This is a genomic window from Marinomonas sp. 63XJN7_9_ISO-PGPR-S23-217 (assembly GCF_056173515.1).
In genome coordinates this window covers 3,100,816-3,216,158 of record NZ_CM149678.1, presented here as the reverse complement: position 1 = coordinate 3,216,158, position 115,343 = coordinate 3,100,816, and the positions used below count along the sequence as shown (strand labels likewise).

Sequence of the window (115,343 nt, the reverse complement as noted above, 5' to 3'; positions counted from 1 at the left end):
CGCTTGCTGTATTTCACGACAGGCTAGTAGGCTTGTTTCTATATCGCCCGTTTCAATACGGAAACCGCGTATTTTTACCTGATTGTCTTCACGGCCTAAGTATTCAAGTACACCATCTTGACGCCATCTGGCTTTGTCGCCTGTTGCATATAGGCGTGTGCCGCTCTCAAATGGGTTGGGCGTAAAGCGTTCTTGCGTTAAATCGGGACGTTTGTAATACCCTAATGCCAAGCCTTCTCCTGCAATATATAGATCGCCAGTGACATCTACAGGAACCGGTTCCATTGCTTTATCCAGCACGTAGACTTGGGTGTTGAAGATAGGGCGACCTATTGGTGGGTGGTTAAGATCAGTAGGGTTGTCCAGAAACATGATGGTAGACCAGATAGTGGTTTCTGTTGGTCCAAACAGGTTAAGGACAGGATGCCCAAGCTTTGCCATATGATTCGCCAATTGGCCTTGCAGGGCTTCACCGCCAACCAAAGGTCTGATGCCGTACCATTGTTCTGAGTAGGTGGGTAAAATGGCTTGCCACAAGGAGGGTGTTGCCTGCATTAGGGTAGCATTGTGATCAACGGCAAAACGAGTGAGTAATTCTGGGTCACGCACGATGCTTCGTTCTGCTATCAAGACGGACGCCCCCACGGTAATAGGCAAAAATAATTCTAGTATGGAAATGTCAAATGAAATGGTGGTAACAGCGAGAAATCGGTCTTTTGGTGTCAGTGCTAAGGCATTTTGCATAGCATATAGAAAGTTGATAAGTGCTTTATGAGGGATTTCAACACCTTTCGGTCGTCCAGTGGACCCGGATGTATAAATCACGTAAGCAGACGTGTCTCCAGTGATAGCGATATTGTCTAAATGCTGATGAGCCTCGGCTTGCTTAGTATTAAAATCGGGCTTATCAATAAACAGAGTCTGAGTATTTGTGTTTGGGAGTTTATTGACGGCCGCTTGGCAGCTTAGGACTATTTTGGGTTGGGCATCTTCTAAGATTTGTAGAAGACGCTCTTCAGGAAAGTCTGGGTCCAATGGTAAATAGGCAGCCCCTGTTTTTAGTGTGGCTAACAAAGCCACCAACATATCGGTATTTCGGGTAAGTGCGATAGCGACGAGGTCGTGTGCGCCCACTGTTTCCTGTTGTAGTCTGCGGGCCCAAGCATTGGCTCGGCAATTTAGTTCAAAGTAGGTGAGAGACTGTTGCTCATCGGTGACGGCAATGGCCGAAGGCGTTCGCATTACTTGGGCATCGAAGAGATCGACCACAGAAAGCTTAGGAATGGGCCTAGAAGTATCATTCCAGTGTTTTACTATTTTATTTCGTTCACTATCGCTCAACAAACGAGCTTTGCTGATTGGCTGGCTAGGATCCATGACCAAATTATTTACCATGCGCTCAAACTGCTCTGAATGGTTCATTAGGTCTTGTTCGGTGTAACGGTTTGGGTTTGCATCAAACTCTATTGTTAATCCATTGTTGTCGTTTCTGTCGAAAATAAACACTGTTAAGTCATCAATGACAGCATTGGATAGGTTGTGAAGGGATGTGGTGCAATTACCAAAAGTAAGGTTGTAATCAAAGGGTTCAACATTGACGCCTAACGAGGCGATTTGCTGTCCGTTTGACATCAGTCCTAGGTCACGCTTTAAATCTTCGTATCGGTATTGTTGGTGTCTAAGGGCTTTAAGAACCATCTTTGATACCTGTTTGATTAGGCTTTCAAAATTCGTATTGGTATCGACCTTAAGTCGAATCGGAACCGCGTTTGCCATCATACCTGGAGTGCTGCGGTGTAAACGACTTGTTCTTGCAGTGACAGGCATGGCAAATACCAAATCTTCTGCCCCCGTCATACGATAAAAATAGGCTGCAACTAGGGTAATTAGTGCTTGCGGAAGGCTGGCCTGGATATGTTTGCTCATTGCAGACAATTCGTCTTTTAACACTTGAGGGAGTTGAATGGCTTTGCGCAGTAAGCTTTTATTCGAAGGGTCGATTCGCTTGGATAAAGAGACGGCATCTGGAATGTGGGCAAGGTTTTCCAGCCAGTATTTACGGTCTTTTTTAAAACGACTGGAGTGTTTGTATTCCACTTCACTATTGATTAAATCAACCAGGGAGCCAAATGGGTTGGGTCCCGTATCTTGGTTCGTTTCTAGGGCGTTATAGATTTCTGAGAGTCGTTGGGTAAGCAGGTTTCCAGCAAAGCCGTCTAGTGCAACATGGTGGCAACGGTGATACCAATAGTAGTGTTGTTCTCCAATTTTGATCAGAGCACTGCACCATAGGGCGTCATGACGCTGGTTAAGAGGTTGCAGCATGTCTTTATGCATCCAGCTTGTTGCGGCAGCATGAGGGTTTGCTGAAGTGCTAAAATCCAGCATGGAATGATAGCCCCGATCATCATCAAGAATGATCTGTAAGGTTTGATCATCTTCTTCAATAATGCGGCTGCGTATGCAGTCCGCTTCTCGGATCAGCTGTTTGATTGCTAATGAGAATAAGTCGGGATTGAGATTGCCAATGATGTCCAGATATTCCGCAATGTTAAACGCTGCATTTTCTTCATTGAGCTTCTGGGCGATCCATTGACCTCTTTGTGCTGTTGATAACGGTAGTTTGTGCTCTGAGCAAGGCGTTGCTTTTTTCAATTCAGCCTGATGCTGGGTTAGCTCAATCATTTTTTTGCTCCTGCAAAAAGTTATTATCCATAAAATGTCAATGATTATTTTTATAAGCTGACTATTAATTTAACATTCACTTACAATATAGGAAATAATTAATTTGTAAGTTAATTAAGTGATTTGTATCAAGTTTGTATTAGTTATTTTAGTAAGATAGCTCATTATTCGAATGTATCTGCAATAAATTATTCTTATATCAATGTCTTGGCGTTGACCTTTCTGTATAGAGAACGTGTGACTAAAAAGGGCGATGTCTGTGGGTTGTAGATTTGACTGCTCAAGAAAAAGTCATTAGAAGTATTGTTTATTCCTTATAGGAATCCAATAGATGACTTTTATTCCTTTTACAAATAAATGCTTAGACTTCATGCTTGCGATCTTCGTTTTGCTTCTAAGGAAAGGGTTCCTGTATGTGGGTCTTTATCACACTTTTTGCAGCGGCTTGCCAATCTGTTCGTACCGCTTATCAAAACACCTTAGCCCGTGAGTCGGGTTTTTTGCATGCCACTATGTCTCGTTCGCTTTACGGTCTGCCGTTGGTGTCGGTTTATGTGTTGGTCTGTGGTTTATGGCTTGGCTGGGTGTCTCTGCCGGTGGGGTCGATTTTTTGGGTTGCCGCAACGGTGTGTGCGCTGGCACAAATTATGGCGACTTATCTTATGTTGCGGGTGTTTCAGTCCGGTAGTTTTGCTCTGGGAACCTTGCTGGCGAAAACAGAGGCTGTACTAGCGGCGCTGATTGGTATACCAATACTGCATAATTCGTTGAGTATATTGGCTTGGGCTGGTGTTGTAATTGGAGTGCTAGGAGCGCTGGTGATGAGCGTAAAATGGAAGAATATTAAATTAATTCATAAAGACACTTCGCTGGTATTTGGTTTGGGAAGTGGTCTTTGCTTTGCGATTACTTCTGTGTCAGCCTCGATGGCAAGCCATGCATTGAGCGGCTCCATTATTACTTGTGCAGGGGTGACCTTATGGTATGTTTTGTTGCTGCAATCGATTATTTTGTGTGGTATCCAAATAACCAAGAGACGGGACATATTTGCGCCTTTTCGTCCTAATTTTGCATTAAGTCTAAAGGTTGGGGCGTTGAGTTCTCTAGGGTCAATTGGCTGGTTTACAGGGTTTGCGCTGGTTAATCCAGCGTTGGTGAAAACGTTAGGCCAGTTAGAAGTTATTGGAACCTTGTATTACTCTAAGCGGCGTTTTGCGGAGAAAATTAGCAAGCAGCAATGGGTAGGAGGTGCCATGATTATGATCAGTGTGATATTGGTTGTGACCGCTAAATAGGTTAAAGGTGCCACTTTATTGGGTGTGTAGGAGCGTTTATGCAAACAAACAAAATTAATTATGTTGAATTGCCTGCTCGTGATTTGGCATTGAATAAAACTTTTTTTCGTCAAGTATTTGGTTGGACATTTAAGGACTACGGCCCTGACTATACGGCTTTTGAGAACGCAGGGCTGGATGGTGGGTTCTTTCAGGCTGATTTTTGCTCGCGTCCCCAAAATGGGGCAGCGTTAGTTATACTCTTTAGTGATGATTTAGAAGCAACGCGAGATAAGGTTGCTTTTGCGGGTGGTGCTATAGAACAGGAGATTTTTGAGTTTCCCGGTGGTCGACGTTTTCACTTTTTAGATCCTTGTGGAAATGAATGGGCTGTGTGGGGAAGTTAAATGGTAAAAATGACACAAGAAAAATAGACTGAAGGCCACTATTTTTTCGTGGCCTAGTTTTGTTTATGCGTCTCTGGGTTATGCTTCGCTGAACTCTCCGCAAAGATTGTTGTGCCATTTTTCGATGATGGAGTAGTAACTCTCTCCTTTTGAAAGTAAAAAATGGAGTTTGCAAAAGGCGGCTTCCAAGGTCATATCATAACCACTTAAAACCTTCATGGAAGACAGCATCGAGCCTGCAGCATAGGTGCCTTGTGATACGCCACCGTGAAGACATTGAGTCAAATTAACAATATTTTTCTTGCGCAGCATAGCCTCAGTTAAGAAATTCATAAAATGCTCGTTTTTATCGGGCACATTACCGGATCCGTAAGTCATCAGTACGATGGCCTGGCAGTTTTCATCATCTAATAAGCTTTGGTACATCGAAATAGGTTGGCTTGGGTGCAGGGTTAATACGGCGACTGCACCCTCTCGAAAGCGGATGATGGCGTTTTCTATTGGTTCAATCGTATTCTGTTTAACTGGCTTTATCATGCGGTCTGCATAAACTTGCATCTCAATGGCCAGTTCACCCAGTAAATCATCGTTTGGTGTTTGAAAAGCTTCAAAGCGTCCACTGCTAACTTTTTTCACCCGATTACCGCGCATTAATTTTCCGTCGAAGACTAAGCTAACATCGGGGATCCTGTGGTTAGCAGCTAACGAGAGCGCTGCTTGAAGATTGGCTGTGGCGTCACTTCGATTCATGCCAATGGGAATTTGCGAGCCGGTCAATAGAACGTTTTTTGTGCAAGCACCTAACATGAAAGATAACGCGGATGCCGTATAGGCCATGGTGTCTGTGCCGTGCAAAATAACAAAGCCTTGATAATCTTGCCAATGGGTTGCCAGTACGCGAACCAATTTGGTCCAGTTGGTTGGGTCAATGTTCGCGCTGTCTATTAATGGGTTGAGTTCCAGAACTTCAAAGCTTGGCAGAGATTCAAGGCTGGCTCCCATCGCTAACTCAATGCGCTCTTGCAAGCCAGAGGCAGGGGCTAAGCCCTGCTCTGAGTGAACCATGCCAATGGTACCGCCAGTATAAAGGATGAGAATATCTGAACTCATAATTTGTCCTTTTTAGAAGGCGATTTCTTCTTTGATGATGCTTTCTTTTTAGCCGTTACTTTTTTATCAGAAGCTGCTTTCTTTTTTGCAGGGGTTTGAGTATCTGAAGAGGGTTTTTCTGCTGAAGATAGTTGTATTTTGCTGGGAGAAAGCATGGATTCTGGGCTGAGTAGCAAGTTAACTTGTTCTTCTGTAAGTAAGTTTTCTTCAATGACCAATGCTTTAACGGTGTTGCCAGTATGTAGGGCAGTATTGGCAATGCGTGAGGCGTTAGTATAACCAATGTGAGGAACAAGCGCGGTGATGATGCCGATACTGTTTTCAACATGATCAGCACATTTCGCTTCATTGGCCGTAATGCCGCTAATGCAGCGCTTTTCAAGCATTTGGCAGGCTTCTTTAAGCATTTTTAGCGAGTTCAGTAGGTTGTAAATGATCATGGGTTCCATGGCATTAAGCTGTAACTGACCCGCTTCGGCAGCCAAAGTAACGGCTAGATCCGATGCAATCACCTGATAGGCGGTTTGGTTCATGGCTTCTGGTATAACTGGGTTGACTTTGCCTGGCATGATGGAAGAACCTGGCTGCATCGGTGGTAGATTAATTTCACCAAGACCTGTGCGAGGACCACTAGAAAGTAGGCGCAAATCGTTGCTCATTTTACTGAGTTTGATGGCAAGGCGCTTTAGGATGCCTGAGAAAAAGACAAATGCCCCCATATCGGAAGTGGCTTCTACTAGATTAGAGGCGGGTACTAAGGGTTTAGTCGAAATGGTCGCTAATTTTTCTACGACTAATTTGGCATAGCCTTCTGACGTGTTGATGCCTGTACCGATGGCGGTGCCCCCTAGGTTGACTTCACACAATAAGGCGCAGGCTTCGCTAATGCGGTCGATATCCTCTCCTAAAGTGACGGCAAACGCCTCGAATTCTTGACCCAGTGTCATGGGAACTGCATCTTGTAATTGAGTGCGGCCCATTTTGACAATGTGCGCAAATTCTTTGCCTTTTATTTCCAGTGCTTCTTTTAACGAGGCGAGGCTTGGTACGAAATTGTCTGCAGCGAATTGAATGCCAAGGCAGGCCGCTGTTGGATAGGCATCGTTAGTTGATTGTGATCGGTTTACATCATCGTTTGGATGCAAATATTTGTATTCACCTTTCGCATGTCCGAGTTTTTCCAGTGCGATGTTGGCAATGACTTCATTCGCGTTCATATTCGTAGAGGTGCCTGCCCCCCCTTGAATGACGTCGACAATGAATTGATCGTGATACTTGCCAAGGATCAAATCCTGACAAGCCAGAACGATGGCGTCTGCTTTCTCTTTACTTAGTAGATTCATGTCCTGATTCGTGCGGGCTGCTGCCGCTTTCACCATGGCTAAGGCCTTGATGAGCTCAGGAAAATGAGAAATAGGGACGCCAGTGATGGAAAAGTTTTGCGCTGCGCGAAGGGTTTGAATGCCATAAAAAGCTTCAGAAGGAACGTCCATATTACCAAGTAAATCGTATTCAGAACGCGTATTCATGATTGTTTATCCTGTCAATTAAAGAGAGCACGTTTTACCGTTTGGCTTCCCAATTTGAAGCGTTAAGAGAGTAAAACGTGCTTGGGGTTACTGGTTAATGATTCCTGCTTTTAAGCCAGCGGTGTTTAGCTGCTGATCTTGGTTTGTTGGAATTGGCCATGCTGCTTTATCTAAATCCAGATCGGAGAATTGGCTGGCATCAAAAATAGGCTGTGTTATACCTGCTTGTATTTGATCGTCATAATCTTTGACCACCCGTCGGCTGATTTTGAATAACAGCGCTAAAGCAAACAGGTTTACCAGAGCCAATAAGCCCATGGTCAAATCTGCAAAAGCAAATACAGTGCCTAAATCCAACACGGCACCTAAGCAACAAAGACACACAATGGCGACACGAAAGCCATTCATTAAAAATTCATTGTTACGACTTTTCGTTAGGTAGCTTAGGCTGTTTTCACCTAAATAATAGTTATACAAAATGGTACTAAAGCCGAACAATAGTAAAGCGATGCTGACAAATATGCGGCCTGATTCACCGATATGGGTTGCCAGAGAGGCTTGTGTTAGTGCGACTCCATCGGCCACACTGGCGCTACTTGGGTCGTAAGCTGTACCCAATAGAATGATTAAGGCAGTACAAGTGCAGAGCACTATCGTATCGATAAACACTGAAAAAGCCTGTACCACACCTTGGTTTGCTGGATGAGGGACGAATGCTACGGCGGCAACGTTGGGGGCGCTGCCTAAGCCTGCTTCGTTCGAGAATAGGCCGCGTTTTACGCCCATTAAAATAGCAGCACCGACACCACCTGCAACAGCAGGTCCGAGGCCAAAGGCACTTTTAATAATCAACATCAAGGTATCTGGAATTGCGCTAATGTGCAGGGCTAATACGACGATAGCAATGAGTAGGTACCCACCTGCCATAATAGGAACCAATACCTCTGCGACTTTGGCGATGCGTCGAACGCCGCCAAATATGATTAAACCAACGATTAAGGCGAGAGCAATGCCACTATAAGACAATGGAATACCAAACGCGTCTTGTAGAGAGTTGGCAACGGCATAGGATTGTAATGCCGTAAAGGCAATGCCAAAGGTCGCTAATAATAACAGGGAGTAGAGTACGGAAAGCCACTTCCATTTGGCACCAAGGCCTTTAGCGATGTAATAGGCCGGACCACCACGGTAAGTGCCATCTGGCTCTGCGGTTTTATATACTTGTGCAAGTGTGCATTCAATGAAACTGGTTGCCATACCCATCAAGCCAACCACCCACATCCAAAAAATCGCACCCGGTCCACCCAGTGCAATGGCGACGGCGACCCCGGCAATGTTGCCCCCACCGACCCGTCCGGCCACGGATAGGATTAGTGCTTGGAATGAGCTTAAATGGCCATCACCTTCGTGATGCCGAGCGGTCAGAATGCCAAACATTTTGCCAAAATAGCGAAATTGCACAAATCGAGATGACACTGTAAACCAAACGCCAAGCCCGATTAGGACGGCAATTAGGACTTTGCTCCAGAGTAGGTCGCTAAGCATAGATAACATTTAACAGAACTCCTTTTCGGTATGAACCGATTTTATATTTTTTGTAGGAAGAGAGAGGTGTTATTGAACAAGAGGTGGGCGATTGTTAGAAGTTTGTAACTTTGTCTTTTTTGATGCGAATTGATGCTCTAATAGCGTCAATTAGCATCAGTTTTAGTTGTGGTTTTATGTTTGGGTGATTTACTATAAGCCGAATAATAATACATGAGTGAGTGGTGTATTGTTTTGCAATGGTTTCACTCAAGCCTTGAGAGTAATGTCACTGTGCCAGATAATTTTAAAGAAAATTTGCGTTTACTTTGTAGTTATTACAAATCCACTTCCGAGGTGTGTCGTCGTCTTGGTATCAACCGACCTCAGTTTAATCGCTATTTAAACGGCACTAATCGACCATCTGCTAACACGATGAGGCGTTTTTGTGAGTTTTTTGGGGTTGAGGAAAGTGAAATAACGTTACCTCACACTCAATTTCAACGGCTAGTGCAAGTTCGCCCCATTCATAAAGCCAATGCATCATCGATTTCTTTAGAGCAGCAGCACTGTGATAATCTGCAGCGCATCAGTTTGGCGGGTCAGGATAAATATCTTGGTTATTATTTTGAATACTACCTGTCCATGGCCTGTCCTGGGAAAATTCTTAGGACTTTGGTGTGTATTGAGTTGCGCAATGGAAAAATGTACTTCCAGCGAACGGAGCGTTTGCGAGAAGAGGGGCGAGCCAAACCTTTTCACGGTATTTATAAAGGGGTAGCGTACTTTTTAGCGGATCGAATTTTTTTGACGGACTACGAAACCCTAACGGGTCATGAAGTGACACAAACAATTTTGTTTCCTTCCTTTAAGAATCGTGTTGACCGATTGACCGGATTGAAACTAGGTGTGTCGGGCAGTGGTGAGCGGATGCCCTGTTGTGCAAGAGTGGTTTACGAGCATTTGGGTAAGCAAGTTAACAAACGTGAGGCTCTGGTTTTGTGTGGTTTGTATGATGCGGATAGTGAGCAGATTGATGCCAGTATTCGTCAAGCGATTGCTAATACTATTGCGCCAGGTGAGTGGCACTTTAGAGCGCGCTTTTAAGTGCTAATTTTGTTGTCGGTCTATTTTTTGAGTGTCAATTGTTTCAATGGAAGATGTTTGATTTTCGGTCGCTTCCGTTTCGAGTCTTGCTCGTTCTGCCTTAGATAGATATTTGGGTTTCGCTTTTGGGGGATTGGCTTTGCGATTTGCCTGTTTGCTGCGCTTGGTTAGTATGGCTTTTATTTTTTTACGGCGATTCATTATGCGTCCCTAGATGAGGCTGTGAGCACACTTTTTGGTTGTCTGACGTATTTATATACAAGGCTAGATATTTCTGTTACTGGGATGGTTTTCTAACGGCAAAAAAAAGCCCTAATCAACGATTAGGGCTTTCTTACGTTGGTACCAGTAGGCGGACTCGAACCGCCACACCCGAAGGCAACGGATTTTGAATCCGTCGTGTCTACCAATTCCACCACACTGGCCTTGAAAAAGGTGTTGCGTATTCTATTGGTTTTAAATGCGTTGTCAATGCTATTGCTAAATTTTTTGGCTTTTCTTTTCTTCTAGGTGGCTTTTCTCGCTTCTGATGCACATGGAACGTACCTTTTTGGCGAAAAATTCGCTAAAATACCGGGTCATTTTTCTAGGTCGTTTTCTTCGTATGCGTGTTTCTGATTATCACTTTGATTTGCCTGACTCTCTTATTGCCACTTACCCAACTCCAGATCGAACCTCAAGCCGGTTGTTAAAGCTTGATGGACCTACTGGCGAGCTGGCGCATTTGCAGTTTTCTAATGTGTTGGACTTAGTTCAGCCTGGTGATCTGATGGTGTTTAACAACACTCGAGTTATTCCTGCTCGTGTGTTTGGAGAGAAAGAGTCGGGTGGTAAAATCGAAATTTTAATTGAACGTATCATCAATGAGACCGAAGCGTTGGCTCATATTCGTGCGAGCAAATCTCCCAAGTCTGGTAGCAAGCTTTTTCTAGGTCAAGATAAGAACGAGTCGATTGAAGTGACGATGGTGGAGCGCTCAGGCGCCTTGTTTTACCTGGCTTTTAATGAGCCCGTTTTGCAAGTGCTTTCAAGAGTGGGCCATATGCCATTGCCTCCGTACATTGAGCGCCCTGATGAAGACAGCGACCAAGAACGTTATCAAACGGTTTATAATCAAAAGCCTGGGGCGGTAGCGGCACCGACTGCTGGTTTGCATTTTGATGAAACCTTGCTTGATAAGATTCACGCGAAAGGGGTGGATATTGCGTTTGTTACCCTCCATGTGGGAGCGGGAACGTTTCAACCCGTTAAGGTAGATCATGTTAAAGACCACATCATGCATGCGGAGTATGTGGAAGTCGAAGAAGCGGTGGTCGAGCAAGTAAAAGCCACAAAGGCTCGGGGGGGGCGAGTCATTGCGGTGGGCACTACCAGTGTGCGCAGTCTGGAGTCGGCCAGCCAAAGCGGTGAAATTAAGCCGATGAAAGACGATACCAGTATTTTTATTTATCCCGGTTATGAGTTTAAAACCGTTGATTGTTTGATAACGAATTTTCATTTGCCAGAATCGACACTGATTATGTTGATCAGTGCGTTTGCGGGTTATGAGCAGGTCATGTCGGCTTATAAAATGGCGGTGGAAAAGGAATATCGATTTTTTAGTTATGGCGATGCCATGTTTATAACACGTAATGCGCAGGCTAAAGGCCCGCAGAGTAAGGAATAAGACGTATGTCAGATAAACGTCCAGAATGTTTTATGGACTTCGAACTACACAAGACGTCCGGTAAGGCGCGTAGAGCCACATTAACGTTTCCTCGAGGTAAGGTTGAGACACCTGCTTTTATGCCTGTGGGCACTTATGGTTCAGTTAAAGGCATGTTAACCAAAGATATCGAAGAAATCGGTGCGGATATCATTCTTGGTAATACCTTCCATCTTTGGCTGCGCCCCGGTACGGAAGTCATTAAAGCCCATGGTGATTTGCATGATTTTACTCAGTGGAAAAAGCCCATTTTGACAGATTCTGGTGGTTTTCAAGTGTTTTCACTAGGGGAAATGCGCAAAATCACAGAAGAGGGTGTGAGCTTTCGTTCGCCTATCAATGGTTCTAAAGTGTTTTTGAGTCCTGAAATCTCTATGCAAGTGCAAAAAGATTTGGGTTCGGATATCGTAATGATTTTTGATGAATGTACGCCATACCCAGCAACACCAGAGAGTGCAGCAGCTTCCATGCGTATGAGTTTGCGCTGGGCGAAACGCTCAAAAGATGAGCATGGCGATAGCCCGTCGGCGCTATTTGGTATTATCCAAGGTAGCATGTATGAGCACCTTCGAGATGAGTCCCTTGAGGGATTAACGGAGATTGGTTTTGATGGCTATGCCATTGGCGGTTTGTCTGTTGGTGAGCCAAAAGAAGAAATGATGAAGGTGTTGGATTACGTGACGCCGAAAATGCCTGATAACAAGCCTCGTTATCTAATGGGAGTGGGTAAGCCAGAAGACTTGGTGGAAGGTGTGCGTCGTGGTGTGGATATGTTCGATTGCGTGATGCCTACGCGTAATGCCCGTAATGGACATTTATTTACTTCTGATGGTGTGGTGCGTATTCGTAATGCGACGAATCGCCACGATACGTCCCCATTGGACAAAGAATGTGATTGCTACACTTGTAAAAACTTTTCTCGGTCTTATTTACATCACTTGGATAAGTGTCAAGAAATGGTGGGAGCGCAATTAAACACCATTCATAACTTAAGATACTATCAAACCTTGATGGCGGGATTGCGTCTCGCGCTCGATGAAGGTAGATTTGACGCCTTTGTTGATGAGTTTTACGCGAAACGTGGGTTAGAAACGCCACCTTTGAGCGATTAGTAATCAATTAGCAAGATTTATGTCAATTTTTATCAAATTGATAACAGTTTTTTAAACCATTGGAGAGTTAATAACATGATCTCATTGATCTCATCCGCATACGCAGCCGATGCTGCACCAGCCAGTGCAGGTATTTTTAACCTAGTACTGCTTGCTGGTTTTGTCGTTATCTTTTACTTCCTTATGTGGCGTCCACAGGCGAAGCGTACTAAAGAGCATAAAAATTTGCTTGCTTCTCTGGCAAAAGGCACTGAAGTTGTAACAGGTGGTGGCTTGTTGGGGAAAGTGACAAAAGTTGAAGACAATTACGTAACGCTTGAAGTTTCTGAAAACATTGAGATGAAATTCCAAAAGTCTTCTGTAGCGGCTGTGCTACCTAAAGGAACACTGAAATCCATCTAACCTTTTTAGAAAAGCGCCTTGTTTAGGCGCTTTTCTTCTTTCATTCGTATTATTATTTTAGGTGTAAAGGATTCTTCATGCTCAACAAGTATCCCTTGTGGAAGTATCTCGCAATACTTTTCGTTTTGGCGGTGGGGATAGTCTATGCCTTGCCGAACTTGTATCCAGATGATCCTGCTTTGCAAATTTCTACTCAAAAAGCAACGACCGTCGTAAACGAACAGACATTGAAAAAAGTAGAGGCCGCTTTAGCTCAGGCTCATATTAAGTTGAAAAAAGCAGAATTGGAGTCTACTGGTGCTACCTTGCGTTTTTATAATGGTCAGGATCAATTAGCTGCCAAGCCTGTTGTGGCTGAAACTTTAGGGGACGGCTATGTTACGGCGTTAAACCTTGTGCCGACAACACCTACTTGGTTGAGGGATATTGGTGCGGGTCCAGCAAAACTAGGATTGGATTTGCGTGGTGGTGTGCATTTCTTATTGCAGGTGGATATGCCTGCTGCGTTGAAGCAAAAAATGGAAGTGGCTTCGAGCGAAATGAAAACAGATATGCGTCAAGAGCGCATTCGTTACCGTAGTGTGTCCATCAATAATGGTGTCTTGTCTATTCGATTCCTTAAGCAAGAAGACCGCACACTAGCTGAATCATTGTTGAAAGATAAGTTTAACCAATATGACTATACTGAACGCGACAGCGGTAAGGATTTTTACCTGGACGCGAAGTATACAGATGCAGCGCGTAAAGAAATTGAGTCTTATGCGATTCAGCAAAACTTAACCACTTTGCGTAATCGTGTAAATGAATTAGGTGTGGCTGAGCCATTGGTTCAGCGTCAAGGCAGTGATCGTATCGTAGTTGAATTGCCTGGTGTGCAAGACACAGCGGCAGCCAAACGTATTATCGGTGCTACGGCTAACCTTGAGTTTCATTTAGAGGCTGGCTTAGACCAAGATGGCTCTGATGTGGAAACTTTGCCATTTAGAAACAACAGTAACCGAACCGCTCGGTTAGACCGTGATATTATTGTCACCGGAGACAATGTCTCTGATGCGTCTTCGTCTTTTGATCAGAATGGGCGTCCACAGGTTAATATTAGTTTGGATTCCATCGGTGGTAAGAAAATGGCGCGTGTGACGCGTTCAGCCATCGGTCGCAATATGGCGGTGGTCTTCATTGAGCATAAAACGCGTAATATATATGTGAATAAAGATGGTAAGCTGACTCCTGTCCGTAAGTCATACGAACAAAAAAGTATTATTTCTCTTGCTACGATTCAGACGACGTTGGGGAACTCTTTCCGTATTACGGGATTGGATAGTCCGCGTGAGGCGTCTGAGTTGGCGCTATTGCTTCGTGCGGGTGCGTTAGCGGCTCCTATTTATTTTGTGGGTGAGCGTACTATTGGGCCAAGCTTAGGGGCGCAGAATATCCACTTGGGTATGCAGTCAGCGAAAATTGCTCTGTTGGTTGTTATGCTATTTATGTTGGCTTATTACCGATTGTTTGGTCTGTTCGCTAACATCTCGTTGGTTTTGAACGTGATATTGCTATTAGCTTGTATGTCTGTGCTGGGAGCAACGTTAACCTTGCCAGGCATTGCGGGTATTGTACTGACAATGGGGATGGCGGTGGATGCCAACGTGCTTATTTTCTCGAGGATAAGGGAGGAGTTGGGGAATGGTATGCCAAGCCATCAAGCAATTTATTCTGGCTTTAATCGCGCATTTGCCACCATTCTTGACTCGAACATAACGACTTTGCTGGTGGCGGTTATCCTGTTTGCCGTCGGAACGGGTTCTGTAAAAGGTTTCGCGGTCACATTATCTCTCGGTATTCTTACGTCTATGTTTACAGCGATTGTTGTAACGCGTGCCCAGATTAATCTGGTGTACGGTGGTACTAAGAATAAGAAATTGTATCTTTAGGGGAACGCCATGAAAGTGACAAAAATTCCATTTATGGAGATGCGCAAGATCGTGGCTTGTTTTTCGCTTGCGTTGATTTTGATCTCTATTGTTTCTCTTGCGACAAAGGGAATTAGGTTTGGCTTGGACTTCACAGGGGGAACTCTGATAGAGGTGACTTATAAAGAGGCGCCTGATCTAGTCCAGGTTCGTAAAATGTTAGATGCTGGAGGTTATAAGGATGTTGTTGTGCAGAACTTTGGTTCGCCAACGGATATCGTTGTTCGTATGGCGAACAAATATACTCCTGAATTAGGTGGACAGGTATTGTCAGCACTTCAAGATAACGGCAAAGTCTCAGTGTCTCTGGTTCGTTCTGAATTTGTTGGGGCTCAAGTCGGTAAACAACTGCGTGAGCAGGGCGGCTTAGGGATGTTGCTGGCTTTATTGGTTGTGATGGTCTATGTCGCTATTCGCTTCCAGTTTAAGTTCTCTGTGGCGTCTGTTGTGGCTTTGGTTCACGACGTTATTATCACTTTAGGCTTTTTCTCATTTTTCGGTTACGAGTTTGATTTAACGGTATTGGCGGCTGTGCTTGCACTGATTGGTTATTCCTTGAATGATACGATCGTAGTCTGTGACCGGATTCGTGAGAACTTTCGTATCATGCGGGATACGACCCCTCACGATTTGATTAACGTATCCATTAACCAGACATTGAGTCGTACTATCGTGACGTCTTTGACGACATTATTCACGGTTGTTGTATTGTTTTTCTGGGGAGGGGAGTCAATTCATAACTTCTCTTTAGCTATGATCGTTGGCATTACCATTGGTACGTATTCTTCTATTTTTGTGGCGGCAAATTTATTGTTGACCATGAAGGTCTCTCGTGAGGATTTGGTGCCAGCACCAAAACCTGAGTTTGAAGATGAACTGCCATAAGTTTTGCTAGATAAGTAGTTAGCATCTTTGCAAATTGATGAGTCAGCCTTTAGCGGACTTGTTAACTGAAAGGCCTGTAACGATTGTTATAGGCCTTTTTTTGATCTATGGTCGAGGGGTATAGATGAAGGGGAGTGGGAGGGGGTTACTTGATAACGGTGCCGAACTTCATGCCCATTTTGGTTTTGCTGTCAGCCTGAAGGTTTTCCTCCCATTTCACGGCGTCTTTGCCGAATAGCACAATGGCTGTTGAGCCTAGTTTAAAACGCCCCATTTCCTCTCCTTTTTGGATTTCAATGTTGCTTAGGTCTTGATAGTCCCAAGTGACCACGTTTTTGTTAAATGGTGTGACTTGGCCTGCCCAGGTGGTTTCAATGCTTGCCACAATCATTGCGCCAACTAATATTACCGCCATTGGGCCAGCTTCTGTGTCAAATAGGCACACGGTGCGCTCGTTGCGTGCGAATACACTTGGAATTTGCTCGGCTGTTACCTTATTGACCGAGAAGAGTTTGCCTGGAATGTGGATCATCTTAGTCAGTTTGCCTGTTAGAGGTATATGCACTCTGTGGTAATCTCGAGGAGATAGGTAGACGGTAGCAAAAGAGCCGCCTAGAAACTGGTCTGATAGTGCTGCATCCCCACCAAGAAGGGAGGTGAGGCTATAAGTGTGACCTTTTGCCTGATAAAGTGTGCCATATTCGATTTTGCCAATTTGGCTGATGGCGCCGTCTGCAGGGCAAACGATGCTGTTATCTTCATCGCAAATTGGGCGTAATTCTGGACGAATAGCGCGAGTGAAAAAGTCGTTGAAGTTGCGATAAGATAACGCGTTGCTATTGACGGCCTCTGACATGTCGACTTGATATTTTTTGACGAACTGGCTAATGAAAGTATTTTTTACCCAGCTTGTTTCGCATTCAGCGATTTTGCCGATCAATCTGGATAGGGTTTTTTGAGGGGTGATATGTTGTGCAAAGGCAAATATTTGATCTTTTGTCACGGTGTATATGTCCTAGTTTTTGTGTTTATTTTGCGAGATAGCTGATTAATTGCACTACCTGCTTTAAATAGTTGTAGTCGCTTTCTGTGAATGGGGAGCGGGACGCTAACCATAGAATATGAATTTCGTCTTCTGCGACAGTGGTAGAGGCAAGCATTAGATGGTCACTCCTGCTTAAGAGTTTGCTTGCATTGATGGGAAATTCGCTAGCAAGACGTGTCAATTTGTCGCCGCTCAGTTGAACGGCGGACCTTTTTTGCGATAATTTGCTAAATATGCTGGAAGGGCTGTTCCAAGTCACGGCTTTTATTTTATCTGTCTCATAGCCTTGTTGAAAGAGTGGGCTTATTTTTCCTTTGCTGTACTTTAATATGATGGTGCGTTGATCGCGTTTAATTACTTCGTTTAATGCTTTTAGAGTGGCTATGGCCTTGTGCTTGGGCTGTACATCATTGCTCTTACAAAGAGCCTTAAGTGAGCTTAACGCAGATGGTTTCTTTTGAACTGCTTTTAGCTTGACACCGAATGTTTCATCTTTAGTGTACAGGGTAGGTGACAATAATTGGCATGCTAAGGGAATTTTACCTCTGTTGGGATAAAGAGTAGCGGCCTCTACACTGGCACTATGAGTGAGTTGAATGGTGCGTCCTAGGTGGCAGTGAATAACGGTCGAGATCACTCGATAGTAAAAGGGCAATGTTTTTGCCTGCCAGCCATAAGTAGCAGCCTCATGGGCAACCTTGCTTGCGCAATAGGAAAAAATAAGTGGACTGTTGGCTAGTAGTGTTAAGCGTTTGTCTTCCGTATACTTGGGTAGCTCCTCTGGGTTATGAGTATGCTGAGCAAGCTCTTGAAGTTCTTTGGTTGAGGGGATAAATTTGGTGATAAACGAGTGGATGATGTTGATTGGGGTTCCCCAATACTTGCTTATGTGTACTGTAATTTCATCCATTCGACATCCTAGGATATCGCTTTCGGCTTGGTTGGCTTTTTCACCTTCAAGAATTTTTTTCTGTAGCATACGCATGGTTGGGTGGCAGTAAAACCACATTAGCCAGCGTGGAGTATCACGAAAAAAAGTGGTCCAAAAAATGTCTTCTTCGTGGCTCGCACGTTTTTCAATTGCCCAGCGTTTTGCTATGGTTGCAGCCTCGTAGCTAGATTGAATTTCTCTTACCATAGCAGCATGAGCTGGGTCTTTTGCTAAATGTTCATAAGGCACCAAATTTTTCAGCACAGCAGTGATGCCATTCATGCCAATCATCGCGGCGGCATGATGGGGGGTTTTTATGTCACTTCGTTTGTTCGGTACCGATTTGTTGGCTTCATTTAAAAGAGCAAAAGCAATAAATGGTTCAGATGCTATATTTGTTTGTAGGCGGTCAAGAGCCTCATCCGGTGTCTTGGTTTGGTTTTTTAGGCGCGCTAAATTACCTTTCTTGACAGGGAATTTTTGTTTCTTGAGAAAATCTAGCCACTCGTTGAGGCCAAAAGGGGGCTTTTTATCCATAGCTGTTTATTTTAAAGACTCTTAAATGCTTTATATTATTAATCATACTGTATATTTAGAAATGAGCATACTTTGACTGTACTAAGGAAAAAAATATGTTTGCGCTAGCGGGCATTCTAATTGTCATTATTAGTGTTGTGACAGGTTACCTAGCTTCCCATGGTAATCTTTTAGTGTTATGGCAGCCGTATGAGCTGCTTATTATTTGTGGTGCTGCGCTAGGGTCTTTTATGATGGCGAATCCGTTTTCGCTGCAAAAGAAAGTGCTCTTTATGTTGCCCCAAGTGATAAAAGGCAGTCGCCATAATAAAGTTTTTTATTTGCAGCTACTAGGTTTGGTCTATTCACTGTTACAAAAAAGTCGTCAGAATGGCTTTTTGTCCATTGAGGAGGATATTGAATCTCCCTTTACGAGTGAGCTGTTTAATCGTTTTCCTGATGTAATGCAGGATCATGAAGTGGTGAACTTTTTAACCGATAATTATCGGGTGTATACGCTAACCGGTTTGCCCGCTTATGAGCTTGAAGCCATTATGGATTCAGAAATTGAGCAGATAGCGGAAGAGTTGTTAGCGCCAAGTCATGCACTAAATCGTGTGGCAGAAGCTTTGCCTGGGTTTGGTATTGTGGCGGCGGTATTGGGTATTGTGATTACGATGGGGGCCATCGGTGGGCCAATGGAAACCATCGGTAATCATGTGGCGGCAGCACTGGTTGGGACCTTCTTAGGGATTTTCTGTGCTTATGGTTTTATTGGGCCTGCGTCTGCACATCTGGAGAGCTTGGGGACTCATGAACTCAAAGCTTACTTGTGTATTAAATCGTGTTTGATCTCCGTTGTGTCGGGATATGCGCCTCCTGTTGCTGCGGAAACGGGGCGTAAGTTATTGCCGCCTGATATGCGTCCCAGCTTCATCGAGCTTTCTGACGAGCTGAAGCAGTATAGATGATGAGTCCTGTTAATAGGCTGATGAGGTGCGTATATGGATCGTGATGGTCTTGTCATTCGTCGTGTCAAAAAAGTAAATAAAGGGGGGCGCCACGGTGGGGCTTGGAAGATTGCCTTAGCCGATTTTGCTTTGGCAATGATGGCGTTTTTCTTGGTGCTTTGGGTTATTAACGTGTCTTCTCCACAGCAATTAGCGGCTATTCAGGGTTATTTTAATGATCCAATGGGTCCCTCAACAGCAGGGTACAGTGCAAGCCCTATTGACCTTGGTGGGAGTCCAGCTAAGAGTAATCAGAAAAAGCTTGATCTTCAGTTACCACAACCTGGAAGTACTGCCAAACCCACTAAAGAACTAAAGCGTGATGTTGGTGGTGGTGTGAAGAGTGAGGATCAAAGTGAGCAACAGAAAGAGGAGCTTGCTAAGAAACTACAAAGCATGGATATTATCCAAGCGAATAAGGACAATATTAAGATTGATATTACCCCAATGGGGGTGCGTATAACCTTATTAGATGACCCTAGAGACCCCATGTTTGAACGGGGTAGCGCTCGCATGATGCCGGATATGGTAAATACATTGCTGTCTATGTCGCGTTTTTTTAATACGGTGAGTAATCCTATTTCGATTACGGGGCATACAGATGCAACGCGTTATAACGATAAGAGTAGGCTGGATAATTGGGATCTATCCTCCATGCGAGCCAATGCGGCGCGCAGGATATTGGAAGAAGGTGGTGTGAAAGACAGTCGCATTGCTCAGGTGATTGGTCTATCGGATACGGTTCCTTATAATCGTTTTAATCCGGACAGCCCGCAAAATCGACGTATTAGTATTACCTTGTTAACAGACAAGGCTTATAAGGCTCTATTAGAACGTAATCGTTTGAATTATGGTCCTTCTGTTAAGCAATCGGATTACGATTTGACTCCTCAAAATGTTTTTTAGGCAACTGCGCTAGATTTGTAGGTAGTACGAAAAACCATTAAGGGGTAAACGCTTAATGGTTTTGTGCTTTTAAGGTGAGGGATTTCTAAAAAGTGGCGTTGTTATCTCGGATGGATTGTTTGATGCGCAAATAGCTTTCAAAGCGTTGTGTAGATATTTTACCTGCTTCTAGAGCCTTTAAAATTGCGCAGCCTGGTTCTTTTTCATGGGCGCAGTCGCGAAAGCGGCAATAGCCAATGTGCGGTCGAAACTCGATAAAACCATTTAATAACTCTTCTTCTGAGATATGCCAAAGCCCAAACTCTCGAATGCCTGGAGAGTCAATCAAATCTCCACCTTTGGGCATATGAAATAAACGAGCGGTTGTGGTGGTATGTGTGCCTTTTTTGCGCTTCTGAGACAGTTCTCCCACGCTGATATCGATACCAGGTAGTAAAGTGCCAATGAGGGAGGATTTACCTACCCCAGATTGACCGACAAAGACGCTGGTCTTATTACTTAAAAAATCGTAGAGGGATTCCATGCCTGCTTGATGGGCAATAGATGTGCGAATGATGGGGTAGCCAAGTGATTCGTAAGTGCTCATCAATGTATCTAATTGAGTTTTGTTAGACTCATTAATCAGGTCACTTTTATTGAGTAAAATGACCGGAGGAATACCGACTGTTTCTGCTGCTACCAAATAGCGATCAATCAAGTTGGCATGTGCGACGGGCTCAACAGCAATAACAATAACAATATGATCAATGTTAGCGGCAACGGGTTTGAGTCGCCCATGCATATCCGGGCGAGATAGGGATGTTGTGCGTGGGGTAGTAGCGACCACAACACCGCCTTCATTTTGTTTTGGTCGCCATACGACTCTATCACCTGTAACCAGTTGTCCTAGATTTGCACGCATATTGCAGCGTGTTGCTATGCCTAGAAAAGGTGCTTGAGTACCTTCGACTTCGACTTGAGTGCCAAAGTGAGACAAGATAACCCCTTCTGTCTCCGGGCCAAGGTCAGAAGACTGTAGTGTTTCTTGGGCTCGTTCATCGCGTTTTTTTGTACGTTCAACGCGTTCTTTTTGTATGCGCTCGATGCGCCAAGTTTGCTGTTTTGTAAGTTTTCTCTTCGACATTCTATTCAGCTGGTCATAAAGTAAGGCGCATAGAGTATAATGCTTGGCATTGATAATAAAGGATTTGGCAGCAGATGAGCTTTAGTAATGAAAATTTAGTGTGGATTGATCTGGAAATGACCGGATTGGATCCTGAAAAAGAGACAATTATAGAGATTGCTACCGTCGTAACCGATAAGCATTTAAATATCTTGGCAAAGGGGCCTAACTTGGCCATTCATCAAGAAAAAGCGGTGATGGATGCGATGGATGAGTGGTGTACCAAACATCATGGTGACTCGGGATTAACGGCGCGAGTCTTATCATCCAACATTAGCATGCAACAAGCCGAAGCCGAAACGATTGCGTTTTTAGAGCAGTACTTGCCATCTGGAGCATCGCCAATTTGCGGTAACAGTGTGGGGCAAGATCGTCGCTTTTTGTATCGTTATATGCCTAAGTTAGAAGCCTTTTTTCATTATCGGTATATTGATGTCAGCACTATTAAAGAATTGGCGAAGCGCTGGAAGCCTGAGGCATTAGAAGGCTTTAGCAAGCAGGGCTCTCATTTAGCGCTAGATGATATTCTAGAGTCGATTGGTGAGTTGGCTCATTATCGAAAAACAGTATTTGGTTTGGAGGAATAGGCGCCAGAGTCACCTTGTTAGTCATTTTGGGTGGGGTTTTACGTAATGGTTTTCCGTCGAATGCTAAAAGGAGAATGGTATGAGTGAGAGTATTGGAGGTTATCCTGTTCGTGCTTTATTCGATGTGAAAACCATACGAATGATAGAACAACAGCTTTTTGGGGTATTTGATAGCTTTGAAGTAATGGCGCAGGCTGCTAATGCTTTGTATAAGCGAGTCTTTCAGCGTTGGCCGCAAGTACAGCGTTTTATTATTGTGGCGGGTAGTGGCAATAATGGTGGTGATGGTTTGTTGTTTGCTGGCCTGCTGCAAGAAGCCGGGTATAGTGTTTGTGTATTAGATTGTGCTTTAAGAACTCGACAGGGCGATGCACTTAAAGCGTATGAGTTGGCTTTAAGGAAAGGTGTTGTGTGTCAAGGTTTTGCTGATGGCGTGGTGCAGTTTGATGAGAGTGAACTTGAAAATGTCGTTGTTGTCGACGCGTTATTAGGGATCGGGGCACGATTGCCACTGAGTGAAGAGGTAATTAAAGCGGTTCAATGGATGAACAGTGCGCATGTACAGGGTGCCCATTTGGTGGCGGTTGACATGGCAACAGGTGTTGACTCCGATACAGGGTATGCTGGAGAGCATGCCGTAATAGCGGATCTTACTGTCTCTATGCTTCAGCTTAAGTTGGGAAATGTGCTAGGTAAAGGGGGCGTTGCCTCTGGAGAATTAGTGCTTGAATCCCTTGGCTCATCGTCTATGCTTCCTGAGCCAACAGCATACTGGCTTGAGGTCGAGCGTTTAGATCATCGATCGCCTTGCTCTCGACCAAAAGACTGTCATAAAGGTATGTTTGGCCATGTGGCGGTGGTTGGTGGAGATTATGGTTTTGGTGGTGCAGCCATTATGGCCAGTGAAGCCGCTGCTAAGGTGGGCGCAGGGACCGTTGGGCTGTTAACGCGAGATGAACATATAGCGGCTTCGCTTTCAAGAAACCCGAATGTAATGGCGTTGTCGTCAGAGGTGGAATCCGCTGCACAGCGTCTATTGCGTCATCATTCTATTTTGGTAATAGGGCCTGGTTTAGGGCGAGAGCAATGGGGCAAGATATTATTTAAAGACTGGTTGGCCCTCGCGTATACAAAGGGGTGTCCTGTTGTGCTTGATGCCGATGGTTTGTTTTGGCTGGCTCAAGCAGGGGAGGTTGTGTTGCCGAATGGTTCTGTCCTGACGCCGCATCTTGGTGAGGCTAGTCGTTTATTGGGTTGCTCCGTTGATGATATTCTGAAAGACCCCATTGATGCTTGTTTGGCGCTAGCGAAACGATACAGTTGCTCGGTGGTGTTGAAGGGAACGACAACCATTGTGTCAGATGATTCTGGTGCTGTCTATGTGACGGGTAGATCTGAGCCTATGTTGGCAAAAGGCGGCTCCGGAGATGTGTTGAGTGGTATGTTGGGGGCTTGTTTGGCTTACTATTCTAGCGCGCTAACGGCATCTGTTGTTGCAGTTGCTTGGCATAACCATGCGGCAGGATTGTCAGCAAGGGCGTTGGGTGAGCATAGAGCACAACCTTGTGATTTATTGGATTATGTTGACAGATAAGTCTTTGTGTCTATTTGGTTGGCGTGTCTTAGGTTTCTGATGTAATTAAGATGCTGGAGAGGATGGCTGTATAATGCTGGTTGAGCGAGAGGTATTTGGTGAAGAGGCTATGCTGGCATTTGGTCAGAGCTTGGCTGAACATCTCAAAACAGGTGCTGTTGTTTATTTAGACGGGGATCTAGGGATGGGCAAAACCACTTTGGTTAGAGGTTTGTTGCAAGGGCTTGGCTATGTTGGGCCAGTGAAAAGTCCTACTTATACCCTTGTCGAGCCCTATGAAGTGGCAGGATTAGAGATCTATCATTTTGATTTATATCGATTAGGTGATCCTGAAGAGTTAGAGTATATGGGGATTCGCGACTATTTTGGTGGCAATAGCTTGAGTTTGATCGAATGGGCTGAATTGGGTGCCGGTGTGCTGCCAGCAGCTGACATAATTGTGCGTTTAAGTTTGATAAGGCAAGGTCGCTATGTGGAAATTAAAGCCAATTCTCCTCATGGGGAAGCTTTGCTAGTAGGAATGTAGGATGTGTCGTTTGATCGGAGTGGGAAACTGTTGCCTGCTCTCGGTCAAGTATTTTGGGAAGGAGTAGGGAGAGTAAGTTATTTATACATTATCTGGCGAAGTCTTTGTTCTTGCTAAGATTGAGATCCCGCTGATCACCAGTTATAGTGTAACAATATACTGGCTAGCTGTCTGATATGCATAATAAATTTCGTAATCTTCTGTTTGTTGTTAGTTGCCTTGTTCTGTTGTTTGTTTCAATGCGGGCTTCGGCCGGTGAAATACGAGATATTCGTGTTGCACAACAAGAAGGCGTCACTCGTATTGTGTTTGAATTATCCAAACCAGCTGAACACCGTTTGTTTCCTCTCTCTAACCCAGATCGTGTTGTGCTCGATATAAGCAACATAGCTCTGAGTCAGGATGTGGTGAACAGTTTGTCAGCGTTGTCTTCTGATGTTCTTATGCGTGTCCGCTATGCTCATCGGCATGATGGTGTGCGCTTTGTGCTTGATCTTTCTAAAAAAGTGAGAGCAAAGAGTTCTGTGCTTGCGGCTTCTGGGCAGTATGGTCCGAGAATTTTGGTGGAGCTGGAATCTGGCCCGAGTAAAACCATTTCTTCAGTAAAAAATTTAGCAAAGCTGTCTGATGGTAAGCGCGATATTGTGATTGCTATCGATCCAGGTCATGGTGGCAAAGATCCTGGAGCATTGGGTAAATACCGTGTCAGAGAAAAAGATGTGGTGTTGTCGATTGGTAAGGAGTTGGCAAGGCAAATTAATCGAGTAGAGGGATATAAGGCGGTATTAACGCGTTCTACCGATGAGTTTATTAAATTGCGGGATCGTTCGCGCATTGCTCGTGAGGCTAATGCCGATTTATTGATTTCTATTCATGCGGACTCCTTTACTAACGCCAGTGCCCGAGGAGCATCTGTTTGGGCGTTGTCATTAAGCGGGAAGAGTTCCGAAATGGGGCGTTGGTTGGCTCAGCAGGAAAATGCAGCGGACTTAGTCGGCGGTATTTCTTTGGATGATAAAGACCAAGTCTTGGCAGAGGTGTTGTTAGATATGTCCATGAATTCGACGATTCAGATGAGCTTGAATGTCGGAGAGAGTGTGTTGAATGATTTGGATAGTGTGGCCAAATTACATAAAAGCTCGGTTCAGCAGGCGGGTTTTGTTGTGTTAAAATCGCCGGATATTCCATCTATTTTGGTGGAAACAGGGTTTGTGTCCAATAGTACTGAAGCTAAAAATCTTGCTAGCAAAACCTATCGTTACCAATTGGCAAGCGCTATCGCCTCCGGTGTTATTTCCTATTTTACGCAGAATGCGCCTAAAGGGACGTTAGTTGCATGGCAGCAAACCCATCGCAGTGGTGAGACCTATACGGTCACCAAGGGGGATACGTTGTCGGATATTGCGCGTCGCAACCGAATATCTGTAAAGTCTCTTCGAGAGGCAAATACCTTGAAAAATGATGTGATTTGGGTTGGGCAAAAGCTGCTTATTCCCGCAAGTTGATTTCTAAAAAGTGCCCCTGTTTAAAGGGGCTTCTTTCTGACTAAAGGCAATTCATGCAAAGAATTAATCTTTTATCTCCTCGTTTGGCAAACCAGATCGCTGCGGGTGAAGTGGTTGAGCGTCCTGCTTCTGTTGTTAAAGAGTTGCTTGAGAACAGTTTGGATGCAGGGGCAACCCAGCTGGATATAGAGGTTGAGCAAGGTGGTGTTCGCCGTATTAAAATTCGTGACAATGGAACTGGGATTGTAAAAGAGGATTTATCCTTAGCGTTAAGCCGACATGCAACCAGTAAAATTGTTACATTAGACGACCTTGAGGCGGTTCGAACCTTAGGGTTTCGAGGTGAAGCTTTGGCCAGTATTAGCTCAGTTTCGCGGATGCATTTAACGTCTTTAGCGCAAGGTGAAGCAGAGGCTTGGCGAGTGGAAGCGGAAGGGAAGGAAATGAATACGGCAATTCGTCCTGCTTCTCATCCACAAGGAACCACTATAGATGTGCGAGATTTGTTTTTTAATACACCAGCTCGTCGTAAATTCTTGCGCACAGAAAAAACGGAGTTTAGCCATCTTGAAGAAGTGGTTAAACGTCTGGCGTTGAGTCGTTATGATGTGGGATTCCGTTTAAGTCACAATAGTAAACAAGTCTATGATTTACGTCCGGTGACAGATCAGCTCCATGCGGAGCATCGGCTAGCAAACCTTTTGGGTAAAAAGTTCATTGAAAATGCCTTGACCATCGATGTTGAGGCGGCAGGGCTCCGTTTATGGGGTTGGATTGGTTTGCCAACGTTTTCCCGTTCTCAGGCAGATTTGCAGTATTTTTTTGTTAATGGGCGAGTAGTAAAAGATAAGCTGGTTGGTCATGCTGTACGGCAAGCCTATCGTGATGTCTTGTATAATGGACGTCATCCTACTTTCGTGTTGTACCTTGAGCTTGATCCTGCCACGGTGGATGTTAACGTGCATCCTACCAAGCATGAAGTACGTTTTCGAGATGGGCGTTTGGTCCATGACTTCCTGTTTAGTCGTATTCATAAAGCCATTGCCGATGTACGGCCTGAAGCAGAGGGTGAGCGCTCTAATGCAAGTGCGTGGCTGCCTTCAGACTCTGTGCCTCAAGAGCCTGTTATGGTTGAACAAGGGGCATTGCCTTTGGTGAGTCAGCGCTCTTCTGGTGCGGATTTGATGAAACAGCCGTCGAAGGCGATTGATTCCGGACAAATTACCAGTCAACTTAACGGCATGCGTCAACTATCGGATTACGCGCAAAATTATACTGAGAATCAGTATGAGGAAGTCGATCCAGAAACGGGTGAAGTACGTATAATAAAAAGCAGTTCTCCGGTTGAGAATGATGGGGCTTTTGGCGCGGATACTTACTCGAATCCGTCATTTGAGGTGAAAGAAGGAGGTTATCAGGCGATTCCTCCGTTAGGTTTTGCTATTGCTCAGCTACACGGTGTTTATATTTTATCAGAAAGTGAAAGTGGCATGATATTGGTGGATATGCATGCTGCCCATGAGCGCATAGTCTACGAGCGTATGAAACAATCTTTCTACGATAAGACGATAGCCTCTCAACCTTTGTTGGTGCCGATTAATGTGTCTGTGTCCCAGAGTGAGGCCGATCTTGTTGAAGAGAATGGAGATGTGTTTTTGGCGTTTGGCTTTAAAGTGGAGCGTACAGGGTTAGAAAGTGTGATGGTGCGAGAGGTGCCGATTATTTTGATTAAAGCTGATGTAGAAAACCTTGTGCGAGACGTGGTGAGCGATCTTGCGACCAATGGCGTGTCGGATTTGATTGAGGCGCGGGCCAATGAATTAATGGCGACCATGTCGTGTCATGGTGCTGTTCGTGCAAACCGAAGGTTAACCATTGCAGAAATGAACAGTCTTTTAAGGGATATGGAGATTACCGAGAGAAGCGGACAATGTAATCATGGACGTCCAACTTGGACACAGATGACAATGTCGGACTTGGATAAGCTCTTTTTGAGGGGGCGTTAATATGCTCAAACCTAGCGTGGTGTGTTTAATGGGGCCAACTGCTTCTGGTAAAACGGGGTTAGCTGTTGAATTGGCTCAGAATCATGGTTACGAGATTATTAGTGTGGATTCTGCGCTTGTCTACAAGGGCATGGATATCGGCACAGCGAAACCGGATGCAGCGACACTAAAGAAAGCGCCACACCGATTGATAGACATTATTGATCCCTTGGAGTCTTACTCGGCAGCAGACTTTGTTGAAGATGCGGTTGAGCATGCTAAAGACATTATTGCCAAAGGGAAAATTCCTCTTATGGTAGGAGGGACGATGATGTATTTTAATGCATTGCAAAAAGGCTTGGCTCCTTTGCCGCAAGCAAATGAGGTCGTACGTAAAGAAATTGAGCAAGAAGCCAGTGTGAAAGGGTGGGCGGCATTGCATGAAGAATTGTCCCGTGTTGACCCTGAGTCCGCCCAACGTATTCATCCAAATGATCCTCAGCGCTTGCAGCGGGCCTTGGAGGTGTTTCGGGTGTCAGGTGTCTCCATGACTCAGTGGTGGTCGGAGCAAGAGCCTGTATCCTTGCCATTTGAAATGGTCAATTTGGCTGTGATGCCTAAAGAGCGCAGTGTCTTGCATCAACGTATTGAGCAGCGGTTTTATGAAATGATGGATCAAGGGTTCTTGTCCGAGGTGGAAGAGTTGTACCAGCGTGGTGACTTATCCATTGAGCTGCCATCTATCCGTTGTGTAGGGTATCGTCAGCTATGGAACTATTTAAATGGTGACGATTTGCTCGAAGATGCTATCTTTAAAGGGGTTGTTGCTACTCGTCAGCTTGCAAAGCGTCAGCTGACTTGGCTTCGAGGTTGGGAGGATTTGATGATTTTTGATAGTTTGTCAAAAGAACTTGTGCCAGAGGCCTTGAAATACTTAGAAAGCAGGATTATATAGGGGAAATACAAAAAGATTTGGTGTATTATCTAGCGTATTGTTTTAACAAGATTAATTTTTATTTTTACCCTGATTAAGGAGATTCCAATGTCAAAAGGGCAATCGTTACAAGACCCTTACTTAAACGTCCTTCGCAAAGAACGGATTCCTGTTTCTATCTTTCTTGTGAATGGCATCAAGCTACAAGGCCAAATCGAGTCATTTGATCAGTTTGTGATTCTTTTGAAAAATACAGTTAGTCAAATGGTGTACAAACATGCCATTTCAACTGTTGTACCTTCTCGAACCATACGCATCCCGACGACTGATCAGTCGGAAGATGCCGTTGAATAGTTTGCCGTTATAGGGCAAACTGAGGAATATTAATTTGTTTTTTGAACGCCCCGATAGTGGTGAAATTGCGGTATTGGTTCATATTGATTTTCATGATCAAAGTGAGTCTTATGGGCCTGAAGAGTTTGTTGAACTGGCGATTTCTGCTGGTGCGGATCCTGTTGCTGTAGTAACAGGGTCACGTCAGCGACCAGATTCGAAATATTTTGTTGGTTCCGGCAAACTGGACGAAATAAAAAATATTGTTGATCAAGAAGGCGCTCAAGTCGTTCTTTTTGATCATGCTTTATCTCCCTCCCAAGAACGTAACCTTGAAGCGATTCTAATGTGTCGTGTGCTTGATCGTACAGGACTCATTTTGGATATCTTTGCCCAGCGGGCACGTACCCATGAAGGTAAGTTGCAAGTTGAATTAGCTCAGCTTCAGCATATGTCAACCCGTTTGATTCGTGGCTGGACCCACCTAGAGCGCCAAAAAGGGGGCATTGGTATGCGTGGGCCAGGTGAAACCCAGCTGGAAACTGACCGACGCTTGCTTCGTGAGCGTATTAAGTCAATTCAGAAACGATTGGGTAAAGTGGATTCCCAGCGCGACCAAAGCCGCCGTTCAAGAGCGCGATCATCGGTGCCGACTGTCTCCTTGGTGGGGTATACAAACGCGGGTAAGTCGACTTTGTTTAATCGTGCAACGGGGGCTGATGTTTATGCTGCTGACCAGTTGTTTGCTACTTTGGATCCAACCCTAAGGCGGTTGGACTTAGAGCAGATTGGTACAATTGTTCTTGCGGATACGGTAGGGTTTATTCGTCAGCTTCCTCACCGATTGGTAAAAGCGTTTCAAGCAACGCTAAAAGAATCTTCTGAGGCTGATTTGCTTCTCCATGTGGTGGACGCTGCTGATCATTCTCGAGAAGAGAATATGGCAGAGGTTGATAATGTGTTGGAAGAAATTGGCGCTAATGAAGTTCCTACGTTAAAAGTATTTAATAAGATAGATGCTTTGCCAATGACCGAGCCTCGCATTGATCGCGATGAGAATGGCACACCAGTTAGGGTGTGGCTTTCTGCGCGTGATGGTGTTGGGGTTGATTTGTTGCAACAGGCGATTGCAGAGATCTTGGCGGTAGATGTCTTGGATGAGACGCTTATTTTGCCAGGTGAATTAGGTCGATTAAGGGCTATGCTATTTGAGCAGGGGGCGGTTCGTTCCGAGCACTATGATGATTTTGGGCGATCGGTGTTGGAAGTACGATTGCCTAGAAAGGATTATTTGCAGATTTTATCGCGCGCAGGTATGTCTGAAGATCAGATTGAAGTTGAAGCGGCATAAGACACGACAGAATTATCATTAGAAAAGTGGAGATGTAGTATGGCCTGGAATGAACCGGGTAATAACGACAAGGACCCGTGGAATCCTGATAAGAGCCGTAACAGTGGTGATCGCCCTGACGGTAAAGATAAGGAGACTGGAAACGGTGACCCATGGGGTCGTCCGACGGGTGGTAAAGATCAGGGGCCTCCAGATTTGGATGAAGCGTTCCGCAAACTGATGGACATGCTTGGCGTGAAAAAATCGCGCAAGGGTGGATCTGGTGGTGGTAACGGATCGGGGTTTTCTGGCAAATTCAATCGCAACTTGATTGCTATCTTGGTGGTTGGTCTGTTCGTGCTTTGGGCGGCGACAGGTGTTTACCAGATTGACCAGCAAGAGCGTGGTGTTGTCCTTCGTTTGGGCAAATACTATGAGACGGTTAAGCCTGGTTTGCATTGGAATCCACCACTGATCGACGATGTTACCAAAGTGAACGTGACAAAAGTACGTTCCCTTGACCATAAAGCGTTAATGCTTACGGTAGATGATAACATTGTTGAGGTAAGTGTATCTGTGCAATATTCGATACAAAACCCTAAAGATTTCCTATTAAATGTGAAAAATCCAGAAGAGTCGCTTGCTCAGGCAACTGAGAGCGCCTTACGACATGTGGTTGGTAGTTCTGAGATGGATCAGATTTTGACAGAAGGTCGTGAGTTGCTGGCAACTGAGGTGAAAACGCGTTTGCAGGATTACATGAATGCTTACGGAACGGGCTTGTTAATTTCTAAAGTTAACGTTGAAAATACGCAAGCGCCAACTCAGGTGCAGGCTGCGTTTGATGACGTTATCAAGGCGAAAGAAGATGAGTTGCGTGTACGTAATGAAGCAGAGTCTTATGCTAACGGTATTATTCCGCAAGCTCGAGGTAATGCGCAGCGTATTCGTGAAGAAGCAGAGGCTTATCGCTCTGAGATTGTTGCTCGTGCTAGTGGTCAAGCGGATCGGTTTGAGCGATTGTATCGTGAGTACGTGAAAGCGCCAGAAGTAACACGTCGCCGTCTCTATCTTGAAACAATGGAAAATCTGTATAAAAACACTAATAAGGTGGTTATTGATACGGAAGGTGGTAATAACATGATGTATTTGCCGCTTGATCAGTTGATGAAAAATCAATCGTCATCGAAAAAGCTTGATGTGGATAAGCTTGATCCTGATGGCGTGAGTGCACTAACAGATCAGGTGATTAATGAAATCCGTAAGCGTCAGGGAGCATCGGTAACTAGGCAGGGGAGAAACTAATGAAAGGAACTTCTTTTGCAATTTTATTTGCTGCTTTGGTTGCGATTCTAATTGCGTCTCAGTCGATGTATGTGGTCAACGCAACTCAGCGAGCTGTTGTTTTACGGTTCGGTGAGATTGTTGATCCTGATGTTAAACCGGGTCTTCACTTTAAAATTCCGATTGTGAATGAGGTGAAGAAGTTTGATGCGCGTATTCAGACTATGGATTCTCGACCTCAGCGTTACTTAACATTAGAGAAAAAAGCAGTTATCGTGGACTCTTATGTTAAATGGCGAATTGAGTCAGTTTCTAAGTTTTATCAAGCAACGTCTGGTGATGTGTTTGTAGCGAACCGAGTGTTGTCTTCTCGTGTTGATACAGGGCTTCGTAACCAGTTCGGCGAGCGTACCATGCATGAGGTTGTTTCTGGTCAGCGTGATCAATTGATGACAGAGCTTCGTGATAAGCTGGATAAAGTGGCGCAATCTGAGTTAGGTATCAAAATTATTGATATCCGTGTGAAGCGTATTGATCTTCCGCCAGATGTGAGTGAGTCTGTTTATCAACGTATGCGGACAGAGCGTGAACGTGAAGCTCGTGAGCATAGATCGAAAGGTTTAGAGCTTGCGGAAGGTATCCGAGCGGATGCAGATCGTCAACGTGTTGTTATTGAAGCGGATGCGCAGCGTGATGCTGAAATGATTCGTGGTGATGGTGATGCTAAGGCGGCAGCGATATACTCTAAAGTGTATAAGCAGGATCCTGAGTTCTATGACTTTTACCGGAGTCTTCAGGCTTATCGTGATAGCTTCGAAGGTAATAAAGACCTGTTTGTAATTCAGCCTGATGGTGAGTTCTTCAGATACTTGAATAACTCTAATGGCAAGGAAAAAACAGCGAAATAGAATAGCAATATTCAAAAATATTGGGCTATGAGACCTATTTGTTAAAATAGGAAACATGGTATTATTCTACAAACCGGGTTATGCCCGGTTTTTTAATGGTCAAAATAAAGAGAGTCTATGCAGGAATTGTTGCAGTCGCTACTTATTGGCGTCAGCCTGTTATTGATCGCCGAGGGGATTTTGCCTTTTTTAGCGCCTAACTTGTGGCGAGAGATCATGGTGAGAGCGCTCGCAGGTTCGGATCTGAATTTGCGCATTCTGGGCGCGGTTAGTATGTTTCTTGGATTAACGCTCCTTTTACTGACCCGAAGCTAAGAGGAAATAGATTAATGACATTAGCAGATCGTTGGTTGCTTCCTGAAGGTGTTGATGAGGCGTTGCCTAAAAAAGCCGCGCAAATTGAACATCTTCGAAGAGCCCTGCTGAATCTCCATGAAAGTTGGGGATATCGCTTAGTAATTCCGCCTCTTTTAGAGTATTTAGACTCCCTTCTTACTGGGGCGGGTTCTGATCTAGAAATCGAAACCTTTAAAGTTATTGATCAATTATCCGGTCGTTTGCTGGGTATTCGTGCGGATTTTACGTCTCAAGTGTCCCGTATAGATGCGCATTGTCTAAAAGGTGAAGGGGTTCAGCGTCTCAGTTATTGCGGTAGCGTGTTGCGAACCATGCCAGCGGGGTTGGATGGAACGCGAAGCCCAATCCAGCTCGGGGCCGAGCTTTATGGTCATGGTGGGATAGAAAGTGACATCGAAGTCTTGTCTTTGATGTTGGAAACCCTCAATGTGGCAGGCTTAAACAATCTGGTCTTGGACTTAGGACATGTAGATGTCGTTCGAGGCGTGCTCGATGCTTGTAACTTATCTAAAGATCAAGAAGCGAGATTGACAGAATTCTATAAGTCTAAAGACTTGCCCGAACTGGATGCGTATGTTGCCGAACTTGACGTCACCAAAGAGCAGGCTGGCTGGCTTGTTTTGTTACCTCGATTGTGTGGCGGTGTTGATGTTCTGGATCGTGCTACAGCAGGTTTGTCTGGTGTTGGTGCGTCTGTTTTGGATGCGATTGCCTTGCTTGGTGAAGTAAGTGCGCTTATCTCTCGTCGTTATCCTGCTGTTGGGTTGCATTTTGATTTAAGTGATTTGGTGTCGTACAGCTATCACACTGGTCTGCTTTTTGCCGCTTATGTTCCTGGTCATGGTAATGCTATTGCTCGGGGTGGGCGTTATAACAATATTGGCGAAGTGTTTGGTCGCTCACGACCTGCAACAGGTTTTAGTACCGATGTTAAGGCGTTGGTTGCTTTAGTAGATTTTGAAGTAGCGACACCGAAAACAGTGCTGGCACCTATTTGTGCGAGTGATGCCATGTGGCAAGCAGTAAAAGCTCTGCGATCAGAGGGTTACCGTGTTATTGAAGCGCTGGACGATGCTTGGGCAGGTCGTGTTGATTTTGTGTTGAAATTTGCTGGTGATGCTTGGCAATTAGTGCCTGCAGAGAAATAGATCATCCTAAGAATTATTTTGAATGAGACCTGATATTATGGGTAAAAATGTCGTTATTTTGGGCACCCAATGGGGTGACGAAGGTAAAGGTAAAGTCGTTGATTTGCTTACAGAAGATGTGGCAGCGGTTGTTCGGTTTCAAGGTGGCCATAACGCAGGTCATACGTTGGTGATCGACGGTAAGAAAACGGTTTTGCATTTGATTCCTTCTGGCATCCTGCGTGAGGGTGTGCAATGTGTTATTGGTAATGGTGTGGTTTTATCACCTGCTGCGCTTAAGCACGAAGTGCTTGAGCTTCAAGAGCAAGGTGTCCCTGCTATTGACCGTTTGAAGATCAGTGCTGCGTGCCCTTTGATTCTTCCTTATCACATTGCAATGGATCAAGCTCGAGAGCTTGCTAAAGGCGAAAAGAAAATTGGTACAACTGGTCGAGGTATTGGGCCGGCTTACGAAGATAAAGTGGCGCGTCGTGCTATCCGTGTGGGGGATTTGTTGGATCCTGAGCGCTTTGCTAGCAAGTTAAAAGAGGTGCTTGAGTATTACAACTTTATTTTGACTCAGTACCACAAGGTTGAGCCGATCTCATACTCTGATGTGTATGCTGAAGGGTTGGAGATGGCTGAGTTCCTGCGTCCAATGGTAACCGATACGATTTCTCTGCTTCATAACTTGAGAAAGTCTGGCGCCAATATTATGTTTGAAGGAGCGCAAGGGTCTCTATTGGATGTAGATCACGGTACATACCCTTATGTTACCTCGTCTAATACCACGGCTGGTGGTGCGCCAGCGGGCACGGGGTTTGGGCCTTTGTACCTAGATTACGTACTAGGTATTACAAAAGCCTATACTACCCGTGTAGGGTCAGGGCCTTTTCCTACCGAGTTGTTTGATGAAGATGGTGAGCGCTTGGGGGCTCGTGGTCATGAATTTGGTGCAACAACGGGACGCTCACGTCGCTGCGGTTGGTTTGATGCAGTAGCGTTGCGTCATGCTGTACAGATTAACTCGGTTTCGGGTATGTGTCTGACTAAATTGGATGTTCTTGATGGCTCTTCTGTCATTAAAGTGTGTGTCTCCTATACTGATGATAAGGGTAATCCTGTTGCTGGTTGTTTGGTTGACAGTGAAGGCTATGAGCAAGCTTGTCCTGTTTATGTCGAGCTGCCTGGCTGGGAAGAATCTACGGTCGGTGCGGAAAGTTTTGAGGCGCTACCTAAAAATGCACAGGACTATATTCGCTTTTTGGAAGAGCACGTGGGGGTGCCTGTTGATATTATTTCCACAGGTCCTGATCGCTTAGAAACCATTGTTTTGCGCGACCCTTTTAAACAATAGTTTGAATATACTTTTGTTACAAAAAAGCCGCAATTGCGGCTTTTTTGTTCTGTTTTGACCGTAAGGTTCATTTTATTAGCATTAATTGTAAATAGAGTGAAAAAGGGGGGCGGTCTTTTTTGAACTCTAGGGTAGTATTTACAATTGACATTACGGCGCAAGAATAAAGCTGTAAAATAATAAACTTACTGGAAGAGAGATCCTGAATATGATGAAGATATTGCTTGCAGATGATGATGCGCGTTTATCGGACTTGATCAAAGAGTATTTTGATGGAGAAGGTTATGACGTTGCGCATGCTTGGAACGGTCGTGAGGCTCTTGAATTAATGGCAGAGGAAATGCCTGATATCGTTATTCTTGATGTCATGATGCCAGAGTTGGACGGTTTCGAAACACTCAAACAAATTCGAAACAAAAGCTCTGTACCTGTCATTATGTTGACAGCAAAAGGCGATGATATTGACCGTATTCTTGGTTTGGAAATGGGGGCGGATGACTATTTGTCTAAGCCGTTTAATCCTCGTGAGTTATTGGCTCGTATCAAAGCGATTTTGCGTCGTGCTAGTCAAGAGAAGGAAGACGATCCTACCGCAGACATTGAATTGTCTGGTGTTTTGTTGCGTCGTAAAGATCGTAGTGTGTTTTTGGAGGGAGAGTTAGTTGAGTTGACGACCTCTGAATATACCTTGTTAGAGTGTATGTTGATGGCGCCAGGTCAGGTGTTGACCAAGCAAGAGCTTTCGGAAAAAGCCCTTGGGCGTAAGTTGACTATGTATGATCGCAGTTTGGATATGCATATTAGTAATCTTCGTAAAAAGATTGGTAATTTAGAAACGGGTGATCCTCGTATTAAAACTGTTCGTGGTGTGGGTTATATTTTTGTTGCCAATGAGCAGGGTGCTTAATACGTTATGAAAAATACCTTTTTGCGAGTGTTTCTGGTGGTTTTGTTGTCCAATACGGTTGTGGTGAGTATTGGTCTAACAATCGTTCAGTTTGTCCAGAAACATAACCAAGTATCAGCTGATTTATTGGGTGATATTGGTGTGCAATTGGTTGCAGGGTATGAAAAATTTGGACTTGAGTCTCTCAAGGAAGAGGCTAGAAAGGCTGAAAAACGTCTTTCAGGTAGTATTTATTTATACCAAGAAAATGGGCGTCCTTTACTAAAGCCCTTGCCTAAAAACTTCCGTGATAGTAATAACTCGACAACGGATTCCCCCTCGGATTCCAGTGGGGATTTGGCAAGAGTTGATGGGCGCCCATCCGCCGATTTTTTACATAGTCAATTTATTCAAGTTATTGGGGCGAATAATGTCCAATACTTGTTGATATTTAAACCTAACCCTGAAATTAATTCGTTAGCGCCAGAACTTGTTATCGGTTTTTCTTTATTAGGGTTGCTTGTTTCAAGTGGTGTGTTGGCTTATTGGTTATTAGGTCCATTGTTAAAACTTCAGCGTGTTGCTCGTTTGTTTGGCCAGGGTGACATGACGGCACGAGTTGAGGATAAGCTGGTAAGACGAAGTGATGCAATTGGTAAGCTGTCTCGAGAATTTAACCAAATGGCTGTGCGCATCGATACTTTACTGTCATCTAAGGAGCGTCTAATGCGAGATGTTTCTCATGAATTGCGTACGCCGCTTGCTAGAATTGAGGTGGCTTTAACTATTGCCGAAGACAAATATGGCATGGAGCTGCAAAAAAGTTATTTGGCACGGATTCGGACTGAATTGCATGAACTTGATGAGCTAATAGGTCAAGTATTGACCTTGAGTCGTCTAGAAGCGGCAGCATTGAGTAAGCAGACGATGGATTTTCAGCGCTGGCTTGAAGAAATTGTTGAAGATGTCAGCTTTGAGAGTCAATTAAAAGGAATTTCAGTGGTTAAAACGGGGGTAAATCCCAAAACCTTGTTGGGTGATCCGCTCCAGTTGCGTCATGCGATAGAAAACGTACTGCGTAATGCTTGTTTTTATGCTGGCAAAGGAGGGGTGATTGAGGTTTCCACGGAAGAGAAGGAAGATCATGCATTTATTTATATTCGTGATAACGGGCCAGGCGTTCCTGAGGAAAAGTTAGAAAAGATATTTCATGCTTTTTATCGCTCTTCGGAAGCTCGCGAAGCAAACAGTGGTGGGTTTGGCGTAGGTTTGACCATTTCTAAGCGTATTATTCGTGCTCATAAGGGACAGATAGAAGCTAAAAACAGACCAGAAGGCGGTCTGGAAGTGTGCTTTAAGATTCCGTTGGTATGATGTTTTGTTTTTCTTGGTGTCGAGTATTTTGCTCGGCGTCGAGAAAGTCCTTGTCATTTTTCTCTTTGGTAAGTAACATGCGCGTCGCAAGTTGGCTAGGCAGTCGCCGCTCAATTTATTGGGGGGAGGAAAGTCCGGGCTTCGCAGGGTAAAGTGCCAGGTAATGCCTGGGGGGCGTGAGCCTACGGAAAGTGCAGCAGAAAATATACCGCCTAAGCAGTTTACTGCCGGTAAGGTTGAAATGGTGCGGTAAGAGCGCACCGCGCGACTGGCAACAGTTCGTGGCAAGGTAAACCCCACTTGAAGCAAGACCAAATAGGAACTCTTTGGCGTGACCCGCGCTGAGTTCGGGTAGGTTGCTAAAGACGTGCAGTGATGTACGTATTAGATGAATGACTGTCCACGACAGAACCCGGCTTATCGGCCAACTTGTGTTTTTTCTCCTCGTTTATTCTATTTGATGAGTGCCGTTTTAGGTTGCTTGTTCGATTTCTTGGCTCTTCTTTTTCATTTTTTGTTTCTCTAATTATCTTGTTCCCACTTTTTACCGTGGGCAGGCTTCTTTTTGCCCATAAAGTGTCGTTTTGTGGTTTTTTTCCTGTTTTGCTTCTGCTGTTTTCCACTAATTAAACGCCTTTACAAAATCATTTCATCTATTTTTGCCTATTTGGTTGGTTTTTTTTTACTCTTTTAAAGAAATAGTGTTAAATTGTGGGATAAAGTGTCGATAAGTGGGATATGACAATGTTTCGTGGGATTCATCATGTGAGTGTTGATGCAAAAGGGCGTATGTCCTTGCCTACACGTTTGCGTGATGAGCTCGCCCAATACGAAGACGAAGGCGTTGTTGTCACGATCGATCCAGCTTCTAAGTGTTTGCTGCTTTACCCTCTGATTGAGTGGGAGCAGATTCAGGAGAAGTTAGACAAATTGCCCAGCTTTCAGCCGCAAGCACGGCGCTTACAGCGTTTGCTTGTGGGTCATGCAACGGATTTAGAAGTAGATAAAGCAGGTCGTATTTTGTTGCCTGCACCGTTGCGAGACTTCGCTAACCTTGACCGAAAAGTGACTCTCTTAGGTCAGGGGAAAAAAATTGAAATATGGAGTCAGGAAGAGTGGGATACGCAACGAGACGACTACTTGTCTCAGGATTCTATAGATAACTTACAACTTGAAACCATGATGGATATCTCTTTATGACAGACGCCGTGCCAGAACATATCAGTGTCATGCTGAACGAATCCGTTGATATGTTGGTCACCAATGTAGATGGCCTTTATGTTGACGGCACTTTTGGTCGTGGAGGTCACACGCGTTTGGTATTGAATCGTTTACAGCAAGGTCGTTTATTAGGATTTGATAAAGATCCAGTGGCGATTGATTTTGGTAAAGCTTTGCAACAGGAGGATGAGCGCTTTTCCATCGTTCAAGATAGCTTCGCTAATATGACAGACCATATTGTGACGGTTTTTGGCTGCCACAAGGTGGATGGCATTATGATGGATTTGGGCGTTTCCTCACCGCAGTTAGATGATGCAGAGCGTGGCTTTAGCTTTATGAATGACGGCCCTTTGGATATGCGTATGAACCCTAATCAAGGAGAAAGCGCAGCACAATGGATCGCTCATGCTCAAGAAAAAGACATTGCAGATGTGATGTATCAGTTTGGTGAGGAACGTTTTTCGCGACGTATTGCAAAAGCCATTTGCGAGTACCGCGCTCATACGCCAATTGTGAGCACATTGCAGTTAGCCAAAATAGTGGCAGAGGCAAATCCTGCTTGGGAAAAGGGCAAAAATCCTGCTACGCGTGCTTTTCAAGGTATTCGAATCTTTATCAATAATGAATTAGGTGATTTGGAAGTCGGGCTAGAGGCAGCAGCTGAGGCGTTGAAAGTAGGAGGGCGTTTGGTCGTCATCAGCTTTCACTCTTTAGAAGATAGAATTGTCAAACGTTTTATGAAGCTGAAGTCTAAAGGGCCTGAGTTGCCACGACATTTACCCATTCAGAATGCTCACCTAGACATTAAATTTAAAACCATTGGTAAAGCAATTAAGCCATCTAAAACGGAAGTTAGCGATAATGTCCGCTCTAGAAGTGCTGTATTGCGTGTTTTGGAGCGAGTCAGTGACTAGATTGCGATTTTCCCCATGGTCTTATTCAGTTGGCGTTGTGCTGTTGTCCATTGTTTCGATTCTGGTCGTAGAGCAGGTTTACAGTTTCCGAATGGATTACTCACATCTGCAAGCGCTGAAACAAGACGAAGCCAACTATGAAGTGACATGGGGGCAGTTGCTACTAGAGCAAAGCGCATTGACTCAACCAAGTCGTTTAGAGCAGGCGGCGGTAAACCGCTTGCATATGCATGCACCTACTAAAGATGAAATAGTAATCGTCAAACCATGAGTATTGAAAACGGTCATCACCGTCCCGACAAATGGCGTTTTAGGTTTGTATACGGCATCGCGTTTATTTTGTTTGCTGTTGTTGCTGGACGCCTATTTTATTTAACTGTTATTGATAAGGATTTTTTACAAAATCAGGGAGAGATGCGTGCCGTTAGGACGGAAACGATTCCCGCTACACGGGGGATGATTTTAGATCGCCGTGGTGAGCCGTTGGCTGTCAGTGCGCCAACGTGGACCTTGGTTGCTAACCCCAAGAAACTCTGGGATATGGATCAAAACCCCGAAAAAGGAGAGACGCCTGAGCAGGAGATTAATCGTCTAGCGGATGCGATGGGGGTCGGTCATTCTTGGTTAACAAACAGATTTGAAGCCAATAAAACACGTTCTTTCATGTATTTGAAACGTCAGGTATTTCCCCATGAGGCGGATCAAATTATGGCGGCTCATGTTATTGGGGTGACAAAGCGTAAAGAATATAAACGCTTTTATCCTGCGGGTGAAATGACGGCACAAGTGGTTGGTTTCACCAGCATTGATGATAAAGGTCAAGAAGGATTGGAGCTGGAATATAACTCTGAATTGCAAGGTTCCCCTGGAAAACGTAGCTATATTAAGGACCTTTCAGGTAATGCTATTCGTCCGATTGGTCAAGAAATTCCGGCGCGTCCTGGGGAAAATATTCAGCTTAGCATTGATATGCGCTTGCAGTATTTGGCTTATCGAGAGCTTAAAGCAGCGGTGACCGAAAACCGTGCTACGTCTGCTTCGGCGGTTATTTTAGACGTCAAAACAGGCGAAATTTTGGCTATGGTGAATCAGCCATCTTACAATCCTAATGACCGTTCAACATTGGATTATGATGAATTACGTAATCGTGCGGTAATTGATTTATTTGAGCCTGGTTCCACCATGAAGCCTTTTACTGTGTCAGCGGCCTTAATGTCCGGCCAGTACAATACAGAGTCTATTATTAATACGTCGCCAGGTTATTTGCGCGTTGGGCGCTTCACCATTCGTGACGATGGTAACTATGGTAAAATTAACTTAGAAAAACTATTGGAAAAGTCTAGTAACGTCGGGGCTTCCAAGATCGCTTTTTCTTTGCCTCCGGATAGTATTTGGAATGTGGATCATTCACTTGGGTTCGGTTCTTCCGTTGGGATTGGTTTCCCTGGTGAGGTGTCTGGGGTCCTACCAACGCATTCTAGATGGCGTCCTGCAGAGCTTGCTACCTTGTCTTATGGTTATGGGCTCTCTGTTTCGACATTACAGCTTGCTCAGGCCTATATGACGCTTGCTAATGGTGGGTATCGTGTTCCAGTGACTATTTTTAAGCAAGATGCTCCACCAAAAGGGAAGCAAGTTATCCCACGAGCGGTCGCGAAAAGTGTTGTTAAAATGCTGGAAGGCGTGGTTTTGCATGGCTCGGGTAAGCTGGCGCAGGTACCTGGTTATCAAATCGCCGGTAAGACAGGTACAGTGCACGTCGTCGGTAACGATGGTTATCAGTATGATGAATACAATGCCATTTTTGCTGGTATTGCCCCTGCTTCGGATCCTCGTTTGGTAATGGTGGTGATGATTCATAATCCGAAAGGGCGTAACTATTATGGTGGGGAAGTTGCCGCACCAGTGTTTTCTCGGGTCATGCGTGGGGCGTTGCGGACATTGAATATTCCACCCGATATGCCTGATGGATTACGAGAAGTGAAACTTGATAGTAAAAAAGTTCCCTTTAGAGTGGCACAGGGTAATTAAATGGAAAATTTAACACATGCCCAATTGCTCAGTTTTTCTGCTGTTAAGCAAACAGGCAATAGGGCTGGTTGCTTCTATACTCATATAGAAACAGACAGTCGCAAAATAGACGCTTCGGGCGTCTTTTTTGCCCTTCCGGGGGTGGCAAGTCATGGTTGGGATTACTTGGATAAGGTGGCGTCATTAGGTGGACGTGTGGCGGTTGTGCCTCGTCATCTTAAGCTTTCTCATCCTATTATCGAGCTAATTCATGTTGATGAGCCGGCTACTGTTTTAATCAAGTGTTTGCACCATATGGTCGGTCTACCTCCTAAACGCCTAGTGGCTGTGACTGGGACAAATGGTAAGTCATCAATCTGTTTTTATCTTACGCAAATGGCGCAAGCTGCGGGCTTTTCGAGTGGTCTGATTGGCACGTTTGGCGTGGGGCCGCTGGACCAACTTCAAGAAGCTCGACAAACCACACCTGATTTATTGGCGATGCATCAATTATTAAGTCAAATGGCTGAGCAAGGGGTTGATTTTGTCGCCTTTGAAGCCTCTTCGCATGCCCTTGATCAGGGGCGTTTATATGGTGTTCCTTTCCAAACGGCAGTGTTTTCGAATTTATCCCGAGATCATTTAGATTATCACGGTACGATGGAGGCGTATGCAAAGGCTAAGCGCCGCCTTTTTTCTTTTCCATCCGTCGAGCAAGCAGTTTTGTGTCTAGATGATCCACAAGCGGCTTTTATGGCGGAAGTGGTATCGGATCAGGTGAATACGTTTTATTACAGTGAGTCCAATGAAAAAGCGGATTTCTATGTGAGAGATTTGCAATTTCATCCCGCAGGATGCGAGTTCATCTTATGTCATCCTGAGGGGCAAGAGTCGGTATTTTTACCTTTATTAGGGCGTTTTAATATTCAAAATGCACTTGCTGCTTTGGCGAGTTTATGGCCCTTTTTTGAGGATAAATCATTGCTTATTGCGGCATTGCAGGGGTTAAAAGGCGCCCCGGGCCGAATGGAAAAGGTTTTGACAGAGGCTCTTTTGGATGCCACTAATAGACCAACGGTTGTGGTGGATTATGCGCATACTCCTGATGCGTTAAAAGTGGCCCTTACGGCGCTGAAAGAACATTCTTCAGGTCGTGTGGTTTGCGTGTTTGGGTGTGGCGGTGATCGGGATCGAGGTAAACGCCCCATTATGCTCAGTACGGCATTACAATATGCTGATGATGTTTGGCTAACCTCAGATAACCCAAGAACAGAATCCCCAGAGCAGATTCTTCGTGATGCTGCTGAGGGTGTATCAGAACAGGCAGTCTATCAAGTTGAAGTGGATCGCCGAGTGGCAATTACAAAGGCGATAGCCAGTGCCAATAGCAAAGACATTGTTTTGATTGCTGGTAAGGGACATGAAACCTACCAAGATATTCAAGGGGTTAAACACCACTTTGATGATAAAGAAGAAGCATTGAAGGGCTTAGCATCATGTTAATTGATATGACTCTTTCTACCCTTGCTGAAATATGTGACGGTCAGTTGGCTGCAGATGATCAGCTCTTTACGGATGTTGTAACGGACACAAGGAAAATCGCTAAAGGTGCTTTGTTTGTGGCAATCAAAGGAGAGCGTTTTGATGGTCATGATTTTGCTCAGGATGCGATTAATCAAGGTGCTGTTGCGGTTTTATCTGACAGGGATCTCCCCAACCTTCCTTGTGTGAAAGTAGCGGATACGGTGGAGGCGTATGGGCGAATTGCTCGATATATTCGGGATGCGTTTCACGGCAACATTATTTCAATAACGGGAAGTAATGGTAAAACAACCGTAAAAGATTGGTTAGCTCAATCTTTTACAGGAAAAAGTGTGTTAAAAACACGCGCCAACTTAAATAATCAAATTGGCGTGCCTCAAACTTTGTTGGAATTAATGCCTCAACATGAGGTTGCTGTTATCGAGGCAGGGACAAGTTTTCCAGGTGAAATCAAGAAGTTATCCTATAGCATTTATGCTGATGTGGTGGTTTTGACAAATGCAAGTGGTAGTCATTTTGAAGGGTTTGGTAGTTTAGAAGGGATTGCGATAGAAAAGGGTGAGCTGATTACTGGAGCGAAAGCATCGGCAACGGTCATTCTGAATGCGGATGATGGTTTTTTTGATTACTGGTGTGGTTTGGCCGCAGGGCGTCGAGTTATGTCGTTTGGGTTTTCTTCTAGCGCGCATTTGTATGCCAAAGACATTCAGTTAAATGCGCAAACCAGTCATGCTGTATTTTGTTATCAGGGTCAAGAAGTTGATGTTGAAATCGGATGCGCAGGTAAACACCAAATTGCTAATGGTATGGCAGTGGTGTTGGCATTGATGGCGACAGGGACGGCATTTGTTGATGCGGTTAAGGTGTTGCGAACTCCCGTTCAAGTAAAAGGGCGATTGGAGCGGCTAACAACAAAAAATAACGCCTTATTAATTAATGATTGTTACAATGCGAGCCCAAAATCGGTAGAAGCGGCGATTGACGTGTTAACCATGCAACCCGTCGAGAAAACGTGGCTAGTATTAGGTGCTTTGGGGGAATTGGGTTGTCAAAGAGATGAAATACATGCCTCACTAGGGCGGTATGCAAGTGCAAAAAATGTATCGTGTTTAGTGAGCGTTGGGCCCATTGCCGCGATTGCTGCTAAAGCGTTTAAAGACGCAGGTGGTGAGGTCGTCATGTGCCAAGATCATAGTGAAGCGGCGGCTGTGATTCGGTCGCTTAATGAAGCACATGCCATTTTGATTAAGGGGTCGCGCTCTTCTCAGATGGAAAATGTGATTGATATTATAATGAATTAGGAATAAATCCTCTCATGCTACTCTTGTTAACTGACTACTTGAGCAAATACCATACTTTTTTCTCTGTATTTAATTACTTATCTCTGCGCGCTATTTTGGGAGTTTTGACCGCATTAGTTATTTCTTTATTAATTGGTAATAGAGTGATTTCGTTATTGCAGCGTTTGCAAATAGGTCAAGCAGTGCGCAGTGATGGCCCACAGTCTCACTTAAGTAAGGCAGGCACACCAACCATGGGTGGGGCTTTAATTATTTTTTCTATTAGTGTCAGCACTTTGTTGTGGGGTGACTTGCGTAACCATTATGTTTGGTTAGTGTTGATAGTTATGCTGGCATTTGGTGTTGTCGGGTGGGTGGATGATTATCGTAAAGTGGTGGAAAAAAACTCGAAAGGTCTACCCGCACGCTGGAAATATTTTTGGCAGAGTCTGATTGCCATTGGTGCGGCTTGCTATTTGTATTCCATTGCGACAACACCTGCTGAAACCTCGCTATTGATTCCCATTTTTAAAAACTTAGCTTTACCCTTGGGCATATTCTTTGTCGTTTTAACGTACTTTGTAATTGTCGGTACCAGTAATGCCGTCAATTTGACGGATGGTTTGGATGGTTTAGCGATTGTTCCAACAATCTTAGTTGGGGCGGCTCTAGGTGTGTTTGCGTATCTTACGGGTAATGTGAAATTTGCTGATTACCTGCTGATTCCTTATGTGCATGGTTCTGGAGAGTTGTTGGTTTTTTGTTCTGCTATGGTTGGAGCAGGGCTTGGTTTCTTGTGGTTCAACACCTATCCGGCTCAAGTTTTTATGGGGGATGTTGGCTCCTTGGCTTTGGGAGCTGCTTTGGGCACGATTGCCGTGGTGGTTCGCCAAGAGTTGGTATTGTTCATTATGGGCGGTGTGTTTGTCATGGAAACCGTGTCGGTGATTTTGCAAGTGGCTTCTTATAAATTGACTAAACGACGCATTTTTAGAATGGCACCGATTCATCATCATTTTGAATTAAAAGGATGGGCAGAACCAAAAGTAATTGTGCGTTTTTGGATTATTACGGTTTGTCTTGTCTTAATTGGTTTGGCCACACTAAAAGTTCGTTGATAAGGAGCTGATATGTCGTTAATTGGGTCGGATCGAGTCAGAGCGGTCGTTGGTTTAGGAACGACAGGGCTGTCTTGTGTGCGTTTTTTGGCGAGCCAAAACATCGACTTTTACATAGTGGATTCTCGAGAGAATCCACCCGGGCTTGAGCAAGCCAAGTCATTATGTCCTTCTGAGCGAATTTTTACAGGTAGCTTGTCTGTGTTGGAAACATTGCCTGTGACAGAGCTGTATGTGAGTCCTGGTATTTCATTAAAGACCCCTGTTTTGGCTTCATTAGCGCAAAAAGGGGTAGTAATGCGTGGTGATATTGACCTGTTTTGTGATTACGCCAATGCGCCTTATGTGGCCATTACGGGTTCAAATGCAAAGAGTACGGTGACAACGCTGGTCGCTTTGCTGTTGGAGGCTTGTGGTAAAAAAGCCGTTGCAGGTGGCAACCTTGGTACACCGGCTTTGGATTTGTTGAGCGCTGGAGTGGATTTTTATGTACTTGAGTTATCAAGTTTTCAGCTTGAAACTACACCTGCATTAAAGGCGGATTTGGCCTGTATTCTGAATGTGTCTGAAGATCATATGGATCGCTATGATGATTTATATGAATACCAACGAGCGAAGCAACGAGTTTATCGCGGATGCAAGGCGGCGGTTTGTAATAAGCAGGATATTCTGACTGCGCCATTATTAGCGGAAGGGGTGCCTGTACGTGCATTTACCACTAAAAGCCCAGATTTAAAAGAATATGGTATGTTGCCCGACGATAATGGGGCTTGGCTCTGCAAAGGCGTTCAGCGTTTGTATCATACCTCCGATATTGCGCTGCAAGGTTCTCATAATCATGCCAATGTTTTAGCTGCGCTAGCCATGATTGAGCTATTAGGGCTGGATGTTCTGGACCAAAGAATTGCTGAGACATTAAAAACTTTTCGTGGCTTACCTCATCGCTGCGAAAATGTCAGGGTGTATCAAGGTGTTACCTATATTAACGATTCTAAGGGGACTAATGTCGGGGCGACATTAGCTGCACTACAAGGTTTGGGGCGTGCTTCACAAAAAAATATTTTGTTGATTGCTGGTGGAGAAGGCAAAGGGGCGGATTTTTCTCCTTTGGCAAGCCCTGTTGCTGAATTTGTTCGTAAAACATATTTATTTGGTAAGGATGCTCAGGCTATCGCTAATGCCTTATTGGAAACGTCTGAATATGCTTTTTTTAGTACCTTAGATGAAATTGTTGAGACGGTTCAGCTGGAGGCACAAGAAGGTGATATTGTTCTGCTTTCTCCAGCCTGTGCCAGTTTGGACATGTATAAAAACTATGAAGTTCGTGGTGAGCATTTTGCCCGCTTGGTTAGAGCATTATGAATCTGCTAGGCTTCTTTGATCGAGTTTCTTGGCGTGAGTTTAGCCAAGTGGATTCCATTTTTATCGCTTCTGTTGTGTCTTTGTTGGCGCTGGGAATTGTGATGGTATCCAGTGCCTCTATTTCCATATCGGTTGATCAGCATAACGATTATACCTTTTTTATGTGGCGCCAGATTCTATATTTAGGAATGGGATTGACGTTAGGTTGGGTGATGTTGTCGCTGCCAACGGATCAGTTGCAAAAATGGGGCATACTGCTCATGGCCATTTCACTGGTATTACTGATTATGGTGTTGTTGCCAGGGATCGGTAAAACGGTAAATGGTAGTCGTCGTTGGATTAATTTGGTGGTGTTTAATTTGCAGGCCTCGGAAGTTGCAAAGGTCTGTATGGTTGTCTATGTATCTGGTTATCTGGTGCGTCGAGCTGAACGGGTGCGTAGTGGTTGGGTAGGTTTCTTCCTGCCTTTATGTTTATGTAGTATTTTCCTGCTTTTTTTATTGTTTGAACCCGATTTCGGTGCTTCTGTAGTGCTTCTTGGGACGGTAATGGCCCTGTTGTTTCTCGGAGGAGCGCCTCTTTATCAGTTTCTGTTGTTGTTGGCGGGAGCGGTTTTGATGCTTGGGGTGGTGGCAATATCAGAAAGCTATCGTATGAAGCGGTTAATGAATTTTATTGACCCATGGGCGGATCCATTTAATGAAGGTTATCAGTTAAGCCAGGCGTTAATTGCTTATGGTCGGGGTGAGTGGTTTGGCCTTGGTTTGGGAAATAGTGTACAGAAACTCTCCTATTTGCCAGAAGCCCATACGGACTTCGTTTTTTCTATTTGGGTAGAAGAAACGGGGTTGATTGGCGGAATTGTTTTGATTTTGTTATTTGGGGTAATGGTAAGTCGTGCTTTCAAAATAGGTAATAAAGCGATGGCTCTATCACGCCCATTTGCGGGTTATGTCTGTTTTGGTTTTTCTATTCTAATTTTGGCTCAGGTAATTATTAACATCGGTGTGAATACTGGTTTTTTACCAACGAAAGGTTTAACGCTGCCTTTAATAAGTTATGGGGGCAGTAGCTTAATTATTACTCTGGCCAGTTTGTTTGTTATTGCGCGGGTGGATATTGAAAATAAGCGTATAGAGTCTGGGCAAGCAGAACAAAAAACACAAACTGCAAAACAAAACAAATCAACCAATATTGAGGCGAGTGATGACTGACATCAAACGTGTTGTCATTATGGCCGGTGGTACAGGTGGACATATTTACCCCGCACTGGCTTGTGCGCAACAATTTAAAGAAAAAGGCCTTGAGGTTTTTTGGTTAGGTTCTAAAGGTGGCATGGAAGAAACCTTGGTTCCCCAGCACGATATTGCGATTCATACTGTTTCCATTAAAGGGGTGAGAGGCAAGGGCGTTTTTGGGCTATTGGCGGCGCCTTTTCGGGTTTTGCATGCGATTGGTCAGGCATTTGCTTTTTTACAAAAAGAGAAACCCTCTGTTGTGTTGGGAATGGGGGGGTTTGTTGCTGGGCCTGGTGGGGTGGCTGCAAAGCTATTGAGGATTCCTTTAGTGATTCATGAACAGAATGCTGTAGCGGGAACCACGAATAAGTTGCTTGCGAAAGTGGCTAATGTTAGTTTGCAGGCGTTTGATGGGGCGTTGCCTCAGGGGATCAGTGTTGGTAATCCTGTGCGTGCTGATATTTTGAAGCAAGATGTTCGTGCCCCGCGTGATAAACTGGCTCGGCCATTAAAGCTTTTAGTTGTTGGGGGCAGTTTAGGGGCAAAAGCCATTAACGATATTATGCCAGAAGTGCTGTCGAAATGGCCTTTTTCCCAGCGCCTAGATGTATGGCATCAGACTGGAAAGCGGAACTTTGATGATGTTTCAGCGCTTTACAAAAAGGCGAATGTTTCCGCTCGTGTAGAGGCCTATTTAGATAGCATGAATCAGGCCTATTACTGGGCCGATATTGTGCTTTGTCGAGCAGGGGCAATGACGGTAAGTGAATTAGCGGTGGCGGGGTTACCTTCTATTTTAGTGCCATATCCTCATGCCATTGATGACCATCAGACAGCAAACGCGCGTCATTTAGAGCGTGTTGGGGCGGCGTTTTTGTTGCCGCAACCTGAGTTAACCAGTGACAAGGTGATTGAGCTATTAGCTCCCTTGTTAGAGAACGAATCCACATTAGTAGAAATGGGAGAGCAGGCCAAAAAAGTTGCTCATCCTAATGCGACTCATGATGTAGTTGCAAATTGTTTAAGGTTAATAAAATGATAGGAAACAAGTTTCAATACGATATCCCCACAATGCGACGCATTCAAAATATTCATTTTGTCGGTATTGGTGGTGTCGGTATGTGTGGCATTGCAGAAGTGTTACATAATCAAGGGTATCGAGTGTCAGGCTCTGACTTAAAGTCCTCTGCAGTGACTGATCGTTTGGCTGAATTGGGTATTAGCATCCATATTGGTCACCAAGAGAGCAATGTGCACGATGCACATGTCATTGTTGTGTCGACAGCCATTAATTTGCAAAACCCTGAAATCCAGTGGGGAAAAGAAAATCGTATTCCTATCGTTCGCCGGGCCGAGATGTTGGCCGAGTTAATGCGTTACCGTCATGGTATTGCCATTGCCGGAACTCATGGGAAAACAACCACGACCAGTTTAATGGCATCTGTATTGGCGGCGACAGGCGAGGCTCCCACATTTGTCATTGGTGGCCGTTTGACGAGTGCGGGAGCGAATGCGCAATTAGGCAGTAGTGCCTACTTGGTGGCGGAAGCCGATGAAAGTGACGCTTCGTTTCTGCATTTGCAGCCTCAGACAGTGATTATCACTAATATTGATGAAGATCACATGGATACTTACCAAGGTGATTTTGAAAAGGTAAAACAAACCTTTGTTGAGTTTGTTCATAACTTACCTTTTTATGGTTTGGCTGTAGTGTGTGTGGATGATGCGAATGTCAGAGAAATATTGCCCTCATTGAGTCGTCCGGTACTGACTTATGGTATTGATGCCGAAGCGGACTTCTATGCGACAGATATTGTACAAACAGGCCGTTTTTGTGAGTTTTTGGCGCACTGTCCTGATCAAGAGCAACCACTAAAAATACGTTTGCCTATGCCAGGACGTCATAATGTACTTAATGCGTTGGCAACCATTGCAGTGGCTTCTGATCTCGGTGTGGACCCAGCGGCTATTCAATCGGGCTTGATGGGCTTTGAGGGGGTAGGTCGCCGTTTCCAAGAGCAGACGCCGTTGGTACTAGAAGATGGTTCGCAAGTCATGTTTGTTGATGATTATGGTCACCACCCAAGTGAAGTGGAAGCGACAATTAAGGCAATTCGAGCGGGTTGGCCTGAGAAGCGATTAGTCATGGTGTACCAGCCACACCGTTTTTCAAGGACTCGTGATTTGTACGAAGATTTTGTGAGAGTTTTGTCACAAGTGGATGTCCTTCTGTTGTTGGATGTGTACCCAGCAGGTGAGACGCCTATTAATGGCGCCGACAGCCGCTCTTTGTGTGGCAGTATTCGTCAGCGAGGTACCGTTGATCCTATTCATGTGGCTAATACGTCTGACTTACGTTCGATATTGTCTAATGTGCTAAAAAATGGCGACTTGATGATTACCCAAGGGGCAGGTGATATTGGGTTGATTTCAAAAGCATTAGCGAGTAGTGGGATTTAGTTCTATGTCTAGGTTATTAGAAGAGGCGACCATTGCTGTCATTTATGGTGGTCGTTCTGCTGAGCGTGAAGTGTCTTTGCAAAGTGGGCCTCTTGTAGCGAATGGTTTGCAAGAAAAAGGCTATCGAGTGGTAACGCTTGATTTATACGGTCCAGAAGGGGTGCTTAACCCTATACAACAATTGCAAGAAACACATTTCGATTTGGCATTTATTGCGCTTCATGGTGGCGAAGGTGAAGATGGTCATGTACAGGCTTTATTGGATATGCTCGGTAAGCCTTATACAGGGAGTGCGCCTTTGGCATGCGGATTGGCGATGGATAAAGTAATGACGAAACGCTTTTGGCAGGGAATTGGTTTGGCAACACCTGCGTATTTATCGTTTGAATATGAAGCAGATGTTGCACTTATAGAAAAAGAATTGTCTTACCCTATGATTATTAAACCATCGAGAGAAGGTTCGACTTTCGGGATTAATAAAGCCAATAATCGGCAGCAGTTAGAAGTGGCTTTGCAAAATGCCCTTGAATTTGATTCTGATATTTTAGTCGAAGAGTTTATCCACGGCCCTGAGTTTACGGTAAGTATTATTGATGATGTGGCCTATCCTGCTATTGGGCTCAAAGCGTCTTCTAGTCATGAATTATATGATTATGAGGCCAAATATATTGCAGATGATACGGAGTATTTGTTGCCATGTGGTTTAAGTGAAGATGATGAAAATGAACTGCAAAATCTAGCCTTAGAAGCTTACCAATCTCTTGGTTGTCGTGGCTGGGGGCGTGTTGATGTGATGCGTGACGAAACGGGTAAATTTTGGGTGTTGGAAGTAAATACCTCACCAGGAATGACTACCCATAGTTTAGTGCCTATGGCAGCGGCGTATGTGGGGCTTGATTATGCCTCATTAGTTGAAAAAATTGCACAAAATGCTTGGTTGCAATATGGGTGTAATTAAGGGATGAGAATAGCTGCGCTTATTGGTGCTATTTTATTAATTGCGATAGCCGTTTTTCAGGGTAAAGAATCACCGAAAAATTGGTTTGCTATTCATGCTATTGAGATTAAAGGGCAGCTAAAATATAGCTCTCGTGATCAATTACAAAAAGATTACGCTAGTTTACTAGGAAAAAGCTTGCTAACGACTTCTATTTCGCAGATAAAAGCAGTGACTTTGTCACCGCAGTGGGTGCAAAGCGTCGAGGTTCGTAAAGTTTGGCCAAATACCTTGCAGGTAGTTGTACATGAGCACGAGCCCCTAGCATACTGGAATAATGGGCAAGTCATTACCACAGGAGCGGTGATTATATCGCCTAAAAGTATCCCTAATTTGCCGCTTCCTAAATTATTAGGGCCGGAAGATTCGAGCGATGTGGTATTAGAGCAATTTGGTTTGATTAGTCAGGTATTATCTTTAACCTCATTGCGTATAGATAGTTTGCAATTAAAGCCACGTGGGGCGTGGGTAATCATTTTTAAAAATGGAATTAAGGTAAAACTGGGCCGAGAAGATATTTTAGAGAGATTACAACGCTTTATAGCGGTGTATAAAACGGATTTATCGGGTAGAATAGACCAGATTAGTTCTGTGGATGCAAGATATCCTCATGGTGTTGCAGTTGCTTGGAAAAAACAATGAAAACTTGGCCTGTTTGTTGCTTTTTTGAGCAATGGACGGAAATGGTGATAACAGCCTTAAGTGCTGGGAAGGTTAAATGATAGTCGGTTTAGATGTAGGCACATCAAAAGTTATTTGTTTAGTCGGGGAAGTTCTGGCTGACGGTAGTTTGGAAATTGTCGGTATTGGCTCTCACAGCGCGAAGGGAATGAAGCGCGGTGTAGTTATAAACATAGAATCGACTGTTCAGTCTATCCAGCGTGCCGTTGAAGAAGCTGAGTTAATGGCAGGATGCAATATTCATTCTGTGTATGTGAGTGTTGCGGGTAGTCATGTTAGAAGTTTGAACTCCCATGGCATTGTGGCCGTGAAAAATGGCGAAGTTCAGCAAGAAGACATCGATCGCGTGATCGATGCGGCGCAAGCAGTGCCGATTTCCTCTGATCAGCGTGTATTGCATATTCTACCTCAGGAATATCACATCGATTCTCAAGAAGGAATTAAAGATCCTCTGGGGATGTCTGGTGTTCGCTTAGAGGCTAATGTGCATATGATTTCCGGTGCAGCGAATGCGGTAATGAACGTAGAAAAGTGTATCAAGCGTTGTGGTCTTGGTGTGGATGGTGTGATTTTATCGCAACTAGCTTCTAGTGATTCTTCATTGAGCGAAGATGAAAAGGAGCTTGGTGTTTGCTTGGTCGACATTGGAGCTGGCACATCGGATATTGCTGTCTGGTTGGATGGTGCGCTGCATCATACGGCAGTTGTGCCAGTCGCTGGTGATCAGGTGACAAATGATATTTCCATGGCGTTAAGAACGCCGACGCAGCACGCTGAAGACATTAAAATAAAATATGCTTGCGCTATGTCGTCTATGGCGAGCGGTGATCAAGCAATTCAGGTTCCAAGTGTGGGAGATCGTCAACCCAGAACGATCTCTCGCCATGCCCTTGCCGAAGTAGTTGAAGCAAGATATGAAGAAATTTATAGCTTGATTCAAGATGAGTTAAGGCGCAGTGGTTATGCAGAGAGAATCCCTGCAGGCATTGTAATTACTGGTGGTACGTCTCTTATGGAGGGGGCGGCTGAGTTGGCTGAAAAGGTATTTGATATGCCAGTTCGTCTTTCAGTGCCAGATTGTATTAAAGGAATGTCAGACATTGTCGATAACCCTATATATTCAACGAGTGTTGGATTATTGGCTTATGGAAGCAAAGAGGCTGAGATGACTGAGCCATCTGCGCAGACTATGTCTAAGACGCAAAATAAACGAGATTTATCTGTATTGGCGGCAAAAAAAGAAGCTAGGTCTTCCTTCAGTCCAACGAAGGTATGGCACAATTTAAAGCACTGGTTTCAGAGCTATATGTAGTCAATAAGGGTATTGAATTAATAAAGGAGCGATAAGCCCATGAACGTCTTTGATTTAGCCGATGATAATGTATCCGATAACGCTGTTATTAAGGTTGTCGGTGTTGGTGGCGGCGGTGGTAACGCTGTTCGTCACATGCTTGAGAGTCAATTAGAAGGGGTAGAGTTTATCTGCGCCAATACAGACTCCAAAGCCTTGATTGGTTTTGATACGGGTGTGTCTCTGCAACTAGGCTCAACAATAACAAAAGGATTAGGCGCAGGCGCGAATCCTTCTGTTGGCAGAGATTCTGCGTTAGAAGATCAAGAAAAAATTACACAATTGCTAACGGGTGCCGATATGGTATTTATCACCGCTGGAATGGGTGGTGGTACTGGGACTGGAGCTGCACCCGTTATTGCTAAGGTTGCACGTGAATTAGGCATATTGACTGTGGCAGTGGTGACTAAGCCATTTCCATTTGAAGGTAAGCGCCGCGCAAAAGTAGCAGAAGAAGGTGTTAAAGAATTACGAGATAATGTCGATTCATTAATAACAGTGCCAAATGAGAGATTGTTGCCAGTGTTAGGTAAAAATATTTCTCTGCTTAAGGCCTTTGGTGAAGCGAACAATGTTTTGTTTAACGCTGTGCAGGGTATTACCGACCTTATCATGCGTCCAGGCTTGATCAATGTCGACTTTGCTGATGTTAGAACGGTGATGTCTGAAATGGGCATGGCCATGATGGGGACAGGGTCTGCGTCGGGAGATGATAGAGCGAGAGTGGCAGCAGAAGCTGCTATCCACAATCCGCTTTTAGAAGACATTAACTTGCGTGGTGCTCGTGGAGTGCTTGTCAACATTACGGCTAACGAGGAAGTTGGCTTGTCAGAGTTCACCGAGGTTGGTGGCATTATTGAAGAATATGCATCTGAAGATGCAACGGTTGTTATTGGCTGTGCGATTGATCCAAGTGTGGGTGATGAAATGCGAGTGACAGTCGTTGCGACTGGCTTAGAAGGGCGGATTAGCGCTGAAGAAGTACAAAGCGCAGTAGGTGATTCGATTGTTTCTCAGCCAGAAAAGGTAAAGGTTGAATCGGTAGCTGAAGAGAAGGTTTCAGCTCAGCCTGCTGCTTCGCCTAAGCCAGTATTAACGCCTTCTGCGGTTAAGAAGGATGATGGGGTTGAGAAAAGCTCAGAAGTGGATAAAGGGGAGTTAAATGGCTCTTCATCCTCTTCTAATAGCGATAAATTATCGTATTTGGACATCCCCGCTTTTTTGCGTCGACAAGCTGATTAATTAATTTGTTTAATTTGCGAAAAAAAGAAGCAATGTTTAAGCGGCGAATTGTATAAAAATTACGATATTGATATTATTTCTCAATTGAAATATATCTTGTCATTAAAGTGTAGGAATCTAATGGTACGTCAACACACATTAAAAAACATTATTCGAGCTACAGGGGTGGGGCTTCACTCTGGTGAGAAAGTGTATTTGACATTAAAACCTGCTCCTGTCAATACAGGCATCGTTTTTGTTCGCACAGACTTAGAGCCTGCGGTCGAAATACATGGCGATGCGCGAGCGGTCGGTTCAACAAACTTTGCTACGGCTTTATGTAAGGGTGATGTGACGATTAGTACCGTAGAGCATCTACTTTCTGCAATGGCAGGGTTGGGAGTGGATAATGCCTATGTTGAAGTCAGTGCGAGTGAAATTCCACTGATGGATGGTAGTGCGAGCCCTTTTGTGTTTTTGCTGCAATCTGCGGGCTTGGAAGCACAAAATGCTCCTAAGAAATTTATTCGCATTAAAAAGCCTATTCGTGTTGAGGATGGTGATAAATACGCCACTCTTGAGCCGTATTCAGGTTTTCGTTTGTCATTTACTATTGATTTTCAACATCCAGCAATTGGTGAGGATGTTCAACATACATCTTTTGATTTCTCTGCAACGACGTTTGTTAAGGAAATCAGCCGTGCCCGTACGTTTGGTTTTATGAAGGATCTTGAATACTTCAAAAACAACAATCTTGCACGTGGTGCCAACATGGAAAATGCCATCGTATTAGATGATTACCGTGTATTGAACGATGAAGGTCTGCGGTATCGAGATGAGCTAGTTCGTCATAAGGTGCTGGATGCGATTGGTGACTTGTATTTGTTGGGTCACAGCCTGATCGGTGAATATAAAGCCTTTAAATCTGGTCATGCGCTTAATAATAAATTATTGCTTGCTCTTCTTGAGCATCAAGAGGCGTGGGAATACGTTGTCTTCGAAAATGAGGCGCAAGAAAATCCTATCTCTTTCGTTGATCCCGCTCTAGTGGGTGCTTAAAATTTAAGCGAATTTTCCTCCTACACAAAAAAGCCAGACACTTTGTCTGGCTTTTTTGTGTTTAGGTCATTGATAATTCATGTTTTGTCCCACATTAAAGTGATAGAATCTTTTCATTACTAATTGGCTGCGATGTATTCAAGATGTTAGGAAGCGTAATTAAGAAAGTCATCGGTACAAAGAATGACCGAGAAGTTAAGCGATTTAAAAAAATAGTCATACAAATTAATAGACTTGAAGAATCTTTTACTAACCTGTCAGACAGTGATTTATCAAGTAAAACGAATGAATTTAGAGAGCGAGTTAGCAAGGGTGAATCTTTAGACTCTATCCTGCCCGAGGCATTTGCGGTAGTTAGGGAAGCTAGTAAGCGAATTATGGGAATGAGGCACTTTGATGTGCAGCTTATTGGCGGTATGGTGATACACGAAGGGAAAATCGCGGAGATGCGTACAGGGGAAGGTAAAACCCTTGTTGCGACCTTAGCTGTCTATTTGAATGCGATTTCCTCTAAGGGTGTTCATGTTGTCACGGTCAACGATTACTTGGCTAAGCGTGATGCGAACTGGATGCGCCCTCTTTATGAATATTTAGATATGAGTGTGGGGGTGGTTTTCTCAGGGCAAGATAAAGAAGAAAAACGCTCCGCTTATTTATGTGATATCACCTACGGTACGAATAACGAATTTGGTTTTGATTATCTTCGTGACAATATGGTGTTTCGTTTTGAGGACCGAGTACAGAGAGATTTAAATTTTGCCGTGGTGGATGAAGTTGACTCCATCTTGATCGATGAGGCGCGTACGCCATTGATCATTTCTGGTTCAGTAGAAGACAGCTCAGAGCAGTATCGTAAAATTAATTACTTACCCCCTCTACTGTCCCGTCATGAAGTGAAAGAAGGTGAGTCGCCTGAGGATATCGTTGGTCATTATATTTTTGACGAATCTCAAAAAAGCATTGAGTTGACAGAAGAAGGTCACCATTTTGTTGAGACATGGTTGGTAGAGCAGGGGATGCTGAATGAAGGGGAAAGTCTGTATTCCGCTAGTAATCTTTCATTATTGCATCATGTTCATGCCTGTTTGAAGGCGCATGTTATTTTCCATAAGAATATCGACTACGTTGTTCAAGGCGATGAAGTGGTTATCGTTGATGAACATACTGGTCGTACTATGCAGGGACGACGCTGGTCAGAAGGTATCCATCAGGCTGTTGAGGCAAAAGAAGGGGTGACTATTCAAGCAGAAAGTCAAACCTTGGCATCGACTACTTTCCAGAACTATTTCCGCTTGTATGAAAAGCTGTCTGGTATGACGGGGACGGCGGATACAGAAGCTTTTGAGTTTCAACAGATTTATGACTTGCCCGTTGTGGTTATTCCAACTAACCGTCCAGTGCAGCGTAAAGACTTTAATGATTTGATCTATATGTCAACTCAGGACAAGTTTGAAGCCATCGTGACTGATATTGTTGATAATGTAGAGCGTGGAAGACCTGTTTTGGTTGGTACGGCTTCTATCGAATATTCTGAGCTTTTATCTGATTACCTAAACAAGCAAAACATTCCTCATAATGTATTGAACGCCAAGCAGCATGAGCGTGAGGCCCAAATTATTGCTGAAGCAGGTCGTCCAGGTGCTGTGACCATTGCCACGAATATGGCCGGTCGTGGTACGGATATTGTTCTGGGGGGGAATGTTCAGGTTGAGATTGATCAACTTGGAGAAAATGCGTCTCAAGAAGAAATCGATGCTCTCAAGGCTGAGTGGAAAGAGCGTCACGAAGCTGTATTAGCCGCTGGTGGCTTGCATATTATCGGTACAGAGCGACATGAGTCGCGCCGTATTGATAACCAGTTGCGTGGTCGTGCGGGTCGTCAAGGGGATGTAGGGTCGTCGCGCTTCTATTTGTCGCTTGAAGACAGTCTAATGCGTATTTTCATGTCTGATCGCATCAAGAAAATGATGGTGGCATTAGGGATGGAAAAAGGTGAAGCGATTGAGCATAAGATGGTATCCAATGCTATTGAAAAAGCACAGCGCAAGGTAGAAGGTCGTAACTTCGATATTCGCAAGCAATTGTTAGAATATGATGATGTGGCCAACGATCAGCGTCAGGTTATTTATCGTCAGCGCTTTGATATGATGGTGTCTGAAGATCTTTCCGAAGCGATTATTGCGATGCGTGAAGATGTTGTTACTAGTCTGATTGATGAGTTTATTCCACCGCAGAGTATCTATGATCAATGGGATCTGACGGGGCTTGAAGAGAAGATACGCAATGAGTTTGGTTTGGAAATCCCTGTTGTTAAATGGGTGGAAGAGGATAGTAAGCTTTTCGAAGAACCATTGCGTCAGAAGATTTTGGATGCGTTTGTTGCTGATTATGTGAATAAAGAAAACATTGTTGGTGGTGAGCCACTAAGATCCTTTGAAAAACAAGTGTTATTGCAAGTACTGGATACCTTGTGGAAAGAACATTTGCAGACAATGGATATGTTACGTCAAGGGATTCATTTGCGAGGTTATGCTCAAAAAAATCCTAAGCAAGAATATAAACGTGAGGCATTTGAATTGTTCCAAGGGTTGATGGAGCAGATTAAGTATGAAGTGATTCAGATTGTTTCTCGTGTTCAGGTTCAAACCCCTGAAGAAGTAGAAAAAATAGAAGAAGAGCGTCGCGCCTTAGAGGCAAAAACGCATTTAAGTATGAACCATGAAGAGATGTCGTCTCTTGATGATGGTCGCTCTACGGCTCAAAATTATCCTAAAGTGGGTCGCAATGAGCCTTGTCCATGCGGTTCTGGTAAAAAATACAAACAGTGTCACGGTCGTCTGGTTTAAATAAGGAAAAGCTAAATGGCAGTTGGGTTGAAAGGTTTCCCGAATATCCCTGAAATTGATGGGGTAAAAATAGGTGTTGCTGAAGCGGGTATAAAAAGACCAAACAAAAAAGACGTTGTGGTTTTTGAACTCTGTGAGGGGGCGTCTGTTGCGGGCGTTTTCACGCAAAACGTTTTTTGCGCTGCGCCAGTTCGTTTGTGTCAGAAACATTTGGCGCTAGCGGATGCGCGTTATTTGTTAATCAATACAGGTAATGCTAACGCGGGAACTGGTAAGCTTGGTGTGGAGAATTCTTTAGAAACTTGCCGAGTGTTGGCTGAGCAGGTAGGTGTTCCTGTTGAGGCTATCCTGCCTTTTTCTACGGGAGTGATTGGGGAGCCTTTGCCGGTTGATAAAATTGTTGCAGCAATTCCATCGGCATTGGGTAATCTTTCGGCTGACAACTGGCAATCTGCTGGTGTTGGTATTATGACGACAGATACCTTGCCAAAAGGTGCTTTTCGTACTTTTGAATTTGAAGGTCAGACTTTCACGATTGGTGGTATTTCCAAAGGGGCAGGGATGATTCGCCCCAATATGGCGACCATGTTAGGTTATGTTTTTAGTGATATTGCCATTGAAAAGTCTGTTCTTCACGCTGTTTTAAAAGAGGCGGTTAACAAAAGCTTTAACCGAATTACTATTGATGGTGATACGTCTACTAATGACTCTTGTATTGCTGTGGCAACAGGTAAGGCAGGTAACGAAGCAATCACTTCTCTTGATTCTCCTCTTGCTCAGGCTTTTGTGTCGGCCTTTACTGCCGTAATGCAGGAGTTGGCTCATGCTATTGTGCGTGATGGCGAGGGCGCAACGAAGTTTGTGACGGTTGAGGTGGTTGGTGCTGATAAGGTATCTGATGCGACGAAAACAGCATTTGAAGTAGCGCATTCCCCGCTGGTAAAAACAGCTCTCTTTGCGTCTGACCCTAATTGGGGGCGTATTTTGGCGGTTGTAGGTCGTGCGGGAGTTGAGGGATTGGATGTTGATAAAGTCCAACTGCACATCAACGGCTTCGAAATTGTTCGTGATGGTGGTCGGTCACCCGGTTATTTGGAAGAGCATGGTCAGGAGGCCATGGCTCCAGAGGAGATTCATATTGTAATTGACCTTGGGGCTGGCGATGCTTCTGATACAGTGTGGACAACGGATTTCTCCCATGAATACGTGACTATTAATGCGGAGTACCGTACCTAATGTTGGTTCGGGTTGCGGCAGGGATTATTCTGCGTGAAGGTCGGGTATTTATTGCTCTGCGCTCTTCTGATAAACATCAAGGTGGTTTATGGGAGTTCCCGGGTGGTAAATGCGAAGAAGGTGAAGTTTCCCTTTCTGCACTGGCAAGAGAGTTAAATGAAGAGTGTGGTATTGAAACGCTTGATGCCTCACATTTTCAGACTGTTGCGCACGATTATGGCGATAAACAAGTTGAGTTGGTGTTTTTTGTCGTGAAGAAATTTAATGGTGAACCACATGGACGAGAAGGGCAAGAAGTGCGTTGGGTTCCATTAGCGGACTTGGCGAATTATGCCTTTCCTGAAGCCAATCAAGTTATCGTCGATCGCTTACTTAAATAAAGAGACGCATTAATTGTTTAAAAAAGGCATCATAAATTTTATGGTGCCTTTTTATTGGCCTAATGAATGGTTTGTCTGGATTGATGTGGCAAAAAAGCGACCTTTTTAATTTCGTTTTAAAGGTCACTTAATTATGGATAGGTCTGTTTTAGCCTTTTAGCATCTTGGCGAGAATTGGATTAACAATCCCTGGGTTGGCCTTACCTTGAGATGCTTTCATGACTTGTCCAACAAAGAAGCCAATCATTTTTTTCTGTTTGTCTGGATCGGCGGCGCGATATTGCTCAACTTGAGCAGCGTTAGCATCCAGAATTTCCTGAATCATGATCTCAATGGCGCCTGTGTCGGTGACTTGTTTTAGGCCTTTGGCTTCAATGATCTCATCCGCAGAGCCTTCGCCATTCCACATGGCTTGCAATACGTCTTTGGCGGTTTTGCCATTAATGGTGTTATCCAGTACGCGGCTAAGAAGCTCGCCCAGTGCCTTGGCGCTTACTGGAGATTGTGTGATTTCAAGTTGCTCTTGGTTGAGTAGCTTGCTTAGTTCGCCCATTACCCAGTTGGCGGTTAATTTGGCATCTTTGACAAGGCTATTTGCCTGCTCAAAGTAGTCCGCCATTGCTCGCGAAGCCGATAGTACGCCAGCATCGTATTCGCTCAGTTTGTATTCCTCCTGGAAACGTGCTGCTTTTTGGTTTGGCAATTCAGGAAGGTTGGCTTTGATTTGATCTACGTATTCCTGTGTCAGCTCAATTGGTAGCAGGTCTGGGCAGGGGAAATAGCGGTAATCGTTCGCGTCTTCTTTGGAGCGCATGCTGCGAGTTTCGTTTTTATCTGGGTCATAAAGGCGCGTTTCTTGAACGATTCGGCCGCCATCTTCAAGAATGTCGGCTTGGCGTTCAATCTCTGTATAGATGGCTTTTTCGATAAAGCGGAACGAGTTGACGTTTTTGATTTCAGTTCGCGTGCCATACTCTTTCTGGCCTTTTGGTCGTAATGACAAGTTGATATCGCAACGCATGGAGCCTTCGGCCATGTTGCCGTCGCAAATGCCCAAGTAAGTTACGATAGAGTGGATCATTTTGACGTAGGCAACGGCTTCTTTGGCGGAGCGAATGTCGGGCTCCGAGACAATTTCCAGTAAAGGGGTGCTGGAACGGTTTAGATCGATGCCAGTCATGCCTTGGAAGTCTTCGTGCAAAGATTTACCCGCATCTTCTTCAAGGTGCGCTCGGGTGATGCCAATACGTGATGTTGAGCCATCATCAAGCATCACATCAAGATAGCCTTTGCCTACGATAGGGTGATCCATCTGGCTGGTTTGGTAGCCTTTTGGTAGGTCAGGATAGAAATAGTTTTTGCGGGCAAAAACTGAGTGCATGCCAATTTCTGCATTAATGGCATGACCAAACATAACCGCCATGCGGAGCGCTTCTTTGTTTAGTACTGGTAGTGCACCGGGCATGCCTAAATCCACTAACGTGGTTTGTGTGTTTGGCTCTGCGCCAAAACCAACGGCGGCGCCAGAAAATAATTTTGATTTGGTAGAGAGCTGGGTATGAATCTCTAGGCCGATAACAACTTCCCAATTCATCTTTATGCTCCTTTTGCCATCGTTGGCGTTTGTAGGTGCCAATCTGTGTGTTGCTGGAATTGATGAGCGACATTTAATAGTTTGGCTTCGGCAAAATAGTTGCCCATGATTTGTAAACCAACAGGCATGCCATCTGCAAAGCCTGCAGGAACAGACATGGCGGGAATGCCAGCAAGATTCACGGATAAAGTGTAAATGTCTTCTAGATACATGGCTACAGGGTCGTCTGCTTTACTGCCAATGCCAAAAGCGGTGGTTGGTGCAACTGGCCCCATAATAACATCGACTTCAGACAGAGCCGCAACAAAGTCGTTTTTGATCAAGCGGCGAATTTTTTGTGCTTTCAAATAGTAGGCGTCATAATAGCCTTCAGATAGGGCATAAGTGCCCACCATAATTCGCTTTTGAACTTCACGGCCAAACCCTTCTGCACGTGTTCTCATGTACATATCAAGTAGGTCTTTTGGATCTTCGCAGCGGTGACCAAAGCGCACACCGTCAAAACGAGACAAGTTAGAAGAGGCCTCGGATGGTGCAATGACGTAATAAGATGGAATGCTTAGTTGCAGGTTAGGAAGTGAAATCTCTTTCACTGTTGCACCTAATTTCTCAAACTCTTTTACGGCAGTCATGATAACGTCGGCCACTTTCGGGTCCAAACCGTCGCCGAAGTACTCCTTTGGTAGGCCAATTTTCAAGCCTGTCAGAGGGGTGTTGAGGTTGGCTAGGTAGTCGTCTTTTGGTGTTTCTGAGCAGGTAGAGTCTTTGTCGTCAAAGCCTGCGATGGTTTGCATGAGGTGCGCGCAATCTTCGGCGCTTTTTGCCATTGGGCCGCCTTGGTCAAGGCTAGATGCGTAGGCGATCATGCCAAAGCGCGAAACGCGACCATAGGTAGGTTTTAGGCCTGTGATGCCGCAAAAAGAAGCAGGCTGGCGAATCGAGCCGCCGGTGTCTGTACCTGTTGCAGCCACTGTCAGACCCGCCGCAACGGCCGCAGCAGAGCCACCAGATGAGCCGCCTGGTACGGTGTCTAGATTCCAAGGGTTTTTGACCGCACCGTAAAAGCTGTTTTCGTTAGAAGAGCCCATGGCGAATTCGTCCATGTTGGTTTTGCCTAACATTACGGCACCAGCGTCTTTTATGCGTTGTGTAACGGTGGACTCGTAAGGCGGAATGAAGTTATGCAGCATTTTTGAGCCGCAAGTCGTTAGAGTGCCTTGGGTGCAAAACAAGTCTTTGTGAGCCACTGGGATGCCGGTGAGACTAGAGCCTTGACCGTTCGCAAGTCGTTCATCGGCGGCCTGTGCTTGTTGTAAGGCGAGCTCTTCACTGATGGTGATGTAGCTGTTGAGTAGTGGGTTAAGCTTTGCAATACGGTCTAAAAAAGTGCGTGTTAGCTCAACACTGGAAATGTCTTTGTTGCGCAGTTTCTGCGCTAAAACGGAAATGCTTTGTTCGAACATGGTTTGCTCTCGTATTAGTCGATCACTTTCGGTACAAGGAAAAGACCCGCTTCGGTTTGCGGTGCGTTAGCAAGAAACTCCTCTCTATGGTTGCCTTCTGTTACCACGTCTTCTCTTAAGCGTTGTGTCATTTCAAGCGGATTGGAAAGTGGTTCTACGCCATCGGTATTAACTGATTGCATTTGTTCTACAAGTGATAAAACGCTGGACAGCGAATGTTGGTACTGAACGGCATCTTCCTCAGTGAGGGCGAGGCGAGCCAAGTGCGCAATTTTTTGCACGTCTTGTTTGTCTATGGACATGTTCCACCTGATATTTAATTGTCGAAAATAGTTACCATTGTATCGCTTCGGGCTTATGCTAGAAAGTAACTGGAGTGAAAAAGCGTATTCTTTTCGTCGAAATCAAAATTTTTTGTACAAACAATGAAATACCTAAAGACTTTTTACTATTTTGCGTTGAATCGGCTTGCCCAATTTGCAAGCGATTGTTACATTTTGACGTTATTCGTATCGTATTCATCAGGGTGTGGAAATTCATGTTTAAAAAAATTAGGGGAATGTTCTCAAGCGACTTGTCAATTGACTTAGGAACAGCTAATACCCTTATCTATGTACGCGAGCAGGGGATCGTTCTTGATGAGCCATCTGTTGTTGCCATTCGTCATAATGGAAACCAAAAAACAGTGGCGTCAGTGGGTACTGATGCCAAGCGAATGTTAGGTCGTACGCCCGGTAATATTACGGCAATTCGACCAATGAAAGATGGTGTGATTGCCGACTTTCATGTTACCGAAAAAATGCTGCAATACTTTATTTCCAAAGTTCATGAAAATAGCTTCCTAAAACCAAGTCCGCGAGTATTGGTCTGTGTGCCGTGTAAATCCACACAAGTTGAGCGTCGAGCGATTAAAGAATCTGCCTTGGGGGCAGGGGCTAGAGAAGTGTATATTATTGAAGAGCCTATGGCGGCAGCAATTGGGGCCGGTTTGCCTGTTGCTGAAGCATCCGGTTCTATGGTGATTGATATCGGTGGTGGTACGACTGAGATTGCCATTATTTCCTTGAATGGCATTGTGACCTCCGAATCCATCCGTGTGGGAGGTGACCGTTTCGATGAGGCGATTACCACTTACGTGCGCCGCCAGTATGGTAGTTTAATCGGTGACGCTACCGCAGAGAGAATCAAAACGGAAATCGGTATGGCCTACCATACGGGTGAAGAGTTGCAGATTGATGTGCGTGGTCGTAACTTAGCTGAAGGTATTCCTCGTTCCTTTACATTGAGTAGTACAGAGATTCTTGAAGCACTTCAAGAACCTCTTGCGCAAATTGTCCAAGCGATCAAAGGTGTTCTTGAACAATCTCCACCAGAGTTGGCGGCGGATATTGGTGAAACGGGGCTTGTGCTAACGGGTGGTGGTGCATTGCTGCGTGAAATTGACCGATTAATCAGTGAAGAAACAGGCCTTCCAGTTATTATCGCTGACGATCCACTAACTTGTGTTGCCAGAGGCGGTGGTATGGCCCTAGAAATGATGGATAAGCACGCTGCCGAGCTTTTTACTGCTGAAAACGAGTAAAAGGTAGGAGCTCACCATTAATAATTCGATTTATTTTAATGGCAAGATATCCAGTGCACGTTTTGTTGTGCTGGTTATCTTATCGATTGCTATGATAGTGGGTGATGTCCGCTATTCTATTTTTGCCCCTATTCGACCCTACCTTACTTGGCTTGTTGCTCCCATTCAAGTTGTCGTAAATACCCCCCAGCAAATACTCTTTTGGGCTAATGATCACTTGCAAAGTCGTGAAGATTTAGTGAAAGAGAATCAAAAGCTTAATCAGGAATTGTTGTTGTTGCGTAGCCGTTTACAACAGTTTGCCTCCTTGCAGGCAGAAAATGTTAGATTGCGCGAGTTACTTGATGCTTCCCAAAGGGTAAATGAGAAAGTTGTCTTGGCTGAGGTAATTGGCTTTGACCAGAATCCGTATAGTCAAAAAGTACTGATTAACAAGGGTTTTTCATCTGGAGCTTATGTCGGTGAACCGGTCTTGGATGCTACTGGTGTCTTCGGTCAAATTGTTGAAACGTCTGCTTATACCAGTCGAGTTCTGTTGATTGCTGATGCTAGTCATTTCTTACCTGTACAACTTGCTCGTACTGGGTTTAGAGGAGTGTTGCGAGGGATTGGGGATTTGAAACATATGAAATTGATGAGTGTGCCTCAATCAGCTGATATTAGAAAGGGAGATATACTGACAACATCGGGTTTAGGCAAACGTTTTCCAGCGGGATATCCAGTCGGTGTTGTTCGTGCGGTCAACCATATTCCAGGGCAGCCTTATGCCGATGTGGATGTGGTGCCTTTGGCTCAGCTTGGGCGTAGTCGTCATGTCATGTTAATTGATAGACCCAAATCGGAGCGAGATAAATGAGAGCTTTCTTTGTTTTCATAGTGACTTTGATCGCGGCATTAATGTTGGAGGCTATGCCCCTTCCTGAATCCTTAATTTGGTATCGACCCGAATGGGTTCTTCTGGTGATCTTATATTGGGTAATTGCCTTACCATTTCGAGTTGGTGTGGGGTTGGCTTGGTTTTTAGGGTTATTAGTCGATTTGCTTCAAGGCGGTATTATTGGTCAGCATTCGTTAACTTATGTCATTATTGCCTATACTTGTGGTGTGTTTTATAAACGTTTACGGATGTATCACCGTTGGCAGCAAGGGTTGTTCGTATGTTTGTTGGTGAGTGTCAATCAGCTGGTGGATTTTTGGATTGATCATTACTTTGGTGACGCTAAACCGACATTGATGATCTTTATGCCTGCCATTGTGACAGGGCTACTATGGCCTTGGTCGTTTATTATTTTACGCAGCATTCGTCGAATTTATGCGATTCGTTAGATTTATCGGGTAGGGTGTTTGTTGGGCTATTTTTGATTAGGAAAGGTTTATGCTTGTTTTGGCCTCTGCATCGCCAAGAAGGAAAGAACTATTAGGGACATTGGTGAAGGAGTTTGCTGTTTGTCCTGCAGACATTGATGAAACCCCTCATGAGGCGGAAGCCGCCCATGATTACGTGACACGAATGGCGCTAGAGAAAGCTCAAGCCGTCGCTATGTACTATCGCCAGAATAATAATCTTCTTTATCAAGACTCCACATCAAAAGCTAAGTGTAGTGTTATTTTGGCGTCTGATACAAGCGTGGTTGTTGATGGGGTGGTGTTAGGTAAACCGTCATCTTTTGATGATGCTAAGCGTATGTTAAGGCTCTTATCTGGCCGATCCCATCAGGTGATGACATCATTATGTCTATGCGATGTGGATGGTGATCATGTACAGTTAACTAACGTTGTGACGGATGTGTCGTTTAGATCGATATCGGATGTTGAAATTGCCCAATATTGGCGCACAGGTGAGCCGCAAGATAAAGCGGGAGCCTACGCTATTCAGGGGTTAGGTGCTGTGTTTGTTTCTCATCTTTCTGGTTCTTATTCTGCAGTGGTCGGTTTGCCTTTGTATGAAACGTCCCAGCTTCTAGCATTATATGGGATTCATTCCCTTGAGGAGATGTCTCATGAGTGAAGATGTATTAATCAACGTCACTCCGATGGAGGTTCGAGTCGCCTTAGTAGAGAATGGCGTCCTTCAAGAAGTCTATATTGAGCGTTCCAGCCGCAAGGGGATCGTTGGTAATATTTATCAAGGTAAAGTGGTCCGTGTGTTGCCAGGAATGCAAGCTGCCTTCGTTGATATAGGTTTAGAGCGCGCGGCTTTTATCCATGTTTCCGAGGTGGTGGATCGAGATGCTGTTAACCCAAGTGATCAAATTGGTGATTATTTGCGTGAAGGGCAATCTCTGGTTGTTCAAGTAACAAAAGACCCGATTAGTACCAAAGGTGCTCGTTTAACAACACATTTATCTATTCCGTCTCGTTATCTTGTTTATATGCCGGACCAGTCCCATGTTGGTGTCAGTCAGCGCATTGAAGATGAAGCAGAGCGAGAGCGTCTCAAATCTCTGGTGTCGACAGCATTAACCGAAGCGGATGAATCGAATGGCTATATTCTTCGTACCGCCGCAGAGCGTGCTGGAGAAGAAGAAATTTTGTCGGATATTAAATTTTTAACACGCTTATGGCAGTCTGTTAAAAAGCGTATCAAAAGCGCTAAATCCCCTTCGGTCATTTATGAAGATTTGCCTTTGCATTTGCGTACCATGAGAGATTTAGTGAGCTTGACGACAGAAAAAATTCGTATTGACTCACGTGAGAATTATGCAAAATTGCGTTCTTTCGCGGAAGACTTTATTCCAGAGCTTAGAGATCGCATTGAGTATTACCCAGGTGAGCGCCCTATTTTTGATCTGTACAGCGTGGAAGATGAGATTCAAAAGGCGCTGGATCGCAAGGTGCAACTGAAGTCTGGTGGTTACCTTTTAGTAGAGCAAACTGAGTCGATGACGACTATTGATGTCAATACGGGCGCATTTGTTGGAAGTCGTAATTTAGAAGAGACGATATATAAAACCAACCTTGAGGCTGCCACAGCGATTGGACGCCAATTACGTTTACGTAATCTGGGTGGCATCATCATAATTGATTTTATTGATATGGAGGATGAGGAGCATAAGCGGCAAGTATTAAGAATGCTTGAAAAAACACTAGAGCTTGATCATGCTAAGACCAAAATTACTGGTGTGTCGGATTTAGGGTTAGTGGAAATGACACGCAAACGTACGCGTGAAAGCCTTGGGCAAACGCTATGTGAGCCATGTCGGGCTTGTCGTGGTAGTGGCTTGGTAAAAACGCCTGAAACTGTGTGCTACGAAGTATTTAGGGAGATTTTAAGAGCCGATAGGGCGTATGACTCCCAAACTTACACTGTGTTAGCCGCCAGTTCAGTGGTAGATCGTTTTCTTGATGAAGAAAGTGCAGGGGTTGCGGAATTGGAGGCATTTATTGGTAAAACCATTCGTTTTCAGGTTGATCCTGTGTATACACAAGATCAGTATGATGTCGTCCTAAGATAAGCGGAGAAACTTGGATGGCTAAACCGCTGCAGCGCGCGATTAGTATTATTTGGTGGATTTTAGTCTTCATTGTTGCTTTTTTAGCACTTGCTATTGTCGCTGCTAAGTTGCTGCTGCCGCTTTTGAATGAGTACCGTCCGCAGATAGAACGAAATTTGAGTCAAATCTCGGGCTACCATATTTCTTTGGGAAAGATAGGGGGAGGATTAGAAGGGATTGATCCTACTGTTTATGCTTCCGATGTGAATCTGGATATCGATGGTCAATCTGTTGTTTCTGTGTCAGAAATTCGCATTCGCCTCAATACCATTAAATCTCTTTTAACCGTTAGTCCACAATTCACTTACGTTCGATTTACCAAACCTTCTGTGGCGCTTCAAGAACGACAAGGTAAGTGGCTGTTAAAAGGGGCCAAGGCAAGCCATGATGTTCAGGATGATGTGGGAGTCGAGAGAATTCTCGGTTATTTGATGGCGCAAAAGCGTTTCTCCATGCTAGATGCCAAGATCATTCTGGATAGCGATCAATTGGGGGCTCACGAGTTATTGATTCCAAAAGCGTATGTATTTCAAAGTGACTTTAGCTCTTGGATTAAGATAAATGCGTATTTGGACGGTAAATCTGCCCCATTTACCATCAACGCCAAAGTATCACAGTTATTGGGAGTGATAGGCGACTATCATGTTCAAGCTAATATCAATGTGCCCAATATTAAACTGTCGTTGGCTGACAGTTCGTTTTCGTGGGCCAAACCCTTCAACAGTGTTCAGGTTGGCGGTAAGTTTTGGCTGAATTATCGAGTGGGTCATTCTATTGATTTACAGGGGCAAAGTACCACTCTTGCTGTTGCGCTAAAGAATGGCCAAGCCTATCAAACTCATCCTGATTTCAAACTTCGTTTTAGTCAGCGTTTTCCTAGTTTATCCCTGAGTGTGAATGATCTGTCCATTGAGGATGAGACAGGTCATGTTGCCGCTACCACTAATCTGGTTTATGACTGGTCTGATACTAGTGACCGTTCTTTTATTAAATTTGATCAGATAGATTTAGGTATGGTTAATAGGATTGCTGCTAACTTTTTACAGCCCCAGTGGCATGTCTCTTCATTGTTAAAAGGCTTAAACCCCAAGGGGGTTGCAAGTAACGGATCGCTATTGCTAGATTTTCATGGCAAGGAACCTTCCTATCATTACCTAAGTAATTTTCAAAATGCCTCTATCGATGGGTTTAATGGTATTCCTAAGGCAACTCATCTAAACGGTACCTTCAACTTAACGGACGAAGGTGGAATGGTTAAGTTTAAGGGTAGGAATGGTTATCTTGACTTCCCAACTGTCTATGATAAAGGGTGGGATGTTGATCAAATGTCTGGACAGGTGAAATGGGGGGAAAACCAAGGAGCCTTCATTGTGTCTGGTACGGATTTGTATCTATCTCGTCATAATACTCAAGTTGTTGGGGGCTTTAGGCTAGAGTCTCGGCCAAATGAGTCAGATTGGTTGTCGCTCAGTTTGGGGCTTGATCATGTGGCAGTGAAAGACCGCAACGAATACATTCCCAAAGGGGTGTTAGATCCATCGACAATGGACTGGTTGAATCAAGCATTCAAGTCTGGAAAAGGGACGATCAATAACATGAGCCTCGTTGTCCAGACAGGGCTTAGAAAGGGTGATGATGCGAACGTTCTTATGAAGATGAACGTGAAGGATACTGACGTGGCTTTTGCTAAAGATTGGCCCGTGGCAAGACAGGTAAATGGTGATGTTGAGTTGGAAAAATCGGGTTTGCATGTGGCCGTGAAGTCCGGCATGTTATCAGGTTTTGCCGTTAAAGATGTGTTCGTCGATTTGCCGATTGATAAAAATAAGGCTGATTGGGTGAATGTTCATGGTAGCTTAGAACAGAACTCAACGTCTGTTTTAGCTCTGCTTCGTACTACGCCACTGAAAAATTCTGTTTTGTCCGCCTTTGACAAATGGCGCATATCAGGACCAATGAAAGGGGACTTTTCTGTTAAAATTCCGTTATCCGATGACCATTCTGATCCCAAAATCGGTCTTAATTTGCAATTCGAAAATAATCCGTTGTATATCGGCGATGTCAACTTAAATACAAGGGTTAAGCAAGGTCAATTGCACTTTGATTCGAGTAAAGGTTTTTACAATACTCGTTTCGACGTCCAAGCATTGTCGGGTGATACAACTATTTCTATGTCCTCTAAAAATAAAACAGACGGTAGTATGGTTATTCAGGCAGATATGACGGGAACGGCAAAGATTGGTGATGTTGCAAAATGGCAAAAAGCACCGCAGTTTTTGGTGTCTCATCTATCGGGAAGCATGAAGTATTCCGCTTTTCTTAGTGTCAATCAGGCTCAAGTTGGGCAAGTTGATTTAACCGTTAATAGTGATCTTTCTGGCGTTCGTATCGATTTGCCTAAGCCCTTTAATAAGCAAGCAAAGGTATCTGAGCCACTTTCTCTGAAGATTATGTCCCATCAAGATGACCTTGTTATCCAGGGGCAATATGGAGCAAAAGTTCGCTCTAAGCTTTTGTTTAAATCGGCTGAATTTGTTGGTGGACAAGTTCTAGTAAACAGTAAAAAACCACTGGATCAGGCTCTTTATAAGGGCTTATCTGTTGATGGTCAGATGAAAAAAGTAGATGTGGATGCATGGAAAAAGGCATTCTTTTCAGCGCCGGTTGGCACTCCAGCCTCTGATGTGGGGAAAACACATAGTGCCAAGAAAGTCGCTGATTTATCCGCTTCTTTGGCAGTGCCAAAATGGCTCCGTAAAGTTGATTTTATTATTGATCAAGTGGTAGTTAACCCTCAAAACACCTTCCACAACATGAAAGTGACCTATAGCGATGGGGATAAACTCCTAAAAGTCGCTTCAGATGAGATGAACTTCATGTTAGATACCTATAAGAATAAACCTAGATTGCGTATTGGTTATTTGAATTGGACGACGGCGCCCAGCACTGCGGATAAGAAAGGTGCCGAGGATAAGAAAAGTAAGCAAGGCCAAGCCGCTAATCAGCAAGATGTGATAAGTGAGCCGCCGATACATGCTAATGACATCCCTAGTATGTATTTATCGATTAATAAGTTGTTTATTAATCAGAGGCCCTATGGGGACTGGAATCTTACGATTGAGAGCGATGGTAATGAATTACGAATTGACCCTTTGTCTTCTGCTTTAAAACAAGGGAGTTTCGATGGTCGTTTGATATGGGTTGATGATGGTTCGCGCTCGAAAGTTGAGTTGGCAATGGCCATTAAAGGTAAAGATTTAGCGGAATTAACGAAGAAGTTCGCTAAAAGTGCATTTATAACGTCACAAAAATACGATATTAATGTGTCATTATTTTGGCAGGGTAACCCGTTTGAGTTTAACAGAAAGACGGTTTCTGGGCGTATCGCGTTTTCTGCATCCGATGGTAACGCGTCAAAAGTGGACGATATGCCTGTTTTTCTTAAGGTCTTTGGTATATTTAATGTTGAGTCATTTACGCGCCGGCTATCACTGGATTTCTCTGATCTTTTTGAGCCGGGGCTGACCTATTATAGCATTAAGGGAGACTTTGTTGTTAATAAGGGTATTGTACAAACAACGACACCCTTATCGATAATCTCTCCATCGGCAGATTTGTCTATTGAGGGTAAGGCTGACATTGTCAATGAGACCTTGGATGAGGTGTTAACGGCAACGTTACCTATTAGTGGTACATTGCCATTAGCTGGGTTGATTTGGTCGACTCCTCAGATCGCTGGGTTGCTATATTTAACCGATAAATTGATAGGTGATCAGATTTCCAAAGTGACCAGTGTTCAGTATAAGGTTCAAGGGTCGTTTAATAATCCTATTCTTACGCCTATTGTTCACAAATTTAAAAAAGGATCGAATAGATGACAGACACCCTTCGTATTGCTGCGATTCAGTTGACCAGTGGTGCAGATTTTAAAGAAAATTTGCAAGAAGTTAAAAAATGGGTAGTCAAAGCTGCTGATGATGGCGCGCGAGTTATCGTATTGCCTGAGAATGTTTTTTTGTTCAATGGCAAAGCTATGCGTGATCTTGCTGAATCTGATGATCAAGGGGTACTGTTGAGGGAAGTCGCTGAGTGGGCCCGCTTCAATGAGGTCTATTTAGTGGTTGGCTCTCACCCTAGTCTTGTGAATGAGGGGGGAGAGCTTGTCGCTAATCAGCGGGTGCGTCAGTCTTGTATGGTTTTCGATCCTAATGGTGAGTTGATACAGCGTTATGACAAGATTCATCTGTTTGATGTGTCTGTGGACGATAAAGCTGGTTCTTACCGTGAGTCCGATTATATCGAGCCTGGAGACTTGGAAGTCAAAATGTTTGAAGTTGATGGCTTTAAAGTGGGACTGACCATCTGTTATGACGTCCGCTTTCCTGAGCTTTTTAGGCATCTATCCAAAGAAGGAGCGGAACTTATACTCGTTCCTGCCGCTTTCACCTATGTGACAGGTAAAGCACATTGGAATACTCTGCTGGCGGCCAGAGCTATAGAAAATCAGTGTTTTGTGATGGGCGTGAATCAATGTGGTTGGCATACGCAAACGCGTCAAACCTATGGGCACAGTGTTTTATATTCTCCAAATGGCGAGATGTTGCATCAGTTGGAAGAAGAGCCTGGGTATTTTGTAGGTGAGATAGATAAAAGCAGCCTAAATTCATGTCGTACTAAAATGCCTTGTTTGGAACACCGACGCTTCATTAGCTAGGTTAGTATATTAATTTTATGGGTGATAACGGTTGAAAAGGCTCAAGAGATGGCTCTTGGGCCTTTGTTTTGTGTGAAGGGGTTGACTCATCAGTCAAGTTAATAAAAGGCGCTCGGAGAGAAACTAGTCTTTCAGCCCAAGTTTCTTTTCCTCAACCTCTCGAAGGTAACGGAATAGCTTTTTGCGATTGGTGGTGTTGCCATCCTCTGAGACTTCCTTTTGGGATTGGCGAATAAGCTGTCTTAAGAGCTGGATGTCTTCTAATCCTGGATGATCTTCTAGGTATTGTGAGAGAGCTTCTTTGCTATGCTCACCAATTAATTCGTCACGCTTTGCTTCCAACTGGTGGAATAATTTATTATAGGCCGCTGAGGTTGTGTCAAACATAGCGACTTGCTTGGCGATCGCTTCATGGTCTTCGGTACGCATTACCTTGCCTATGTATTGAAGGTGTCTTCTCATCGCTTCTCGTTGTTTGATGCGATCGGCTTCGGCTAGGGCGTCCCTAAGTGTGTCTGACATCACGACTTTTTTTTGCTGATTTTTACTTAGCGCTAACAGCTTTTTACCGACTTCTTGCAGGGCTTCCATTTCGCGTTTGATCTGCGTTTTACTCTTCGGGATGTCGTCTTCATTAAATTGATCAAAGTCAGTCATGGGAACCTATACTAAAAAAATGGTGGCGAGACCAAGGAAGGCTAAAAAGCCGACCACATCGGTCACGGTAGTCAAAATAACACTGGCCGCTAAGGCGGGGTCGATACCAAGTTTTTTTAAGAAAATTGGTAAAAGAGTTCCAGTCAGTGCAGCAATCAAAAGGTTGATGATTGTCGCCCCCGCAATGATATAGGCAATCTTGATGTTGTCAAACCAAACTGCTGTCAGTATGGCAATAATGGCTGACCAAAGGAGTCCGTTGAGTAGGCCGACAATCAGTTCTCTATTTAATAGCCATCGCATATTGGCTGAGCCAATCTGATCCAAAGCGATCCCACGTATGACCAAAGTGAGAACTTGAGAGCCAGCAATGCCTCCCATGCTGGCGACAATGGGCATTAAAACGGCCAGTGCGACCACTTGGTTGAGCGTGTTTTGAAAAAGACCAATGACATAAGAAGCAATAAAGGCGGTGATTAAGTTGATGCCTAGCCAAACGGCACGGCGGCGTGTGGTTTTCATGATTGGCGAGAAGGTGTCTTCGTCATCGTCCAAACCGGCCATACTGAGCATGGAGTGTTCGGCCTCATCTCGAATGACATCGACTACGTCATCAATGGTAATGCGTCCAAGTAGCTTTCCTGTACTGCGATCAATAACGGGGGCGGAAACCAAATCCATTTTTTCAAACACTTGAGCGACTTCGCTTACGGATGTGTTTGAGTGGATGGTGGTGTGGTCAGTTTCCATAATGTCACGTACGGTGGTTTTTGGATCACAGACAAGGAGTTTTGCTAAGGGGAGGATCCCTAATAGTCGATTTGAACGACTGACAACTAATAAGCTGTCTGTCATGTCAGGAATTTGTTTATATTGTCTAAGGTAACGAAATACTCTATCTAAGGTGACATTAGGTCGAATGGTAATAGTGTCCGTGTTCATTAAGCCACCGGCGGAGTCTTCCGAGTAGCTTAATAAGGCTTCAACTCTTAGTCTATCCTGAGGGGACATGGATAAGAGTACTTCGCTTACCACTTTGTCTGGGAGATGTTGCAGTAAATCGGCTAAATCATCGCTTTCAAAGTGTTCAGATACCGCGACCACTCGATGGGTGCTCATGTTTTCCAAAAACTGTAAGCGTATGTCTTCGTTAAGATACTGAAGAACTTCGCCTTGGTTTTTGTCTTCAATGAGTTCCCAAAGTTGCTTACGTTCTTTAGGAGGTGAGGATTCTAGAAGGCTAGCAACCTCTTGTGCGGGTAAGGCGCCATTTAGCAAATAGCGCGTCTGTAGTGTGGCGCCAGACTCTAAAGACTCTGTGACCGTTTGTAGGTGGGCGAGTGTATTTTTATCTGGCATTGTTGTCCTTATTCGTCTTCTCCAAAGCGATTATTGATTAATGCAATAATCGCTTTGATGGCATCCTCTTCATCTTCTCCATTTGTTTTTATGGTGATGTTGGTGCCTTTACCAGCAGCTAGCATCATCATTGCCATAATGCTTTTACCATCAACGTTGCGCCCGTCTTTCTCGATGGTAACATCACAAGAAAATCGAGAAGTGGTTTCGACCAGTTTTCCTGCGGCTCGTGCATGTAGGCCAAGTTTGTTGATGATGGTGACCGACTCTTCCAACATACCTTTTTCCTTATTATATTAAATCTAATTCAATAGTGATTCTAATTCATCAAGAAGGGCTTGGTTGGTCTCGGCCGCTCTTAATTTATCGAGTTTTTCGGTAGACTGCGCCAACTCAGCAATTTCTGACAGGGTTGATAAGTGGTTATCGCATTCGCTAGGAGGCACGATTAAAGCAAAAATTAAATCCACGTTTTGCTTATCCACGGAGTCAAAGTTAATGGCGGATTGCAATGACATCACAACCAGAGCTGTATGGTTAGCGCTTTCCAAACGGCAATGGGGGATGGCAATACCATTGCCTATGCCAGTACTACCAAGTTTTTCGCGTCCTAATAATGCATCATAAATTGCTTCGTTGTCGCAATGTAATCGATTTGACGCAACATCAGCAATGCTTTCTAGTACGCGTTTCTTGCTAATAATATCCTGTTTGGCGATAACGAGTTCAGCTTTCAATATAGATTTCAAAGGCATAAAGAAATGTATCCGTATTAGAAGAGTCGTTTACGTTCATTAGAAGGCGGAATATTCATCGCCTCGCGATATTTTGCCACCGTTCGTCTAGCAACCTGAATACCCTGTTCCGCTAAAATGCTGGCTAGTTTGTTGTCGCTAAGCGGTTTTTTGGCAGGCTCTTCGTTAACGAGCTTCTTAATCATAGCTCGAATAGCGGTCGAAGAACATTCCCCTCCAGAAGCGGTATTGACATGGCTGGAAAAAAAGTACTTCAGCTCAAAAATGCCTTTTGGGGTATGCATGTATTTTTGTGTGGTTACTCGGGAAATAGTGGACTCATGCATGCCTACTTCTTCTGCGACATCATGAAGTACCATGGGTTTCATCGCTTCTTCACCAAGCTCAAAGAAATCGATTTGTCGATTTACGATGCAGCTGGTGACTTTTAGTAAGGTTTCATTACGGCTTTGCAAGCTTTTCATGAACCATTTAGCTTCTTGTAAGGAGTTTTTGATATACGTGACGTCTTCTGATGTGGAAGCCGTTGATGCCATGGCCGAATAGGTTTCATTTATCTTAACCGGTGGAAGAGCGTCATTGTTCAGTTCAACTTGCCAGACGTTATTACGCTTTCTAACAGACACATCGGGGATAACATAATCCGTATCGTCTGCATCAATAATGGATCCTGGTCGTGGATTGAGTTGTTGTATTAGTTCAATCACTTCTTTGAGTGATTCTTCTTTCAATTTTGTTTTCCGGCTTAACTGTGCAAAATCGCGATTACCCAGCAGAGGTAAATAATTGTCTACTAAATTATAAGTACTTTTGTACAAAGGATGATCGCGGAAAAGTTCTAATTGAACTAACAGGCAATCACGCAGATCAATAGAACATACGCCGACCGGATCAAAGCGTTGTAAACGGTGTTGAACAGCAATGACTTCATCAAGCTCAAGGTCTTCAAGTTCAGTGCTCAATGATTCCCAAATGTCATTTGGGGTAATACTCAAGTATCCGTCGGACTGAACGCATTCAATGATGGCGTAAGCAATTTCAATATCCCGATCAGACATGTGCGTGAGATTAAGTTGCCAAATTAAATGGTCTTGAATGCTTTCTTCTGGCGCGCTACGACTTTCAAAATCCCCATCATTTTCATAGTTATTTGAGTGGCTGACAGACGCTGAATTTTGATAGGTATCATCCCAGTCACTATCAATGGATAACTCTTCTGGAATGCTGTCAGTCCATTCTGATTCGACTTTTGCTTCTTCGCTATTATTTGACTCAGCCTTTTTCTCGGCAGAGTGTGTGTTATCACTGTCGCGTTCTCTCAATGCGGATGAGGTATCACTTGAGGTATATTCCTCATCGTCAATTTCCAGTAGTGGATTAGACTCCAAAAATTCATGGATCTCCTGTTTTAGATCCAGTGTTGAAAGTTGCAGTAGACGAATGGCTTGCTGCAGCTGTGGTGTCATGGTCAGTTGTTGACCGAGCTTTAATTGCAAAGACTGCTTCATAGAGCAACTCTTTTATCGTTAAGTTGAAAGTAAGAAATATGGAACAAGTTATGCATGTTACTCCCTTTGAGTTGCAAAAATAAGAGGTTATAAGCGGAAGTCGTTACCTAAATAGACTTTTTTCACTTGTTCGTTGTTGATAACCGTGTCAGCATCCCCTGATGCGATGATATGACCATTACCAACAATGTAGGCTTTATCACAAATGTCGAGGGTTTCCCTGACGTTGTGGTCGGTAATTAACACCCCAATACCACTTTCTTGTAAGTGCCTGATAATGAGCTTTATATCACCCACTGAAATAGGATCCACACCAGCGAATGGTTCGTCAAGTAATATGAACTTGGGGTTCATCGCCAGTGCCCGCGCGATTTCAACTCGGCGCCGTTCACCACCAGACAATGCCATACCCAAGTTAGAGCGAATGTGAGTGACATGAAATTCTTTTAATAAACTTTCTAGTCGTTCTTTTCTTTGAGCTTTATTAAGTTCTTTTCGTGTTTCAAGAATGGCATAAATATTGTCTTCTACCGACATTTTTCTAAAAATAGAGGCTTCTTGGGGGAGGTAGCCTATGCCTTTTTGAGCTCGGGTGTGCATGGCATTCTTGGTGATGTCTTGACCATCGATAAAGATGCCGCCAGCATCGTTGGTGACCATGCCAACGATCATATAGAAACAGGTTGTTTTGCCCGCGCCATTAGGACCAAGCAAGCCAACCGCTTGACCTGACTCGACAGAAAGTGACACATCTTTAACCACTTGGCGTTTTTTATAACTTTTTGCGAGGTTTTTTGCTTCTAAAACAGCCATTTAGTTCTCTTTTTTCTGTGAGGATTCTTGTTGTTTTTCGGTTTGTGGTTGTAGAGTCATAGAGACTCGGCCTGATCCTTCTTTTTCGGCGCTGAAGGTGCCATTGTTAATGTAGTACACAATATGGTCAGCAGTGATTTTATCGTCCATTCTATTCAGGTAGCCGTCTCCAAAAATTTCTACTTTGGACTGAGCCGTCTTATAGACAACTTTATTGCCACGGCTAATCATCATATTACCTTGCCAATCGATTTGCTGGCTAAATTTGGCAGGATGGCCCGTTGCGATTAGCTCGGTAAATTTACGTGTTTTAGGATTGGTGATGACTTTCAGATACTGAGCTTGAATTTCAATCGTACCTTGTTTTACAAATACGTCGCCCGTGTAAACGGCTTCGCCTGTTTTTTGATCAAAGTGGGCTTGATTGGACTGTATATTTAGTGGTTTGCTTGTGTCGTCTGGTAGCGCTACTACCCATTGGCTTATGAATAAGCTGGTTAATAAAGTACAGACCTTAATGTGTTGCTTCATACTGTCCTCTTACAGATCCTGTCATTTTAACTTCTTCTGTGTTGATATAAGTGACAATGACATCGGCAGTTGTTTCGCCTTGTGTTGAGTGGATTTTTGCATTTCCTGTACTCGTAAGTGACTGTTGTTTATCTAAATAGCGAATATTGTCCGCTGTTAGTGTGATGTCTGGTGAGTCTACGTAATGTTTTATGGCAGATGCATCATCTGTTAGTAGGATATCACTACTGCCATCTTCAATTATCCCTTTTTTTCCTTGTGCTTCCCAGTTCCCCGTTTTTTCTACTCTTTTTACCTTTGGGTTTTCGAGAAGTGTCTTTGCGCCCTTGTTGTAATGTAGACCTTTATCAGCGGTCAAGGTTTCTATCAGTTTGCCATTTTGATCAAATTCTGTAGCGTGTATTTTTGTAATGAAATAATCGGGGGTGCTGCTCAGATTATCAGTCTGAAGCAAGTTTTTATTATCGGATGAACCCGCCCAGAAAAAAAGAGTAATGATAACAATGCTGCCAGCCCCTAGTAGTAGTTTTTTGTGGCTTGCTTTGATCATTAGACAGAATCCCCAGTGCTAACGAAGAAAATATAGACAGCGTACGAAACGAGTAAGGGAATGGCTATCCAGCGTGGGATGCTTTGGTTTTTGGTTTTGGCAAATCCGTAGATGAGCAAGGATAGGGCAACGGTTAATCCTAGAACCCAATAGAAATCCCGTCCCGAAGTGGTTTGATCAATTACGCCAGGTGCGATTAACGCAGGTAGTGGTAACACTGTCGCCAAGTTGAACATATTTGAGCCTAAGATGTTACCAATGGCAATGTCATGGTGGCCCTTACGCACACTGCTGATGGAGGCGGCTAGCTCTGGCAGACTGGTGCCCACGGCCACAATGGTCAAGCCAATTACCATGTCGCTGACACCGAGAGCAGAAGCAATGCCAATGGCTCCCCAAACAAGTAATTTCGAGCTGCCAATCAGAACCGCTAGGCTGACAAATGAAATGCATAGGGATTTACTGACAGGGCTGCCATCATCCTCAGGTAACTCGCTGGAAAGTTGTTCTTCTAGGTTTTTGCTGCCTTTGAGCATGATGATCATCATGATAATAAACATGAAAACCAATACGATACCGTCTGAAAAGCTTAATGTGCCATCATGAAGTAGCCAGCCTGTCACCAAGGTGATGGTTAAAACAAGGGGGACCTCCTTGCGCATCAAATCTTTAGTAACTGGTACAGCGGAAAACAACAGGGTAGCGCCGAAAACCAATGCGATATTGGCAATGTTGGAACCTAATACGTTACCAATGGCAATGCCAGGCGCATTATCAAATGACGCAATCGCCGACACAACCATTTCGGGCGCAGAGGTGCCTAACCCAACCAATATTACTCCAATAACAATGGGGCTCACTTCTAGTTTTTCGGCAACGAGCGCCGCATGTTCAATGAATTTATCAGAACTAATAACCAGCAAGACTAAGCCTGCAATTAGAGCAGCGGAAAACAGCAGCATAACCTTTTATTTACTCATGAATCAAAAAGATGTCCCATTTAATGAGGTTTACTGTGTAAATTCAAGACTTGATCTTTGAAACAATTTCGATTCCGTTTATTGTGCGATTCTATTTTCTAAGGGCGGGTGTTAGTATCAGCGACTATTATATTGGGAAAGGATAGGTGGGTCCGTGCTGGATAGGTATATAAAAGTACAGAATCTTCGCTTTTCAAGAGGGGAGAGGGTGATATATGAAGATGTGTCGCTGGATATTCCTCGTGGAAAAATCACTGCTGTGATGGGGCCAAGTGGAACCGGAAAAACGACTCTCTTAAAGCTAATCGCTGCGCAGCTTTATCCAGACAGTGGTCATATTTTTGTTGATGGGAAGGATATTCATTCCTTGTCCCGTTCAGATTTATATAAAGTAAGAGAGAAAATGGGCATGCTTTTTCAAAGTGGTGCCTTATTCAGTGACATGTCTGTTTTTGAAAATGTTGCTTTTCCTTTGCAAGAACACACCAATTTTGATGCGAGTAAAATCGAAAGCATTGTGCTTGAAAAATTGCACAGCGTGGGGTTGCGAGGAGCTGCAAGGTTATTTCCCTCTGAATTGTCAGGGGGGATGGCTAGACGCGTAGCCCTTGCTAGGGCGATTGCATTGGATCCTGAGCTGGTTATGTTTGATGAACCATTTACAGGTCAGGACCCCATTTCTAAAGGTGTTCTGGTCGAGCTGATTCGTCAGTTAAACGATGGGTCAGGCATTACTTCAATCGTAGTGTCCCATGACGTAGAAGAGTCGTTATCCATTGCGGATCATGTCTGTATTTTGTCTGGTGGTCGAGTTATTGCTCAAGGGACACCCACTGATATCCGTGCCTCTGACGATGCTCAAGTAAAACAGTTCTTAAATGGTGAGCCCGATGGTCCAGTTCCATTTCATTATCCGGAAAGTGTTGCTGATGAACAGAGGAGTCAAAGATGATGAATAGTTTGATTTCTTTGGGCGCTGGTTTTTTAGATTGGTTGGAGGCGGTTGGAAGAGCGGGAATATTTATTGTTCAAAGTCTCGTTCGTTTACCCGTTCGATTAGGGGAATCCATTAACCTTTTGATTCGTCAGTTGTATTCAGTGGGCGTGTTATCTCTGGTTATTATCATTGTATCCGGTACTTTTATCGGAATGGTGTTATCCCTACAAGGTTATAGTATTTTGGCAAAATTTGGCTCATCAGGATCTGTTGGTCAATTGTTAGCCTTGTCTTTGTTGCGTGAATTGGGGCCAGTGGTTACGGCGTTGTTATTCGCTGGTCGAGCTGGGTCATCGCTTACTGCCGAAATAGGTTTGATGAAGGCAACAGAGCAGCTCTCCAGTTATGAAATGATGGGGGTGGATCCTTTACGTCGTGTGATTGCGCCGCGTTTTATTGCTGGTGTGATTTCTTTGCCCTTGCTTAGTTTTGTGTTTTCGGCAGCTGGTATCATTGGCGGTATGCTTGTCTCTGTTGGTTGGCTTGGTGTGAGTGATGGGGCGTTTTGGACCCTTATGCAGCAATCCGTTAACTTTGATACGGATGTCATGAATGGAGTAATCAAAGCGGTAGTATTTGCTGTTGTGGTGACTTGGATCGCTGTCTATCAGGGCTATGAATGCGTTCCGACATCAGAAGGGATTGGGAAAGCGACTACTCGAACCGTCGTTTTGGGTTCATTGTCTATTTTAGCGTTGGATTTTATTTTAACCGCTGCGATGTTTGGAGATTTTTAGGATGAGAAGTAAGCGTGTTGAGTTATTGGTAGGTTGTTTCATTGTTTTGGGGATAGTAGCTTTTGTTTATCTTGCCATACAAGTGAGTGGTTTGGCATTTACCGGCAAAAAAGATACTTATCAAGTCGTTGCTGAATTTGATGATATCGGTGGTTTGACAGATCGTGCCAAAGTAACCATTGCAGGTGTTACAGTGGGGCATGTTGTCTCCATTAGCTATGATAAAAAGCTTTACATGGCAAAAGTTACCATGGCAATCGATTCGGATATCAACAATATTCCTGTAGACAGTTCCATCGCTATCCTGACAAGTGGCCTGTTGGGTGAGAAATACCTTGGTATTACGATTGGAGCTGATGAGAAAGTGCTGAAAAATGGCAGTCAAATATACGATACGCAATCTGCTTTGGTGTTAGAGAATTTAATTAGTCAGTTCTTGTTTAATAAAACCAGTCAATCTGACTCGAAAAAGTAATGAATTGGAGTACTTAGACCATGTCAAAGGTAATAAACGTGATGTTTTTAGTAGGGGCGCTGTTTTCGTCCCTAGTTTGGGCAGATAACGAGGAAGGTGCTCGTGATACCGTCGTTAAAGTTGTTAACGAGTTTCGTACTCAGATTGTGGCCGATAAAGCTGAGCTTAAAAACAACCCTGCGTTATTGTCCGAAAAAGTAGATAAAATTCTCACGCCAGTGGTTAATTTTGATGAATTCGCGAAGAGAGTGATGGGTAAGTACTATCGTAGAGCGACTCCTGAGCAGCGAATTCGTTTTGCTACTGTGACCAAGGAGACCTTGTTGAAAACCTATGGTGGTTCCTTGTTGGATTTAGACCCTAGCAAAATCAAAGTATTGCCATTAGGTCCTCAAAATCGTAGTGATGAAATTAGAGTAGATGTTACCTTTCAGCAGGATACAGGTAAGCTGATTGATATTAACTTTTATATGGAAGATTATGGCAACAATGACTGGAAATTGAGTAATGTTGTTGTGAGTAACATCAATTTTGGACTGACTTTCCGCAAACAGTTTGGCGTGATGATGCAGCAAAATAGCAATAATATTGATGCTGCTATTACGGCTTGGAAAGATTCTTTATCTAAAAAACAGTCCTAATTTGCTAGTAAGTGGGTAAGGTTTTGGATGATCTCGCTCACTGAATTTCATAAAAAATCCGAATTCGCTATGCTGAATTCGGATTTTTTTGTTTTTGACCGCTTGATCAAAGGTTACTGGCAAAAACAGACGGCTTTTTTACGCGGAGTTGTCTGGATGGGTGTTAAGAAGTTGGCAAGACTAAGGTAGAATGTCTCTATCTGTGAATATTTAAAAATTGGAGTGATTGTGAACGCAAGTGAAGTTAAAGCACTTTTAGAAGCCACTATCAACGATTGCAAGGTCATTGCCGAAGGTGAAGGTTGTAATTTTAGTATTGTTGTTATCTCTTCGGAGTTTGAGGGAATGTCTACCGTAAAAAGACAGCAGCTTGTTTATTCTCATCTTCAAGATGCCATTTCTAGCGGCGCAATCCATGCCGTCACAATGAAAACACTGACGCCACAGCAATACAGCGCGCAATAAATCATAATAAGAGATTGGAATATATGGATAAACTACTGATTTCCGGTGGTGTTAAACTCAATGGTGTTGTGCGCGCGTCAGGTGCTAAAAATGCGGCTTTACCTATTCTGGCTGCCACTTTACTAACAAAAGAATTGATTACTATTAAGAACTTACCGCACCTGCATGATATTACCACCATGTTAGAGTTGTTAGGCTCCATGGGCTGTGGTGTAGTGGTTGATGAAAAAATGAGCGTTCAATTGGATGTCTCGACATTGAACAATTCAGAAGCACCCTATGAGTTGGTTAAAACAATGCGTGCCTCTATTCTAGTTTTGGGACCATTGGTCAGTCACTTTGGTAAAGCAACTGTTTCTTTACCAGGTGGGTGTGCAATCGGCAGTCGACCTGTTGATTTGCACCTGCGCGGTTTGGAAGCAATGGGAGCAAAGATCGAAGTTGAAGGCGGCGATATTATTGCCAGCGTTGATGGTCGTCTAAAAGGGGCGCGAATTTTCTTTGATAAGGTCACTGTCACCGGAACAGAGAACCTGTTAATGGCGGCGACGTTAGCTGAAGGCAAAACCATCCTAGAGAATGCGGCCAAAGAACCAGAAGTGGTGGATCTTGCTGAATGTCTGATTTCGATGGGAGCCAAAATAACTGGGCATGGTACCGATACTATTACCATTGAGGGGGTAGAAACCCTGCATGGTACTACTTATCCCGTTATGCCAGATCGTATCGAAACGGGTACGTTTTTGGTAGCGGCTGCCATCACTGGCGGGAAAGTACGTGTTATTGATACGGATGTGAAGTCATTAGAAGCGGTACTGGCGAAATTGGAAGAGTCTGGTGCGAAGGTGACTTGCGGCGATGATTGGATCGAGTTGGATATGGAAGGCAAGCGTCCTAAAGCGGTTAACATTAGCACCGCACCTTATCCCGCTTTTCCAACAGATATGCAGGCTCAGTTTGTGGCGCTTAATTCCATCGCGACTGGTGTTGGTAGTGTTGTAGAAAATATTTTCGAAAATCGCTTTATGCATGTGAACGAGATGGTTCGCATGGGGGCAGATATCGAAATTACTGGCAATACCGCCATCGTCCGTGGGTGCGAAAAGCTAAAAGGGGCGCCTGTTATGGCGACGGACTTGCGTGCGTCAGCCAGTCTGGTGTTATCTGCTCTGGTCGCAGAAGGAGATACAAAGATTGATCGTATTTACCACATTGATCGCGGTTATGAATGTATCGAAGAAAAATTTGGCTCTTTGGGCGCGAAAATTTCACGAGTGGTAGATTAATATGAGTAATACTTTGACTATCGCCCTCTCTAAAGGGCGAATTTTAGGTGAAACCTTACCGCTATTGGAAAAAGCCAATATTATTCCAGCGGAAGATATTAATAAGAGTCGTAAGTTAATTTTTGATACCAACCATGACAATATTAAGTTGGTGATTTTACGAGCTACAGATGTGCCTACCTATGTAGAGCATGGGGTGGCAGATTTTGGTGTCGCAGGCAAAGATGTATTAATGGAAGCGACCACCAAAAATTTGTATGAATTGGTGGATTTGAAAATTGCAAAGTGCCGATTGATGACGGCTGGAGTGGTGGGGGAAGCTCTGCCAGCTCGCCGTTTGAAAGTGGCGTCTAAGTTTACTAAGACTGCTAAGGCTTATTTTGCTGAGCAAGGTATTCAGGCTGATGTAATTAAGCTTTATGGTGCGATGGAACTGGCTCCCATCATGGGGTTGGCTGATTTGATTGTGGATATAGTCGATACGGGCAACACCCTAAAAGCGAATGGGTTGGAACCACGAGATTTCATTGCTGATATTAGTACGCGCTTGGTGGTCAACAAAGCTGCCTATAAAACTAAATACGCTCAGATTGAGCCAATTATTGAGATGCTTCGTCGCGCAGTTGACAATAACGAGGATAAGTAGTGAATCTAAATATTAGACAATTCTCCACGGATTCTGAGGTTTTTTTAGCAGAATTGGAAAGCTTGCTGGCATGGGATTCTGTGTCTGATGTATCGGTACAGGATGCGGTAACCCATATTGTTAATCAAGTGCGCCTACAGGGTGATTCATCGGTTATTGAGTTTACCAATAAGTTTGATCGTCGTCAGGTGACGTCAGCCGCGGAACTTGAAATTTCCCGTGAAGAAATGGCGGCAGCAAAAAGTCGTGTGAGCGATGAGCTGATTGCTAGCTTAGAAGCGGCCGCAAAACGTGTCCATGATTATCATGAGCGTCAAAAGCAGCCATCTTGGCAGTATCAAGAAGCGGACGGTACGATTCTTGGTCAAAAAGTAACACCTTTGGATCGTGTAGGTGTATATGTTCCGGGTGGTAAGGCTGCTTATCCTTCTTCTGTTCTAATGAATGTCATGCCTGCGAAAGTGGCAGGTGTTGGCGAGATCATTATGGTAGTACCGACGCCAGATGGTTTTGTGAATGACATCGTTCTGGCGGCTGCATACATCGCGGGTGTTGATCGTGTATTTACCATCGGCGGTGCACAGGCAGTGGCAGCCTTGGCATACGGTACAGACTCCATTCCTAAGGTAGATAAGATCGTAGGTCCTGGTAACATTTTTGTTGCGACAGCCAAGCGTATGGTGTTTGGTGCAGTTGGTATTGATATGATCGCTGGGCCGTCTGAAATTCTTGTGGTTTGTGATGGCAAAACCAATCCAGATTGGATTGCCATGGATCTATTCTCTCAAGCAGAGCATGATGAAGACGCTCAAGCCATTTTAATATCACCTAATAAGAAATTTATTCATGATGTTAAAGCCTCTATGGAGCGTTTAATTGAAACGCAAAGTCGCCGCGACATTATTAAAGTGTCCTTGGAAAATCGTGGCGCGTTTGTTCATGTCAAAGACATGGATGAAGCTATGGATATCGCGAATATTGTTGCGGCGGAGCACTTGGAATTATCGGTTGATGAGCCTGAAAAATGGGCCCAGAAGATTCGTCATGCTGGTGCTATTTTTATGGGCCGACATACGCCAGAAGCCTTGGGTGATTACTGCGCTGGGCCGAACCATGTATTGCCAACATCTGGTACGGCGCGTTTTTCTTCTCCACTTGGTGTTTATGACTTTCAAAAGCGCAGTTCTTTGATTAACTGTTCACCAGAAGGTGCGAGTGCATTAGCTAAAATTGCCTCTCCGCTAGCCCGTGGCGAGTCCCTTGAAGCGCACGCTATGTCTGCTGAATATCGTATTATCGATGAACAAGCAGCAGGTCCATATGACAAGTAAGAAGTCAAAGGCATCCGAGCATCCAAAAGCGCTCTATAAATTACGCACCGTAACGCGTATTTCTGCCTTTGTGATTTTGGCAGTGGTGATCGTCGGATTGCTACTGCCAACGAATTATAAAGTAGAGCGGTCTGTGACAATAGACTCATCCAAGCAGACTGTGATGAGTGTGTTGTTGGATGGGAACGCTTTACCAAACTGGATGTATATTAGTGATGGGCGAGTGGAGGCGTTTAATGGGGTTTATACTAAAGGACGCTCTGCAACCATTCATTATAATAAGACCGATAAGGTAGGTAGCATTACGATGACCGGCATTGGAAATGACCAAATTACCTTTGATGTCAAGCCTAAGCCTGAAGTCGATGTGGTTCGAAATGTGATTCGCTTGCAATCTATCGGAGGCAAAACCAAGGTTGATTGGCTTATTCAAGGTAAGTTGCGGGCTGGTTTGCTTAGTCCCTATGTGGCTTTATTGGCCAATCGTATTGCTGGCAGCAACTTTGAAAGAAGTTTGGAACGTTTGAAAGACATCGTTGAAACAAAAGTAGGTCGGTAAGACCTCAGGTTACTGATAAACCCCAGTTTTTTGCTGGGGTTTTATTTTTCTGAGTCTTTTGCTCACATTCCTTCCTAAGTGACTCAAGATATCTCATTAGTTACTTAGAGCTCTTTGAGGCCTTTTATTAAGGCTCTGACTATCGATTTCGTCATTTTTTTGAACAAATAAAAGCCTCTAGCTAAGCATTAAGGCTATCTTTTTCATATTTTGGGCGGCTGCCGTTAATAGACATTGAGAAGCTACTTTATCTGTTCCTCGAAATCGTGCATATCGATAGCCATGCAGCTCTTTTGCGTCGGCAAAACTTCGTTCCACGGTTTCCTTTCGTCTGGCATAAATGACTTTGCCTAATGGGGTTAGCCGATGGGCATTGATGCGTTCTTTGCTATCTTCCCAAACATGACGCGTAATGGTTTTGACCGATTTTTTGTTTGTGGTGCAGCGGTGCTTTTCTGGGCAGTTCGCGCAGATCAGGCTATCTGAGTCGTAGTGACGGTAACCTTCTCGAGAAGTGGTTTTGTAAATGAGTTTTTCACCTTGCGGACAGAAGTAGACATCTTGTTCCCTGTCGTACTTGTATTCGCGTTTATAGAAGAAGCCTTTCTTGTGATTAGGACGACGATAGCCCATCACGGCATAGATATGTCGTTCTTCTAACCCATGACAAACTGCCGAGGTAAAGTACCCCGCATCGACTCCGACCGATGTGATGAAAAGCTTAAAGCGTTCTTTGATTCGGTCCAATCGCTCTAAATAAGGGACAGCATCGTGGACATTGCCTGCGGTGACGTGTACGTCAGTAATAATGTTGCAACGTGCATCAACCGTTCGGTGATCTAAGTAGAAGAACCCTTTGGGCTTAGTATCTCGTACCATATAGCCACTCTCTGGATCCGTCGTACTCTGCTTGATTTCACGACTCTCCACCTTGTTTTTTTCAGGTGGTAAAGGCTTTTTTCCATGAACGAGTCGATCCTCCTCAACGGCCTTATCGAGCTCATCCATATACGCCTGTCGGGACTGTTCAACCACTACTTTTTCAAAATGCTTTTTGTTCGCATTGGCTTTAAGGTGTGTGGAGTCCGTATAAAAGGTGTTTCCGCCAACTAACTTGTGTTTTATAGCCTGGAGTACGATCTCATCAAAGATCTTTTGATAGATATCGGATTCCTTAAAACGACGTGTGCGGTTTGCACTCAAAGTGGAAGCATCGGGAATTTTGTCAGTCAGGCCTAAACCTAAGAACCAACGATAAGCGACATTAACTTGAACCTCTCTAATCAACTGACGTTCACTACGAATACCAAAAAGGTAGCCAATAAATAGCAACTTAAACATGAGAGTAGGATCGAGAGCGGGACGACCGTTATCCGCGCAATAAAAATCCTTCACAAGATCATGTAGAAAGGAAAAATCAATAATTCGATCAATCTTGCGAAGCAAGTGATCACTGGGGACGAGCTCGTCGATGGAAACAAACTCTAAAGTAGACTGGGTTTGAGGGCGTTCTTTAAGCATGCCGTTATTATAAAAAATCCCCGCCGAATGGCGAGGACTTTATCAGCAGTCTGAGGTCGGTAAGACCTACTTTTGGTGTTGTGCTGGTTTGCTTTGTTCTTATAGGCCATTGTTCATGGCGCTTTTCATCTTTAATCACTTTTTAAATCAATCAATTGTTGCTAATTGATTAAGTGTTGCATGACCGGTTGTTTTTCTAACTTGATATTGGCTTGATAGGATTGCTGGCCTCTGATACCAAGTAACGAAATGACTGAGCCGGGTTTCATATTGGCGATTCTTTGTCTGGTTTCAAATGGATTGGTACTTGGGGTGTTGTTGATTTTAACAATAATATCGCCCACTTCGATCCCCGCTTTATCTGCTGGACTTTGCTGAATGACGTGGCTGACTAGCAAACCATGGTCAACAGGTAAACTTAGGCTTTTTGCTAACTGTTTATTGACTTTTTTAGCATCCATACCAAGATATGAGCGCGTCACTTTACCGTATTTAATCAGTTGAGACATGACTTTTAGGGCATCATTTACTGGTGTAGCAAAGCCTATTCCCTGAGAACCTCCTGTGCTTGAGTAAATAGCGGAGCTTATGCCAATCAATTGACCTTTTAAGTTAACCAGCGCACCGCCAGAGTTGCCAGGATTGATCGCCGCATCGGTTTGTAAAAAATTCTCATAGGAATGGAGGCCAATACTATTTCTGGCCTTAGCGCTAATGATACCAGCGGTTACTGTTTGGCCAATGCCGAAAGGGTTTCCGATAGCGAGGATTTTGTCTCCTACTTGAATTGTCTGGCTATTTCCCAACTCTATCGGAGTAAGGTTAGGTAGATCTATTTTCAATACTGCTAAATCCGTAGCGGGATCCGAACCTATTAATCTGGCTTCCGCCTGTCTATCATCGTGTAGACCGACAACAATGTGGCTAGCATTTTGTACAACATGATAATTGGTCAGTATGTATCCGCTTTTGGACATAATGACGCCTGAGCCAAGGTTGATGGTATGTGGGTTGTTGTTACGCTCTAAAATGCTGTTGGGAGATGCCGTTTGAGTATAGATGTTGACCACGGAAGGTGCAGCTTTTTTAACGGAAGAGGTGTAGCTTGTGTCTGCTAATTTGTTTTTTTCTTGAATGAGAAGGGTGCCTAGTCCTATACAAGTGCCAAGTAGAATGGCGATAATGAGAGGTGTCCACTGTTTTTTATGTATCATAAATGTCGAGGTTGTTTTGCTACGTAGTGAATTTGAATGGTTATTAGACCGAACATTGAGCCCAAATTTGTTTAAAGATTATGCCCCTAATGGCTTGCAGGTGGAAGGGAAAGCTGAGATTAAGCGTGTTGTCACTGGTGTGACGGCCTGTCAGGCATTAATTGAAGCGGCAATTGACTACCAAGCCGACGCCATTTTTGTGCATCATGGGTATTTTTGGAAAAATGAGGCGCCACAGATTGTGGGAATGAAGTATCGTCGCATTTCTGCTTTGATCAAAAATGATATCAATTTATACGGTTACCATTTGCCCTTAGATGCCCACCCAGTGCTTGGCAATAATGCAGGATTGGCGGATGCCATAGGGTTGACGGATCGTTCGTCTTTACAGCCATCGCTTCCTTTGGAACAGTCGATTGGTTTGGTAGGGTGTTTGGATAAGCCTCTTGATGCTAATGCATTCAAAGCCTTGGTTGAGCAAGCTGTTCAGCGAGACATTCTGTTTGAGGTGGTCAATGAAAAGGCTATTCATAAAGTGGCACTCTGTACCGGCGGTGCGCAAGGTTATATCGAACAGGCTGCCGAGCTTGGTGCGGATGTCTTTATTACTGGTGAGGTGTCCGAACAGACGATTCATATTGCCCGAGAAATGGACATTCATTTTATCGCCGCAGGACATCATGCGACGGAGCGTTTTGGTGCACAAGCTATGGCAGAATTTTTGTCGAGTGAGCATGGCCTAGAAGCGATATTTATCGATATAGATAGTCCAGCATAAGGCAAGTGACTTGACTAACAACTCAAGCACAAAAAAAGCGGCTTAGTTGGCCGCTTTGTATTGTGTGCTGATGGCTCGTATTGTATGACGAGCTTAGTGTTAGATTGTGCGTTTTGGCTCGGTGAATTCAGCTTGTTTTTTGAGTCCAAACTTCTCGCTTAGCATGCCTTGCCCATCGTCGCTTTTTGGCGCGTAGTCTCTTGGAGGCTCAGATAGGCTGTCTTCATTTGCCAACTCTTGTTGTGGTGTTGAGGGAGAGGCTGGCGCTATTTGGACATGGCTTAACTGGCTTGCACCATTCGATAGGCTGCTTCGTAACTCAGCAAGACGTTTTTCTAGGGCCAATAAATGATCATTGCTGTCTGAGAAAAAATTATCAATAACGACTTGTTTTTTGTCTAGTTCTTCCTGTAGTGACTTAATGGTAATGGCATTGGTGTTTGAGACAGCGTTTTTCTTTGTGTTTTTGGTGGTGATGCTCTTTAAAATAAGGGCGATCGCGAACCCTGCGACAACGCCAGTAATAAAAACAATAATGTTGAATTCTTCTAAGATCATGGCTTACTCCTAAAAATCAATAAAGCATTATAGCCTGAAATCCTCAAACGATGACACCATGGTAGGTGTTGTTTAAGTATCTATTTGTTAGAATGCCTTCACTAATTTAATCGAATGAATGAGCAACAATGACACCTATTACTCGGTATAAGCAAGATTTAGAAAGAGAAGATTTTCATTATGATCCGGCGCAGGAAGAAGCGGTGCTGGCTCTTCAAGATTTATTCGATCGTCTGGTAGCACGCCAAAATGAACCTGAGTCTAATGGCTTGTTCGGAATTTTCCGTAAAAAGAAAGGCGTCGATGTTGAGAAAGGTCTGTATTTCTGGGGTGGCGTAGGTCGCGGAAAAACCTATTTGATGGATACGTTTTACGAATGTCTACCAACCGACAAAAAAATGCGCCTGCATTTTCATCGTTTTATGCAGATGGTTCATAAAGAAATGCGTAAGCATGAGCATGTTAAAAATCCGCTGGATATTGTTGGTAAGGACATTGCTGAAAAAGCCCAAGTGCTCTGCTTTGATGAGTTCTTTGTGACGGACATAACCGATGCCATGATATTAGCAGGCTTGTTGGACGTACTATTTAAGAATGGTACCACTCTGGTGGCGACGTCGAACATTGAACCGGATGGTTTGTACAAGAATGGTTTGCAACGGGCACGTTTCTTACCTGCGATTGATCTGGTAAATAAGTATACTAGAGTAATGAATGTGGATGGCGGTATTGATTATCGCCTGCGTACCTTGAAGCAAGCAAAGTTATACCATTTTCCGCTGACAGAGCAATCAGATCAGATACTGGAAGATCGCTTTATGAGCTTGATTTCTGATGCATCTCACATTCAAACGGGTGGGGCGGTAGAGATAGAAGGCCGTCAGATACCATTGGTGAAAAGCTGTGACCATATGGCTTGGTTTGATATCTATGCTCTATGTGATGGGCCTCGTAGTCAGGTGGATTACATTGAGATTGCGAAACTCTATTCAACGATACTGATCTCCAATCTGCCGCAAATGGATGCGACCCGAGATGATCTGGCGCGGCGTTTTATTAACCTGATCGATGAGTTTTATGACCGTCATGTGAAGGTCATTATCACAGCAGATGTCGATATACCTGATATTTATAAAGGCGACCGCTTGGCTTTTGAGTATGATCGTACAGTGAGTCGTTTGCTGGAGATGCAGTCTGAAGAATACCTTTCTCTGGAGCACCGGCCGTAACGTTAATTCGGCTTTATTATTTATACAGACTCATGTATACTTCGCTCGCCTTTTTAAGGGTATGTGTACGTTGCTCAAACATGTGAATGTTTGGTCAACCAATAATAATAGGTATAGCGTGCAATGAGCACGCGTATTGAAAGGGTTTTTTGATGAAAACTTTTACAGCTAAGCCTGCTGAAGTACGCCGCGACTGGTTCGTGGTTGATGCTGAAGGCAAAACACTAGGCCGTTTGGCTACTGAAATCGCTCGCCGTTTACGCGGTAAGCATAAAGCGGAATACACTCCACACGTTGATACTGGTGATTACATCGTTGTTATCAATGCTGAGAAAATTCACGTTACTGGTAACAAAGCAGCTGCGAAACAATACTACCGCCATACTGGTTACCCAGGCGGCTTGCGTTCTATGAATTTCGAGAAGTTGATTGATCACGCTCCTGAGCGCGTTCTTGAAATCGCCGTTAAAGGTATGTTGCCAAAAGGTCCTTTGGGCCGTGCAATGCACAAGAAAATGAAAGTGTATGCTGGTGCTGAGCATCCACATGCTGCGCAACAGCCTCAAGAACTTAACATTTAATACGGAAGATCATTATGTCAGCTACTCAATACTACGGTACAGGTCGTCGTAAAACGTCTACCGCTCGTGTGTTCCTTAAAGCCGGTTCTGGTAACCTAGTTATCAATAACCGTTCAATTGATCAGTACTTCGGTCGTGAAACTGCTCGCATGGTTGTTCGTCAGCCTCTTGAGCTAGTTGAAGCAACTGAGAAGTTTGATGTTTACATCACTGTTAAAGGTGGTGGTATCTCTGGTCAAGCTGGTGCAATTCGTCACGGTATCACTCGTGCATTGATGCAATACGATGAGACTCTACGTCGTACTTTACGTTCTGCTGGTTACGTTACTCGTGACTCTCGTGAAGTTGAACGTAAAAAAGTGGGTCTACGCAAAGCTCGTCGTCGTCCTCAGTTCTCAAAACGTTAATTTTCGTTTTCAGATTACTATCAAAGCGCTTGGTGTTTTCTCACCAGGCGTTTTTTTTATTTTGCAATTTGTTGAAATATATTTTTTGAGCTAGGACATAGAGTTAATTGTGTTTATTCAATAGAATATTGTTTTGCTGTTCAATGAGGTGTTGGTTGTTTGGAAGAAAAAATCAATAAAAGTCGTCGTCGATTTTTAATTGGCTCGACCACCGCTTTGGGAGTGGTTGGGGGTGTCGGTGCGACCGTGCCTTTTTTGTGTTCTTGGCAGCCAGGTGATGCGACAAGAGCGTCTGGTGCCCCTGTTCAAGTAGATGTCAGTAAGCTTGAAGAAGGCCAACAAGTGACGATTGCTTGGCAAGGAAAGCCTGTTTGGGTATTACGTCGTACGGCTCAAACCATTAAAGATTTGCCAAAGCTAAACGCGCAGTTGGTGGATCCTTTTTCCTCTGTTGATCAACAGCCAGCCTATGCCGATAATCTTTATCGCTCCATTAAGCCTGAATATTTGGTATTAGTGGGTATTTGTACCCACCTCGGTTGCTCACCAAACTATCAACCCAACTCAGTGGCTGATGATAATGCGCAATGGTATGGCGGATACATTTGTCCATGCCATGGTTCGCGTTTTGATTTAGCAGGACGAGTCTATAAGCATTACCCAGCGCCAACCAACCTTGTTGTTCCACCTTATTATTTTAAGAGTGATCGCGTGATTGTGATTGGTATCGGTCAAAATGCCAAGGGAGAAGTGTAGTGGGCTTTTTTTCTGGGCTGCTTGATTGGCTGGATGAACGTTTCCCAATTAAGGCATTTTATAAAAAGCACTTCTCTGAATACTATGTCCCCAAAAACTTGAATGCCATGTATGTTTTTGGTGTTTTGGCAATGTTGCTGCTATTTAATCAACTGATTACGGGGATTTGGTTGGCGATGAGCTATACGCCCACTGCAGCCGGTGCGTTTGCCTCTATTCAATATATTATGCGTGATGTGCCCTACGGTTGGCTGATTCGCTATATGCATACAACCGGAGCTTCGGCTTTGTTTATCGTACTGTATATTCATGTGTTGCGAGGTTTACTGTACGGTTCCTATCAACGACCTAGAGAATTGGTATGGCTATTGGGGATGACTCTGTATTTCATTATTATGATCGAAGCGTTTATGGGCTATTTGCTGCCTTGGGGGCAAATGTCTTATTGGGGCGCGCAGGTTATTACCTCATTATTTGGAAGTATTCCCGTGATTGGCAAAGGCTTAGAGCAGTGGGTTCGAGGTGATTACCTTGTTTCTGGTGTGACGTTGGGGCGATTCTACGCATTGCATATTATTGCGTTCCCTATATTGATGGGGCTTTTGGTGTATTTACACTTGTCAACGCTACGTCATGTAGGCTCAAACAATCCTCAAGGTATCGACATTAAAAAACATGTGAATAAAAAAGGCGTGCCTTTAGATGGGGTTCCTTTTTCTCCTTATTTTATTACCAAAGACATTTTAGCTATTGCCGTTTTTCTTTTTCTTTTTTGCGCGGTGATTTTCTTCTTCCCTGATGGTTTTGGTTTTATTCTAGAAAAAGCGAATTTTGAGCCTGCTAATCCTTTAATAACGCCTGTGCATATTGAGGCCGCTTGGTATTTCTCGCCTTTTTATGCCATGTTGCGTGCTATTACCTTTTCGCTGTTTGGGTTGGATGCGAAGTTCTTGGGCATGGTCGTCATGTTATCGTCAGTGCTTATCGTATTTTTTGTGCCCTGGTTGGATAAAAGTCCTGTTCGATCCATTCGCTATAAGGGCTATTTAAGTAAATGCTTTTTATGTGTTTTTGTGGTGAGTTTTCTGGTGCTGGCAGTGATGGGAAGCTTGCCAGTTGGTAAAACGACGACTTGGGTTTCACAGCTTGCCACTTTGGGGTACTTTTCTTATTTTTTATTAATGCCTTGGTATTCCCGTGTTGAAGCGACTAAGCCTGTACCGGAAAGAGTGTCCCTGTGATGCGAAGAGTCATCTTGATTACGTTGTTTTCCTGTTTTTTTAGCATTGTTGCCGTAGCAGGAGGGAGCGACCAAGGGGGAATGACGCCTGATTTTAGTGATCAAGCCTCTTTACAGCGGGGGTTAAAGATTTATTCAAATTATTGTTCTGGCTGTCATCAGCTTAGTTATATGCGTTATAAGGAAATTTCTATTGATTTAGGTATTCCTAATGCATTATTTGAAGAAAATTTATTACCAAAATATGCTAGAATGGGCAGCCAAATTACAGCGACTATGGCATCTGTTGATGCAAAACGTTGGTTTGGTGCAAAAGCACCTGATTTAACACTTGAGGCGAAACGAAGAAGTCCCAATTGGATATATCATTATTTGCAGGGCTTTTATCAAGATAAGTCGCGGCCATTAGGGGTGAATAACCTGTTGCTTGAGAATGTTGCGATGCCCAATGTGCTCGAACATTTGCAAGGGCAAAGGTTGCTACAATGTCAGCAAGAAGAGAAATCGCTTAAGTCTGGTCATAATTGCCGCACAGTGGCTGGAAAGATAAAAGGAACGGTTTCTGAGCAAGAATTTAAGCAAATCGCATATGATACCGCGAACTTTTTGGCCTATACAGCGGATCCTTCGCGTTTTCAGCGTGAGTCTTTAGGGTTAAAAGTTTTGCTCTTTATTGCTTTGTTTTGTGTGTTTGCTTATTTACTAAAAAAAGAATTTTGGCGTGATGTTAGATAAGTTATCGTCCGGTCATATCCCTCAATAATGGATTGAACTGGTCAATTTTAAGTTTGCCCGTCGTGGGTGTGTGTTGTTTTTAAGAAAGGGGTTATACATGGGTGTTATTGCTAAGCGCTCTTCAATGACGTTCTTCTCCGATGGTGAAGATCATTACAGCCATCGAGTTCGTATTGTATTGGCAGAAAAAGCTGTTACGGTGGACATCATTGATGTGGACCCATTCAATAAGCCAGAAGAGTTGGCTGATGTGAATCCATACAATGAATTGCCTGCGCTGGTAGATCGTGATTTGGTTCTTTACGAGCCTAATGTCATGATGGAATATCTTGATGAGCGTTTTCCTCATCCGCCTTTGTTGCCTGTTTATCCGGTTGCGCGTGCAGAAAGTCGTTTGTACATGTACCGTATTCAGCGTGACTGGGCGAAGTTGGTCGATTTGATTCTTTCTAGTAAAGACAAAGAAGCCGTTGCTCAAGCGCAAAAAGAGTTGCGTGAAGGTTTGATCAGTGTTTCTCCAATTTTTGCTGAGAAGCCTTATTTTATGAGTGATGAATTCACTATCGTTGATTGCTGCTTGGCTCCTATCCTATGGCGTTTGCCTTCTTTGGGTATCGATATTCCTAAAGAGCAGGCACGTGCTTTATACAAGTATATGGATTTAGTGTTTGAGCGTGACTCATTCAAAGAAAGTTTGTCTGAGGCGGAGCAAGAAATGCGTTTGGATTAAGTGATTTACTTAATCTGTTGTTATCTAGTGATTGCAACAAGCATAAAAAAGAGGGCCGATATTGGCTCTTTTTTTATGTCTTAAATGAGCAATTTTACACTTTGATGACCTTTATCGGTGTATTTTTCCATATGTCGTCTTGGTGCTGAGTAACATGAGCGAATACCATGTGTTACCATCTTCTCATCAATTTTCTTGAGTTTTGCATCATGAGACGCATGCTGTATTTGAAAGAGGAGGTATGGCGGGGCATTTCATTGAGAGGAAGACTTGAAACACAAACTATTTTGATTCGATCAAGCGTTAGGCTAGATGGTTGTAGGAGTAAAAATGTTACCGAAAAGATCGTATTTATTGAACGCGGCTTATAGCTGGATTGCCGATAACAACATGACACCGTATCTTTTGGTGGACGCGGATCAAGCGGGTACGATTATTCCGCGAGAATTTGTAAAAGATGGACAGATTGTGCTGGATATTAGCATGTCGGCGGTTCGTAACCTGATAATGGATCAGAATGGCGTGTCCTTTGGTGCTCGCTTTGGTGGTAAGCCCATGGAAGTCTATGTCCCCATTCAGGCAGCTTTAGCGTTATACGCACAAGAGAATGGTGATGGCTTTGTTTTTCCTGATGAAGAGTTTCCTGAGGAATCGCCTGAGCCAACGCCACCAACGCCACCTAAGAAAGGTTTTACCTTAAAAGTGGTTAAATAATGGCTTTCTTGGTTAGAGTAAACAGGAAATAACCGATGGTTTTATATCTACAAAAGGGCTTCCAAAGAAGCCTTTTTTTATATCGATGGTATGCCGTTTTTTTTTAGGAAAAATTAAAAGTAATATGTGGGGTCTTTTGGTTATGGAAGAAAAAATAGATTCTCAAAAAGTCATAGTGCCTTTTGGGCACATTATTCGTAAATTTATTAAGACCTCCCGTTTATTTCTACTAATCGTTTCTTTGGTTATTTTAGCTTCTGCTGTTACTTCTGTATCGGCTCCATATGTTTTTTCAAAGATGATCGATAGCATGACAGGAAGTCAGTGGCAGGAGAAGGTGACTGTTTTAGTCATATCCTATGCCGTATTGATAGGTTTATCGCTGACGTTTCATAATGTTGTAAGTTATTTATCCGCGATGCTCGCAGAAAACCTTAACTTTATTGCGGCGACGAGTTTCTTCGAACGATTAGTTAAAAAGTCTCCACACTTTTTTATTGAACATAATCCAGCTGAAATTCATGCAGTGCAACGACAGGGTGCACAAGCGGTTAATATTTTGATTCAGCTAATGTTCATGGTTATCCTACCTGGGCTCGCTCAACTTGTGTTCACTCTGCTGGTTTTAGGATTAACAATTGATATGAGAGTTGTATTGATTGTTATCACTTATGGTATGGTTTATATCTCACTTACCTATTTTTCTAATAAAATCACAAGAAAGTATCTTCAAGAAGCAACTCAAAAAGGACAAAGAAACGCTCAATTGGTTGGTAATGCAGTAACACTGATGGAGACGCTGCGTTATTTTGATGCGACGGATTGGATGAGTCGACGTTTTCATCATGGCGCTAAAGAAATATTGCATAACTGGCGACGTTACTCCCTGAGAAAAGTTCAGTTTTCTGTGGTTTATGGTGTAGCGCTTTGCCTCCAATTTATCATTACTTTTATGATCTTTCTGCCCCGTTACCATGATGGTGAGCTTTCTGTTGGTAATATCGTATTGTTTAATATGCTGTTATTGCAGCTCAATCGGCCATTTGAAATGGCTGGCCTTGCTATTGAAGGGGTTATGCGGGCTTTGACTGAGTTCAGACCTTTCGCAAAGATGTGGTCTGCTCCTGAAGAAGTAGCATTAAGCTCCCAGACATCGTACTTAGATAAAAAAATTGTAAAAGGTGTTTTGATATTTAACAATGTGAGCTTTTTTTATAAAAATGGTCGGGGAGTATCGGGAATTAGTTTTACTGCTAAAAGGGGAGGTATTACCTTTATTACGGGTGAGACTGGCAAGGGTAAATCAACGCTTCTTAAGCTTGCTTTGAAGTATGCTGAGCCCTCTAGCGGAGCTATCTACATTGATGACCAAGTATTACATCAAATCAATCGCACAGATTGGTATCACTGTATTGGAGTGGTGCCACAGGAAATTATTTTATTGAACGATACGTTAGAAGCAAACATCACTTTAGGGCGACCGATAGATCAACAACAGTTAGAAAGTGTGGCAGCAAAGGCAGCCATTCTGAAAAAAATTGAATCGCTGCCAGATGGCTTTGCAACGCAAGTTGGTGAACGTGGCCTAACCTTGTCTGGTGGAGAGCGTCAGCGTATTGCTATTGCACGGGCGCTTTACAGTAAACCACAGTTTTTATTTTTGGATGAAGCCAGTTCCAGTCTTGATGAGGCAACACAAAACGAAATTATGCAATACATCAGAAATATTGCTAAAGATGTGACCGTTATTGCCATCACTCATCAGACAAGTTTGATTCATCATACTGATAATGTTGTTCATTTAAACTAATACATGGTAAGGCTATATTTACCTGAATATATGTCGGCTTATTCGTCGTAGCCAAAAAGTTGACGCTCAATAAGGTCAATGATGGTATGAACAACGGTGATTTGGCATTCATGAACGCGTGCGGTGCCTAATAAGTTCACTTTGATCTCCGTATCGTCTCTAGAGGTCAAGGAGGAAATGTTTTTCGCTTCTGGGCTGGTGAGTGCAACAATGCTCATTTTGCGCTCATGGGCGGCTTGAATGGCTTGAATGATGGGAGAGGTGTTCCCCTTGTTTGCGACGACAAATAGCACATCACCAGGGTTGCCAATGGCGGTAATCGGCTTAGAGTACACATCATGATAACTGTCGTTATGAGAAATGGACATTAAGGCGGCAGCATCGCCGCTGAGATTGATCGCGGGTAGACCCGGGCGTTCTCGATCCATTCTGTCTAGCATAAGAGTACTAAAGTACTGGGCAAGGTGGGCGCCAGTACTGTTACCAACACAGACGACCTTGCCACCGCCAGCAATGCTAGCGAAAATAACGCGAGCAGCGTGCTCAATATAAGGGGGCAAGCTTTCTAGTGCTTGCTGTTGAGCCTCGAAACTTTGCGCAAATTGAGTATAAATTGCTTCTTGAAAATCCATAGTAATTAAAATGCTGCTCTTAGCCAGGTTAAATGTTGATAGTCGATTTTTTCATCAAATAATACCGCGTCAAAGCGACAGCCACTGGTATCTTGATGATGTTTATGTAGCCAGTAGGATGCGGCTAATCTTACTTTTCTTAGCTTGGCTTCACTAAGGCTTTCAGCTGCCGTTCCATGGGTTGAGTTTGCCCGATAGCGGACCTCAACAAACACATAAGTCGTCTTGTCTAAAAAGATCAGATCTATTTCACCACCACGACAATGGTAGTTGCGGGCGATAAATTTGAGGCCTTTTTTAGTTAAAAAGGCCTCAGCACATTGTTCTGCTTTGTCACCGTTATTGTTCGGTTTCTTCTTTTTTCGGAAAAAACTGCGTGCTAACTGCATGTACCAACTGTCCATTTCGGTAAGTCATGATTTCTGGACGTCTATGGAAGGTACCATATTGATCCATCGTAATAATGCCTGTGTTTGCAGATAATCGCGTGGTCGGCAGCTGTACAAACAGAGGATAGCGGTTTGCTAATAGATAAGCATCTGCTCCTAAGGCTTGTAGGCGTCGTAAAATATTTGAATCACGTCCTGATGATACGTCTTTTAGGGCACTGTCTTTATTGACAATAGCCGGTATTTCAGCAAATAAAATGCGCTCAATGTCGTTATAGTTAATGCCTTGTTCTGGTGGTGAATCATTCAGTGTGCTACTGGCTAGCATAGGAACATCGCTTGCAAAATAAAAATCCAAAAGAGGACGAATTTGCTTCGCATCGCTCAATTTGCCAGCATAAAAAATATAGTTTAGATCCTGACGAGGGCGTACTTCAGTGTCTACTTGCTCGCCGATCCATTTTTGAATGGTATAAATACGAGATTTACTTTCGTTTATCAGCAATAATTTTTGAACTGCTTGTTGACGACCTTTGGAAGTATCTTGATAAGACAAATCACCCGTGATGGTAATGTTGGCTTGCTTGGCTGCCTTGCGAAACTCATCACTCTGTCTCAGTGCCCATGTATCTTGAGAGCTTAAAATGGCGGCCCTAGTGGCGCCAGCTTGTTTGGCGAAAGAGATTAGTTCATTAATGTCATCTTCTGCGTTTAGCGAAAAATGATAAACATTAGGTATACGCTGATTGTCAGTCACCTGGTTCAGTGCGATGACAGGGTGTTGAGGAGATAAGCGATTAATTTCGGTCACGTTAGACTTTTTAAGAGGCCCAATAATCACGTCTGGGTTTTGTGCATCCGCTGCTTTAAGCGCCTCTGCAATGTTCTTGTAGTTGTCAGTATTTACTACGGCGATCTGTGCTCTGGGCTGCTTCTGATGGTAATAGGCACTGAAGAAGCCATTTACGATCGCTTGAGAAGCGCTTTCAAGCTTACCTGTCATAGGGAGCATTAAGACAATTTTCTTTGGGGCCATATCATTTAGGTTAGCTATCACCCTAAAATCTTGTGGCACATCAATGGCGGCAGGGTGATCCGGATGAGCTTGCTGCCAGGCTTTAAATGCTTTTAGCTGTTGTTCAATAGACAGTGACTGATTTCTTAAAATGCCACTAATTGTCAAAAATCCCTTGAGAACAGGTGAGTCGGTTTGACTCAATTCAGCCATTTCTGCTTCGGTTAGGTTTTGTACGGCACGCCATAATTTGGCTTCGTTTTCTTGTCCTTCGCCTTTTGGTAGGTGTTCAAGTAAGTCTAAGCGGACTTTGACGACTTCAGGCCAATTGTTTGTGTGCTCTAGAATGGTGGCTTTGGTTTTGTTCAACAGGTTCTGATTGTCTGGAGAATCCGCTGCGGGCAGTTTCGAGGCCTGATTCAACATATCCATCGCTTTACTTGGGTCATCTAATTCTGAGGCAATGGCCGCCGCCAATAGATGCGCTTTAAAACGAATTATAGATTGAGTATCGAGCAGTTTATCAGTCAGTGCGTCTCTTGCCAGCAAGAATTGACCATCGCGGTAGAGTTGTAGGGCTTTGTTGTAGGAGTCGGCTAGTTCCTTGGGCGCTTTAGTCGGTAATGGATGATAAATGCTAGGAGGCAACTCATCACCTTTAGTCTCCCCTTTTTGTGAGTAGGCATCAGGTGAGTAATAGCCCGGCTGCGTATTTAAATTGACCGAACTACAAGCACTTAGCAGAAAAGTACAGACAGTTAATGATATGATGCGGTAATTAATCAGGCTCATAAGCTTATAAATGACAGATAAAAGAGGCAACATGGTATCACATAGTTCCGATGATGCGAGAGGGTCGCTGTACATAGTTGCGACTCCAATTGGTAATCTAGACGATTTTAGTAAAAGGGCTGAACAAATCTTACGTGATGTAGACTATATAGCAGCGGAAGATACACGACATTCTCGCCGTTTGTTGAATCATTTTGGCATTGAGGCAAAGCTGTTTTCCATTCACGATCATAATGAAAAAGACAAGGCAAATTACGTCGCCAGTTTGCTGGATGAAGGTAAGAACGTTGCATTGGTTTCAGACGCTGGTACGCCATTGATTTCAGATCCTGGCTATCATGTCGTTCATGCTCTTCGTAAACAAGGTCACAAGGTAGTTCCTGTTCCAGGTGCATGTGCCTTGGTGGCGGCTCTATGTGCCTCTGGATTACCAACCGATCAGTTCTTTTTCTCAGGTTTTGTCCCAGCAAAATCCAAAGCTCGTTGTGATCTTTTTGAGTCTTGGAAAAAGCAGCCAGGTACGGTTGTATTTTATGAATCTACGCACCGTGTTTATGATTCGATTGTTGATGTGCAAAAAGTCTATGGTGACGATGCGCAATTGGTTTTGGCTCGAGAAGTTACTAAAACCTTTGAAACCTTTTTATCAGGAACGGCATCAGAGATTCTGGCCATGTTTGACGACGATGCAAACCAAATGCGCGGTGAATTTGTGGTCATGCTGAGTTTTACACAAGAGAGCGGTAATGAGGCTGAATTAGAAGCAAAACGCATTCTGACCATCTTATTAGAAGATTTACCAGTTAAACAGGCGGCAGCGCTGGCAGCCAAATTAACTGGCGAAAAGAAGAACAGCCTGTATAAAATGGCATTGGACATGCAAAGTGCATGAATCATTACCTCTTGAAAGAACGAAGGTTAAATATGCTTAAAAAGAATAATAAGGATCGAGTAACCCTTATATCGTTTGTCGCGTTCACATTGCTCGCATTAAATACGCAACAGGTACAAGCTCGAACTTGGCAGGAAATTCAACAAAGTGGTGTCTTAAAAGTTGGACTAACGGAGGATTATGCGCCCTTGTCTTTCCATGCTAAATCAGGAAAGTTAGAAGGCTTTGCTATGGATATGACCTCAGCGTTAGCAAAATCCTTGCATCTAAAAGTACAATTTATCAAAACCACTTGGCCTAGCCTATCTCAAGATCTAGCGGCTGATAAATTTGATCTCGCGGCTGGTGGCGTTACACGTACCAAAAAACGTGCTGAGCAGTTTTTATTATCTGATCCCGTGGCAAAAAATGGCAAAATTATTCTGAGTAATTGTCATAACAATAAGCCATTGAGTACTTTGAAAGATATTGATAAACCCAGTGTGAAAGTGATTGTTAACCCAGGTGGTACTAACCAAACCTATGTGGATGATCATATAAAGAATGCTGATATCATTCTGACAAAAAATAATTTTGCTAATTTACAGGGGATCCGTGATCGCTCAGCAGACGCGATGATTACAGATCTAATTGAAGGAAATTATTACCAATTACATGAGAAGGGTGTATTTTGCGTGTCTTCTAAGACCATCTTAGCGGGTACCTCTAGTGTTAAAGTCTATATGATGAAAAAAGACAATAGCCACTTACTTAAAAAGGTTAATAATTGGCTTCAAGGGAATGAAAGCTCTACTTTGGCTCAACGTTGGGGGATTGCCCAATAAAGTATTTACTGGGTACGGACGGCGTTTTATTGCTTTTTAGAAAAGTATCGCTGTTTAAAAATGATATTATTGCTAGGGAAGTGCAACCCTGATAAAGGGGTTTTTTTGCACCCTCCCTAAAAACTAGTAGGCAATAATATCATTGTTTCTGTTATGCAAATTGCATGATGTCGGCTTGGTTATTCTCTAGCTATATTAGCTTGATAGGTTCACAATCAATCTAAAAGAAAGTGAAAATATGGCAATAAGACCAATAACACCTACTATTTTATGATACGTTTTATTCACTAATTCTCCCATAATATCCTTTCGCGAAGAGAGTATGAAAATGATCACTCCTAAAAATGGGGCCACTAATACAGTCAACGCTTGAGCGATAATAATTATCCTTATTGGAGAGCCACTGTTAAATATAGCCACTGAGGCGCCAAAAATTAAAATAGCGTATGTGAAAAGTTTAACTTTCATCGAGGATAATTTGTTTCCCCAGCCAAGAGCATCGCATAAGAGTGTACCGCCAGCAGAAGCATTGGCGGCCATTGATGAGAATGCTGCTGCAAAAAAACCAATGCTGAAAATAATGGAACTCATTTTTCCAGATACAGGCTCAAGAACTTTTGTTAACTGAGTAAAGTTTTTAACGGTTTCTCCCGTAGCACTAAATACCCCAGCGGCAACAATAATGACAAGCATCGTCATGGCGGCAGTGGCAATATTTCCTGGGATCGTATCGATTAATGTCAAACGTTTATATTGTTCAGGCTTTAATCCTCTTTCGTGAATGGAGTAACCGCTATAGAGGGCAGAGTTAATTGAAAAATTTGTTCCAATTAAAGCGATCAGCAAGAAGCCGGCGGAGTCTGGGATACTTGGTATTAAGCCACGGGAGACACCTACCCATGACGGATCACTGATAATTGCCGATCCTAAAAAGCCAATTGACATAATTGCGATCAATGCGATGAGGAGCTTTTCGAGAGCTCTATACGCATTTCTTAAGGCAATCAAGATAGCTACCGCCACGGTGGATGCTAACACCCAAGCTATTACTGATCCTCCGAAGAGTAGTTGCAGGGCTATTCCTGAGCCAATTGCATTCCCTACAGAGAAACATAGGGTGATAAAAAAAACGCCAAAGCCTGCCAAAATACCGACAGTATGACCAATTTTGCTTTTTATTGTATCAACTAACGAGATACCTTTTGTTGATAGTCCTATTCGAACGGCCATGTCGTTAAAAAAGAACATAAGAATGCCCGATAAAACGATGACCCAAAGTAGTTGATAGCCATACAGGCTACCTGCCTGAACGGCTGATGTAAGTGCTCCAGGACCAAAGCGCCATGCACCAGCGACAAATGCAGGCCCCATAAGTAAGAGTATTTTGTACTTATTTGCTGCATTTTTGCTATTATGGTAAGGCTCCAAAACGTCTTTTGGGGTACGGTTTTCAATTTTCATGGGATACCACACTATTATTTTTATTGAGTAGTAGAATAGCGATGTAAGTTTGCCCGCTCAGCATCGCTATTTTGGTTATCGTACGAAAACTGTTTGCTTATTAAATTAAGCCAGCAGATTGAAGTGCTTTTTTGATTTCCTCGCTTGCACCTTCTTGAAGAGGTAATAGTGGACTTCTCACTGTTGCGTGCTCCAAAATGCCACGTGCAACGAGACCTTCTTTTAAAGCAACCGTACCTTCCATATGGGAGCCGCGGTGGTAAACGTTTTGGGTGACAGGGAACAGACGATCGTGAATGGCTCGTGCTGCTTTGTAATCCTGACGTTTACCCGCCGCAATCAATTCAATTAGTGGTTCAGGAGTGAGACCGCCGTAACCCACTAGTGCACCATCCACATCAAACATAGTGTGTAGTAGATATTCGTCATGGCATGTCAGTACTTGTAAGTCTGGATTTTCACGACGAATGATTGGGATTTCTGTATCCCAACGACGCATATTACGAACGCCGTTTTTCATTGCGAAAACACCGGGCTGAGCAGCGATTTCTAGTAAGGTATCTAGGTTGTAGCTCGCTTTTGTCACATCAGGGTATTGAAAAAGGATTAAGGGTAATCCTGTTTCTTCATGGATCGTTTTGTATCTATCTTGAGGAGCACCTTCTTGAAATCCAAAGCGCAACCAGCCGTGGGATGGATAAACAAGACCCGCTGACGCACCCGCCGATATAGCGCGTTTGGTTTCTTCTACGGCCACTTTGGTTCCTTCACCTGTGATACCAGCAATAACAGGAAGGCGTCCATCAGTAGATTCAACAAAACTTCTAATAACAGACATTTGCTCTTCAGAAGTCATAAATGTGCCTTCACCTGCGTGACCAAGCACTACTAGCCCTTTCACGCCATCAAAGCTCCCCAGCCAAGCGCCTAGTTTATGTATTGCTTTATGATCAACCTCTCCATCGCGAGTGAAAGGTGTGACTGGAGCAGGTACTAAACCTCTTAAATCAATATTATTCATGATAATTTTCCTTATTATTTTTGGTTTTTAGTTAAATAGCAGATGTTGCACTGCCGCTAACATTAATTGCCCTTGATAATTTTTCAGACGTTTCAGTCATGCTATCAAAGGCTTTAATGAAGAGTTCATCTTCAGATATTCTAATACTCGGGACGACAACACTTATTGCCCCAATTGGATAACGGTCTCGGTCAAAGACAGGTAGTGCCAATACTGTTAAGGAGGAGTTGAAACTGGAGCGTTTTAAAATATAACCTTTTGCTTTAATAGATTTTAATTGCTCTATGACTGGTATTTCGTCTTTATCCATCGGAACAACTTCACGAAAATCTGGCTCAAGGTTTAACACATGTTCTAGTTCTTCCTCAGGCAGAAAAGCTAAAAGAGCTTGTCCAATCGCGCTGCAGTATGCGGGGATCACTGATCCGACACGAATATCAACTCCCAAGCGAGCTAAGCCAACACGTACCCGTTCTAGATAGACCATATTTGCCCCTTCAAGAGTGGCAAAACTGACGGTTTCTCCAATGCGTTTAGCTAATGAGCGTAAAATAGGTAATGCTAAGTCACGAATATCGCTACGCCCGATCGCATTAAAGCCGAGATTGGCGACTTTAAGTGTTAAATGAAATTGCTTTGTTTCTTCTAACTTTTCTATATATCCCAGATCGACCAATGTATTAAGGATGCGGAAAACCGTTCCTGAATCCAGTCCGGAGCGCGAGCAAACTTCGCTTAACGTTAGGGCTTCAAAAGCTTGTGTAAAAGATTCCAGTACTTTGAAACCTTTTGCGAGGGAGCCCACTTTATTTTTAGAATCGACAGCCATAAAACTCACTTTTTCGGAATGCGAAATTTTTTTCATTTCATTGTTTGGCTATATAAGGACATTAAATTTTTATTGTCAATAGGAATTCATCGAAAAATTGAAGAAAAAAACGCATGTCTCATTGTGTTTTGCTTTGATCAACGATGGTGGGTCGGGTAGACATTGCTTTTGCGTTTACAAAATCGATTGTCTAGGGGTATACTAAAATCACTTGTCGGAGTGCCATTTGGCTGAGATCGCATAATTAAGTGCGGGATCCGCAGAACCTGATCGGGCTAATACCCGCGTAGGAAACAAGAAAGTCTCCATTTTTCTTTTCTGCATCGAATGAACTCCTGATTTTTATGGAATCGATGCGGTCATACCACCTAAAGCATCTTTTTTAATAAACTTCAGGGTTCATGTTTTGCAATTAACGCCCGTCGTGCGTTTGTCTGTAAAACAGCACCCCAGACAAGCAATTCTCCATTTTTTGAAATAAGGGAAGTGCTCATGTCGACTACTAATGAATCACACAAGAAGCCAACGAACCTCTCTAAAAAGCAGACCCGCGAGGAATCTCGTCAAGCGGCGAAGTCTTTTATCGAGTCATTGCAAGCTAAACCGTTCCCAGCCTCAGAGCGAATCTATCTTACAGGATCTAATGCTTCGATCCGTGTCCCAATGCGTAAGATCAATCTAACCGATACGCCGATTGGCTCTGATCCAAATAATCTAACGTTTGAACCCAATGAGGCGATTTACGTCTACGACTGTTCCGGTCCATACGCTGACCCGCAAGAAAATATCGATGTGTATAAAGGTTTAACGCCCATGCGTGCGTCTTGGATTGAAAAACGTAACGACACAGAGATCTTGCCAAGTGTGTCATCTGAGTTTGCTCAATCGCGTTTAGAAAATGCTGCGCTGGATGAATTGCGTTTTAAAAAATTGCCTAAAGTACGCAAAGCTCGCCAAGGTAAGTGTGTGACGCAAATGCATTACGCTAGACAAGGCATCATTACCCCAGAGATGGAATACATTGCCTTGCGTGAAAACCAAAATATCGATGCCATCAAAAGTGAGTTGTTATTAAAACAGCATCCAGGGCAAAGTTTTGGTGCTAATTTACAAAAACGGATCACACCAGAATTTGTCCGTGACGAAGTAGCAAGAGGTCGCGCTATTATTCCTAACAACATTAATCACCCTGAATCCGAGCCGATGATTATTGGCCGTAACTTCTTAGTAAAAGTGAACGCCAATATTGGCAATTCGGCGGTGACGTCTTCTATTGAAGAAGAAGTAGAAAAGCTGGTCTGGTCGACACGCTGGGGGGCGGATACCGTGATGGATTTGTCGACTGGCAAAAACATTCATGAAACACGTGAATGGATTTTGCGTAACTCCCCTGTGCCAATCGGTACCGTCCCCATTTATCAAGCCCTAGAAAAAGTCGACGGCGTAGCAGAAGATCTGAACTGGGATGTGTTTCGCGATACTTTGATCGAGCAAGCGGAGCAGGGGGTGGATTACTTTACGATTCATGCTGGTGTTTTATTACGCTATGTGCCAATGACCGCGAAACGTCTGACAGGCATCGTGTCTCGTGGTGGTTCCATCATGGCGAAATGGTGCTTGGCGCACCATAAAGAAAGCTTCTTGTACGAACGCTTCCGTGAGATTTGTAAGTTGTGTGCCGCCTATGATGTGGCGTTGTCATTGGGGGATGGCTTGCGTCCTGGGTCGATCATGGACGCCAATGATGAGGCGCAAATGTCGGAGCTACGCACCTTAGGAGAACTGACGAAAATAGCTTGGGAATACGATGTACAAGTAATGATCGAAGGGCCAGGGCACGTTCCAATGCAACTTATTAAAGAGAATATGACTGAGCAATTGGAATATTGTCATGAAGCACCGTTTTACACCTTAGGACCATTAACCCAAGACATTGCACCTGGCTATGATCACTTCACTTCAGGTATTGGTGCGGCGCAAATTGGTTGGTACGGCTGTGCCATGCTGTGCTACGTCACCCCCAAAGAACACCTTGGCTTACCGAATAAAGAAGATGTGAAAGAAGGTTTAATCACTTACAAAATTGCTGCCCATGCGGCGGATTTGGCAAAGGGGCATCCAGGGGCGCAAATTCGCGATAATGCTTTGTCAAAAGCGCGCTTTGAATTTCGTTGGGAAGATCAGTTCAATCTGTCATTAGATCCTGAAACCGCTCGTTCATACCATGATGAAACCTTGCCGCAAGCTTCTGGCAAGGTGGCGCACTTCTGCTCTATGTGTGGCCCGAAATTTTGCTCCATGAAAATCACCCAAGAAGTTCGTGACTATGCAAAAGGGTTAGAGAGCGAAAAAGCTTTAGAAGATTCACAGACTATAGATGTCAGTGCTTTAGAAGTCAGTGATGCTGAAGCGGGTATGCAAAAAATGTCGGAACAATTCCGTGAGCTGGGTAGTGATGTCTATTTAACCACGGATAAGTTAACCACAGACAAGCTAACAGCTGATAAATCAAAAGAAAAATCACTGTAAGTGAAAGGAGGATTTATGTCGATAAAACCTCCTGTAGTCTGGTGTGTGGGCGGGTCGGATTCGTCCGCCCACGCAGGACTTCAAGCGGATTTGCGCACTGGGCAGGATTTGGACTGTCACGTGCAAACCATTGTCACTTGCATTACGGCGCAAAACTCCAAAGAGGTGCGTGCTGTTGAGCCAGTTTCTTTGGCTATGTTTGATGAGCAGTGGCAAACCTTACTCGACGATGTGCTGCCAGATGCCATTAAAGTGAGTTTGTTACCTTCCATTGATATTGTGAAAGCGTGCTCCAAATGGCTAAAACGAATAAAAACGGACTTTCCTGGCATTCAGGTCGCCTTTGACCCTGTGATGGCGGCGAGTAGTGAGTCGGGTAATCAACTACAACAAACGGACGCGGGGGCTAGTTTACTGGATCATATCCTACCTTATGCGGATGTGATAACGCCAAATCGGATGGAATTCTCGGCACTGACAGGTTTGTCTGCTGAGCTTGCCCCTAAGGATTTGCAAGCTGACATGGCAGTGTATTTTGCTACTTCTAAAAGTCGTTGGTTGTTGAAAGGGGGGCATGTCGGTGAGCTTAACAAGCAGAAAGAAGACCAAGCAACCGATTGGCTGGTGGATCGCGATACTATCGTTGGTTTCGCAGGCGAAAGACTCTCTGCACACAATACGCGTGGCACGGGTTGTACCTTATCGACGGCGCTGGCGAGTTTTATCGCCCATGGTTATGACCTTCTGGATGCCATGACTATGGCAAAAGCCTACATAACGGGGGCGTTAAAAAGCGGTGTGCAAATTGGTGAAGGGGCTGGACCACTCGGTCGCTCTGGTTGGCCGTTACAAATTGACAATTTGCCGAGGATTGTCACGCCACATAAACCACTGATGTCTATTAGTCGGCCTTTTCCCGCGATGGATCTTAAAAAAATGGGTTTATACCCGGTGGTCGATTCGATTGCTTGGTTAGTATTAGCGCTTAAGCAAGGAGTGAAAATCGCTCAGTTGCGTATCAAAGACCCTGATGATGTCGACCTAGAACATAAAATCCAACAGGCGGTTGCCTTAGGCAAAGAATACGACGCTCAAGTCTTTATCAATGATTATTGGCAACAGGCGATTACTTATGGCGCCTATGGAGTTCATCTTGGTCAAGAAGATCTAGAGCAGGCGGATTTGGCGAAAATCCAAGCGGCAGGTATGCGACTTGGTATCAGCACCCATGGCTACTATGAAATTGCCCGCGCCCAATCTATTCAGCCAAGCTACATCGCTTTGGGCCATATTTTTCCCACACAAACCAAAGACATGCCCTCCCAGCCGCAAGGTTTAACGCGACTTGGCCATTACGCGAGCTTATTAAAAGGCGTGTTTCCTACGGTGGCGATTGGTGGCATTAATGCAGAGCGTTTGCCTGCGGTTGCCCAAACAGGAGTGAACAGTGTCGCCTTAGTGACGGCCATTACCAAAGCAGCGGAACCAGAAGTCGCCACTCAGTCACTCATAACCTTGTTTGAGCAAAGTGCTAGAGGTGAGCAATGAAGATTATGTTGAACGACGCACCTTATGAGTTTGCTGGGGAAACTCTCGAAGACTTAATCATTGAGTTGGATAAGAGTCAACAAGGCATTGCCATCGCGCTTAATCAGCAAGTAGTACCAAGAAGCTTGTGGTGCAGCACAGGGCTTGATGAACAGAGCCTTGTGTTTATTTTTGAATCCATTGCAGGGGGTTAATATGTCATCTTTATTGATTGCAGGGCACGAATTTCGCTCTCGACTTTTTACTGGCACGGGCAAGTACGCCAGTGCCAATGCCATGATGGACTCGATTACCGCCAGTGAAAGCGAACTGGTGACCTTGTCCTTGCGCCGTATGGATTTAAAACATCAAACGGACAATATTCTCCAACCCTTGCAAAAGAAGGGAATGAAACTGTTACCCAATACCTCTGGTGCACGCACCGCAAAAGAAGCGATTTTTGCGGCCGAATTGGCCAGAGAGGCATTAGAAACTAACTGGGTAAAGTTAGAAATTCATCCTGATCCACGTTATTTAATGCCGGATGGTATGGAGACATTATTGGCGGCAGAAGCGTTGATCAAAAAAGGCTTTGTGGTGATGCCTTATGTTCATGCGGACCCCGTATTGTGTAAACGGTTAGAAGAAATAGGCTGCCAGTGTGTGATGCCACTGGGCTCGCTCATTGGTTCTAATATGGGGTTAGCAAGCCGTCCATTTTTGGAAATCATTATTGAGCAAAGTAGAGTACCAGTGATTGTCGATGCCGGCATTGGCGCGCCGTCGGATGCGGCGTTGGCTATGGAAATCGGAGCGGATGCGGTATTGGTTAATACCGCCATGGCCGTTGCTAATCAGCCTGGCAAAATGGCTAAAGCCTTTCGTCTAGCGGTTGAAGCAGGGCGTATGGCCTATGAATCGGGGTTAGGTGAACGACGGATACAAGCGCAAGCGACTAGTCCACTGACGGATTTTATCGGAGCCTTGTCATGATAGATGGAGCCAGTCATAAAATTCGCTTATTAGAACAAAGTCCCGCAGTAGAAGGTCAGTTTAGCCATTTTGTGGAAAGTACAGACTGGCATGCCATGACGCAATCCCATCAAGAGAAAACCGAACAAGATGTGTTGCGAGCCCTGAGCAAGAGCAAACTGAATGTGGAGGATTTTGCGGCTTTAATTTCTCCAGCAGCAGAGCCTTATTTACTGGAAATGGTGGCGAAAAGTGAACAACTTACGCTGCAGCGCTTTGGTAATACGTTGAGCTTGTTTGCGCCGTTGTATTTGTCCAACACTTGCGCGAACGAATGCACTTACTGTGGATTTTCCATGAGTAATGCTATTAAACGCCTGACGCTGAATGAAACTCAGATAGAAAAAGAAATCGCGGCGATTAAGGACAAAGGTTTTGATCATATTTTGCTGGTGACTGGGGAAACCAATAAGGTGTCTATGCCGTATTTTGAACGCATGATTCCCTTGATCAAACCGCATTTTAGCCAGCTTTCCATGGAGGTGCAGCCACTTAACTCAGAGGAGTATAAGCGGCTGCAGACAATCGGTCTTGATGGTGTTCTGGTCTATCAAGAAACTTATCGTCGCAAGACGTATCTTGAACATCATTTGAGAGGTAACAAATCCAACTTCAATTATCGATTGGACGCGCCAGATCGCATTGGTCAAGCGGGTATTCATAAAATCGGTTTGGGTGTTTTGCTTGGGTTAGAAGATTGGCGCACGGATTCGATGATGATGGCGCATCATCTACGACACTTGCAAAAGCGTTATTGGCGCAGTCGTTTTAGTGTGGCGTTTCCACGTATTCGCCCTTGTGAAGGGGGCATAGTTCCTAAGTCAATTATTACTGATCGACAATTAGTGCAACTGATTGCTGCATGGCGCTTGTTTGATTGGGATTTGGAGATGAGTTTGTCAACGCGTGAGTCGCCAGAATTTCGTCACCATGCAGTGAGAATGGGCTTTACCACCATGAGCGCAGAGTCCAAAACCCAACCAGGTGGTTATGCTGATGACGCTCAAGCAGCCCTTGAGCAATTTGAAATCAGTGACGAGCGGCCAGTAGCTGACATTATCGCTATGATACGCAGTCAGGGACGGGAAGTGGTCTGGAAAGATTGGGATCCTGCTCTTTCTTACGTATAAGCTGTTTCAAGTGCAATAAAAAGGACGGAGCGTCAGGCCATTCTTTGCCAATTCTAAGAATATGTTTAAGCGTACTTGGTTATTAGGAAAAATCCGTGAATGCGCATTTTTCCTTACATTCTCATGACAAGTTATGCATCTCGTTTCACTCTCTTTGATACTGTCTGACGCAAATTTAGACATAATGGATTCCAACAAAACAGGAAAGCGATAACTAAGGAGCCATTATGATGAAACGTAGAAAGGCGGGAATGCTAACCGTTATTGGGTTGAGTGCAGCCCTTATGACAGGAATGGCAACCAACGCTGTTGCGAGCTCTAAAGAGCCGGCAACTCAAGGTCACATCAGTGCGGCCCCAACCAGTGATCAAATTGCTGAAACAATGGCAAAACAACTCGGTTTGAGTAATGCCACTCGGGATAAACTTTCTAAGTTATTTAGTACCGATGGCAAGCAGATTCAGAATCTGCAAATGAAGTTGAATGAAAAGCGTCGAGAATTGAATGCATTAAACCCAACTGAAAAGGGTTATATGAAAAAAGTGGACGCTCTGGCAGATCAAAGCGCAGATCTTACCAAGCAGTTGACCATCAAATACGCGAAAAGTCGTGCTGAGTTGTACTCTCTGCTAACGCCTAAGCAGATCGAAAAGTTAGAGCACGGCGGTAGGCCAAAAGCCACAGCCAAATAAAGGAGTGATCGTCCTTAAACGATTGTCGTTGAGAGTGTTGCCCCAGCCGTCAAAAGCTGGGGCTTTTTTTTATGCTCAACAAATACTGAATTGAATGCCTTATACCTCGTTTTACTCTAAAATCGATTTATGTCCTTTGGTAGTTGTTTTGTTGTCTGTTTACAATCACATTCCTTTTTTATGGTGGAGTTTTGGAATGCCCAAGAAACGCTTTCATTCTCAGGAATATCTATCCATATCTAGAAAGGTGATGTTGTTAGGCGCTCTGTTTCTACTTGCCCACACGTCACTCACCCAAGCCTCAGCAATAACAAAACATTGTGACCTGTATTTTTCCAATGGCATCACGTTAAAAGCGGTTCCCACTGTTGAAACAGATGCACAGCGGCGAAAAGGCCTTTCTAATAGGAGAAGTGCAGGGGCTGGGATGTTGTTTGTCTACCCAAAAGCGGCGCCTCGCGTATTTTGGATGCATAACACACTGATCCCATTAACAGCTGGCTTTTTAGATGCCAATGGCGTGATTATTAACCTTGCTCATATGAAGCCTAATACCAATACGCTTCATAAATCCGCGCAACCGGCTAAAACCGTACTGGAACTTGGCGAAGGAGGCTTTAAAAAATACGGTTTGAAAAAAGGCGTACGGTTGGAAATGACGGTCTGTCTGCAAAAAGGATAATCGTTAACACCTTCAAGAGCCCAACAAACACCAGCTCCTAAGGCAAACAAAACGCCCACAGAGCCTATGTTTGAAGGAATTAGCTGAGCTAACATGCAAGTCTTCCTCTTGAATAAAGAGAAAGACCTGCTGGAAGTTTTTAGCTTGCTATGGAATTAAACAATTCAAAATACGTCGGGAAGGTTTTCGATGTACAACCAGGGTCG

The 115,343-nt window shown here is 44.0% G+C and carries 109 protein-coding genes, 1 tRNA gene, 1 other RNA gene and 1 riboswitch (2 of these 112 only partly in view); of the genes, 80 read left to right on the top strand and 31 right to left on the bottom strand.

The annotated features are described in order from the left end of the window. Window positions 1–2,685, bottom strand: partial view of an amino acid adenylation domain-containing protein gene (locus tag AC0VYI_RS15035; protein ID WP_475443854.1) — the 5' portion only. It extends 1,305 nt beyond the left edge of the window; the window shows 2,685 of its 3,990 coding nt (coding positions 1–2,685); its start codon is at window positions 2,683–2,685; its stop codon lies off the left edge, out of view. Window positions 2,686–3,098: 413 nt separating this feature from the next. Here AC0VYI_RS15035 and AC0VYI_RS15030 point away from each other — a divergent pair, with 413 nt between their 5' ends. Both AC0VYI_RS15030 and AC0VYI_RS15025 read left to right on the top strand, forming a co-directional pair. Beyond that, entirely contained in the window at window positions 3,099–3,980 is an 882-nt protein-coding gene (locus AC0VYI_RS15030) for an EamA family transporter (protein ID WP_475443852.1), read from the top strand. 38 nt (window positions 3,981–4,018) lie between these two features. Next, the gene (locus AC0VYI_RS15025; RefSeq protein ID WP_475443850.1) at window positions 4,019–4,366 is read left to right on the top strand and encodes a VOC family protein; all 348 of its coding nucleotides are present in this window, start codon (window positions 4,019–4,021) and stop codon (window positions 4,364–4,366) included. 78 nt (window positions 4,367–4,444) lie between these two features. Here the strand turns inward: AC0VYI_RS15025 and AC0VYI_RS15020 are convergent, their stop codons facing one another. The 3 genes from AC0VYI_RS15020 to AC0VYI_RS15010 form a co-directional block, all read right to left on the bottom strand. Beyond that, the gene (locus AC0VYI_RS15020) at window positions 4,445–5,476 is read right to left on the bottom strand and encodes an asparaginase (RefSeq protein WP_475443849.1); all 1,032 of its coding nucleotides are present in this window, start codon (window positions 5,474–5,476) and stop codon (window positions 4,445–4,447) included. Further along, window positions 5,473–7,005 carry an aspartate ammonia-lyase gene (locus AC0VYI_RS15015; protein ID WP_475443847.1) on the bottom strand — a complete coding sequence of 511 codons (1,533 nt, stop codon included), beginning with the start codon at window positions 7,003–7,005 and terminating at the stop codon, window positions 5,473–5,475. The genes AC0VYI_RS15020 and AC0VYI_RS15015 overlap by 4 nt, the downstream gene beginning before the upstream one ends. An 87-nt stretch (window positions 7,006–7,092) precedes the next feature. Further along, window positions 7,093–8,559: an alanine/glycine:cation symporter family protein gene (locus tag AC0VYI_RS15010; RefSeq protein WP_475443845.1), complete on the bottom strand. Its 1,467-nt coding sequence runs from the start codon at window positions 8,557–8,559 to the stop codon at window positions 7,093–7,095. A gap of 204 nt (window positions 8,560–8,763) precedes the next feature. Between AC0VYI_RS15010 and AC0VYI_RS15005 the strand changes: the two genes are divergently transcribed. After that, the gene (locus AC0VYI_RS15005; protein ID WP_475443843.1) at window positions 8,764–9,636 is read left to right on the top strand and encodes a helix-turn-helix domain-containing protein; all 873 of its coding nucleotides are present in this window, start codon (window positions 8,764–8,766) and stop codon (window positions 9,634–9,636) included. Between the two features lie 3 nt (window positions 9,637–9,639). On the opposite strand, the gene AC0VYI_RS15000 is transcribed toward AC0VYI_RS15005, so the two are convergent. Beyond that, entirely contained in the window at window positions 9,640–9,837 is a 198-nt protein-coding gene (locus AC0VYI_RS15000; RefSeq protein ID WP_475443842.1) for a DUF2986 domain-containing protein, read from the bottom strand. A 139-nt stretch (window positions 9,838–9,976) separates the two neighbouring features. Beyond that, window positions 9,977–10,061, bottom strand: a tRNA-Leu gene (locus AC0VYI_RS14995). 179 nt (window positions 10,062–10,240) lie between these two features. Here AC0VYI_RS14995 and queA point away from each other — a divergent pair. The 5 genes from queA to secF all read left to right on the top strand — a co-directional run bounded on the left by queA (window position 10,241) and on the right by secF (window position 15,707). Further along, the gene (gene queA / locus AC0VYI_RS14990) at window positions 10,241–11,302 is read left to right on the top strand and encodes a tRNA preQ1(34) S-adenosylmethionine ribosyltransferase-isomerase QueA (protein WP_475443840.1); all 1,062 of its coding nucleotides are present in this window, start codon (window positions 10,241–10,243) and stop codon (window positions 11,300–11,302) included. Window positions 11,303–11,334: 32 nt separating this feature from the next. Beyond that, window positions 11,335–12,453, top strand: a complete 1,119-nt coding sequence (gene tgt / locus AC0VYI_RS14985; RefSeq protein ID WP_199474837.1) for a tRNA guanosine(34) transglycosylase Tgt — start codon at window positions 11,335–11,337, stop codon at window positions 12,451–12,453. 75 nt (window positions 12,454–12,528) lie between these two features. Next, entirely contained in the window at window positions 12,529–12,855 is a 327-nt protein-coding gene (gene yajC / locus AC0VYI_RS14980; protein ID WP_067015003.1) for a preprotein translocase subunit YajC, read from the top strand. Between the two features lie 77 nt (window positions 12,856–12,932). Continuing rightward, window positions 12,933–14,783 (top strand): protein translocase subunit SecD, encoded by a 1,851-nt coding sequence (gene secD, locus AC0VYI_RS14975; protein WP_199474672.1) that lies wholly within the window; start codon window positions 12,933–12,935, stop codon window positions 14,781–14,783. 9 nt (window positions 14,784–14,792) lie between these two features. After that, entirely contained in the window at window positions 14,793–15,707 is a 915-nt protein-coding gene (gene secF / locus AC0VYI_RS14970; protein ID WP_199474673.1) for a protein translocase subunit SecF, read from the top strand. 145 nt (window positions 15,708–15,852) lie between these two features. Here the strand turns inward: secF and asd are convergent, their stop codons facing one another. Both asd and AC0VYI_RS14960 read right to left on the bottom strand, forming a co-directional pair. Next, a complete protein-coding gene (gene asd, locus AC0VYI_RS14965) occupies window positions 15,853–16,710 on the bottom strand; it encodes an archaetidylserine decarboxylase (protein WP_199474674.1) in 858 nt (285 codons plus the stop codon). A gap of 25 nt (window positions 16,711–16,735) precedes the next feature. Continuing rightward, entirely contained in the window at window positions 16,736–18,220 is a 1,485-nt protein-coding gene (locus AC0VYI_RS14960; protein ID WP_475443837.1) for an HDOD domain-containing protein, read from the bottom strand. Between the two features lie 95 nt (window positions 18,221–18,315). Here AC0VYI_RS14960 and motA point away from each other — a divergent pair, with 95 nt between their 5' ends. Together motA and AC0VYI_RS14950 are read left to right on the top strand one after the other, a co-directional pair. Then, window positions 18,316–19,170 carry a flagellar motor stator protein MotA gene (gene motA / locus AC0VYI_RS14955; protein WP_199474676.1) on the top strand — a complete coding sequence of 285 codons (855 nt, stop codon included), beginning with the start codon at window positions 18,316–18,318 and terminating at the stop codon, window positions 19,168–19,170. Between the two features lie 33 nt (window positions 19,171–19,203). After that, window positions 19,204–20,115: a flagellar motor protein MotB gene (locus AC0VYI_RS14950; protein ID WP_199474677.1), complete on the top strand. Its 912-nt coding sequence runs from the start codon at window positions 19,204–19,206 to the stop codon at window positions 20,113–20,115. A gap of 85 nt (window positions 20,116–20,200) precedes the next feature. On the opposite strand, the gene rsgA is transcribed toward AC0VYI_RS14950, so the two are convergent. After that, window positions 20,201–21,238, bottom strand: a complete 1,038-nt coding sequence (rsgA, locus tag AC0VYI_RS14945) for a small ribosomal subunit biogenesis GTPase RsgA (RefSeq protein WP_475443836.1) — start codon at window positions 21,236–21,238, stop codon at window positions 20,201–20,203. 74 nt (window positions 21,239–21,312) lie between these two features. Between rsgA and orn the strand changes: the two genes are divergently transcribed. The 35 genes from orn to mutT all read left to right on the top strand — a co-directional run bounded on the left by orn (window position 21,313) and on the right by mutT (window position 60,280). Next, window positions 21,313–21,864: an oligoribonuclease gene (orn, locus tag AC0VYI_RS14940; protein ID WP_199474679.1), complete on the top strand. Its 552-nt coding sequence runs from the start codon at window positions 21,313–21,315 to the stop codon at window positions 21,862–21,864. Window positions 21,865–21,943: 79 nt separating this feature from the next. Then, entirely contained in the window at window positions 21,944–23,458 is a 1,515-nt protein-coding gene (locus AC0VYI_RS14935) for an NAD(P)H-hydrate dehydratase (RefSeq protein ID WP_475443834.1), read from the top strand. 73 nt (window positions 23,459–23,531) lie between these two features. Beyond that, window positions 23,532–23,984: a tRNA (adenosine(37)-N6)-threonylcarbamoyltransferase complex ATPase subunit type 1 TsaE gene (tsaE, locus tag AC0VYI_RS14930; RefSeq protein WP_475443832.1), complete on the top strand. Its 453-nt coding sequence runs from the start codon at window positions 23,532–23,534 to the stop codon at window positions 23,982–23,984. A 176-nt stretch (window positions 23,985–24,160) separates the two neighbouring features. After that, a complete protein-coding gene (locus tag AC0VYI_RS14925) occupies window positions 24,161–25,489 on the top strand; it encodes an N-acetylmuramoyl-L-alanine amidase (protein ID WP_475443830.1) in 1,329 nt (442 codons plus the stop codon). A 53-nt stretch (window positions 25,490–25,542) separates the two neighbouring features. Beyond that, window positions 25,543–27,495 (top strand): DNA mismatch repair endonuclease MutL, encoded by a 1,953-nt coding sequence (mutL, locus tag AC0VYI_RS14920; RefSeq protein ID WP_475443828.1) that lies wholly within the window; start codon window positions 25,543–25,545, stop codon window positions 27,493–27,495. A 1-nt stretch (window position 27,496) separates the two neighbouring features. After that, on the top strand, window positions 27,497–28,429 hold the full coding sequence (miaA, locus tag AC0VYI_RS14915) for a tRNA (adenosine(37)-N6)-dimethylallyltransferase MiaA (protein WP_199474684.1): 933 nt from the start codon (window positions 27,497–27,499) through the stop codon (window positions 28,427–28,429). Window positions 28,430–28,516: 87 nt separating this feature from the next. Further along, entirely contained in the window at window positions 28,517–28,762 is a 246-nt protein-coding gene (gene hfq / locus AC0VYI_RS14910) for an RNA chaperone Hfq (protein ID WP_199474685.1), read from the top strand. 34 nt (window positions 28,763–28,796) lie between these two features. Continuing rightward, the gene (hflX, locus tag AC0VYI_RS14905) at window positions 28,797–30,092 is read left to right on the top strand and encodes a ribosome rescue GTPase HflX (protein WP_199474686.1); all 1,296 of its coding nucleotides are present in this window, start codon (window positions 28,797–28,799) and stop codon (window positions 30,090–30,092) included. A 39-nt stretch (window positions 30,093–30,131) separates the two neighbouring features. Continuing rightward, window positions 30,132–31,376, top strand: a complete 1,245-nt coding sequence (gene hflK, locus AC0VYI_RS14900) for an FtsH protease activity modulator HflK (protein ID WP_475443826.1) — start codon at window positions 30,132–30,134, stop codon at window positions 31,374–31,376. Next, on the top strand, window positions 31,376–32,263 hold the full coding sequence (gene hflC, locus AC0VYI_RS14895; protein ID WP_199474688.1) for a protease modulator HflC: 888 nt from the start codon (window positions 31,376–31,378) through the stop codon (window positions 32,261–32,263). Before hflK ends, hflC begins: the two co-directional genes overlap by 1 nt. Window positions 32,264–32,380: 117 nt before the next feature. Then, window positions 32,381–32,578, top strand: coding sequence for a DUF2065 domain-containing protein (locus tag AC0VYI_RS14890; protein WP_067014946.1), 198 nt, complete (start codon window positions 32,381–32,383; stop codon window positions 32,576–32,578). A 14-nt stretch (window positions 32,579–32,592) separates the two neighbouring features. After that, on the top strand, window positions 32,593–33,768 hold the full coding sequence (locus AC0VYI_RS14885; protein ID WP_199474689.1) for an ATP phosphoribosyltransferase regulatory subunit: 1,176 nt from the start codon (window positions 32,593–32,595) through the stop codon (window positions 33,766–33,768). Window positions 33,769–33,805: 37 nt separating this feature from the next. Then, entirely contained in the window at window positions 33,806–35,104 is a 1,299-nt protein-coding gene (locus AC0VYI_RS14880) for an adenylosuccinate synthase (RefSeq protein WP_475449826.1), read from the top strand. 208 nt (window positions 35,105–35,312) lie between these two features. Continuing rightward, window positions 35,313–36,011, top strand: coding sequence for a response regulator transcription factor (locus AC0VYI_RS14875; protein WP_067014940.1), 699 nt, complete (start codon window positions 35,313–35,315; stop codon window positions 36,009–36,011). Window positions 36,012–36,017: 6 nt separating this feature from the next. Further along, window positions 36,018–37,364 carry a sensor histidine kinase gene (locus AC0VYI_RS14870; protein WP_199474690.1) on the top strand — a complete coding sequence of 449 codons (1,347 nt, stop codon included), beginning with the start codon at window positions 36,018–36,020 and terminating at the stop codon, window positions 37,362–37,364. A gap of 87 nt (window positions 37,365–37,451) precedes the next feature. After that, an RNA gene (gene rnpB, locus AC0VYI_RS14865) (RNase P RNA component class A) lies at window positions 37,452–37,800 on the top strand. A 308-nt stretch (window positions 37,801–38,108) separates the two neighbouring features. After that, window positions 38,109–38,564, top strand: a complete 456-nt coding sequence (mraZ, locus tag AC0VYI_RS14860) for a division/cell wall cluster transcriptional repressor MraZ (RefSeq protein ID WP_199474839.1) — start codon at window positions 38,109–38,111, stop codon at window positions 38,562–38,564. Then, a complete protein-coding gene (rsmH, locus tag AC0VYI_RS14855) occupies window positions 38,561–39,499 on the top strand; it encodes a 16S rRNA (cytosine(1402)-N(4))-methyltransferase RsmH (RefSeq protein ID WP_475443823.1) in 939 nt (312 codons plus the stop codon). Before mraZ ends, rsmH begins: the two co-directional genes overlap by 4 nt. After that, a complete protein-coding gene (ftsL, locus tag AC0VYI_RS14850; protein WP_199474692.1) occupies window positions 39,492–39,770 on the top strand; it encodes a cell division protein FtsL in 279 nt (92 codons plus the stop codon). Before rsmH ends, ftsL begins: the two co-directional genes overlap by 8 nt. Continuing rightward, window positions 39,767–41,530, top strand: a complete 1,764-nt coding sequence (locus AC0VYI_RS14845; protein ID WP_475443821.1) for a peptidoglycan D,D-transpeptidase FtsI family protein — start codon at window positions 39,767–39,769, stop codon at window positions 41,528–41,530. Before ftsL ends, AC0VYI_RS14845 begins: the two co-directional genes overlap by 4 nt. Beyond that, a complete protein-coding gene (locus AC0VYI_RS14840) occupies window positions 41,531–43,012 on the top strand; it encodes a UDP-N-acetylmuramoyl-L-alanyl-D-glutamate--2,6-diaminopimelate ligase (RefSeq protein WP_475443819.1) in 1,482 nt (493 codons plus the stop codon). Then, complete coding sequence (locus AC0VYI_RS14835; protein ID WP_475443817.1) at window positions 43,006–44,352, top strand: UDP-N-acetylmuramoyl-tripeptide--D-alanyl-D-alanine ligase; 1,347 nt, start codon at window positions 43,006–43,008, stop codon at window positions 44,350–44,352. Before AC0VYI_RS14840 ends, AC0VYI_RS14835 begins: the two co-directional genes overlap by 7 nt. A 14-nt stretch (window positions 44,353–44,366) precedes the next feature. Beyond that, on the top strand, window positions 44,367–45,449 hold the full coding sequence (mraY, locus tag AC0VYI_RS14830; RefSeq protein ID WP_199474696.1) for a phospho-N-acetylmuramoyl-pentapeptide-transferase: 1,083 nt from the start codon (window positions 44,367–44,369) through the stop codon (window positions 45,447–45,449). Between the two features lie 12 nt (window positions 45,450–45,461). Then, on the top strand, window positions 45,462–46,811 hold the full coding sequence (murD, locus tag AC0VYI_RS14825; RefSeq protein ID WP_475443815.1) for a UDP-N-acetylmuramoyl-L-alanine--D-glutamate ligase: 1,350 nt from the start codon (window positions 45,462–45,464) through the stop codon (window positions 46,809–46,811). After that, window positions 46,808–48,025, top strand: a complete 1,218-nt coding sequence (gene ftsW / locus AC0VYI_RS14820) for a putative lipid II flippase FtsW (protein WP_475443813.1) — start codon at window positions 46,808–46,810, stop codon at window positions 48,023–48,025. The genes murD and ftsW overlap by 4 nt, the downstream gene beginning before the upstream one ends. Beyond that, window positions 48,018–49,088 (top strand): undecaprenyldiphospho-muramoylpentapeptide beta-N-acetylglucosaminyltransferase, encoded by a 1,071-nt coding sequence (murG, locus tag AC0VYI_RS14815; RefSeq protein ID WP_475443811.1) that lies wholly within the window; start codon window positions 48,018–48,020, stop codon window positions 49,086–49,088. Before ftsW ends, murG begins: the two co-directional genes overlap by 8 nt. Next, window positions 49,085–50,509, top strand: coding sequence for a UDP-N-acetylmuramate--L-alanine ligase (murC, locus tag AC0VYI_RS14810; RefSeq protein ID WP_475443810.1), 1,425 nt, complete (start codon window positions 49,085–49,087; stop codon window positions 50,507–50,509). The genes murG and murC overlap by 4 nt, the downstream gene beginning before the upstream one ends. A 4-nt stretch (window positions 50,510–50,513) precedes the next feature. Next, a complete protein-coding gene (locus AC0VYI_RS14805; protein ID WP_475443808.1) occupies window positions 50,514–51,467 on the top strand; it encodes a D-alanine--D-alanine ligase in 954 nt (317 codons plus the stop codon). A 3-nt stretch (window positions 51,468–51,470) separates the two neighbouring features. After that, entirely contained in the window at window positions 51,471–52,148 is a 678-nt protein-coding gene (locus AC0VYI_RS14800) for a cell division protein FtsQ/DivIB (protein ID WP_199474702.1), read from the top strand. Between the two features lie 76 nt (window positions 52,149–52,224). Further along, window positions 52,225–53,499: a cell division protein FtsA gene (gene ftsA / locus AC0VYI_RS14795; protein WP_199474703.1), complete on the top strand. Its 1,275-nt coding sequence runs from the start codon at window positions 52,225–52,227 to the stop codon at window positions 53,497–53,499. Between the two features lie 39 nt (window positions 53,500–53,538). Further along, window positions 53,539–54,780, top strand: coding sequence for a cell division protein FtsZ (gene ftsZ, locus AC0VYI_RS14790; protein WP_475443805.1), 1,242 nt, complete (start codon window positions 53,539–53,541; stop codon window positions 54,778–54,780). A gap of 120 nt (window positions 54,781–54,900) precedes the next feature. Continuing rightward, window positions 54,901–55,818, top strand: a complete 918-nt coding sequence (lpxC, locus tag AC0VYI_RS14785; RefSeq protein ID WP_199474705.1) for a UDP-3-O-acyl-N-acetylglucosamine deacetylase — start codon at window positions 54,901–54,903, stop codon at window positions 55,816–55,818. A 143-nt stretch (window positions 55,819–55,961) separates the two neighbouring features. Beyond that, window positions 55,962–58,664, top strand: a complete 2,703-nt coding sequence (gene secA, locus AC0VYI_RS14780) for a preprotein translocase subunit SecA (protein ID WP_475443803.1) — start codon at window positions 55,962–55,964, stop codon at window positions 58,662–58,664. 15 nt (window positions 58,665–58,679) lie between these two features. Beyond that, on the top strand, window positions 58,680–59,900 hold the full coding sequence (gene argJ, locus AC0VYI_RS14775; protein WP_475443801.1) for a bifunctional glutamate N-acetyltransferase/amino-acid acetyltransferase ArgJ: 1,221 nt from the start codon (window positions 58,680–58,682) through the stop codon (window positions 59,898–59,900). Then, window positions 59,900–60,280: an 8-oxo-dGTP diphosphatase MutT gene (gene mutT / locus AC0VYI_RS14770; protein ID WP_475443799.1), complete on the top strand. Its 381-nt coding sequence runs from the start codon at window positions 59,900–59,902 to the stop codon at window positions 60,278–60,280. The genes argJ and mutT overlap by 1 nt, the downstream gene beginning before the upstream one ends. A 148-nt stretch (window positions 60,281–60,428) precedes the next feature. Here mutT and gatB read toward each other — a convergent pair whose 3' ends face one another. Genes gatB through gatC form a run of 3 tightly spaced genes read right to left on the bottom strand, consistent with a single transcriptional unit; the run spans window position 60,429 to window position 63,639 of the window. Continuing rightward, the gene (gene gatB, locus AC0VYI_RS14765) at window positions 60,429–61,874 is read right to left on the bottom strand and encodes an Asp-tRNA(Asn)/Glu-tRNA(Gln) amidotransferase subunit GatB (protein ID WP_475443797.1); all 1,446 of its coding nucleotides are present in this window, start codon (window positions 61,872–61,874) and stop codon (window positions 60,429–60,431) included. A 2-nt stretch (window positions 61,875–61,876) separates the two neighbouring features. After that, the gene (gatA, locus tag AC0VYI_RS14760; RefSeq protein ID WP_475443795.1) at window positions 61,877–63,337 is read right to left on the bottom strand and encodes an Asp-tRNA(Asn)/Glu-tRNA(Gln) amidotransferase subunit GatA; all 1,461 of its coding nucleotides are present in this window, start codon (window positions 63,335–63,337) and stop codon (window positions 61,877–61,879) included. Window positions 63,338–63,351: 14 nt separating this feature from the next. Beyond that, the gene (gene gatC, locus AC0VYI_RS14755) at window positions 63,352–63,639 is read right to left on the bottom strand and encodes an Asp-tRNA(Asn)/Glu-tRNA(Gln) amidotransferase subunit GatC (RefSeq protein ID WP_199474711.1); all 288 of its coding nucleotides are present in this window, start codon (window positions 63,637–63,639) and stop codon (window positions 63,352–63,354) included. A 236-nt stretch (window positions 63,640–63,875) separates the two neighbouring features. Between gatC and AC0VYI_RS14750 the strand changes: the two genes are divergently transcribed. The 7 genes from AC0VYI_RS14750 to AC0VYI_RS14720 all read left to right on the top strand — a co-directional run bounded on the left by AC0VYI_RS14750 (window position 63,876) and on the right by AC0VYI_RS14720 (window position 73,127). Further along, window positions 63,876–64,919, top strand: a complete 1,044-nt coding sequence (locus AC0VYI_RS14750; RefSeq protein WP_199474712.1) for a rod shape-determining protein — start codon at window positions 63,876–63,878, stop codon at window positions 64,917–64,919. A 67-nt stretch (window positions 64,920–64,986) separates the two neighbouring features. After that, window positions 64,987–65,775, top strand: a complete 789-nt coding sequence (gene mreC / locus AC0VYI_RS14745) for a rod shape-determining protein MreC (protein WP_325097257.1) — start codon at window positions 64,987–64,989, stop codon at window positions 65,773–65,775. Beyond that, on the top strand, window positions 65,772–66,245 hold the full coding sequence (gene mreD, locus AC0VYI_RS14740; protein ID WP_199474713.1) for a rod shape-determining protein MreD: 474 nt from the start codon (window positions 65,772–65,774) through the stop codon (window positions 66,243–66,245). Before mreC ends, mreD begins: the two co-directional genes overlap by 4 nt. A gap of 49 nt (window positions 66,246–66,294) precedes the next feature. Further along, window positions 66,295–66,927 carry a Maf family protein gene (locus AC0VYI_RS14735; protein ID WP_199474714.1) on the top strand — a complete coding sequence of 211 codons (633 nt, stop codon included), beginning with the start codon at window positions 66,295–66,297 and terminating at the stop codon, window positions 66,925–66,927. Next, a complete protein-coding gene (gene rng, locus AC0VYI_RS14730) occupies window positions 66,920–68,374 on the top strand; it encodes a ribonuclease G (protein ID WP_199474715.1) in 1,455 nt (484 codons plus the stop codon). The genes AC0VYI_RS14735 and rng overlap by 8 nt, the downstream gene beginning before the upstream one ends. Window positions 68,375–68,388: 14 nt before the next feature. Continuing rightward, the gene (locus AC0VYI_RS14725; protein WP_475443793.1) at window positions 68,389–72,291 is read left to right on the top strand and encodes a YhdP family protein; all 3,903 of its coding nucleotides are present in this window, start codon (window positions 68,389–68,391) and stop codon (window positions 72,289–72,291) included. Beyond that, entirely contained in the window at window positions 72,288–73,127 is an 840-nt protein-coding gene (locus AC0VYI_RS14720) for a carbon-nitrogen hydrolase family protein (protein WP_475443792.1), read from the top strand. The genes AC0VYI_RS14725 and AC0VYI_RS14720 overlap by 4 nt, the downstream gene beginning before the upstream one ends. Window positions 73,128–73,250: 123 nt before the next feature. Here AC0VYI_RS14720 and yjgA read toward each other — a convergent pair whose 3' ends face one another. From yjgA to AC0VYI_RS14675, 9 genes are all read right to left on the bottom strand, one after another. Further along, complete coding sequence (yjgA, locus tag AC0VYI_RS14715) at window positions 73,251–73,784, bottom strand: ribosome biogenesis factor YjgA (protein WP_475443791.1); 534 nt, start codon at window positions 73,782–73,784, stop codon at window positions 73,251–73,253. Between the two features lie 6 nt (window positions 73,785–73,790). After that, the gene (gene mgtE, locus AC0VYI_RS14710; RefSeq protein ID WP_199474719.1) at window positions 73,791–75,143 is read right to left on the bottom strand and encodes a magnesium transporter; all 1,353 of its coding nucleotides are present in this window, start codon (window positions 75,141–75,143) and stop codon (window positions 73,791–73,793) included. Between the two features lie 8 nt (window positions 75,144–75,151). Further along, window positions 75,152–75,421 (bottom strand): HPr family phosphocarrier protein, encoded by a 270-nt coding sequence (locus tag AC0VYI_RS14705; protein WP_199474720.1) that lies wholly within the window; start codon window positions 75,419–75,421, stop codon window positions 75,152–75,154. A 24-nt stretch (window positions 75,422–75,445) separates the two neighbouring features. Beyond that, on the bottom strand, window positions 75,446–75,898 hold the full coding sequence (locus AC0VYI_RS14700) for a PTS sugar transporter subunit IIA (RefSeq protein ID WP_199474721.1): 453 nt from the start codon (window positions 75,896–75,898) through the stop codon (window positions 75,446–75,448). A 17-nt stretch (window positions 75,899–75,915) separates the two neighbouring features. Beyond that, window positions 75,916–77,406, bottom strand: coding sequence for an RNA polymerase factor sigma-54 (locus tag AC0VYI_RS14695; protein WP_475443788.1), 1,491 nt, complete (start codon window positions 77,404–77,406; stop codon window positions 75,916–75,918). Between the two features lie 87 nt (window positions 77,407–77,493). Then, window positions 77,494–78,219: an LPS export ABC transporter ATP-binding protein gene (lptB, locus tag AC0VYI_RS14690; protein ID WP_199474723.1), complete on the bottom strand. Its 726-nt coding sequence runs from the start codon at window positions 78,217–78,219 to the stop codon at window positions 77,494–77,496. After that, window positions 78,220–78,750 (bottom strand): lipopolysaccharide transport periplasmic protein LptA, encoded by a 531-nt coding sequence (gene lptA, locus AC0VYI_RS14685; RefSeq protein WP_199474724.1) that lies wholly within the window; start codon window positions 78,748–78,750, stop codon window positions 78,220–78,222. Continuing rightward, on the bottom strand, window positions 78,734–79,300 hold the full coding sequence (lptC, locus tag AC0VYI_RS14680) for an LPS export ABC transporter periplasmic protein LptC (RefSeq protein WP_199474725.1): 567 nt from the start codon (window positions 79,298–79,300) through the stop codon (window positions 78,734–78,736). The genes lptA and lptC overlap by 17 nt, the downstream gene beginning before the upstream one ends. Then, entirely contained in the window at window positions 79,300–80,262 is a 963-nt protein-coding gene (locus tag AC0VYI_RS14675; protein WP_199474726.1) for a calcium/sodium antiporter, read from the bottom strand. The genes lptC and AC0VYI_RS14675 overlap by 1 nt, the downstream gene beginning before the upstream one ends. Before the next feature lie 226 nt (window positions 80,263–80,488). Here AC0VYI_RS14675 and AC0VYI_RS14670 point away from each other — a divergent pair, with 226 nt between their 5' ends. From AC0VYI_RS14670 to AC0VYI_RS14630, 9 genes are all read left to right on the top strand, one after another. After that, window positions 80,489–81,232 carry an ABC transporter ATP-binding protein gene (locus AC0VYI_RS14670; protein WP_475443785.1) on the top strand — a complete coding sequence of 248 codons (744 nt, stop codon included), beginning with the start codon at window positions 80,489–80,491 and terminating at the stop codon, window positions 81,230–81,232. Beyond that, on the top strand, window positions 81,232–82,014 hold the full coding sequence (gene mlaE / locus AC0VYI_RS14665; protein ID WP_199474841.1) for a lipid asymmetry maintenance ABC transporter permease subunit MlaE: 783 nt from the start codon (window positions 81,232–81,234) through the stop codon (window positions 82,012–82,014). The genes AC0VYI_RS14670 and mlaE overlap by 1 nt, the downstream gene beginning before the upstream one ends. Window position 82,015: 1 nt before the next feature. Next, window positions 82,016–82,489, top strand: a complete 474-nt coding sequence (gene mlaD, locus AC0VYI_RS14660; RefSeq protein WP_199474728.1) for an outer membrane lipid asymmetry maintenance protein MlaD — start codon at window positions 82,016–82,018, stop codon at window positions 82,487–82,489. A gap of 20 nt (window positions 82,490–82,509) precedes the next feature. Next, window positions 82,510–83,130 carry an MlaC/ttg2D family ABC transporter substrate-binding protein gene (locus AC0VYI_RS14655; protein WP_475443782.1) on the top strand — a complete coding sequence of 207 codons (621 nt, stop codon included), beginning with the start codon at window positions 82,510–82,512 and terminating at the stop codon, window positions 83,128–83,130. A 228-nt stretch (window positions 83,131–83,358) separates the two neighbouring features. Continuing rightward, window positions 83,359–83,595, top strand: a complete 237-nt coding sequence (locus AC0VYI_RS14650) for a BolA family protein (protein ID WP_199474730.1) — start codon at window positions 83,359–83,361, stop codon at window positions 83,593–83,595. Between the two features lie 23 nt (window positions 83,596–83,618). Continuing rightward, on the top strand, window positions 83,619–84,881 hold the full coding sequence (gene murA, locus AC0VYI_RS14645) for a UDP-N-acetylglucosamine 1-carboxyvinyltransferase (protein WP_475443780.1): 1,263 nt from the start codon (window positions 83,619–83,621) through the stop codon (window positions 84,879–84,881). Window position 84,882: 1 nt separating this feature from the next. Next, a complete protein-coding gene (gene hisG, locus AC0VYI_RS14640) occupies window positions 84,883–85,527 on the top strand; it encodes an ATP phosphoribosyltransferase (RefSeq protein ID WP_199474732.1) in 645 nt (214 codons plus the stop codon). After that, window positions 85,527–86,858 carry a histidinol dehydrogenase gene (gene hisD / locus AC0VYI_RS14635; RefSeq protein WP_475443778.1) on the top strand — a complete coding sequence of 444 codons (1,332 nt, stop codon included), beginning with the start codon at window positions 85,527–85,529 and terminating at the stop codon, window positions 86,856–86,858. The genes hisG and hisD overlap by 1 nt, the downstream gene beginning before the upstream one ends. After that, the gene (locus AC0VYI_RS14630) at window positions 86,848–87,417 is read left to right on the top strand and encodes an SRPBCC family protein (RefSeq protein WP_475443776.1); all 570 of its coding nucleotides are present in this window, start codon (window positions 86,848–86,850) and stop codon (window positions 87,415–87,417) included. The genes hisD and AC0VYI_RS14630 overlap by 11 nt, the downstream gene beginning before the upstream one ends. A 177-nt stretch (window positions 87,418–87,594) precedes the next feature. Here the strand turns inward: AC0VYI_RS14630 and AC0VYI_RS14625 are convergent, their stop codons facing one another. Then, entirely contained in the window at window positions 87,595–88,938 is a 1,344-nt protein-coding gene (locus tag AC0VYI_RS14625) for an IS1182 family transposase (RefSeq protein ID WP_475443365.1), read from the bottom strand. Window positions 88,939–89,099: 161 nt separating this feature from the next. Beyond that, on the bottom strand, window positions 89,100–90,152 hold the full coding sequence (locus AC0VYI_RS14620) for a S1C family serine protease (RefSeq protein ID WP_475443774.1): 1,053 nt from the start codon (window positions 90,150–90,152) through the stop codon (window positions 89,100–89,102). 16 nt (window positions 90,153–90,168) lie between these two features. Between AC0VYI_RS14620 and AC0VYI_RS14615 the strand changes: the two genes are divergently transcribed. Continuing rightward, window positions 90,169–90,930 (top strand): Nif3-like dinuclear metal center hexameric protein, encoded by a 762-nt coding sequence (locus AC0VYI_RS14615; RefSeq protein WP_475443772.1) that lies wholly within the window; start codon window positions 90,169–90,171, stop codon window positions 90,928–90,930. 99 nt (window positions 90,931–91,029) lie between these two features. On the opposite strand, the gene AC0VYI_RS14610 is transcribed toward AC0VYI_RS14615, so the two are convergent. Beyond that, window positions 91,030–91,488 carry a ZapG family protein gene (locus AC0VYI_RS14610; RefSeq protein ID WP_475443770.1) on the bottom strand — a complete coding sequence of 153 codons (459 nt, stop codon included), beginning with the start codon at window positions 91,486–91,488 and terminating at the stop codon, window positions 91,030–91,032. Window positions 91,489–91,616: 128 nt separating this feature from the next. Here AC0VYI_RS14610 and zapE point away from each other — a divergent pair, with 128 nt between their 5' ends. From zapE to AC0VYI_RS14565, 9 genes are all read left to right on the top strand, one after another. Next, window positions 91,617–92,717, top strand: coding sequence for a cell division protein ZapE (gene zapE / locus AC0VYI_RS14605; RefSeq protein ID WP_199474737.1), 1,101 nt, complete (start codon window positions 91,617–91,619; stop codon window positions 92,715–92,717). A gap of 152 nt (window positions 92,718–92,869) precedes the next feature. Next, window positions 92,870–93,298 carry a 50S ribosomal protein L13 gene (gene rplM, locus AC0VYI_RS14600; protein WP_067014800.1) on the top strand — a complete coding sequence of 143 codons (429 nt, stop codon included), beginning with the start codon at window positions 92,870–92,872 and terminating at the stop codon, window positions 93,296–93,298. 14 nt (window positions 93,299–93,312) lie between these two features. Then, window positions 93,313–93,705, top strand: a complete 393-nt coding sequence (gene rpsI / locus AC0VYI_RS14595; RefSeq protein WP_067014797.1) for a 30S ribosomal protein S9 — start codon at window positions 93,313–93,315, stop codon at window positions 93,703–93,705. A 159-nt stretch (window positions 93,706–93,864) separates the two neighbouring features. Further along, a complete protein-coding gene (petA, locus tag AC0VYI_RS14590; RefSeq protein WP_475443768.1) occupies window positions 93,865–94,461 on the top strand; it encodes a ubiquinol-cytochrome c reductase iron-sulfur subunit in 597 nt (198 codons plus the stop codon). Beyond that, the gene (locus AC0VYI_RS14585; RefSeq protein ID WP_475443766.1) at window positions 94,461–95,702 is read left to right on the top strand and encodes a cytochrome b; all 1,242 of its coding nucleotides are present in this window, start codon (window positions 94,461–94,463) and stop codon (window positions 95,700–95,702) included. Before petA ends, AC0VYI_RS14585 begins: the two co-directional genes overlap by 1 nt. Before the next feature lie 14 nt (window positions 95,703–95,716). Further along, window positions 95,717–96,436 carry a cytochrome c1 gene (locus tag AC0VYI_RS14580; RefSeq protein WP_475443764.1) on the top strand — a complete coding sequence of 240 codons (720 nt, stop codon included), beginning with the start codon at window positions 95,717–95,719 and terminating at the stop codon, window positions 96,434–96,436. A 97-nt stretch (window positions 96,437–96,533) separates the two neighbouring features. Next, complete coding sequence (locus tag AC0VYI_RS14575; RefSeq protein ID WP_199474741.1) at window positions 96,534–97,166, top strand: glutathione S-transferase N-terminal domain-containing protein; 633 nt, start codon at window positions 96,534–96,536, stop codon at window positions 97,164–97,166. A 330-nt stretch (window positions 97,167–97,496) separates the two neighbouring features. After that, complete coding sequence (locus AC0VYI_RS14570; protein ID WP_475443762.1) at window positions 97,497–97,880, top strand: ClpXP protease specificity-enhancing factor; 384 nt, start codon at window positions 97,497–97,499, stop codon at window positions 97,878–97,880. 142 nt (window positions 97,881–98,022) lie between these two features. Next, complete coding sequence (locus AC0VYI_RS14565) at window positions 98,023–99,690, top strand: ABC transporter ATP-binding protein (RefSeq protein ID WP_475443760.1); 1,668 nt, start codon at window positions 98,023–98,025, stop codon at window positions 99,688–99,690. Window positions 99,691–99,728: 38 nt separating this feature from the next. Here AC0VYI_RS14565 and AC0VYI_RS14560 read toward each other — a convergent pair whose 3' ends face one another. Genes AC0VYI_RS14560 through AC0VYI_RS14550 form a run of 3 tightly spaced genes read right to left on the bottom strand, consistent with a single transcriptional unit; the run spans window position 99,729 to window position 102,551 of the window. Beyond that, entirely contained in the window at window positions 99,729–100,322 is a 594-nt protein-coding gene (locus tag AC0VYI_RS14560) for an SIS domain-containing protein (RefSeq protein WP_199474744.1), read from the bottom strand. A 5-nt stretch (window positions 100,323–100,327) separates the two neighbouring features. Next, on the bottom strand, window positions 100,328–100,711 hold the full coding sequence (locus AC0VYI_RS14555; protein ID WP_199474745.1) for a YraN family protein: 384 nt from the start codon (window positions 100,709–100,711) through the stop codon (window positions 100,328–100,330). Next, window positions 100,662–102,551, bottom strand: coding sequence for a penicillin-binding protein activator (locus tag AC0VYI_RS14550; protein WP_475443759.1), 1,890 nt, complete (start codon window positions 102,549–102,551; stop codon window positions 100,662–100,664). Before AC0VYI_RS14550 ends, AC0VYI_RS14555 begins: the two co-directional genes overlap by 50 nt. On the opposite strand from AC0VYI_RS14550, the gene rsmI reads away from it, so the two are divergent. Together rsmI and AC0VYI_RS14540 are read left to right on the top strand one after the other, a co-directional pair. Beyond that, window positions 102,550–103,410: a 16S rRNA (cytidine(1402)-2'-O)-methyltransferase gene (gene rsmI / locus AC0VYI_RS14545; protein WP_475443757.1), complete on the top strand. Its 861-nt coding sequence runs from the start codon at window positions 102,550–102,552 to the stop codon at window positions 103,408–103,410. The two genes, AC0VYI_RS14550 and rsmI, sit on opposite strands and share 2 nt — an antisense overlap. A gap of 32 nt (window positions 103,411–103,442) precedes the next feature. Beyond that, window positions 103,443–104,234: a transporter substrate-binding domain-containing protein gene (locus AC0VYI_RS14540; RefSeq protein WP_475443755.1), complete on the top strand. Its 792-nt coding sequence runs from the start codon at window positions 103,443–103,445 to the stop codon at window positions 104,232–104,234. A gap of 195 nt (window positions 104,235–104,429) precedes the next feature. On the opposite strand, the gene AC0VYI_RS14535 is transcribed toward AC0VYI_RS14540, so the two are convergent. The 3 genes from AC0VYI_RS14535 to AC0VYI_RS14525 all read right to left on the bottom strand — a co-directional run bounded on the left by AC0VYI_RS14535 (window position 104,430) and on the right by AC0VYI_RS14525 (window position 107,545). Further along, window positions 104,430–105,695 (bottom strand): Nramp family divalent metal transporter, encoded by a 1,266-nt coding sequence (locus tag AC0VYI_RS14535; protein ID WP_475443753.1) that lies wholly within the window; start codon window positions 105,693–105,695, stop codon window positions 104,430–104,432. A 100-nt stretch (window positions 105,696–105,795) separates the two neighbouring features. Continuing rightward, window positions 105,796–106,716: a dihydrodipicolinate synthase family protein gene (locus tag AC0VYI_RS14530; protein ID WP_233407538.1), complete on the bottom strand. Its 921-nt coding sequence runs from the start codon at window positions 106,714–106,716 to the stop codon at window positions 105,796–105,798. Window positions 106,717–106,747: 31 nt separating this feature from the next. Further along, window positions 106,748–107,545: an IclR family transcriptional regulator gene (locus AC0VYI_RS14525; protein WP_475443751.1), complete on the bottom strand. Its 798-nt coding sequence runs from the start codon at window positions 107,543–107,545 to the stop codon at window positions 106,748–106,750. Window positions 107,546–107,750: 205 nt separating this feature from the next. Next, window positions 107,751–107,855, top strand: a riboswitch (TPP riboswitch). A 182-nt stretch (window positions 107,856–108,037) separates the two neighbouring features. Between AC0VYI_RS14525 and thiC the strand changes: the two genes are divergently transcribed. The 7 genes from thiC to AC0VYI_RS14490 all read left to right on the top strand — a co-directional run bounded on the left by thiC (window position 108,038) and on the right by AC0VYI_RS14490 (window position 115,137). Further along, window positions 108,038–110,074 carry a phosphomethylpyrimidine synthase ThiC gene (gene thiC / locus AC0VYI_RS14520; protein WP_475443749.1) on the top strand — a complete coding sequence of 679 codons (2,037 nt, stop codon included), beginning with the start codon at window positions 108,038–108,040 and terminating at the stop codon, window positions 110,072–110,074. Window positions 110,075–110,089: 15 nt separating this feature from the next. Then, window positions 110,090–111,622, top strand: a complete 1,533-nt coding sequence (thiE, locus tag AC0VYI_RS14515) for a thiamine phosphate synthase (RefSeq protein WP_475443747.1) — start codon at window positions 110,090–110,092, stop codon at window positions 111,620–111,622. Then, window positions 111,619–111,816, top strand: coding sequence for a sulfur carrier protein ThiS (thiS, locus tag AC0VYI_RS14510; RefSeq protein WP_199474753.1), 198 nt, complete (start codon window positions 111,619–111,621; stop codon window positions 111,814–111,816). The genes thiE and thiS overlap by 4 nt, the downstream gene beginning before the upstream one ends. A 1-nt stretch (window position 111,817) precedes the next feature. Further along, window positions 111,818–112,594: a thiazole synthase gene (locus AC0VYI_RS14505; protein WP_475443745.1), complete on the top strand. Its 777-nt coding sequence runs from the start codon at window positions 111,818–111,820 to the stop codon at window positions 112,592–112,594. After that, entirely contained in the window at window positions 112,591–113,763 is a 1,173-nt protein-coding gene (gene thiH / locus AC0VYI_RS14500) for a 2-iminoacetate synthase ThiH (protein WP_475443743.1), read from the top strand. The genes AC0VYI_RS14505 and thiH overlap by 4 nt, the downstream gene beginning before the upstream one ends. 227 nt (window positions 113,764–113,990) lie before the next feature. Beyond that, window positions 113,991–114,455, top strand: coding sequence for a Spy/CpxP family protein refolding chaperone (locus AC0VYI_RS14495; protein ID WP_199474756.1), 465 nt, complete (start codon window positions 113,991–113,993; stop codon window positions 114,453–114,455). Between the two features lie 196 nt (window positions 114,456–114,651). Next, on the top strand, window positions 114,652–115,137 hold the full coding sequence (locus AC0VYI_RS14490; RefSeq protein ID WP_475443742.1) for a DUF192 domain-containing protein: 486 nt from the start codon (window positions 114,652–114,654) through the stop codon (window positions 115,135–115,137). 139 nt (window positions 115,138–115,276) lie between these two features. Here the strand turns inward: AC0VYI_RS14490 and aroA are convergent, their stop codons facing one another. Continuing rightward, window positions 115,277–115,343, bottom strand: partial view of a 3-phosphoshikimate 1-carboxyvinyltransferase gene (aroA, locus tag AC0VYI_RS14485; RefSeq protein ID WP_475443740.1) — the final stretch only. The gene runs 1,211 nt beyond the window's last position; only the last 67 of its 1,278 coding nucleotides appear in the window; the start codon falls outside the window, past its right edge; it ends in the stop codon at window positions 115,277–115,279.

Bases quoted from the DNA above. Each gene is read 5' to 3' on its own strand.
- AC0VYI_RS15030 (WP_475443852.1), top strand. From the start codon at position 3,099: ATGTGGGTCTTTATCACACTTTTTGCAGCGGCTTGCCAATCTGTTCGT.
- AC0VYI_RS15025 (WP_475443850.1), top strand. From the start codon at position 4,019: ATGCAAACAAACAAAATTAATTATGTTGAATTGCCTGCTCGTGATTTG.
- AC0VYI_RS15020 (WP_475443849.1), bottom strand. From the start codon at position 5,476: ATGAGTTCAGATATTCTCATCCTTTATACTGGCGGTACCATTGGCATG.
- AC0VYI_RS15015 (WP_475443847.1), bottom strand. From the start codon at position 7,005: ATGAATACGCGTTCTGAATACGATTTACTTGGTAATATGGACGTTCCT.
- AC0VYI_RS15010 (WP_475443845.1), bottom strand. From the start codon at position 8,559: ATGTTATCTATGCTTAGCGACCTACTCTGGAGCAAAGTCCTAATTGCC.
- AC0VYI_RS15005 (WP_475443843.1), top strand. From the start codon at position 8,764: ATGAGTGAGTGGTGTATTGTTTTGCAATGGTTTCACTCAAGCCTTGAG.
- AC0VYI_RS15000 (WP_475443842.1), bottom strand. From the start codon at position 9,837: ATGAATCGCCGTAAAAAAATAAAAGCCATACTAACCAAGCGCAGCAAA.
- queA (WP_475443840.1), top strand. From the start codon at position 10,241: ATGCGTGTTTCTGATTATCACTTTGATTTGCCTGACTCTCTTATTGCC.
- tgt (WP_199474837.1), top strand. From the start codon at position 11,335: ATGGACTTCGAACTACACAAGACGTCCGGTAAGGCGCGTAGAGCCACA.
- yajC (WP_067015003.1), top strand. From the start codon at position 12,529: ATGATCTCATTGATCTCATCCGCATACGCAGCCGATGCTGCACCAGCC.
- secD (WP_199474672.1), top strand. From the start codon at position 12,933: ATGCTCAACAAGTATCCCTTGTGGAAGTATCTCGCAATACTTTTCGTT.
- secF (WP_199474673.1), top strand. From the start codon at position 14,793: ATGAAAGTGACAAAAATTCCATTTATGGAGATGCGCAAGATCGTGGCT.
- AC0VYI_RS14960 (WP_475443837.1), bottom strand. From the start codon at position 18,220: ATGGATAAAAAGCCCCCTTTTGGCCTCAACGAGTGGCTAGATTTTCTC.
- motA (WP_199474676.1), top strand. From the start codon at position 18,316: ATGTTTGCGCTAGCGGGCATTCTAATTGTCATTATTAGTGTTGTGACA.
- AC0VYI_RS14950 (WP_199474677.1), top strand. From the start codon at position 19,204: ATGGATCGTGATGGTCTTGTCATTCGTCGTGTCAAAAAAGTAAATAAA.
- rsgA (WP_475443836.1), bottom strand. From the start codon at position 21,238: ATGTCGAAGAGAAAACTTACAAAACAGCAAACTTGGCGCATCGAGCGC.
- orn (WP_199474679.1), top strand. From the start codon at position 21,313: ATGAGCTTTAGTAATGAAAATTTAGTGTGGATTGATCTGGAAATGACC.
- AC0VYI_RS14935 (WP_475443834.1), top strand. From the start codon at position 21,944: ATGAGTGAGAGTATTGGAGGTTATCCTGTTCGTGCTTTATTCGATGTG.
- tsaE (WP_475443832.1), top strand. From the start codon at position 23,532: ATGCTGGTTGAGCGAGAGGTATTTGGTGAAGAGGCTATGCTGGCATTT.
- AC0VYI_RS14925 (WP_475443830.1), top strand. From the start codon at position 24,161: ATGCATAATAAATTTCGTAATCTTCTGTTTGTTGTTAGTTGCCTTGTT.
- mutL (WP_475443828.1), top strand. From the start codon at position 25,543: ATGCAAAGAATTAATCTTTTATCTCCTCGTTTGGCAAACCAGATCGCT.
- miaA (WP_199474684.1), top strand. From the start codon at position 27,497: ATGCTCAAACCTAGCGTGGTGTGTTTAATGGGGCCAACTGCTTCTGGT.
- hfq (WP_199474685.1), top strand. From the start codon at position 28,517: ATGTCAAAAGGGCAATCGTTACAAGACCCTTACTTAAACGTCCTTCGC.
- hflK (WP_475443826.1), top strand. From the start codon at position 30,132: ATGGCCTGGAATGAACCGGGTAATAACGACAAGGACCCGTGGAATCCT.
- hflC (WP_199474688.1), top strand. From the start codon at position 31,376: ATGAAAGGAACTTCTTTTGCAATTTTATTTGCTGCTTTGGTTGCGATT.
- AC0VYI_RS14890 (WP_067014946.1), top strand. From the start codon at position 32,381: ATGCAGGAATTGTTGCAGTCGCTACTTATTGGCGTCAGCCTGTTATTG.
- AC0VYI_RS14885 (WP_199474689.1), top strand. From the start codon at position 32,593: ATGACATTAGCAGATCGTTGGTTGCTTCCTGAAGGTGTTGATGAGGCG.
- AC0VYI_RS14880 (WP_475449826.1), top strand. From the start codon at position 33,806: ATGGGTAAAAATGTCGTTATTTTGGGCACCCAATGGGGTGACGAAGGT.
- AC0VYI_RS14875 (WP_067014940.1), top strand. From the start codon at position 35,313: ATGATGAAGATATTGCTTGCAGATGATGATGCGCGTTTATCGGACTTG.
- AC0VYI_RS14870 (WP_199474690.1), top strand. From the start codon at position 36,018: ATGAAAAATACCTTTTTGCGAGTGTTTCTGGTGGTTTTGTTGTCCAAT.
- mraZ (WP_199474839.1), top strand. From the start codon at position 38,109: ATGTTTCGTGGGATTCATCATGTGAGTGTTGATGCAAAAGGGCGTATG.
- rsmH (WP_475443823.1), top strand. From the start codon at position 38,561: ATGACAGACGCCGTGCCAGAACATATCAGTGTCATGCTGAACGAATCC.
- AC0VYI_RS14845 (WP_475443821.1), top strand. From the start codon at position 39,767: ATGAGTATTGAAAACGGTCATCACCGTCCCGACAAATGGCGTTTTAGG.
- AC0VYI_RS14840 (WP_475443819.1), top strand. From the start codon at position 41,531: ATGGAAAATTTAACACATGCCCAATTGCTCAGTTTTTCTGCTGTTAAG.
- AC0VYI_RS14835 (WP_475443817.1), top strand. From the start codon at position 43,006: ATGTTAATTGATATGACTCTTTCTACCCTTGCTGAAATATGTGACGGT.
- mraY (WP_199474696.1), top strand. From the start codon at position 44,367: ATGCTACTCTTGTTAACTGACTACTTGAGCAAATACCATACTTTTTTC.
- murD (WP_475443815.1), top strand. From the start codon at position 45,462: ATGTCGTTAATTGGGTCGGATCGAGTCAGAGCGGTCGTTGGTTTAGGA.
- ftsW (WP_475443813.1), top strand. From the start codon at position 46,808: ATGAATCTGCTAGGCTTCTTTGATCGAGTTTCTTGGCGTGAGTTTAGC.
- murG (WP_475443811.1), top strand. From the start codon at position 48,018: ATGACTGACATCAAACGTGTTGTCATTATGGCCGGTGGTACAGGTGGA.
- murC (WP_475443810.1), top strand. From the start codon at position 49,085: ATGATAGGAAACAAGTTTCAATACGATATCCCCACAATGCGACGCATT.
- AC0VYI_RS14805 (WP_475443808.1), top strand. From the start codon at position 50,514: ATGTCTAGGTTATTAGAAGAGGCGACCATTGCTGTCATTTATGGTGGT.
- AC0VYI_RS14800 (WP_199474702.1), top strand. From the start codon at position 51,471: ATGAGAATAGCTGCGCTTATTGGTGCTATTTTATTAATTGCGATAGCC.
- ftsA (WP_199474703.1), top strand. From the start codon at position 52,225: ATGATAGTCGGTTTAGATGTAGGCACATCAAAAGTTATTTGTTTAGTC.
- ftsZ (WP_475443805.1), top strand. From the start codon at position 53,539: ATGAACGTCTTTGATTTAGCCGATGATAATGTATCCGATAACGCTGTT.
- lpxC (WP_199474705.1), top strand. From the start codon at position 54,901: ATGGTACGTCAACACACATTAAAAAACATTATTCGAGCTACAGGGGTG.
- secA (WP_475443803.1), top strand. From the start codon at position 55,962: ATGTTAGGAAGCGTAATTAAGAAAGTCATCGGTACAAAGAATGACCGA.
- argJ (WP_475443801.1), top strand. From the start codon at position 58,680: ATGGCAGTTGGGTTGAAAGGTTTCCCGAATATCCCTGAAATTGATGGG.
- mutT (WP_475443799.1), top strand. From the start codon at position 59,900: ATGTTGGTTCGGGTTGCGGCAGGGATTATTCTGCGTGAAGGTCGGGTA.
- gatB (WP_475443797.1), bottom strand. From the start codon at position 61,874: ATGAATTGGGAAGTTGTTATCGGCCTAGAGATTCATACCCAGCTCTCT.
- gatA (WP_475443795.1), bottom strand. From the start codon at position 63,337: ATGTTCGAACAAAGCATTTCCGTTTTAGCGCAGAAACTGCGCAACAAA.
- gatC (WP_199474711.1), bottom strand. From the start codon at position 63,639: ATGTCCATAGACAAACAAGACGTGCAAAAAATTGCGCACTTGGCTCGC.
- AC0VYI_RS14750 (WP_199474712.1), top strand. From the start codon at position 63,876: ATGTTTAAAAAAATTAGGGGAATGTTCTCAAGCGACTTGTCAATTGAC.
- mreD (WP_199474713.1), top strand. From the start codon at position 65,772: ATGAGAGCTTTCTTTGTTTTCATAGTGACTTTGATCGCGGCATTAATG.
- AC0VYI_RS14735 (WP_199474714.1), top strand. From the start codon at position 66,295: ATGCTTGTTTTGGCCTCTGCATCGCCAAGAAGGAAAGAACTATTAGGG.
- rng (WP_199474715.1), top strand. From the start codon at position 66,920: ATGAGTGAAGATGTATTAATCAACGTCACTCCGATGGAGGTTCGAGTC.
- AC0VYI_RS14725 (WP_475443793.1), top strand. From the start codon at position 68,389: ATGGCTAAACCGCTGCAGCGCGCGATTAGTATTATTTGGTGGATTTTA.
- AC0VYI_RS14720 (WP_475443792.1), top strand. From the start codon at position 72,288: ATGACAGACACCCTTCGTATTGCTGCGATTCAGTTGACCAGTGGTGCA.
- yjgA (WP_475443791.1), bottom strand. From the start codon at position 73,784: ATGACTGACTTTGATCAATTTAATGAAGACGACATCCCGAAGAGTAAA.
- mgtE (WP_199474719.1), bottom strand. From the start codon at position 75,143: ATGCCAGATAAAAATACACTCGCCCACCTACAAACGGTCACAGAGTCT.
- AC0VYI_RS14705 (WP_199474720.1), bottom strand. From the start codon at position 75,421: ATGTTGGAAGAGTCGGTCACCATCATCAACAAACTTGGCCTACATGCA.
- AC0VYI_RS14700 (WP_199474721.1), bottom strand. From the start codon at position 75,898: ATGCCTTTGAAATCTATATTGAAAGCTGAACTCGTTATCGCCAAACAG.
- AC0VYI_RS14695 (WP_475443788.1), bottom strand. From the start codon at position 77,406: ATGAAGCAGTCTTTGCAATTAAAGCTCGGTCAACAACTGACCATGACA.
- lptB (WP_199474723.1), bottom strand. From the start codon at position 78,219: ATGGCTGTTTTAGAAGCAAAAAACCTCGCAAAAAGTTATAAAAAACGC.
- lptA (WP_199474724.1), bottom strand. From the start codon at position 78,750: ATGAAGCAACACATTAAGGTCTGTACTTTATTAACCAGCTTATTCATA.
- lptC (WP_199474725.1), bottom strand. From the start codon at position 79,300: ATGATCAAAGCAAGCCACAAAAAACTACTACTAGGGGCTGGCAGCATT.
- AC0VYI_RS14675 (WP_199474726.1), bottom strand. From the start codon at position 80,262: ATGCTGCTGTTTTCCGCTGCTCTAATTGCAGGCTTAGTCTTGCTGGTT.
- mlaE (WP_199474841.1), top strand. From the start codon at position 81,232: ATGAATAGTTTGATTTCTTTGGGCGCTGGTTTTTTAGATTGGTTGGAG.
- mlaD (WP_199474728.1), top strand. From the start codon at position 82,016: ATGAGAAGTAAGCGTGTTGAGTTATTGGTAGGTTGTTTCATTGTTTTG.
- AC0VYI_RS14655 (WP_475443782.1), top strand. From the start codon at position 82,510: ATGTCAAAGGTAATAAACGTGATGTTTTTAGTAGGGGCGCTGTTTTCG.
- murA (WP_475443780.1), top strand. From the start codon at position 83,619: ATGGATAAACTACTGATTTCCGGTGGTGTTAAACTCAATGGTGTTGTG.
- hisG (WP_199474732.1), top strand. From the start codon at position 84,883: ATGAGTAATACTTTGACTATCGCCCTCTCTAAAGGGCGAATTTTAGGT.
- AC0VYI_RS14630 (WP_475443776.1), top strand. From the start codon at position 86,848: ATGACAAGTAAGAAGTCAAAGGCATCCGAGCATCCAAAAGCGCTCTAT.
- AC0VYI_RS14625 (WP_475443365.1), bottom strand. From the start codon at position 88,938: ATGCTTAAAGAACGCCCTCAAACCCAGTCTACTTTAGAGTTTGTTTCC.
- AC0VYI_RS14620 (WP_475443774.1), bottom strand. From the start codon at position 90,152: ATGATACATAAAAAACAGTGGACACCTCTCATTATCGCCATTCTACTT.
- AC0VYI_RS14610 (WP_475443770.1), bottom strand. From the start codon at position 91,488: ATGATCTTAGAAGAATTCAACATTATTGTTTTTATTACTGGCGTTGTC.
- zapE (WP_199474737.1), top strand. From the start codon at position 91,617: ATGACACCTATTACTCGGTATAAGCAAGATTTAGAAAGAGAAGATTTT.
- rplM (WP_067014800.1), top strand. From the start codon at position 92,870: ATGAAAACTTTTACAGCTAAGCCTGCTGAAGTACGCCGCGACTGGTTC.
- rpsI (WP_067014797.1), top strand. From the start codon at position 93,313: ATGTCAGCTACTCAATACTACGGTACAGGTCGTCGTAAAACGTCTACC.
- AC0VYI_RS14575 (WP_199474741.1), top strand. From the start codon at position 96,534: ATGGGTGTTATTGCTAAGCGCTCTTCAATGACGTTCTTCTCCGATGGT.
- AC0VYI_RS14570 (WP_475443762.1), top strand. From the start codon at position 97,497: ATGTTACCGAAAAGATCGTATTTATTGAACGCGGCTTATAGCTGGATT.
- AC0VYI_RS14565 (WP_475443760.1), top strand. From the start codon at position 98,023: ATGGAAGAAAAAATAGATTCTCAAAAAGTCATAGTGCCTTTTGGGCAC.
- AC0VYI_RS14560 (WP_199474744.1), bottom strand. From the start codon at position 100,322: ATGGATTTTCAAGAAGCAATTTATACTCAATTTGCGCAAAGTTTCGAG.
- AC0VYI_RS14555 (WP_199474745.1), bottom strand. From the start codon at position 100,711: ATGCAGTTAGCACGCAGTTTTTTCCGAAAAAAGAAGAAACCGAACAAT.
- rsmI (WP_475443757.1), top strand. From the start codon at position 102,550: ATGGTATCACATAGTTCCGATGATGCGAGAGGGTCGCTGTACATAGTT.
- AC0VYI_RS14550 (WP_475443759.1), bottom strand. From the start codon at position 102,551: ATGTTGCCTCTTTTATCTGTCATTTATAAGCTTATGAGCCTGATTAAT.
- AC0VYI_RS14540 (WP_475443755.1), top strand. From the start codon at position 103,443: ATGCTTAAAAAGAATAATAAGGATCGAGTAACCCTTATATCGTTTGTC.
- AC0VYI_RS14535 (WP_475443753.1), bottom strand. From the start codon at position 105,695: ATGAAAATTGAAAACCGTACCCCAAAAGACGTTTTGGAGCCTTACCAT.
- AC0VYI_RS14530 (WP_233407538.1), bottom strand. From the start codon at position 106,716: ATGAATAATATTGATTTAAGAGGTTTAGTACCTGCTCCAGTCACACCT.
- AC0VYI_RS14525 (WP_475443751.1), bottom strand. From the start codon at position 107,545: ATGGCTGTCGATTCTAAAAATAAAGTGGGCTCCCTCGCAAAAGGTTTC.
- thiC (WP_475443749.1), top strand. From the start codon at position 108,038: ATGTCGACTACTAATGAATCACACAAGAAGCCAACGAACCTCTCTAAA.
- thiE (WP_475443747.1), top strand. From the start codon at position 110,090: ATGTCGATAAAACCTCCTGTAGTCTGGTGTGTGGGCGGGTCGGATTCG.
- thiS (WP_199474753.1), top strand. From the start codon at position 111,619: ATGAAGATTATGTTGAACGACGCACCTTATGAGTTTGCTGGGGAAACT.
- AC0VYI_RS14505 (WP_475443745.1), top strand. From the start codon at position 111,818: ATGTCATCTTTATTGATTGCAGGGCACGAATTTCGCTCTCGACTTTTT.
- thiH (WP_475443743.1), top strand. From the start codon at position 112,591: ATGATAGATGGAGCCAGTCATAAAATTCGCTTATTAGAACAAAGTCCC.
- AC0VYI_RS14495 (WP_199474756.1), top strand. From the start codon at position 113,991: ATGATGAAACGTAGAAAGGCGGGAATGCTAACCGTTATTGGGTTGAGT.
- AC0VYI_RS14490 (WP_475443742.1), top strand. From the start codon at position 114,652: ATGCCCAAGAAACGCTTTCATTCTCAGGAATATCTATCCATATCTAGA.